Source organism: Shouchella miscanthi (assembly GCF_007725405.1).
GTDB lineage: Bacteria > Bacillota > Bacilli > Bacillales > Bacillaceae_D > Shouchella > Shouchella hunanensis.
On the sequence record NZ_CP042163.1, the window covers coordinates 2238476 to 2353818 of the forward strand.

General features: G+C 40.3%; 127 protein-coding genes, 2 riboswitches and 1 other annotated feature (2 of these 130 running past the window's edge). Of the genes, 17 read left to right on the plus strand and 110 right to left on the minus strand.

Annotation, left to right across the window (positions count from 1 at the left end; all coding sequences use genetic code 11):
* Positions 1–186: the 3' portion of a metallophosphoesterase family protein gene (locus FPV17_RS11200; protein WP_035397927.1), read on the plus strand. The gene continues 540 nt to the left of window position 1, outside the view; the window shows 186 of its 726 coding nt (coding positions 541–726); the start codon falls outside the window, past its left edge; the stop codon is at positions 184–186.
* A gap of 49 nt (positions 187–235) precedes the next feature.
* Here the strand turns inward: FPV17_RS11200 and FPV17_RS11205 are convergent, their stop codons facing one another.
* From FPV17_RS11205 to ilvA, 6 genes are read right to left on the minus strand one after another with little or no spacing between them, the layout of a single operon-like run.
* Positions 236–643 (minus strand): TlpA disulfide reductase family protein, encoded by a 408-nt coding sequence (locus FPV17_RS11205; RefSeq protein WP_186370608.1) that lies wholly within the window; start codon positions 641–643, stop codon positions 236–238.
* Positions 644–686: 43 nt separating this feature from the next.
* The gene (locus tag FPV17_RS11210; RefSeq protein WP_035397929.1) at positions 687–1118 is read right to left on the minus strand and encodes a BrxA/BrxB family bacilliredoxin; all 432 of its coding nucleotides are present in this window, start codon (positions 1116–1118) and stop codon (positions 687–689) included.
* A complete protein-coding gene (locus FPV17_RS11215) occupies positions 1102–1431 on the minus strand; it encodes a thioredoxin family protein (protein ID WP_035397931.1) in 330 nt (109 codons plus the stop codon). The genes FPV17_RS11210 and FPV17_RS11215 overlap by 17 nt, the downstream gene beginning before the upstream one ends.
* Entirely contained in the window at positions 1424–2365 is a 942-nt protein-coding gene (gene rnz / locus FPV17_RS11220; protein WP_144559046.1) for a ribonuclease Z, read from the minus strand. Before rnz ends, FPV17_RS11215 begins: the two co-directional genes overlap by 8 nt.
* A 3-nt stretch (positions 2366–2368) precedes the next feature.
* The gene (locus tag FPV17_RS11225; RefSeq protein ID WP_035397932.1) at positions 2369–2893 is read right to left on the minus strand and encodes a type 1 glutamine amidotransferase domain-containing protein; all 525 of its coding nucleotides are present in this window, start codon (positions 2891–2893) and stop codon (positions 2369–2371) included.
* Positions 2894–2914: 21 nt separating this feature from the next.
* Positions 2915–4159 carry a threonine ammonia-lyase IlvA gene (gene ilvA, locus FPV17_RS11230; RefSeq protein ID WP_144559047.1) on the minus strand — a complete coding sequence of 415 codons (1245 nt, stop codon included), beginning with the start codon at positions 4157–4159 and terminating at the stop codon, positions 2915–2917.
* A gap of 195 nt (positions 4160–4354) precedes the next feature.
* On the opposite strand from ilvA, the gene FPV17_RS11235 reads away from it, so the two are divergent.
* Positions 4355–4552, plus strand: coding sequence for a hypothetical protein (locus tag FPV17_RS11235; RefSeq protein ID WP_035397935.1), 198 nt, complete (start codon positions 4355–4357; stop codon positions 4550–4552).
* Between the two features lie 59 nt (positions 4553–4611).
* Here the strand turns inward: FPV17_RS11235 and FPV17_RS11240 are convergent, their stop codons facing one another.
* Together FPV17_RS11240 and racA are read right to left on the minus strand one after the other, a co-directional pair.
* On the minus strand, positions 4612–4995 hold the full coding sequence (locus tag FPV17_RS11240; protein WP_035397936.1) for a YppE family protein: 384 nt from the start codon (positions 4993–4995) through the stop codon (positions 4612–4614).
* A 42-nt stretch (positions 4996–5037) separates the two neighbouring features.
* On the minus strand, positions 5038–5562 hold the full coding sequence (gene racA / locus FPV17_RS11245) for a chromosome-anchoring protein RacA (RefSeq protein ID WP_035397938.1): 525 nt from the start codon (positions 5560–5562) through the stop codon (positions 5038–5040).
* A gap of 184 nt (positions 5563–5746) precedes the next feature.
* On the opposite strand from racA, the gene FPV17_RS11250 reads away from it, so the two are divergent.
* Complete coding sequence (locus FPV17_RS11250) at positions 5747–5857, plus strand: hypothetical protein (RefSeq protein ID WP_035397941.1); 111 nt, start codon at positions 5747–5749, stop codon at positions 5855–5857.
* 29 nt (positions 5858–5886) lie between these two features.
* Here the strand turns inward: FPV17_RS11250 and FPV17_RS11255 are convergent, their stop codons facing one another.
* Entirely contained in the window at positions 5887–6789 is a 903-nt protein-coding gene (locus FPV17_RS11255) for a DUF2515 family protein (RefSeq protein WP_144559049.1), read from the minus strand.
* A gap of 162 nt (positions 6790–6951) precedes the next feature.
* Between FPV17_RS11255 and recU the strand changes: the two genes are divergently transcribed.
* Positions 6952–7551, plus strand: coding sequence for a Holliday junction resolvase RecU (gene recU / locus FPV17_RS11260; protein ID WP_144559050.1), 600 nt, complete (start codon positions 6952–6954; stop codon positions 7549–7551).
* A gap of 20 nt (positions 7552–7571) precedes the next feature.
* The gene (locus tag FPV17_RS11265; RefSeq protein ID WP_144559051.1) at positions 7572–10265 is read left to right on the plus strand and encodes a penicillin-binding protein 1A; all 2694 of its coding nucleotides are present in this window, start codon (positions 7572–7574) and stop codon (positions 10263–10265) included.
* Positions 10266–10293: 28 nt separating this feature from the next.
* Here the strand turns inward: FPV17_RS11265 and FPV17_RS11270 are convergent, their stop codons facing one another.
* The 7 genes from FPV17_RS11270 to FPV17_RS11300 all read right to left on the minus strand — a co-directional run bounded on the left by FPV17_RS11270 (position 10294) and on the right by FPV17_RS11300 (position 17962).
* Positions 10294–13842: a dynamin family protein gene (locus FPV17_RS11270; RefSeq protein WP_144559052.1), complete on the minus strand. Its 3549-nt coding sequence runs from the start codon at positions 13840–13842 to the stop codon at positions 10294–10296.
* Entirely contained in the window at positions 13839–14354 is a 516-nt protein-coding gene (locus FPV17_RS11275; RefSeq protein WP_035397945.1) for a YpoC family protein, read from the minus strand. The genes FPV17_RS11270 and FPV17_RS11275 overlap by 4 nt, the downstream gene beginning before the upstream one ends.
* Positions 14347–15006: an endonuclease III gene (gene nth / locus FPV17_RS11280; RefSeq protein ID WP_035397947.1), complete on the minus strand. Its 660-nt coding sequence runs from the start codon at positions 15004–15006 to the stop codon at positions 14347–14349. The genes FPV17_RS11275 and nth overlap by 8 nt, the downstream gene beginning before the upstream one ends.
* A 10-nt stretch (positions 15007–15016) precedes the next feature.
* A complete protein-coding gene (locus tag FPV17_RS11285; RefSeq protein WP_144559053.1) occupies positions 15017–15733 on the minus strand; it encodes a DnaD domain-containing protein in 717 nt (238 codons plus the stop codon).
* A gap of 148 nt (positions 15734–15881) precedes the next feature.
* Complete coding sequence (gene asnS, locus FPV17_RS11290; RefSeq protein ID WP_144560480.1) at positions 15882–17174, minus strand: asparagine--tRNA ligase; 1293 nt, start codon at positions 17172–17174, stop codon at positions 15882–15884.
* Positions 17175–17278: 104 nt separating this feature from the next.
* Positions 17279–17773 (minus strand): cell wall elongation regulator TseB-like domain-containing protein, encoded by a 495-nt coding sequence (locus tag FPV17_RS11295; RefSeq protein WP_035397949.1) that lies wholly within the window; start codon positions 17771–17773, stop codon positions 17279–17281.
* Between the two features lie 9 nt (positions 17774–17782).
* Complete coding sequence (locus tag FPV17_RS11300) at positions 17783–17962, minus strand: YpmA family protein (RefSeq protein WP_035397952.1); 180 nt, start codon at positions 17960–17962, stop codon at positions 17783–17785.
* Between the two features lie 128 nt (positions 17963–18090).
* Between FPV17_RS11300 and FPV17_RS11305 the strand changes: the two genes are divergently transcribed.
* Complete coding sequence (locus FPV17_RS11305; protein ID WP_035397954.1) at positions 18091–18270, plus strand: hypothetical protein; 180 nt, start codon at positions 18091–18093, stop codon at positions 18268–18270.
* An 87-nt stretch (positions 18271–18357) separates the two neighbouring features.
* Here the strand turns inward: FPV17_RS11305 and FPV17_RS11310 are convergent, their stop codons facing one another.
* The 13 genes from FPV17_RS11310 to FPV17_RS11365 form a co-directional block, all read right to left on the minus strand.
* Positions 18358–19650: an amidohydrolase gene (locus FPV17_RS11310; protein WP_144559054.1), complete on the minus strand. Its 1293-nt coding sequence runs from the start codon at positions 19648–19650 to the stop codon at positions 18358–18360.
* Positions 19650–22436: an ATP-dependent DNA helicase DinG gene (gene dinG, locus FPV17_RS11315; RefSeq protein WP_144559055.1), complete on the minus strand. Its 2787-nt coding sequence runs from the start codon at positions 22434–22436 to the stop codon at positions 19650–19652. The genes FPV17_RS11310 and dinG overlap by 1 nt, the downstream gene beginning before the upstream one ends.
* Positions 22437–22451: 15 nt before the next feature.
* Positions 22452–23372, minus strand: coding sequence for a tetratricopeptide repeat protein (locus FPV17_RS11320; protein WP_186370609.1), 921 nt, complete (start codon positions 23370–23372; stop codon positions 22452–22454).
* A gap of 62 nt (positions 23373–23434) precedes the next feature.
* Positions 23435–23818, minus strand: a complete 384-nt coding sequence (gene panD, locus FPV17_RS11325) for an aspartate 1-decarboxylase (protein ID WP_035398357.1) — start codon at positions 23816–23818, stop codon at positions 23435–23437.
* Positions 23803–24672: a pantoate--beta-alanine ligase gene (gene panC / locus FPV17_RS11330; protein WP_052008296.1), complete on the minus strand. Its 870-nt coding sequence runs from the start codon at positions 24670–24672 to the stop codon at positions 23803–23805. The genes panD and panC overlap by 16 nt, the downstream gene beginning before the upstream one ends.
* Complete coding sequence (panB, locus tag FPV17_RS11335) at positions 24672–25508, minus strand: 3-methyl-2-oxobutanoate hydroxymethyltransferase (protein ID WP_035398359.1); 837 nt, start codon at positions 25506–25508, stop codon at positions 24672–24674. Before panB ends, panC begins: the two co-directional genes overlap by 1 nt.
* Before the next feature lie 201 nt (positions 25509–25709).
* Positions 25710–26681 carry a biotin--[acetyl-CoA-carboxylase] ligase gene (locus FPV17_RS11340; RefSeq protein WP_060705325.1) on the minus strand — a complete coding sequence of 324 codons (972 nt, stop codon included), beginning with the start codon at positions 26679–26681 and terminating at the stop codon, positions 25710–25712.
* Between the two features lies 1 nt (position 26682).
* Complete coding sequence (locus tag FPV17_RS11345) at positions 26683–27801, minus strand: CCA tRNA nucleotidyltransferase (protein WP_186370610.1); 1119 nt, start codon at positions 27799–27801, stop codon at positions 26683–26685.
* Positions 27794–28945, minus strand: coding sequence for an N-acetyl-alpha-D-glucosaminyl L-malate synthase BshA (gene bshA, locus FPV17_RS11350; protein WP_060705393.1), 1152 nt, complete (start codon positions 28943–28945; stop codon positions 27794–27796). Before bshA ends, FPV17_RS11345 begins: the two co-directional genes overlap by 8 nt.
* A gap of 7 nt (positions 28946–28952) precedes the next feature.
* On the minus strand, positions 28953–29651 hold the full coding sequence (gene bshB1, locus FPV17_RS11355) for a bacillithiol biosynthesis deacetylase BshB1 (RefSeq protein ID WP_035398362.1): 699 nt from the start codon (positions 29649–29651) through the stop codon (positions 28953–28955).
* A 74-nt stretch (positions 29652–29725) separates the two neighbouring features.
* On the minus strand, positions 29726–30139 hold the full coding sequence (locus tag FPV17_RS21965; RefSeq protein ID WP_035398364.1) for a methylglyoxal synthase: 414 nt from the start codon (positions 30137–30139) through the stop codon (positions 29726–29728).
* Between the two features lie 12 nt (positions 30140–30151).
* Positions 30152–30946, minus strand: a complete 795-nt coding sequence (dapB, locus tag FPV17_RS11360; protein ID WP_035398366.1) for a 4-hydroxy-tetrahydrodipicolinate reductase — start codon at positions 30944–30946, stop codon at positions 30152–30154.
* Complete coding sequence (locus tag FPV17_RS11365) at positions 30939–31289, minus strand: nucleotide pyrophosphohydrolase (RefSeq protein ID WP_144559058.1); 351 nt, start codon at positions 31287–31289, stop codon at positions 30939–30941. The genes dapB and FPV17_RS11365 overlap by 8 nt, the downstream gene beginning before the upstream one ends.
* A gap of 130 nt (positions 31290–31419) precedes the next feature.
* Here FPV17_RS11365 and FPV17_RS11370 point away from each other — a divergent pair, with 130 nt between their 5' ends.
* A complete protein-coding gene (locus FPV17_RS11370; protein WP_035398370.1) occupies positions 31420–32286 on the plus strand; it encodes a YitT family protein in 867 nt (288 codons plus the stop codon).
* 40 nt (positions 32287–32326) lie between these two features.
* Here FPV17_RS11370 and FPV17_RS11375 read toward each other — a convergent pair whose 3' ends face one another.
* The 57 genes from FPV17_RS11375 to FPV17_RS11650 form a co-directional block, all read right to left on the minus strand.
* Positions 32327–33022 carry a zinc metallopeptidase gene (locus FPV17_RS11375; RefSeq protein WP_035398373.1) on the minus strand — a complete coding sequence of 232 codons (696 nt, stop codon included), beginning with the start codon at positions 33020–33022 and terminating at the stop codon, positions 32327–32329.
* An 80-nt stretch (positions 33023–33102) separates the two neighbouring features.
* Positions 33103–33879, minus strand: a complete 777-nt coding sequence (locus tag FPV17_RS11380) for a sporulation protein YpjB (protein ID WP_144559059.1) — start codon at positions 33877–33879, stop codon at positions 33103–33105.
* Positions 33880–33940: 61 nt separating this feature from the next.
* The gene (locus tag FPV17_RS11385) at positions 33941–34540 is read right to left on the minus strand and encodes a DUF1405 domain-containing protein (RefSeq protein ID WP_035398377.1); all 600 of its coding nucleotides are present in this window, start codon (positions 34538–34540) and stop codon (positions 33941–33943) included.
* A 51-nt stretch (positions 34541–34591) separates the two neighbouring features.
* Positions 34592–35377 carry a menaquinol-cytochrome c reductase cytochrome b/c subunit gene (locus FPV17_RS11390; protein ID WP_144559060.1) on the minus strand — a complete coding sequence of 262 codons (786 nt, stop codon included), beginning with the start codon at positions 35375–35377 and terminating at the stop codon, positions 34592–34594.
* A 35-nt stretch (positions 35378–35412) separates the two neighbouring features.
* Positions 35413–36084 (minus strand): menaquinol-cytochrome c reductase cytochrome b subunit, encoded by a 672-nt coding sequence (qcrB, locus tag FPV17_RS11395; protein WP_035398380.1) that lies wholly within the window; start codon positions 36082–36084, stop codon positions 35413–35415.
* A gap of 13 nt (positions 36085–36097) precedes the next feature.
* Entirely contained in the window at positions 36098–36589 is a 492-nt protein-coding gene (locus FPV17_RS11400) for a Rieske (2Fe-2S) protein (protein WP_035398381.1), read from the minus strand.
* A 123-nt stretch (positions 36590–36712) separates the two neighbouring features.
* The gene (locus tag FPV17_RS11405) at positions 36713–37180 is read right to left on the minus strand and encodes a YpiF family protein (protein ID WP_144559061.1); all 468 of its coding nucleotides are present in this window, start codon (positions 37178–37180) and stop codon (positions 36713–36715) included.
* Between the two features lie 60 nt (positions 37181–37240).
* Positions 37241–37789, minus strand: coding sequence for a ReoY family proteolytic degradation factor (locus tag FPV17_RS11410; protein ID WP_144559062.1), 549 nt, complete (start codon positions 37787–37789; stop codon positions 37241–37243).
* Positions 37790–37903: 114 nt separating this feature from the next.
* Complete coding sequence (locus FPV17_RS11415) at positions 37904–39157, minus strand: tetratricopeptide repeat protein (RefSeq protein ID WP_144559063.1); 1254 nt, start codon at positions 39155–39157, stop codon at positions 37904–37906.
* A 278-nt stretch (positions 39158–39435) separates the two neighbouring features.
* Positions 39436–40527 carry a prephenate dehydrogenase gene (locus tag FPV17_RS11420; protein ID WP_144559064.1) on the minus strand — a complete coding sequence of 364 codons (1092 nt, stop codon included), beginning with the start codon at positions 40525–40527 and terminating at the stop codon, positions 39436–39438.
* A 26-nt stretch (positions 40528–40553) separates the two neighbouring features.
* Entirely contained in the window at positions 40554–41651 is a 1098-nt protein-coding gene (hisC, locus tag FPV17_RS11425; RefSeq protein ID WP_144559065.1) for a histidinol-phosphate transaminase, read from the minus strand.
* Between the two features lie 68 nt (positions 41652–41719).
* The gene (gene trpA, locus FPV17_RS11430; RefSeq protein ID WP_144559066.1) at positions 41720–42529 is read right to left on the minus strand and encodes a tryptophan synthase subunit alpha; all 810 of its coding nucleotides are present in this window, start codon (positions 42527–42529) and stop codon (positions 41720–41722) included.
* Positions 42522–43724 carry a tryptophan synthase subunit beta gene (gene trpB, locus FPV17_RS11435; protein ID WP_035398581.1) on the minus strand — a complete coding sequence of 401 codons (1203 nt, stop codon included), beginning with the start codon at positions 43722–43724 and terminating at the stop codon, positions 42522–42524. The genes trpA and trpB overlap by 8 nt, the downstream gene beginning before the upstream one ends.
* The gene (locus FPV17_RS11440; RefSeq protein ID WP_035398583.1) at positions 43721–44350 is read right to left on the minus strand and encodes a phosphoribosylanthranilate isomerase; all 630 of its coding nucleotides are present in this window, start codon (positions 44348–44350) and stop codon (positions 43721–43723) included. The genes trpB and FPV17_RS11440 overlap by 4 nt, the downstream gene beginning before the upstream one ends.
* Positions 44347–45114 carry an indole-3-glycerol phosphate synthase TrpC gene (trpC, locus tag FPV17_RS11445; RefSeq protein ID WP_144559067.1) on the minus strand — a complete coding sequence of 256 codons (768 nt, stop codon included), beginning with the start codon at positions 45112–45114 and terminating at the stop codon, positions 44347–44349. The genes FPV17_RS11440 and trpC overlap by 4 nt, the downstream gene beginning before the upstream one ends.
* Entirely contained in the window at positions 45107–46132 is a 1026-nt protein-coding gene (gene trpD, locus FPV17_RS11450; RefSeq protein ID WP_144559068.1) for an anthranilate phosphoribosyltransferase, read from the minus strand. Before trpD ends, trpC begins: the two co-directional genes overlap by 8 nt.
* The gene (locus FPV17_RS11455) at positions 46125–46307 is read right to left on the minus strand and encodes a hypothetical protein (protein ID WP_035398591.1); all 183 of its coding nucleotides are present in this window, start codon (positions 46305–46307) and stop codon (positions 46125–46127) included. Before FPV17_RS11455 ends, trpD begins: the two co-directional genes overlap by 8 nt.
* A 207-nt stretch (positions 46308–46514) precedes the next feature.
* Positions 46515–46883, minus strand: a complete 369-nt coding sequence (gene aroH / locus FPV17_RS11460; RefSeq protein WP_035398593.1) for a chorismate mutase — start codon at positions 46881–46883, stop codon at positions 46515–46517.
* Positions 46884–46885: 2 nt separating this feature from the next.
* Positions 46886–47965, minus strand: coding sequence for a 3-dehydroquinate synthase (gene aroB / locus FPV17_RS11465; RefSeq protein WP_144559069.1), 1080 nt, complete (start codon positions 47963–47965; stop codon positions 46886–46888).
* Positions 47965–49137, minus strand: a complete 1173-nt coding sequence (aroC, locus tag FPV17_RS11470) for a chorismate synthase (RefSeq protein WP_144559070.1) — start codon at positions 49135–49137, stop codon at positions 47965–47967. The genes aroB and aroC overlap by 1 nt, the downstream gene beginning before the upstream one ends.
* 81 nt (positions 49138–49218) lie before the next feature.
* Positions 49219–50007, minus strand: coding sequence for a CheR family methyltransferase (locus FPV17_RS11475; RefSeq protein ID WP_035398595.1), 789 nt, complete (start codon positions 50005–50007; stop codon positions 49219–49221).
* Between the two features lie 161 nt (positions 50008–50168).
* Positions 50169–50612, minus strand: a complete 444-nt coding sequence (gene ndk / locus FPV17_RS11480) for a nucleoside-diphosphate kinase (RefSeq protein WP_144560481.1) — start codon at positions 50610–50612, stop codon at positions 50169–50171.
* 199 nt (positions 50613–50811) lie between these two features.
* Positions 50812–51783 (minus strand): heptaprenyl diphosphate synthase component II, encoded by a 972-nt coding sequence (gene hepT, locus FPV17_RS11485; protein WP_144559071.1) that lies wholly within the window; start codon positions 51781–51783, stop codon positions 50812–50814.
* A gap of 172 nt (positions 51784–51955) precedes the next feature.
* Complete coding sequence (locus tag FPV17_RS11490) at positions 51956–52843, minus strand: UbiA-like polyprenyltransferase (RefSeq protein ID WP_144559072.1); 888 nt, start codon at positions 52841–52843, stop codon at positions 51956–51958.
* A gap of 15 nt (positions 52844–52858) precedes the next feature.
* The gene (locus FPV17_RS11495) at positions 52859–53575 is read right to left on the minus strand and encodes a demethylmenaquinone methyltransferase (protein WP_144559073.1); all 717 of its coding nucleotides are present in this window, start codon (positions 53573–53575) and stop codon (positions 52859–52861) included.
* A complete protein-coding gene (locus FPV17_RS11500; RefSeq protein ID WP_144559074.1) occupies positions 53572–54273 on the minus strand; it encodes a heptaprenyl diphosphate synthase component 1 in 702 nt (233 codons plus the stop codon). Before FPV17_RS11500 ends, FPV17_RS11495 begins: the two co-directional genes overlap by 4 nt.
* An 88-nt stretch (positions 54274–54361) precedes the next feature.
* Positions 54362–54583 carry a trp RNA-binding attenuation protein MtrB gene (gene mtrB / locus FPV17_RS11505; RefSeq protein ID WP_035398739.1) on the minus strand — a complete coding sequence of 74 codons (222 nt, stop codon included), beginning with the start codon at positions 54581–54583 and terminating at the stop codon, positions 54362–54364.
* A gap of 94 nt (positions 54584–54677) precedes the next feature.
* A complete protein-coding gene (gene folE / locus FPV17_RS11510) occupies positions 54678–55232 on the minus strand; it encodes a GTP cyclohydrolase I FolE (RefSeq protein ID WP_060705336.1) in 555 nt (184 codons plus the stop codon).
* A 109-nt stretch (positions 55233–55341) separates the two neighbouring features.
* Entirely contained in the window at positions 55342–56820 is a 1479-nt protein-coding gene (gene spoIVA / locus FPV17_RS11515; protein WP_060705337.1) for a stage IV sporulation protein A, read from the minus strand.
* A gap of 204 nt (positions 56821–57024) precedes the next feature.
* The gene (locus FPV17_RS11520) at positions 57025–57753 is read right to left on the minus strand and encodes a YphF family lipoprotein (RefSeq protein ID WP_144559075.1); all 729 of its coding nucleotides are present in this window, start codon (positions 57751–57753) and stop codon (positions 57025–57027) included.
* A gap of 12 nt (positions 57754–57765) precedes the next feature.
* The gene (locus tag FPV17_RS11525; RefSeq protein ID WP_035398738.1) at positions 57766–57975 is read right to left on the minus strand and encodes a DUF2768 domain-containing protein; all 210 of its coding nucleotides are present in this window, start codon (positions 57973–57975) and stop codon (positions 57766–57768) included.
* Between the two features lie 197 nt (positions 57976–58172).
* A complete protein-coding gene (locus FPV17_RS11530) occupies positions 58173–58439 on the minus strand; it encodes a stage VI sporulation protein F (RefSeq protein WP_035398737.1) in 267 nt (88 codons plus the stop codon).
* A 73-nt stretch (positions 58440–58512) separates the two neighbouring features.
* Entirely contained in the window at positions 58513–59541 is a 1029-nt protein-coding gene (locus FPV17_RS11535) for an NAD(P)H-dependent glycerol-3-phosphate dehydrogenase (protein ID WP_144559076.1), read from the minus strand.
* A 12-nt stretch (positions 59542–59553) separates the two neighbouring features.
* On the minus strand, positions 59554–60171 hold the full coding sequence (gene plsY, locus FPV17_RS11540) for a glycerol-3-phosphate 1-O-acyltransferase PlsY (protein ID WP_144559077.1): 618 nt from the start codon (positions 60169–60171) through the stop codon (positions 59554–59556).
* 24 nt (positions 60172–60195) lie between these two features.
* Positions 60196–61509: a ribosome biogenesis GTPase Der gene (gene der, locus FPV17_RS11545; RefSeq protein ID WP_144559078.1), complete on the minus strand. Its 1314-nt coding sequence runs from the start codon at positions 61507–61509 to the stop codon at positions 60196–60198.
* 64 nt (positions 61510–61573) lie between these two features.
* Positions 61574–62194: a YphA family membrane protein gene (locus FPV17_RS11550; RefSeq protein WP_144559079.1), complete on the minus strand. Its 621-nt coding sequence runs from the start codon at positions 62192–62194 to the stop codon at positions 61574–61576.
* Positions 62195–62278: 84 nt separating this feature from the next.
* Positions 62279–63409: a 30S ribosomal protein S1 gene (gene rpsA / locus FPV17_RS11555; protein WP_144559080.1), complete on the minus strand. Its 1131-nt coding sequence runs from the start codon at positions 63407–63409 to the stop codon at positions 62279–62281.
* 45 nt (positions 63410–63454) lie between these two features.
* Positions 63455–64036, minus strand: coding sequence for a lysophospholipid acyltransferase family protein (locus FPV17_RS11560; protein ID WP_035398732.1), 582 nt, complete (start codon positions 64034–64036; stop codon positions 63455–63457).
* Positions 64037–64708, minus strand: a complete 672-nt coding sequence (gene cmk, locus FPV17_RS11565) for a (d)CMP kinase (RefSeq protein ID WP_144559081.1) — start codon at positions 64706–64708, stop codon at positions 64037–64039.
* Between the two features lie 128 nt (positions 64709–64836).
* Entirely contained in the window at positions 64837–66183 is a 1347-nt protein-coding gene (ypeB, locus tag FPV17_RS11570) for a germination protein YpeB (RefSeq protein WP_144559082.1), read from the minus strand.
* Between the two features lie 20 nt (positions 66184–66203).
* Positions 66204–67052: a spore cortex-lytic enzyme gene (gene sleB, locus FPV17_RS11575; protein ID WP_035399005.1), complete on the minus strand. Its 849-nt coding sequence runs from the start codon at positions 67050–67052 to the stop codon at positions 66204–66206.
* Between the two features lie 300 nt (positions 67053–67352).
* Complete coding sequence (gene metH / locus FPV17_RS11580; RefSeq protein ID WP_144559083.1) at positions 67353–70796, minus strand: methionine synthase; 3444 nt, start codon at positions 70794–70796, stop codon at positions 67353–67355.
* Positions 70793–72649: a bifunctional homocysteine S-methyltransferase/methylenetetrahydrofolate reductase gene (locus FPV17_RS11585; RefSeq protein WP_367614607.1), complete on the minus strand. Its 1857-nt coding sequence runs from the start codon at positions 72647–72649 to the stop codon at positions 70793–70795. The genes metH and FPV17_RS11585 overlap by 4 nt, the downstream gene beginning before the upstream one ends.
* Positions 72650–72654: 5 nt before the next feature.
* Positions 72655–73764, minus strand: coding sequence for a methionine biosynthesis PLP-dependent protein (locus tag FPV17_RS11590; RefSeq protein ID WP_144559085.1), 1110 nt, complete (start codon positions 73762–73764; stop codon positions 72655–72657).
* A gap of 75 nt (positions 73765–73839) precedes the next feature.
* A riboswitch (SAM riboswitch) is annotated at positions 73840–73938 on the minus strand.
* Positions 73939–74068: 130 nt separating this feature from the next.
* Entirely contained in the window at positions 74069–74233 is a 165-nt protein-coding gene (locus tag FPV17_RS21970) for a hypothetical protein (RefSeq protein ID WP_164468425.1), read from the minus strand.
* Positions 74234–74247: 14 nt separating this feature from the next.
* The gene (prsW, locus tag FPV17_RS11595; protein ID WP_035398231.1) at positions 74248–74916 is read right to left on the minus strand and encodes a glutamic-type intramembrane protease PrsW; all 669 of its coding nucleotides are present in this window, start codon (positions 74914–74916) and stop codon (positions 74248–74250) included.
* Between the two features lie 85 nt (positions 74917–75001).
* A complete protein-coding gene (locus tag FPV17_RS11600; RefSeq protein WP_035398218.1) occupies positions 75002–75961 on the minus strand; it encodes an asparaginase in 960 nt (319 codons plus the stop codon).
* Positions 75958–76932: a YpdA family putative bacillithiol disulfide reductase gene (locus FPV17_RS11605; RefSeq protein WP_144559086.1), complete on the minus strand. Its 975-nt coding sequence runs from the start codon at positions 76930–76932 to the stop codon at positions 75958–75960. Before FPV17_RS11605 ends, FPV17_RS11600 begins: the two co-directional genes overlap by 4 nt.
* 95 nt (positions 76933–77027) lie before the next feature.
* Positions 77028–78290, minus strand: a complete 1263-nt coding sequence (locus FPV17_RS11610) for a Glu/Leu/Phe/Val family dehydrogenase (protein ID WP_060705394.1) — start codon at positions 78288–78290, stop codon at positions 77028–77030.
* A gap of 200 nt (positions 78291–78490) precedes the next feature.
* On the minus strand, positions 78491–79117 hold the full coding sequence (locus FPV17_RS11615) for a hypothetical protein (RefSeq protein WP_035398216.1): 627 nt from the start codon (positions 79115–79117) through the stop codon (positions 78491–78493).
* Positions 79114–80562 (minus strand): sensor histidine kinase, encoded by a 1449-nt coding sequence (locus tag FPV17_RS11620; RefSeq protein ID WP_144559087.1) that lies wholly within the window; start codon positions 80560–80562, stop codon positions 79114–79116. Before FPV17_RS11620 ends, FPV17_RS11615 begins: the two co-directional genes overlap by 4 nt.
* Entirely contained in the window at positions 80559–81248 is a 690-nt protein-coding gene (locus tag FPV17_RS11625; protein ID WP_035398209.1) for a response regulator transcription factor, read from the minus strand. Before FPV17_RS11625 ends, FPV17_RS11620 begins: the two co-directional genes overlap by 4 nt.
* Positions 81249–81402: 154 nt before the next feature.
* Entirely contained in the window at positions 81403–82005 is a 603-nt protein-coding gene (locus FPV17_RS11630) for a genetic competence negative regulator (protein ID WP_035398207.1), read from the minus strand.
* Between the two features lie 102 nt (positions 82006–82107).
* Complete coding sequence (locus FPV17_RS11635; RefSeq protein WP_144559088.1) at positions 82108–83004, minus strand: MerR family transcriptional regulator; 897 nt, start codon at positions 83002–83004, stop codon at positions 82108–82110.
* A gap of 268 nt (positions 83005–83272) precedes the next feature.
* Complete coding sequence (locus tag FPV17_RS11640; RefSeq protein WP_144559089.1) at positions 83273–84475, minus strand: M20 family metallopeptidase; 1203 nt, start codon at positions 84473–84475, stop codon at positions 83273–83275.
* Positions 84476–84746: 271 nt separating this feature from the next.
* Complete coding sequence (locus tag FPV17_RS11645; RefSeq protein ID WP_144559090.1) at positions 84747–85586, minus strand: helix-turn-helix domain-containing protein; 840 nt, start codon at positions 85584–85586, stop codon at positions 84747–84749.
* Between the two features lie 182 nt (positions 85587–85768).
* Entirely contained in the window at positions 85769–85972 is a 204-nt protein-coding gene (locus FPV17_RS11650) for a helix-turn-helix transcriptional regulator (RefSeq protein ID WP_035398199.1), read from the minus strand.
* Positions 85973–86128: 156 nt separating this feature from the next.
* Between FPV17_RS11650 and FPV17_RS11655 the strand changes: the two genes are divergently transcribed.
* Positions 86129–86425, plus strand: coding sequence for a helix-turn-helix domain-containing protein (locus FPV17_RS11655; RefSeq protein WP_035398197.1), 297 nt, complete (start codon positions 86129–86131; stop codon positions 86423–86425).
* Between the two features lie 14 nt (positions 86426–86439).
* Here the strand turns inward: FPV17_RS11655 and FPV17_RS11660 are convergent, their stop codons facing one another.
* From FPV17_RS11660 to FPV17_RS11675, 4 genes are read right to left on the minus strand one after another with little or no spacing between them, the layout of a single operon-like run.
* Complete coding sequence (locus tag FPV17_RS11660) at positions 86440–86853, minus strand: DUF2663 family protein (protein WP_186370611.1); 414 nt, start codon at positions 86851–86853, stop codon at positions 86440–86442.
* Between the two features lie 44 nt (positions 86854–86897).
* Positions 86898–87092, minus strand: coding sequence for a hypothetical protein (locus FPV17_RS11665; RefSeq protein ID WP_035398193.1), 195 nt, complete (start codon positions 87090–87092; stop codon positions 86898–86900).
* Positions 87089–88603, minus strand: coding sequence for a RecQ family ATP-dependent DNA helicase (locus tag FPV17_RS11670; protein ID WP_144559092.1), 1515 nt, complete (start codon positions 88601–88603; stop codon positions 87089–87091). Before FPV17_RS11670 ends, FPV17_RS11665 begins: the two co-directional genes overlap by 4 nt.
* Entirely contained in the window at positions 88590–89642 is a 1053-nt protein-coding gene (locus tag FPV17_RS11675) for a YpbB family protein (protein WP_186370612.1), read from the minus strand. Before FPV17_RS11675 ends, FPV17_RS11670 begins: the two co-directional genes overlap by 14 nt.
* A 114-nt stretch (positions 89643–89756) precedes the next feature.
* Here FPV17_RS11675 and FPV17_RS11680 point away from each other — a divergent pair, with 114 nt between their 5' ends.
* Positions 89757–90011, plus strand: a complete 255-nt coding sequence (locus tag FPV17_RS11680; protein ID WP_035398190.1) for a ferredoxin — start codon at positions 89757–89759, stop codon at positions 90009–90011.
* A 147-nt stretch (positions 90012–90158) separates the two neighbouring features.
* Positions 90159–90364 (plus strand) — a binding site (T-box leader).
* Positions 90365–90422: 58 nt separating this feature from the next.
* Complete coding sequence (gene serA / locus FPV17_RS11685) at positions 90423–92009, plus strand: phosphoglycerate dehydrogenase (RefSeq protein WP_144559094.1); 1587 nt, start codon at positions 90423–90425, stop codon at positions 92007–92009.
* Between the two features lie 45 nt (positions 92010–92054).
* Here the strand turns inward: serA and FPV17_RS21975 are convergent, their stop codons facing one another.
* From FPV17_RS21975 to FPV17_RS11745, 13 genes are all read right to left on the minus strand, one after another.
* Positions 92055–92228: a hypothetical protein gene (locus tag FPV17_RS21975; RefSeq protein WP_158332069.1), complete on the minus strand. Its 174-nt coding sequence runs from the start codon at positions 92226–92228 to the stop codon at positions 92055–92057.
* 53 nt (positions 92229–92281) lie between these two features.
* Positions 92282–92833 (minus strand): cob(I)yrinic acid a,c-diamide adenosyltransferase, encoded by a 552-nt coding sequence (locus FPV17_RS11690; RefSeq protein WP_035398187.1) that lies wholly within the window; start codon positions 92831–92833, stop codon positions 92282–92284.
* Between the two features lie 12 nt (positions 92834–92845).
* Entirely contained in the window at positions 92846–93637 is a 792-nt protein-coding gene (locus tag FPV17_RS11695; RefSeq protein WP_144559095.1) for an ABC transporter ATP-binding protein, read from the minus strand.
* Between the two features lies 1 nt (position 93638).
* On the minus strand, positions 93639–94685 hold the full coding sequence (locus FPV17_RS11700) for a FecCD family ABC transporter permease (protein ID WP_144559096.1): 1047 nt from the start codon (positions 94683–94685) through the stop codon (positions 93639–93641).
* A gap of 103 nt (positions 94686–94788) precedes the next feature.
* A riboswitch (cobalamin riboswitch) is annotated at positions 94789–94921 on the minus strand.
* 50 nt (positions 94922–94971) lie between these two features.
* Entirely contained in the window at positions 94972–96747 is a 1776-nt protein-coding gene (locus FPV17_RS11705; RefSeq protein WP_144559097.1) for an ATP-binding protein, read from the minus strand.
* A complete protein-coding gene (locus FPV17_RS11710) occupies positions 96747–97463 on the minus strand; it encodes a response regulator transcription factor (RefSeq protein WP_035398965.1) in 717 nt (238 codons plus the stop codon). The genes FPV17_RS11705 and FPV17_RS11710 overlap by 1 nt, the downstream gene beginning before the upstream one ends.
* 178 nt (positions 97464–97641) lie before the next feature.
* Entirely contained in the window at positions 97642–98832 is a 1191-nt protein-coding gene (gene ccsB, locus FPV17_RS11715; protein WP_144559098.1) for a c-type cytochrome biogenesis protein CcsB, read from the minus strand.
* On the minus strand, positions 98825–100483 hold the full coding sequence (gene resB, locus FPV17_RS11720) for a cytochrome c biogenesis protein ResB (RefSeq protein WP_144559099.1): 1659 nt from the start codon (positions 100481–100483) through the stop codon (positions 98825–98827). Before resB ends, ccsB begins: the two co-directional genes overlap by 8 nt.
* A gap of 15 nt (positions 100484–100498) precedes the next feature.
* Positions 100499–101026 carry a thiol-disulfide oxidoreductase ResA gene (gene resA / locus FPV17_RS11725; RefSeq protein WP_144559100.1) on the minus strand — a complete coding sequence of 176 codons (528 nt, stop codon included), beginning with the start codon at positions 101024–101026 and terminating at the stop codon, positions 100499–100501.
* A 79-nt stretch (positions 101027–101105) separates the two neighbouring features.
* Positions 101106–101834 carry a pseudouridine synthase gene (locus FPV17_RS11730; RefSeq protein WP_144559101.1) on the minus strand — a complete coding sequence of 243 codons (729 nt, stop codon included), beginning with the start codon at positions 101832–101834 and terminating at the stop codon, positions 101106–101108.
* Positions 101835–101975: 141 nt separating this feature from the next.
* Positions 101976–102509 carry a spore maturation protein gene (locus FPV17_RS11735; RefSeq protein WP_055737625.1) on the minus strand — a complete coding sequence of 178 codons (534 nt, stop codon included), beginning with the start codon at positions 102507–102509 and terminating at the stop codon, positions 101976–101978.
* Entirely contained in the window at positions 102510–103082 is a 573-nt protein-coding gene (locus tag FPV17_RS11740; RefSeq protein ID WP_371836671.1) for a nucleoside recognition domain-containing protein, read from the minus strand. It abuts the gene before it with no gap.
* A 20-nt stretch (positions 103083–103102) separates the two neighbouring features.
* Complete coding sequence (locus tag FPV17_RS11745) at positions 103103–104248, minus strand: D-alanyl-D-alanine carboxypeptidase family protein (RefSeq protein ID WP_055737623.1); 1146 nt, start codon at positions 104246–104248, stop codon at positions 103103–103105.
* Between the two features lie 708 nt (positions 104249–104956).
* Here FPV17_RS11745 and FPV17_RS11750 point away from each other — a divergent pair.
* The 3 genes from FPV17_RS11750 (at position 104957) to FPV17_RS11755 (ending at position 105968) form a co-directional block, all read left to right on the plus strand.
* Positions 104957–105241: a hypothetical protein gene (locus FPV17_RS11750; protein ID WP_055737622.1), complete on the plus strand. Its 285-nt coding sequence runs from the start codon at positions 104957–104959 to the stop codon at positions 105239–105241.
* Between the two features lie 265 nt (positions 105242–105506).
* Positions 105507–105677, plus strand: a complete 171-nt coding sequence (locus FPV17_RS21980) for a hypothetical protein (RefSeq protein WP_186370613.1) — start codon at positions 105507–105509, stop codon at positions 105675–105677.
* An 87-nt stretch (positions 105678–105764) separates the two neighbouring features.
* A complete protein-coding gene (locus FPV17_RS11755; protein ID WP_144559102.1) occupies positions 105765–105968 on the plus strand; it encodes a hypothetical protein in 204 nt (67 codons plus the stop codon).
* 582 nt (positions 105969–106550) lie between these two features.
* Here FPV17_RS11755 and FPV17_RS11760 read toward each other — a convergent pair.
* From FPV17_RS11760 to FPV17_RS11785, 6 genes are all read right to left on the minus strand, one after another.
* Complete coding sequence (locus FPV17_RS11760) at positions 106551–107138, minus strand: hypothetical protein (RefSeq protein WP_124742164.1); 588 nt, start codon at positions 107136–107138, stop codon at positions 106551–106553.
* Positions 107139–107340: 202 nt separating this feature from the next.
* Complete coding sequence (locus FPV17_RS11765; RefSeq protein ID WP_124742165.1) at positions 107341–107523, minus strand: hypothetical protein; 183 nt, start codon at positions 107521–107523, stop codon at positions 107341–107343.
* 278 nt (positions 107524–107801) lie between these two features.
* Positions 107802–108152 carry a stage V sporulation protein AE gene (gene spoVAE, locus FPV17_RS11770; protein WP_038480388.1) on the minus strand — a complete coding sequence of 117 codons (351 nt, stop codon included), beginning with the start codon at positions 108150–108152 and terminating at the stop codon, positions 107802–107804.
* Positions 108149–109168, minus strand: a complete 1020-nt coding sequence (gene spoVAD / locus FPV17_RS11775; protein ID WP_038480391.1) for a stage V sporulation protein AD — start codon at positions 109166–109168, stop codon at positions 108149–108151. Before spoVAD ends, spoVAE begins: the two co-directional genes overlap by 4 nt.
* Positions 109168–109638 (minus strand): stage V sporulation protein AC, encoded by a 471-nt coding sequence (spoVAC, locus tag FPV17_RS11780; RefSeq protein ID WP_038480393.1) that lies wholly within the window; start codon positions 109636–109638, stop codon positions 109168–109170. The genes spoVAD and spoVAC overlap by 1 nt, the downstream gene beginning before the upstream one ends.
* Before the next feature lie 12 nt (positions 109639–109650).
* On the minus strand, positions 109651–110079 hold the full coding sequence (locus tag FPV17_RS11785; RefSeq protein ID WP_144559103.1) for a YhcN/YlaJ family sporulation lipoprotein: 429 nt from the start codon (positions 110077–110079) through the stop codon (positions 109651–109653).
* Between the two features lie 158 nt (positions 110080–110237).
* Here FPV17_RS11785 and FPV17_RS11790 point away from each other — a divergent pair, with 158 nt between their 5' ends.
* From FPV17_RS11790 to cls, 4 genes are all read left to right on the plus strand, one after another.
* Positions 110238–110921 carry a DUF421 domain-containing protein gene (locus FPV17_RS11790; protein ID WP_144559104.1) on the plus strand — a complete coding sequence of 228 codons (684 nt, stop codon included), beginning with the start codon at positions 110238–110240 and terminating at the stop codon, positions 110919–110921.
* A 120-nt stretch (positions 110922–111041) separates the two neighbouring features.
* Entirely contained in the window at positions 111042–111371 is a 330-nt protein-coding gene (locus tag FPV17_RS11795; protein ID WP_246117032.1) for a phasin family protein, read from the plus strand.
* Between the two features lie 22 nt (positions 111372–111393).
* A complete protein-coding gene (locus tag FPV17_RS11800) occupies positions 111394–113055 on the plus strand; it encodes an ABC1 kinase family protein (RefSeq protein WP_144559105.1) in 1662 nt (553 codons plus the stop codon).
* Between the two features lie 29 nt (positions 113056–113084).
* Positions 113085–114545 (plus strand): cardiolipin synthase, encoded by a 1461-nt coding sequence (gene cls / locus FPV17_RS11805; protein ID WP_144559106.1) that lies wholly within the window; start codon positions 113085–113087, stop codon positions 114543–114545.
* 72 nt (positions 114546–114617) lie between these two features.
* Here cls and FPV17_RS11810 read toward each other — a convergent pair whose 3' ends face one another.
* Positions 114618–115343: the 3' portion of a superoxide dismutase gene (locus FPV17_RS11810; RefSeq protein WP_035396990.1), read on the minus strand. Its footprint extends 135 nt past the window's final position; 726 of the gene's 861 nt are visible here — the last part of the coding sequence; the start codon falls outside the window, past its right edge; its stop codon occupies positions 114618–114620.

Consider the following 115343-nt stretch of genomic DNA (forward strand, 5'->3'; position numbering starts at 1 on the left):
ATGCCTTTCGATGGTCATCCACTCTCTTCCTATGTCATTATTGATATCGAAGACGGGAATCATTCCATTCAATTAAAACGTGTTCCGTACAACCGAGAGCATGTTGTAGAAATTTATAAGCAAAGCGGCTATCCGAACATTGAAGAAATGGGTGCCGTTGTCTACTACGCAGTTCAGCCAAAATAAAACAAGAATAGACTTAGCTTTCCTTTTATGGACAAGCTAAGTCTATTTTTTAAACAATGGTTGTTAAACTAGCCATAATGGAGGCCATCGAAGTATTTTCTCCGAACGTATTCGTAACGCGTAGTTCTTTATTTAACAATACAGTTGTTGGTACCCCTTCACAGCCAAACTGATCGTAAACAGTTGTTCCTTCATCTTTTAGCACGAGGAACTGGTGATTGTGCTGTTTGAGCCACTCTTGCAAATCGACTTCACCTTCACGCCCTGTTACATTGATAGTAACAAAACAAAGTTGATTCTCGTCCATCGTTTGATAGAGCGGTCTTTTAGCAGCTAGATCTTTATAAGAATCTGGGCACCAAGACGTCCAAAAGGTGAGCATGACTGGACGCCCGTTTGCCTCTTTTTTCAATTCCCAACGATCTCCAGTACGTAATTCGTTTAATTCGAAATTCATAAAAACACCTCTAAGAAAAAAACGTTCTCTGTAAAAAGAACGTTTAACAATGTTCGTTGTATGCTGTCGCCAAGTTACGAATAATGGCTTCAGGTTCTGCTCCTTCGATCTCTTCTCTAGGAATAAAATGAACCACTTCATTTCCTTTTAGCAATGCCATTGAAGGAGATGATGGCGCATACTCTGGAAACTTCGAGCGCATCTGCGCTGTCGCGTCCCGGTCTTGACCTGCAAATACGGTAACAAGTTGGTCAGGTGTTCGATCATGTTTTAATGAATAAATTGCTGATGGACGTGCAAGTCCTGCCGCACAACCACAAACTGAGTTGATAAACACAAGGGTTGTTCCTTCTGCATCAGCCATAAACGCATCCACTTCATCAACTGTTTTTAATTCTTCAAAGCCAGCGTCCGTTAATTCTTTCCGCATCGGTAAAACGACTTGGCGCATATATTCTTCATATGCTGTTGACATTAGTAGTAACCTCCTTTAAATGGTGCTGCAAATCGATAACAGATTTAAATTGATACGATAAGCGCCTATTTCTTCCATCTTTATAATAAATCATCGCTGGTACACTTTCAATTCGATTGCTCATCGCAAATTCAGGCGCTAGCTGTAGATTAAGTTTTAAAATAGGTTGCGTAAACTCTTGAAGGCTCTCAACAACGTGAAGCATTTGTTCTGCCACTTGACACGTACCACAAAATGGTGAGGAAACATAAACCCAACCTGTCCAGTTCTGTTGTAGGCGCTTGTTAAGCTCCACAATGGAAGTTTCAATCATGAGTTGTTAATTCACCTTTCTTAGATAAGTTCAATACAAGCATATCTTCTGCCACAATAACTGAAGAGAATGCAGCCTTAGCCTCCTGAAGATAAAACAGTTCATTTTGGGCATAACGTGATGAGATGTGGGTTAAAACAAGGTGTTTTACACCGGCCGAAGTCGCTAACTTTGCCACATCTTCAATAGTTGAATGTCCAAAGTCACCTGCATGGGCTTGATGATCGGAAGCAAATGTTGCTTCATGAACAAGTACATCGGCTTCTTTTGCCTGTACACTCACTTCCTCCACAGGGGCCGTATCTCCACAAATAACGACCGTTCTACCTTTTATCGGTTCCTCAACGTATCGGGAGCCGTCAAGCCACTCTCCATTTTCAAGCTGTACATGCTCACCCTTTTTAATTGCCGCATACAAAGGTCCAGGGGAGATGCCTTTTTCGCGTAATGCTTCTACATTCAGCTTGCCAGGCTTTGCTTTTTCTTCTATACGGAAGCCAAAACTTTGAACCGGGTGTTGTAAGGAAAACACCGAAATGGCACAGTCTTCGTGTTCAAATTGACAAGAACCAGCTAATTCAACAATCGTAAACGGGTATTTTAAAACCGTATTCGTTGCCGCTAAAGAGTGCTCAATATACGCTTTAATCCCTTTCGGGCCATATATCGTTAATGGAGTCTTCCCACCTTGAAAAGAACGACTACTTAACAATCCAGGCAATCCATACACGTGATCACCGTGAAGATGGCTTATAAAAATTGTCGAAATTGCCGGTATTGACAATGCTGAGTGAAGAAATTGGTGCTGTGTTGCTTCTCCACAATCGAATAACCAAACGCCTCTTTTTTGTTCTAAAAACCGTAAAGCAAGTGCACTAACGTTTCGTTTTTTTGCCGGAACACCTGCCCCTGTTCCTAAAAAATGAAATTCCATCGTTTACTGTTCCGCCAACTTATCCGCAAATGCTTTAGCATAGGGTGGCAAATCCGGCGGTCGTCTGCTTGAGATAATATGGCCATCACCGATAACAGCCGTATCGTGCCACGTAGCTCCTGCATTCACCATATCGTCTTTAATGCCTGGAGTGCTTGTCACATTTCTCCCTTGTAAAATATTAGCAGAGATTAATACCCAGCCAGCATGGCAAATTTGTCCGATTGGCTTTTGATCTTGATCCATTTCCTTGACAATGGATAGCAACGTTTCATAGCGACGTAACTTGTCTGGTGCCCATCCACCTGGAATCAAGATACCGTCATATTGGGAAGCTTGCACTTCATCAAATGCGTACGCCGCAGTTGCCGGCACTCCATATTTACCGATATATGTCTTTCCTTTTTCTTGTCCAACAAGATCGACAATGGCGCCTTCTTCTTGTAAGCGGAGAATCGGATACCAAAGTTCTAAGTCTTCAAATTCTTCATCTACCGCGGCTATAATCTTCTTTCCTTTTAACCTCATATTGTCACCTCTTCTTACCATTTAAATTAATAATGAAAATAGACTTTCATTTTTATTTACTTCTTCGTAACCGAACCCTAGCTCGTCCATTCGCTGAATAAGCCCCTCATAATCTTTATTCGATTTTAATTCTATACCGATTAACACCGGTCCGCTTGACTTATTATTTTTCTTTGTATATTCAAAACGAGTAATATCGTCTTCAGGTCCAAGTACATAAAGAATGAATTCTTTTAATGCTCCGGCTCGTTGAGGAAACTCAATAATAAAGTAATGCTGTAGTCCTTCATATACGAGGGAACGTTCACGTATTTCTTCCATACGGCCAATATCGTTATTTCCCCCACTGACTACGCAAACGACAGATTTCCCTTTTATTTTATCAGCATAAAGATCAAGAGCTGCAATTGGCATCGCTCCAGCAGGCTCGGCAACAATCGCATTTTCATTGTACAGTTTTAGAATCGTCGTACAGATTTTTCCTTCGGGGACTAAAATAATATCATCTAAATACTGTTTACAGATGTTGTACGTTTTCTCACCGACACGCTTTACCGCAGCTCCATCTACAAACTTATTAATTTCAGGAAGCTCTACTACACCACCTTGCTTAATCGCTTCCTTCATAGATGCGGCGCCAGCTGGCTCACAGCCAATCATTTTTGTGGCTGGACTAATGCTTTTAATATATGTAGAAATGCCACTAATCAATCCGCCACCGCCAATAGATGAAAAGATATAATCAGGGGTTTCTTCCATATCATTTAATATCTCCAAACCAACCGTTCCTTGCCCAGCAATAATATGGTCTTGATCAAATGGATGAATAAACGCCAAATTATGCTCGTCACGGTAACGCATGGCCTCTGCATAGGAATCATCAAATGTATCGCCCGTTAATCGAACATCAACATAATCTCTGCCGAAAAATTCTACTTGCGCGACTTTTTGCTTCGGCGTTGTTGACGGCATAAAAATGACACCTTTAATTTTTAATGCTTGGCAAGAATACGCAACACCTTGGGCATGATTTCCTGCACTTGCACATACAACACCAGCGTCTAATTCTTCTTTTGAAAGCGAAGAAATTTGGTAATACGCCCCTCGAATTTTAAAGGAACGGACGACTTGAAGGTCTTCGCGTTTTAAATACACCGTACAGCCGTATCGCTCTGAAAGCACTTGATCCTTTTGCAATGGCGTATGAGTAATAATGTCTTTAAGCATTTGATTTGCTCGAATAATATCTTGTAGGGTTGTCGCCATTCTACTACGTCCTTTCAGCTTAAACATTTACACATAAAATACATCTTATAATGAAATAATCTTACCATAGTGTCGTTCAAATAGAAATGGAATAGTGCGCTTGCACAAGGAGCCGTCATCTTTTATAATAAGAAGTGTGAACGTTTGCACGTCCTATACATAGTTAAAAACCGTCAATAAAAAGGAGGTTATGTCGTGTTCAAAAAAAGCATTGTTGCTCTTATTATGATTGCTATTTTATCTGTTCTTGTCTATGAACCAACTGCTTTAGCTGCCGCTGCAGAGGCTAGTGAAGGCGATAGTCCGGATACGATGTTACGATGGACGCTAAATATACTGTCTATTGCTACTCTAGGATTTTTATCGTATTTAATTATTTTTGACCGTAATTAATCCAATTAAGCGATCTTAATTGGATTTTTTAGCGCAAAAAACCATCCGACTAACGATCGTTAGTCGGATGGTTTTGTTGTCTGCGCTAGCTTAATTTCTTCTAAAACCGTATCCAGCACAAACGTAACAGATTTAAACGTCTCTCGTTGTCTTCTCATGCCAGAGGATGGATAAAAAGACTTTATAGCGACAACATCTAAGTTTTCAACAGTTTGTTCAACTTGGCTCACATGGACAAGCTTTGTATAATGCTGCATAAGAAACGGCTTCACTAAGCTCGCCCATTCTTGTGCCAGCGGCTGCACTTGATCAGCAAAGGGCTTTACTTTCCCATAAAAATCAACTTCATAATTAGAATCCTTTTTTACAACGTTTATATAAAACGCTTCTGCCTCTTTCGTAAGCGCACGTAGCGCTTCTGTGGTCTGTTTTAACCTATCCATTCGTAACACCTCGACTGTTAGTGTAGCAAGGAATAACGAATTTTAAAAGCTAAAAAAAGACAAAATGGCTTTCCATGTCCGATGGGGATAGCGCCTTGGCTCTTTATACGACCTACCAGTATCATCGTTCTCTTGTTGATAGCGCTCTTCCATTTGTATTAAGCGATTTTCAAGCCGATCCAATACTTTCATCATATCGTCTAGTTCTGAGCGATGCTTTAAAAGCTGATAGCTAACAACATCATCTGCTTTCGTCTCTAATCGTTGCTCTAGAACGTGAACTTGTTGGTACATTTGCTCTAATTTTGCATCATATTGCTTTTTTGGAACCGATGGGATACGCTTTTCTTTCTCTTGCTTAGAATCAAGTGAAATGTCTTTTAACTTCTTCCCTGCTCGTAATTGTTCCTGTATGGCGCGAAATAATGGTAAATGTTCATCTGTATATAAGAAATGTCCCTGTTCATTCACATCGCACGAAATTTTAAAGAACTTTGTCCAGCGTTGAATGGTCGTTGGATTGACGCCTAGCTCCATTGATACTTCCTTTGTTTTATAGCTCGCCATGTTCGGTTCACTCCTCAACATATTATCGTTGCTATACACATTCTCTCTTCACTTTGTTATTCCTACAAGGCTGACAAAACTAGTTTTCATTCAACAAAGATTGTAGGAATCCGTTTTATCCGCATTTATTCGACGGATAATTTGCGATTTGTTGCCTCATACTGTTGCTAAGGGGGTGATTTTGTTGAAAGAGAAAAAACAACGACAAAAAGAATCAAAGAAAACAACGAAAAGAGAGCATACTACTTCGGAATTAGACAAAAAACTTGGTGGTCCAAATCGACCAGCGGAATAAATAAAAAAAGCTGTTTCACACAGCTTTTTTTATTTGTCTTTCTTTAGCCAGTTCAAACAAGCCAATTCCATTTGTGCAATGTATGGGTTAATTGTTTTGGGCTTACATACTTCTAAAGGCGTAAAAAGCCGCTCCACTTTCTCCGGTTGCCGCGATTCATACCAATCAGTTGGCTCAACGTTAGCATGTGAACAACGTGGATAAACAACACGAATGGGCAAACTTTTTTTCACAGCACCATAATCCCCTCTTGAGCCAGTCGGTTCTACTTCATCCATAAATTGATGAAATTGATACTGTAGCGTTGGATGATACAGTAGATGTGCTAATCGTTTCCCTAGTTCAATTCTTTTTATCGGATTTGCAAAGTCTTTAACGCATTCACCATACATTGTTTTCCTCGTACATGGCATTTGCGGAAAAAGAACATGGCTAAAATGAAGGTAAGACTCCATTTTATATAAAGCCGATTGAAAAAATGCTTCTACTTTTGACCGTTGAAACAAGTGCTCCTCTACCATCATTTGTTCATTAATAATGAGTGCATTCATAAGACGCCATTCATCTTTTTCTTCAATAAACCGATTCCATTCTCGTAGCATGAATAAAGAAACACCATATTCCTGTAGTGGTAACACATTCCACTTCCCAGTTCGTTTATATTTTTCGTACGTCAGTAGCTGAGGATAGGCGTCTCGAAAAATAAGCCAGTTTGCCCGTTCATAAATCCAAGCAATGTTCTGACGTGTTGAACGAGTCAATAAAGACTGAAATGGTTCAGTTGTTAAATCCGTTAAATTCCAGCCTGCATTACGAGACACCATCCCTGCTAAACGTGCCCAACGTATTTCTGGATGCTTACGTCCAAATTGCTCATACGCCTTTGTTCGTGCTATATTGTCAACATTAAAAGTAGCTACTCGTCGATCCATTTCATGTTTTCCCTCATTTTTTCATTAATTTTTCAACAGATCGCGTGTTCTCTTCCGTTACTTTTTTCCATTGTATGTTAAACTATAGATTGGCTTACTAATTACCTTTCCTCGATCTCTTTAAAACCATGCGAACAATTTTACCGGGAAGGTTGTGAGAACTTGTCAATTCAATATCCTAATGGGAAACGCTATCGAACAAGAACAAAACAAGAAATAAATAAGCCAAGTGCCTCTATTGCTTATGGTGGAAGAGGAATGTCTTTTGAAGCGGACATCGATGAATCGAATCAATTTTACTTAATGAAAGAAAAAGCAGTCATTCATAAAAAACCTACGCCAATTCAAATTGTTCAAGTGGATTACCCAAAGCGAAGTGCAGCGGTTATTAAAGAGGCCTATTTTAAACAAGCGTCTACCACCGATTATAATGGCGTATATAAAGGTCGTTACATTGATTTTGAAGCAAAGGAGACAAAAAATAAGACGTCATTCCCTTTGCAAAATATCCATTCACATCAAGTCGATCATATGCGAACGGTTGTTCAACAACATGGAATTTGCTTTTTATTGATCCGGTTTTTCTATACGAAAGAAGTCTACTTGCTCGATGCAACCATGCTGATTTCTTTTTATGATAACCAAAAAGAGCGAAAGTCTATAAAAAAAGCAGATATTGAAACATACGGTCATATTGTTCATACAGGATATCAGCCATTTGTTGATTATTTACGAACGGTCGATGAACTCTATATTAAGTAAGCATCAAAGGGGAGAAAAAGATGGCAGATGAATACAAATCACGCCAAGAGCGAAAAACTGCGCAAACAACAAGTAAAAAAAGTAAAAAGTCAGCTGGAAACGGTGGAAATGGAGGCAATAAGCCAAAAAGGTCATTGCTAAAGAAAATGGTGCTTGCCTGTCTTATTTTGTTCGGTGTCGGCTTAATTGGTGGCGGTGTTGCCGTCGGCGTTATTCTTGCAAACGCACCTGACATTGAAAGAGAAAAGTTACTGCTTCCTCAATCCTTACAAGTACATGATATGGATGATGAGCTTGTGTTCACGTTAACCGGCGGTGAGAATCGTATTAATGCAGACATTAACGACATGCCTGATCACCTTCAAAACGCATTTTTAGCGATTGAAGACCATCGCTTTCGTGACCACTTCGGTGTTGACGTCCGCCGTTTAGGTGGAGCCGTACTTGCCAATCTTCGAGAAGGGTTTGGTGCAGAAGGTGGTTCTACCATTACACAGCAGTTAGTGAAGAACTTATTCCTTTCACAAGATAAACAGTTAACAAGAAAAATTCAAGAAGCGTATTTAGCGATACAGCTTGAACGAATGTACTCAAAAGACGAGATCTTAGAGATGTACTTAAATCAAATTAACTTAGGCCCATCTGCAGGGTACGGAGTTCAGCTTGCTGCTGAAGCTTATTTCGGGAAAGATGACTTACAAGACTTAACGATTGCAGACGCTGCTGTACTCGCTGCTATTCCGCAACGACCACGTGACTTTGACCCTGTAAGAAATCCAGAAACAAATGAACAGCGTCGTAACGTCGTTATTGACCGAATGGAACGGGAAGGGTTTATTTCAGCTGAAGAAGCTGAAGAAGCACGCAACACAGATATAAATGATCAAATCAATTATACCGAAACAGAAAACTCAGGTTGGTATACATTTTATGATGAAGTGTTAAAAGAGCTTGACGACCTTGGGTTTACAACCGATGAGATTTACCATTCAGGTTTAAAAGTGTATACAACACTCGACACTGAAGCACAGGACTTGGTAGACGCTGTCTTAAAATCTGGTGAGTATGAAGGGTTACCGTTTCCAGACAACGAAGACTTTCGTGTTGGCGTCACTTTACTTGATACGAAATCAGGTGCTGTTCGGGCTATGGGAAATGGAACAGAAGAAAATGATGCCCGGGTAAACAACTACGCTTCTATTCAAACGAATCATGGCTCGGTTATGAAGCCACTACTTGGCTACGGACCGGTTATTGAAGAAGAACAATGGTCAACTGGTCATATTATTGCCGATGAGCCTTATAACTATGAAGTTGATGGCTCTCCTGTCAGAAATTATGATAATCAATTTAGAGGCAATATGCGCATGCGGCAAGCATTAGCCGATTCACGAAACATCCCTGCTGTAAAAGCACTAAATGAAGTTGGACCAGATGCAGCTTTTGAGTTTTTGGAACGAATGTTTACGCCTAACTCTAACGGTAATAATGAATCCGGTGTTCTTGGGACAGCAGAAGGATCGACAAAAGAAATTGCCGCAGCATATGCTGCCTTCGGAAACAACGGTGCTTATACTGATCCGTACACGATTCGTAAAATCGTCTATCCAGATGGACGCGAAATTGACGTTCAGCCTGAAACAGAACAAGTAATGGAAGACTACACTGGTTATATGGTTACGGATATGTTGAAATCAGTGATGACAGATGGAACCGGTACAAGTGCACAAGTGCCAAATGTGCCCATTGCTGGAAAAACTGGTACAGCAAACTTTACCAATGATGAATTTGCCAACCTTAATGTAGCACCAGGTGATGGAGCATTCCCCGCCTCTGCTTTTACTGGTTACAGTACTGAATATACATTGTCTACTTGGATTGGCTTTACCGATCGACGTGGAGATAATTATTTAACAAACGACCACAATCAAATTACGCGTACTATTTTCCGCCATATTATGACGGGAGTCCACCAAGGGGTTCAAGCATCTGACTTTACAATGCCAGATTCGGTGGAACGTATTAGCGTTGAACGTGGAACAGGACAGTTACCAAGTGCAGGTACACCAAGTAGCGAAATTGTCTCTGAGTTATTCGTGCGTGGAACAGGACCTTCTCAAGTATCGGAAGAGTTTGCCCAAGATATTCCTGACCCAAGCGGACTTGATTACAGTTACGATGAAGACGCTGGCACACTAACCTTCTCTTGGTCCTACCCTGCTGATTTATTAGATGATGTTGAGTTTGAAACCTCTATTAGTTCAGGTTCATTAGATGTTTCACCAGATTCGTTAACTGCTACTGTTAGCGGCGTAAGTCCAGGAAGCTATACCTTTAGCATCCGTGCCCGAGCAACTGACGGAACGAGTGGTGCCAGTTCCTCGGTTTCAATAACCGCTACAATTGAAGACGAAGAAGAGAATGAAGAGGAAGAAGAAATTGAAGAGGAAGAAGAAATCGAAGAGGAACCACCAGAAGAAGAAGAGCCATCTCAAGATGAAGATAGTAATGGCGATGACACGAACGGTGAAAACGACAATGGTTCAACAGATGATGACTCTTCTAATGATGACTCTTCTAATGAAGACTCTTCCCCAGATGATGGTTCAAGCGATGGTGACGATACAGGTTCTGGAGAGCCAGCTGATCCTGGGAACGAAACGGGTGATACGGATTCAAACACTGACCAACAAGATACAAATGAAGATGATTAAGAATAGCAAAAAGCATAGGGGTTCATCCCTATGCTTTTTCATTTACCCATCGTTGTAAGGTAGCGCGTTCTGCTTGAATGCTTTCTTGCATCGTATCTGTATGAAGCTGTCTGCGCTTCGTGATTTCTGCAGCGACCTTTCCTTCTAACAGTTGAGCTTGTTTCTCGAATAAGTGCTTCGCTACTCCATTTAGTGTTTGTTGAGTATGTTCCTCTTCTTCCCTTAAACCTGCACGCATTTGTTGAACGAGCTCTTCTACTAACGTTTCCTTCACTTGTTTCACACGACCGCCTTCAAAAAAATCTTTAAGCGATTGAAATGAACCAACATTTGACTGAATAGACAGTGTTGTTGTTAACGTCGCCTGTAGTGTCTCGAGTTGAATAGATTGTTTGGCATGTGGAAATTGAAAGCCGGGTACGGTTGCTTGAATGGATTGTTGCCATTCTTTTTTCCACTGCTCAAATGCCCGTTGGAGCATCAGACTAATGCGCGTCATCGTTGCTTTTAATTCTTGATTAACATAAAAAACACTATCTTCATTCCATGTTGCTAACTGGGTGGCTAATACTTCCTTCTGTTTTTTTCGAGATGGGCCAACAATCGTAGCCACATTAACAAATTCAATGAAACGATCACGACTTACATAAGGAATGCGCTCTCGTAAATAAGCAAACAATTCACTTGCCTCTTGCTCCACTTTCATATGAAATGATTTCCCATAATCTTGCTTAAATGAATCCAGCATCGTAGTTAGCTGCTGTTCAAATTGCTGTTGTTGCGCTTGCTTCTCTTCGTCCTTAAGCGCTGTAAACACTTCTGCTTCCTGCAAATACAGAAGATACTGTTTTACATTTGCCACAAATGACGTTCGGTTGGCTTCCTTTAACGACGTTAATAAGGGGCCATAAAGCTCTTGTTTAAAATCATTAAAGTCTGTTGATGCGGCTTCTTCTTCAAATACATTTTTACTTGAAAGAGAAAACAGTGCAGGTTGATCAATTCCTGCTTCTTCAAGTGAACGCATGACAAATGACTCCACACCGAGACGCTCTTGTTCATTTGCCGCTAAATCAATCGCATTTAAAACAAAATAGAGTTTTTTAGAGGCAAACTGCTTATTCATTTTCCCTAATTGCTCAATAAACTGTGCATCGGCTCGTGAAAAGGAATGGTTATAGTACGTTACATACAAAATCGCATCTGATGCTTTTACTTGTTCATAAGCGACATTTGTATGTCGACCATTAATGGAATTGACTCCAGGCGTATCCACTAACGTCAAGCCTCGTTTCGTCCACTCACACTCATAATAGATGGTCGCATTAGCAATCAAACAAGCAACATCTTCATTCACAATTTTTTCACTTAAATCAGCCAGAGATACCACTTCAGCTTGCTCGATAAAGGACTCGAAGCGTTTCATACTTTTCTGTAACGTTTCAATATAGGACAAGGCTTGTTTTTTAGCTGCCGTTGTTGCCTGATACGTTTTCGTCCGAAAGCGTTGAAACTGTTCTAGCGTAAGTGACACGTCTAATAGCTGTGAAATCGATGCTAATTCACCGCGTAATTGTTCATACGTTTTGTATTGAACAAAGACATTCCCATTTGCATAAGTCGATGTTGGCCGGGTTACGGTAGTCACCGTCGCCGTTGTTGGATGAGGAGAAGCTGGTAATACTTTTTCACCTAATAATGCGTTTGCCAAACTTGATTTCCCTGCACTAAAAGCACCAAATAATGACAATGTGAATTGCTCTGTCTGAATATGCTTTATTTCTTGCTCAAGCTGTTCATGCCAATCTTGGGTGTAGGCTGTTTTTTCAAATTGATTCATTACTGATTGCACTTGTGCAATCGCTTCATCTGTTACACGAATGCGTTCATTCGTCAGTCGACGCTCGGTTTTAGTCGTTGGTAGAAGTGTGGTTTCAGCATTTTGTTTCACTTGCTCTTTCCAAGACGAAGGGCTGTCTTCAAAATGAACCGTTTTTGTCATCATTTCCTTTAACGCATTAGAAAAAGCACCTTTATCATCTCTTCGGTTTGCTTCCTTCACTAACCCACGAATGATGGTTTCTTTGCGCTCTTTAGCAGAGAGATAGTTTGACACATACGGCTTCATTGCATCAAGTTGCTGCCGCCTCTTATGTGCTTCTTGCTTTTTTCTTTCATCATAAGCCTGCAATTGCTCTTCTGCGATGGTAAGCACGTCTAGGGCTTGCTTCTTCAACTGCCGCTTTATTTCTTCTGTTCGCTCTTTTGTATACTGGTAGACAAAAGAGTCAGCGAACGTCGTCTTCGGCACCGCTTCTTCTAAAAAAGAAGGCGTTGCTGTAAATGAAAGGGATTGAACAGCTTCTAAAAAGACAGGTTGGTTTGTCATTTCTCCTAAAGGAAGCGATTGCAGAGATTGTCTGATGTGAAACACAAGCTGCTTGTTTATTTGGTCGTTAAGTTCATGTAATACCTCTTTTTGACGGTGGATTTTTTCCTGTGCAACCTTTCGCTTAGATGCAAAAAGACCGATTTTGAAATTCGGTCGCATGGCTTCAAGCCAGTTACCTGTTTTTTCTGTTAAGATTGAATTGAATACGGTTGCTTGTCGAAACAAATCGTCCCATTCCTGTAAATAATGCTGATGTCGAGCTGCTGAACCTTGCTCAGCTTGAGACACTTTTTCAACATGTTGATCGTAATTCTCAATATCTGTTAACTGATAACCTTCTTCTTGGAGTGTTTCAGCAAAACGGGTGCGCTCTTCTATCCAATCATCCTCGACTCTTCGCTGAACCGATTTAAAAAAACTATATTCAATTTTTGTTTTTCCTGCTTCGACTAACTCATTTCCATAAAAAAACAGCGATAATAAAGCTGCTTTTAAACGCTCAAGTTCATCGTATGGGGACTGTTTAATTGTTGTAAAAAATAAGTCGTGATACGCAATTCCCCATTCCGCAAGTGTATCTAAAATACTTTGTTTGTAGCTTTGAAAAGACAACTCAGCATCATGATGTTTATCCACTTGGTTGACGACTATAAATAGGGGCTTTCCCTCATCAGAAAGTTGCTTTAAAAAGCCTAAATTGGTTTCGGACTTAACATGGTTGTAATCCATGACATAGAGTAAAATATCAGTCGTAAAGAGTGCTTCTAATGTTACTTGTTGGTGAGTCGGATCTGTTGAATCAACACCTGGTGTATCGACTAAGCTACCTGCATGTTGCAAAAACGGTATGGGCGCATAGATCATTAGTTTTTCAACATTTGCCCCGTCCATGGCGTAACGTTTGATAGCTGTCCAGTCAATTAGCCCTTGAAAAGACTTTTCTGTACCATCTGTATGCACAACAACTACTTTTAGATCACCATGGGCAATCGTAATTTGATTGGCACTCGTTGGAATTGGACTTGTAGGTAAAATTGGCACACCTGTCACATGATTAATTAAAGACGACTTTCCAGCAGAAAAATGGCCACTTAATGCAATGGACAACGTGTTTTTACTTTGAATTCGTTTCCACTGAAGCTGCTCATTATCTGTTAAATTCGCATGCTCTTTTACTTCATTCACAGCTGACTTCCTCTCTTTGACAATTTCTTCAAAAGATCGACACGCTCATTCAGCTTATTGAGGTCTTCCATAAAGGAGCAAAGCTGAACAAAACCCCGGTCTCCTTGTCCATGTAAAATAAATAGCACACGATCCACTGCATTTAGAGGTGCATGAGTAAACGTATGTACATCATGTGCTACTTGCGTTAATTTTACTCTTTGACCATTTAACCAGAAAAGACTTTGTAGCATTAACGCTTTCATAATAAGCTGTTCATGAGCAATCTCTTTACCCTTTCCTTCTTTTATTAGAGCCAGATACCGATCTTTCTGACAAGTAAAAGAATGCTGGAGTTCACGGATTGCTTCTGTTGTGTTGACTTCCCATGGTTTCGTAAATACTGTTATATCTTCAAAGAAAGGAAGGCTTAGCTGACGCGTTATAAAATCTTGCTGTGCGTCTACATAAACCTCTTCTCCTTCCCTATAAAAAGGGGCCACACAAAAAGAGGAAGGAACCTTTTTATACATGATCCTTCACTCCTTTTAACCGTTTTTTCCCTTCTCTACACATAAAGGCCAAAGGACATTGCTGGCATTGAGGATTTTGTGCTTTACAATGATAACGGCCAAAGAAAATCATTCGGTGATGGGCATCAGACCAATCGGCTTTCTCAATTTTCTTCTCAAGGGTTTCCTCTACTTGTTTAACAGAGTCTTTCCAACGACAAATGCCTAGACGCTTTGACACACGCTCTACATGCGTATCAACAGCAATGGCTGGGATGTTAAACGCAACACTTGTAACGACATTGGCGGTTTTTCTTCCAACACCTGCAAGTGCCTCTAAATCTTCCCGAGCAGACGGAACCTCTCCATTATGATCATCGAGTAACGATTGAGCCATTTTTTTTATGTTTTTTGCTTTATTTCGATATAAGCCAATTGACCTTATATCCAATTGTAGTTCCTCTATTGGAACTGCACAGTAATCTTCGGGTGATCTATATTTAGCAAACAAACTCGGTGTTACACGATTTACTAGCGCGTCTGTACATTGAGCAGATAGCATAACGGCTACGAGTAATTCAAACGGATTATCGTGAACCAGTTCACACTCTGCTTCAGGGAACATTTCTCCCATTTTATCAACGACAAATTGGGTATCTTTTTTCGATAACATCGTGCTCTCCTTACAAATTTTCTAACCAATTAAATCCTGGTATGTTTTCTGATTGTTTTGCAGTCTGGCGTTTTTCTTTGTTGACAGGTAAAGTGTTTTTCTTTCTAAACCGTTCGCTGTGGGCATGTGCCTGTTCAACGGTTCGAATGCCATTGCGCTGCCATTCAAACAAAATGCGATCAATGTAGCGGAAATTCAATTTACCTGAGATTACAGCTTCCTTTAATGCGGCTTGAATTAATTCAACTGTATAGGTATCTTGGTCAATCCACATGGAAATCGTTTCTACTTCAATCGGGGATAGTGGTCTGGCAAACTCTTGTTCGAATTGCTGAAAAAGTTGCCCTTCTATTTCTTCTGTTTTCGTTCCTTCATTTTCACTTTGTTTTGTCTCTAAGTAATCGATTAATTGAAGCCATAGCGGGTCAAGTGAACAATATTCATACACCATGTTCGTTTCGTCGTCGCGCTTGTTTTTAATTGACAATAACCGCTTACGGACGAGCTGACCAATTTTTTCAGCGCATTCTTCAATCGAAAGCGTCATTTGTTCACTTAACGTTTGCGGAGTTGGAAACGAATCACCGTTATCAATTAATCGTTGAATTTGTATAAGAAGAACAAGCTCCGTCTCGTTCATATTTAACTCTGTATAATGCTTTAACAGTAAATGGGGCACAGTGACTTGCTTTTGCTGAACCCATTTTAATAAGACTGTATCATCCACAACTACCACCTCTAACAACTCTTAGTATAACACGTTTACTTCTCTTGAAGCAGTAGAAAACAAGTAGTGATTTTAAGGAATTGCTCCTTTTTACAACTAAAAAACACCTTACGTGCATTTTACTATGCGGTAAGGTGTTTTTTTATTGTTACGGGTATAAACGATTTAACAAGCGTGGAAACGCAATCGTTTCTCGAACATGTTCAATGCCAGAAAGCCAAGCAACGGTACGCTCCAATCCTAATCCAAACCCTGAATGTGGAACTGAACCATATTTTCTTAAATCTAAATACCATTGATAAGCATCTAATGGTAAACCATGTGCTTCAATTTCTTGTTTTAACAAATCGTAGTTATGAATGCGTTCTGATCCACCAATAATTTCACCGTAGCCCTCTGGTGCAATTAAATCGGCACATAATACAACATCATCTCGATCTGGAGCTGGCTGCATGTAAAACGGCTTCAGAGATTTTGGGTAGCGTGTAATAAATACTGGTTTGTCGTAATGCTCTGCTAACGCTGTCTCATGAGGTGAACCAAAGTCATCGCCCCAGACAATATCGTCAAAGCCTTTCTTATGTAAGAGCTCTAACGCATCGTCGTATGTTACGCGAGGAAACGGACCTTTAATTGCAGCAAGCTTCTCTTTGTCTCTTTCCAAAAGATCAAGTTCTAAATCACAATTCATTCGAACCTGCTCAGCTAAATAGCACACATACTCTTCTTGTAAATCTAAGCTTTCTTCGTGCTCAACAAAAGCCATTTCGGGTTCGATCATCCAAAATTCAATGAGATGGCGTCTCGTTTTTGATTTTTCCGCTCGAAAGGTTGGTCCAAACGTGAATACACGATTTAACGCCATTGCACCAGCTTCAGCGTAAAGTTGTCCACTTTGCGATAAAAACGCATCTTCATCAAAATATTTCGTATGGAATAGCTCAGAAGTGCCCTCAGGTGAACTACCTGTTAAAATCGGTGAATCTAATTTTGTAAAACCTTTTGAAAAGAAAAAATCAAACGTTGATTTAATGATTTGGTTTCGAATTTTCATCACAGCATGCTGTTTTTTTGAACGAATCCATAAGTGACGATTGTCCATTAAAAACTCTGTTCCGTGGGCTTTAGGTGTAATTGGATACCCTTCTGCTTCATGAATAATGTCAATACCTGTTACTGTGAGCTCGTAGCCAAATGGGGAACGCTCATCTTCGCGAACAATGCCAGTAACATAAAGCGACGTTTCCTGAGTTAGTGCTTTTGCTTGCTGGAATAGTGCTTCTTCTACTTCTGCTTTTACCACTACACCTTGAATAAAACCTGTACCGTCTCGTAATTGCAGAAAAGCGATCTTTCCACTTGATCGTTTATTTGCAAGCCATGCTCCGATGGTTACTTCTTTGTCTACATATTGACCTACTTGGGCAATCGTTGTTTTCAAAACTGTCATTCCTCCTGAACGTCTTTCTTTTCAAACGTTTCTTTTTCCGACTAACATTATAACTGACCGTGGGATGAAAGTCGATAGAAGCCCACTCTTCGCTCTTAAGCAGCTGTGTGAATACTGTAACTCTTTAAATACGCACCTGTTTCAAACAATGTATAGTAAAAAACCCTTGAACCATTTGTTACGTATGTAAATTCATACACTGGTTGTCCATTTTCAACACCAAGTCGGATTGATTCAAAGGACGTTACGTTTAAGTCTTGTGATACAGTATCAACCATTTCACTTTTTTCTACACCATCTGTAGGAGAAAGTAAATAATATTCATCCGATTCTTCATAGTCCTGATGCAAAAATAACAATTGGTCTTCTCCGTCATCATTGGTGCCTTCCAAGACCCAGTAACTGTCACCACCATAATAATGGGAGACATCGCTTACGGTAGATAATAAATTATAGTTTAGAGCAACCGTGCGTGCGTCTTCCCCTTCTGTTGCTAACGGTGCACGGATTGTACTGTACAGCCAAATACTCAAGCCACTAAGAAGAAACAAACTAACGAGTAGCGAAATAATAATTCCTTTTTTCTTCATTTTTTTCCTCTACACTTCATAAATGGTAAAAACAATTTTTTCAGAGTCTTTGGCATCAAGAGCAAAACCAAATGTTAATCCTTTTTCTTTTAACGTTCGATTTAATTGATCAACGACTTTGTAGAAATCATCTGTACGATCAATTGTCACTGTTGATAATACTTTCATTTTCATATCGGTATTTTCCATTTTTCTTCACTCGCCTCTCCATTTAAAGTATACCAACCAAATTCTAGACTTCTCCACAATCTTTACTAAACATAGCTTGCCTTGTTCGTGGCAAAATACAAATACGCCAGAAGAAGGGGGGCGTTCATATGGAACAACATGGCTTAGCCGATTGGTTTCAGCATCAAAAGGACGAATGGTCCTTGCTTCGCAGAGGAAACCAAACGTTGGAGGACATATGCTGTTTTCCATTAAAGCAAACAGCGTTTCCTGCTGTGTTCTATCCACTATCTGCAAGTGCAGAGGATATGCAGGCTGAAATCGATTAAAAACCTTCTACCTACACCTCATTGACGCTGCAAAATCAGCGTTCTGCTTATCGACTAAGTCGATAAGCTTTTTGTCAACAGACAGTTTTATTTAGAGATGGAACGAGCTTCTGCCATAATTTTTTCTTTATCCATCGTAACGAATTCTTTGTCGCGATACAATGGTTTTCCTTGAACAAACACATCCGTAACGTCAGTTCCCTTAGCAGAGAAAACGAGATGAGATAGTACACGTTGTTCAGGCAAAAAGTGAGCTTGATGTGGAGAGAGCATAATAAAATCGGCTTCATTGCCAGGCCGTAGTGCACCTACTTGATTGACATACGTTGCCTTCGAGCCATTTATTGTCGCCATTTTTAAGCCTTCGTATGTTTTAACAAGATCAGCCTGTTCATTTACACCACGCTGCAACAGTAACGCAAATCGCATTTCTTCAAACAAATCTAAATGATTATTTGATGCAACTGAGTCAGTTCCAATCGATACTGGAATACCATGCTTTAGCATGGATGCTACTGGGGCTATTCCTGATCCAAGTTTCATATTACTCATGGGATTGTGAGAGATCATTGATCCTCTTTGTTGAATTAGCTCAAAATGTTGCTCATACATATGAACACAATGGGCGAATAGCCATTTCGTACCTGCTAGCAATTCACGTTCTTCCAATAACTCTAACGGATGCATGCCGTGTTGATCCATAAAATCATGGATTTCTTTTCTCGTTTCTGCCAGATGCATATGAACAGGTAAATCAGCATCACGAGCGGCTTCTACAATACGGTCAATATAGTCCGGTGGGCACGTGTAAGGGGCATGAGGGGCTAACATCGTTGTAATTCGTCCGTTTGCTTCACCGTGGAAGGCTGTCGCAAACGAAAGGGACTCTGCTAGCTTTTCATCTTGTTCTTCCTTAGAACAAAGCCCAATTACCGAACGCATTAACGTTGCGCGTAAACCGACTTCTTTAATTCTGTTAGCAAAAGCCGGTAAGCCAAGATGATACATATCTACAAAAGCCGTTGTTCCAGAAGCAATCATTTCAATCATACTGACATCTCGCGCAACATGTAAAGTCCTTTCATTGAATTGTTGCTCTGCTGGCCAAATGGATTGTTCAAGCCACTCTTGTAGTGGCTGATCATCACTAATGCCTCTTAAAAGCGTCATACCTGGATGACCATGCGTATTAACAAGACCTGGCATGAGCCATTTCCCATTGGCATTTCGTTGTACAGTCCCCTTTTTTTCTTCTTGCGTCGGTTCTCCTTCCGCAATGGTCACAATACTTGCTTCATTAAAACGTATATAGCCACGATCAATAACCGTTTCTTCTTCATCCATTGTGATAATGGTTGCATTATAAATCAGTGTATCCACTACTCTTCCTCCTGATTATGAATATGAGCTTCCAATAAGTGTTCGAATTTCCCTTCGTACACTGGTGTAGTCGGCAGTGAAGCTAAAAACGTCTTCCCATACCTCGTTGTGACAACACGGCGATCAAATATAAAGAAGTTGCCTTGATCCTTCGTTGTCCGGATTAAGCGCCCAAACCCTTGTCGAAACCGAATAACCGCTTGAGGTAAAGAAAGGTCCGTAAACGGATTTTCACCGTTTTCCTTCGCAGCGTTAATTTGAGCCCGTGTAAGAGGTTGATTAGGAGGAGCGAACGGCAATCGTACAATAATTAAATGTTCTAGTGCATCACCAGCCAAATCAATCCCTTCCCAAAAACTATTAGTTCCAAGTAATATACTCGCTCCATTTGCTTGTCTAAACAGTTTTAAAAGGCGAGATCGTGATCCACTCGTTACGCCTTGACCAATAAGAGTTAGTTGCCCGTATTCATCAAGATCTTTTACGTACTGATAAACTTGCTTGAGCATGTCATATGACGTAAATAGTACGAGTGCTTTTTTATTCGTTGATTCTGTTAAGCGCCATAATTTAATGGATACATCTTGGATGAACAACTGATCATTATGAGCGCGCACATCTGGAATGTCGGTTGGTATAAATACTTTTAACTGTTTTTCATAGGAAAAAGGAGAGGCGATTTTTTGTGTACGCACACCAAAATCTTCTAATCCTAGTCGTTTTTGCGCATAGTCAAATGATTGATTAACAGTCAATGTCGCTGAAGTCAACACGACGCTATGTTTAGTTGCAAAAAAATCATCTGCTAACCTGTCGTTTACTCGAATCGGTTTTGCATATAAATAAATCGCATTTTTAGCACCCTTTGGCTCGGCTTCTATCCAATAAACAAATGCGTCATCATACTCTAAAAGTAATTCGTAGAGCTGTGTCACTTCTTCTTCAAATAATGCGATCATCGATTTAACATTTGCGATAAAGGAGCGCTCTTCGTAAGCAGGCTCATTGTCTTTTTCATGATCAACTGCCTTGTAAAGCTGTTCAATAATAGAAGAGCTGTTCATTTGCACACGCATTGCACATTCTAAAATCCCTTGCCATAAAACGCCTTCTTCTTGAAAACTATGATACACATAGCTCATGCGGCCAACATCCGTTGCTTCCGTCTGCCGTTCACTCACAAACGCGTGAAGCATTCTAAATAATTCTTCCACATCTTCTTTTATTTCATTTAACACGCTGCTAATCTCTTCACTTGACTCATTTATAAACGACTTATCTTGATTAACAGATTGAACCAATCGCGACAAAGAAAAGCCAATGGATAAATAATTAACTGCCATTCCAAAATAATCGATGGCCGTTTCTTCTAAATGATGGGCTTCATCTATAACGGCGTGACTATATGTAGGAATAATGGCTCTTCGTTGATGTACATCCGTCATTAACAACGCATGATTAACAATGATAATATCCGCTTCCTTTGCTTGTTTACGTGATCGATGATAAAAACAGCGCGAAAACCAAGGATTAAATCGACCTAAATCCGACGAAGCATCACTTTGTATCGTTTGCCAAAATAGCTGCCCACCACTGGATAAATTTAATTCTTCCACGTCACCTGTTCGGGTCTCCAACAACCAAATTAAGATTTGAGCTTTTGTTAGCTGGACATCGTATGAACCTTCTTCGCTGTACAATGCTGCCTCTTCAAATTTTCTTAAATCTAAATAATGTTGCCTTCCTTTTAACACTGCAACACGAATCTGCATACCTGACGCTTGTTTCATTAGCGCTAAGTCTTTACGAAGTAATTGCTCTTGTAAAGGGATAGAATATGTTGACAGTACAACCTTTTGGTTTGTTTGTTTCGCGTAATAAACACTAGGAATTAAATAGCCAAGCGTCTTCCCAGTGCCTGTTCCCGCTTCTATAAGCGCATGGGCATGATCGGAAAAAGCTTCGTACACAGCTGTTGCCATTTCTTTTTGCCCTTCACGAATTTCATATTGCTCAAATTGAGACGCAAGTTTTCCTTTTTCAGAAAAAAAAGCCTGCTCAAAGCTTGAAAATGTTTCAGGTAGCTCTTCTTCAGTGAATTCTTCTTCTCCTTCAATTCGCTTTAACGCCAGCTGCCTGAACACATCAATCGACGCATCATCAAACTGTGTTTTTTGAAGAGCTTGATGAATACCTTCCTCAATTAAAAAATCCCAGTCACTTTTTAAGGAAGCCGTTATTTTCTTTAACGCCTGTAGCGTTGGTAACGGTAGTTGAAGTATTTTTTTATGTAAATAAATAAACAGCTCAGCTGTCATTTCAGCATCACTGTCTGCTTGATGTGGTCGAGAATGATCCATATCAAAGTAAACGGTTAGATCTGAAAGCTTATAGCTATCTAATGTTGGTAACAAGCCTCGACTTAATTCTACCGTATCAAATGTATAACAGTTCGGAAACTGATAGCCCGCAAGCGCTAGCTGTTTCTTTAGGAAACCTTTATCAAATGGAACGTTATGAGCTACAAAATGACTTCCATTTAAAAAGGTTAATACCTCTTCAGCAACCTCTTCAAATAGTGGTGCGCCACTAACATCATTTTCTGTTATACCGGTTAATTCTGTGATAAAAGGTGGAATCTCACATTGGGGATCGACAAATGTTGAAAATCGATCCGTTATTTTGTGACCTTCCACCTTAACCGCTCCAATTTGAATAATTCGCGCGCCTTGTTCTGGAGCGTTTCCTGTTGTCTCCAAATCAAGCACAACATAAGATTGTGACACACTGACACCCCGTTCTTACTTTACTGTTGCTTGTATCCACTCATAGGATTTTTTCGCTTCTGGATCAGTTTGACCAAGCTCCTCTAATAAGTGAATCGCTCTTTCGTCTCCTGCTAATGCTTTATTCCATGCAAATCCGTGTAACCAGCGCGGCTTTTTACCTGTTAGCAACATTAAATGCTCATAGGCATAACAGGCAAGCTCATGCTCACCAATCCACTCTACTAATTGAGCAACTGCTACTAAGTCAGCTTCATTCTCAACCGTTTCAATTACCTCTAGGAAAGCGGCTCTAGCTTCTTCGACTTCACCTGCTTGCAAAAGCGCTAATCCTAATGCATAAAGACCATCGCTATCGTCTTTAACGTACGCGTAGCGTCTAAAGCACGTTACAGCATACGTGTAATTTTCTAGAGAAAAGTAACATACACCTAAATTATACATGACTTCATGATTTTCTGCTAAAGGTTGTGCTTTTTCTAAATACTGGATCGCTAATTCCAGTTTATTTTGAAGCATAGCCACCAATCCTAAACCTTGGTAGACAAGATGAAGAATTAATGCCTGTCTACTAATGAACTGTACGTAGCGGAAATATTCTTCACTTGCTGTTACATCATTTGTATAGAGTAAAGCATATCCGAGGTATAAACAGCGAATGGCCTCTTGTTTCTCCCCACACTGTTCTTGTTTTAATTGAAAACAAGCTTGATCAAATTGACCTTGATCAAATAGAACCGTTCCTTTTGACTGGTATGCATATGGCTCATTTTCGTCTTTTAGCTTCTTTTTTAACTCTTGAAGCGCTTCATCTAACGATCCCCACGTCATGAGTAATTGCTGTGTTTTATTCTCTAATACCTCAACTTGATTATCAAGCGGTAATTCCCAAACAGATTGGTACAGGCTATACCACTCGTCTATCCATTCCTTCAAAAAATCCCCTCCCATTCATGCGTTACTAACAGTTTGCATGTTTCTAGGAGGGAATATTCGAATTAGTAAACGGTAGAAGCTGGTTCTGTTCCTAACATTTCTACAATCTGATTGCTTTCGTTAAGAATAGCCACGTTAGGCGTATGACGATGAGCCTCTTCGTTGCTAAGGAGAACATAGCTTAAAATGATAATCACATCACCAGGCTGCACTTTTCTAGCCGCAGCACCATTCAAACAAATGGCACCGCTGCCTCGTTCCCCTTTAATAATATACGTTTCAAACCGCTCACCGTTATTGTTGTTAACAATTTGAACCTTTTCGTTTTCTAACAAGTCAACTGCATCAAGTAAATCTTCATCAATGGTAATACTGCCAACATAATTTAAGTTTGACTCCGTTACTCGAGCGCGGTGTAATTTTGCTTTCATCATTGTTCGGAACATGGTGTTTCACCTCGGTTGTTAAAATCCATTACGATATGGTCAATTAAACGTGCTTTTTTAAACTGATAAGCGAACGCCACAATGATAAGGGCATTGGCTTCATTCACTTTTTTTAACGATGGGTATTCATAGGCTTCCACATAGTCAATCTCGCCGACTGGGATGGACGCAAGAGTAGCCTTAACGTCTGCTACGAGTATCGATGGATCTCTTTTTCCGGACGCTTGCGCTTTCTGAAGTGCTTTGTAAAGCAATGGCGCATAACGACGCTCTTCTGCCGTTAAGTAGACATTCCGTGAACTTCGTGCCAATCCATCTTCTTCTCGGACAGTCGGACAACCTGTTACGGTAATTGGCAAGAAAAATTCTTTTACAAGCTGCTTGATGATCGCAAGCTGCTGGGCATCTTTTTCACCAAAAAATGCTTCATTTGGTTGAACAACAGAAAACAATTTTAAGACAACCGTTGCCACCCCATCAAAATGTCCAGGGCGACTTCTTCCACACATAACGTCTGCTCCTTGCTTAACATGAACCACTTGTGGAAAGCCATCTGGGTACATCTCTCCAACGGTTGGACAAAATAGGACGTCACAACCACTTTCTCTTGCTACTTGTTCATCAAGCGCTTGCTGCCTTGGATACGTTTCATAATCTTCTCCCGGGCCAAATTGAAGCGGATTGACAAAAATGGATACGACCACAACATCATGATGGTCTCTAGCTACTGAGAAGAGCGACTGATGCCCTGCATGCAAGGCACCCATCGTTGGAACAAAGCCAATCGTTTGGTTATCAGAACGATACGGAGAGAGCACTTGCTGTAATTCCTTTATGGTAGTCACAACAAGCATTACTTCGTTCCTCCGTAAAGGGTTAACCAGCCATCTTCTTTCATTGTGTACTGATGCTCTGGTGCAGGGAAATCTCTTCCTTTTACTTCACGTACATACTGAATAAGCCCATCCTCAATGACCGGTGAAATCGATACATACTGTTTAACAAATTTCGGTACGCGAGGTGATTCATATCCAATGACATCATGGTATACAAGCACTTGACCATCTGTTTGATTTCCAGCGCCAATCCCAATGATAGGTGCTGCTACTTGTTTTGACAAAATGGTTCCGAGCTGGTGAGGAATACACTCAGCAACAATGGCAAAAGCACCTGCCTCAGCGATTGCTTTTGCGTCCTCTACTAACTGCTCAGCGGTTTCTTGATCTTTTCCTTGCACTTTGTAGCCACCTAGTACACCTACTGATTGTGGTGTAAGACCAATATGACCAACAACGGGTACACCAGCCTGCACAAGTAAGCGAACCGTCTCAACGATCTCTTTTCCACCTTCGAGTTTAACAGCATCTGCACCTGCTTCTTGCATTAATCGACGCACATTAGCAGCTGTTTCAGAAAACGTACTATGGTACGCAAAAAACGGTAAATCAGTCACTACAAATGTGTCTTTCGCGCCTCTTTTAACCGATTTTGTGTGCAACACCATGTCGTCCATTGTTACTGGAACAGTAGAGTCATAACCAAGCATTACCATGCCTAGGGAGTCTCCAACCAAAATCATATCGACTCCAGCCCGCTCAGCAAGCTTAGCAGAAGGCGCGTCATAGGCCGTCAGCATGGCAATGGGTTCGTTGTCTTTTTTCATCTGTAAAAATTGGGTTGTTGTTTTCATTTCTCATCCTCCGGTTTCATGTGTTCAAATGTTGAACTGCATGAAACGGCGTAACCCCCCTTGCGCTTGCAAGGGGGGTTAAAAAACCTCATTATTGTCTCCGTTCTCAAAAGGAATCGAAGCAACAGACGCTTTTTTGCCCATCCATTCTTGGGTGCCGTTCTCGCAGATACAGCCCTTGCTCCATCAGTATAACAAGGGTTAAGAGGTTGTGTCGAGTTCAATGTCTGCAGAATAGATCAAATGTTCTTGTCCATTATCTTCCCGTAATCGTAATTGCCCTTCGTCCGTAATGCCGTATGCAAATCCTGAAAAAGTTCCTTTCGGTGTGCGTGCAATCACTCGTTGCTGTAACGAAATGGCTCGAGCTTCCCATAACGTTTTTATTGCTTGAAAACCATCATTTACGTAGCTCTGATAAAGCCATTCAAATTCGTTCATCACTTCCGCAATCAATGTAGAACGGTTTATCTTTTGTCCGCTTTCAGCATAAATAGACGTTGCAACATCTTTCACTTGATTGTGAAACTCCATTTTTCCTTGATGACAGTTTATCCCAATCCCAACAATGACATAATGTAGTTGATCTGGATCTGCTGCCATTTCCGTTAGAATGCCAACAAGCTTTTTACCATTTACCATTAAATCGTTTGGCCATTTAATTTCACAGTCGATAGGGGCTACCTTTTCAATCGCTCGTGCAACAGCAACTGCAGCAACAAGAGTAAGCTGCGGGGCGCGAGTAAGTGGAATAGTCGGTCTTAAAATAAGAGACATTGATATGGTTTGCTCTTTTTCGACAACCCATTCTCTTCCTAATCGCCCTCTTCCTTCTGTCTGTTCATTTGCTACGATTAGCGTGCCTTCATGACTGCCATTTGTTGCGGCTTGGTGCGCCATAGGTTGAGTAGACGGCACTGAATCGTATGCAATAACGTCTCTTCCAAAGGTTTTTGTTTGAACTCTTGCCTCAATATCGTGTGCGTAGACCGTGTCTGGTGCTTGCAATAGGTTGTAGCCTTTGTTTGTTGTTGATTGAATCGTGTACCCTTGTTCTTTTAATGCTTTAATTTGCTTCCAGACTGCCGTGCGACTCACATTTAATTGTTCACTTATGACTTCGCCGGAAACATAATCACCTGCTAATAGCAGTCGCAAAAGTAATGACTTCATTTTACTCACTCTCTCGCATGTAGTAATGGATTAGAGCGTCTCGTTCATTTGGAACAACCCGTTCAACTACAGCCTTTTGAAGTTGTTCTAGAGCCGCCTTTACCCATGGACCTGGCTTTTTGTTTAGTTCCTCAATTAAGTCTCTTCCCGTTAGATCTAAATCTGATTTTGATTGGATAGGCAATTCTTGGTAGCGATTTTTCATTTTCTCTAGTGCTTCAAAATCCATTCCTCGACCTTCCCGAATCTTCTCGACTTCTATTGCCATACTTAGTCCAGCCTGATACAATTCCCAATCTGACCATTGCTGATTCAGACGGTAATGATACATATGATAGCGTTGCTTCACTTGTTTTTTCACCTGATTGGAAAACGGTAGAGCAGCCAGCATATCTGTTGTACCAGCAATTAGGCAATATTCCACTAACGCCCTTACATCCGAGTCCCACGAAACAGACTCATTCGATTTAAGTACATTATAGACGAAAGGATGAAGGGTTAAAAAAGGGAGTACTTCCTCTAAACGTATCGTTTCCAAAAAAGAAAATGCTTTTTGTTTGTAGCCGCCTTTTAGTAACCCAACCCATTCTACTGCCATTCGCTCCCGTGCAACAGCGGTAAGACCATTGGCATACTTTTGACATGCTTGCAACGTTTCCTTTTCTACATGAAAGCCCAATGTACTGACAAACCGTGCCGCTCGAAGGATGCGAAGCGGATCGGACTGTAGGATCTCTTCAGGTCGATAGGACCGAATACACTTATTAGTCAAGTCAGATGTTCCGTTTACCAAGTCCAATACGCCGTCTTTAAGGCTGTACGCTAAACTATTGATTGTGAAATCTCGTGCTTGAATATCATCGACAAAGGTATGTCCTTTAAAGGTCGACACTTCTATTTGTACGTTACTTTGATAAACAAGCACCGTTTGAAAACGTTCATTAATTCGAATCGTTTGATGAAAACACGCTTCAATTTGTTCAGGTGAAGCGCTTGTGGTGATATCAAAATCTTTTGGCTTAAGTCCTAGTAAGTAATCACGAACGGCTCCTCCAACTAGGTATGCCTCATATCCCTTTTCATGTAGTGTTTGCAGGCATTGTTCAACGTGCTTATTCATCCATTGTCCCATCTTCCTGCAACATTTTTTCGTACAATCGCTCATATTCACTAACAATCCGCTGCGAGTAGAATTCCTGCTTCACTCGCTTTAACGCACGTTCGCGAAAGCGTTGATGAGTGGCTTGGTCTTGAAGCAACTGAAGTACTCGCTCTGCAACAAATTCTACGTCACCTACAGGGACAAGGTAACCAGTCGCTCCATCTTCAATGACTTCTGGAATGCCACCAATTGCTGTACCTACAACAGGTACACCACATGCCATGGCTTCTAATGCCACAAGCCCGAAGCTTTCTTTTTCACTTAATAAAAGCATAACGTCACTCATTGATAAAAGCTCAGCGATATGTTTCTGATTACCTAAAACAAGTACATTTTCCTCAAGCCCATGTTCTTTTATGTATTGTCTGGCAATTGGTAATTCTGGGCCGTTTCCAATGAGCAGTAGTTTCGCTTTCGCTTTATTTAAAATAAGCGAAAAGCTTTTTAAGACGTCGAGAATGCGTTTAACAGGTCGGAAATTTGAGATGTGAATGAGAACACGTTCATCGCTTGAAATACCGTAATGAGCTGCGAGTCCTTCGACTGGTTTAGGGTAATACACATCTTCATCCACAAAATTGTATACCGTTTCAATTGATTTCGACGTTTCGACTAACTCTTTCGTTTGGCGAACTAAATCATGTGAGACTGCGGTTACACAATCCGATTGTTCAATCCCAAAGCGAATTAACGGTTGAAGAGACGGATCAAAACCTAGTACGGTAATATCCGTGCCATGTAAAGTTGTCATAATTTTAATAGATCGTCCGCTCATTTGTTTTGCCAAAATGGCACAAACAGCGTGGGGAACAGCATAGTGAACATGTAAAATATCAAGTTCATGAGTGCGAATGACTTCTGCTAATTTACTTGCCGCTGTTAAATCGTGAGGTGGATGTTTAAAAACAGCATATTGGTTCACTTCCACCTCATGAAAAAAAATGTTCGGATAAACTTTATCGTCAAGACGAAACGGAATTTCTGTTGTAATAAAGTGAACTTCGTGTCCCCTTGAGGCGAGCTGCTTCCCTAATTCTGTTGCAACTACTCCTGAACCACCAACTGTAGGATAACAGCTAATGCCAATTTTCTTTGGTTTCAATGTCCATTCACCTTTCAAATAAATTTGCCATCTTCAAAGGGCGGTGCGTTTTAAACCCCTCTGCATAGGTTAAACCAACTTCTTTTGCAAACAAGCGATCTCGAGCCATGACTGATTCAAGATAATCATCGGTTAACGGTGTTAAAACGCCATCTTTTGGATGAAATTGACTTTGATAGGCTTGTAAGGCAGCCATTTTTTCTTTATAGACTGTGCTAACATCCATTACAAAATCCGGTTGCGCAAAGCCATTTATAAAATAGCTAAAACAAGCCTCAATTTTGTGCGGTTCGCTACCTGGTAAGCGATTTTTAATACCAGCATCGAAAATGGCTTCCTTCATAATCGTTGCACAGTTACCATGGTCTGGATGACGATCTTCTAAAGGGACAAAAATAAAACGTGGTTTTTTTGCTCGAATGATTCTTATTAGTTCATTTTTGTCTTCATCAGTCATGCTTTTCAGACCGCGGTCCTTTACGTTCAATTGCACCCGATGTTGAACACCGAGTATGTTTGCTGCTGCCTCTGCTTCCTTTTGCCTTGTATAAACATCACCATTCGATGATAACTCCGCTCGTGTTAACGTTAAAAAATGACACTGATAGCCTTCCTTCACATATTTCGCAATTGTTCCACCCATGCCGATTTCGATGTCATCTGGATGAGCTCCAACTGCTAGTAAATCACAATGATAAGTCGACATGCCCATTCTCCCTTTCTATCGTCATGAAAAAAAGGGAAGACCGTATCTCTCCCTTTTTCTGGCAGGCGTAAAGACTACAATGTTGGTCGATTGGTTTTTTGAACAGATCGAAATTCAAAATCACCACGCTCGAGTCCTTTTATAAGCACTTCTGCTGTACCAATATTGGTTGCAAGTGGAACAGCTTTAACATCACATAGGCGAATGAGAGCTGTTACATCTGGCTCGTGGGGCTGTGCCGTTAACGGGTCGCGGAAAAATAAAATTAAATCAAATTCATCTTCTGCAACGAGCGCTCCAATTTGCTGGTCACCACCGAGGGGACCTGATTTAAAGCGAGTCACTTGTAGCTTCGTGGCTTCCATTATTCTTGAACCAGTTGTACCCGTTCCATAAAGCTCATGGTTCACAAGGATTGGTTCATACGCAACGCAAAAGTTTACCATGTCTTGCTTTTTCTTATCGTGAGCAATTAACGCAACTTTCAACTCTATCACCTCTTAGTCAATTAAATTTTCAAGTCCATAAACAAGCGTATCTAGTTTGAGCACATGCTCAATGGATAGCTTTACACCAGGCATAAAGCTTCGGCGGTTTAATGAGTCATGTTTAATAGATAATAGTTGTCCTTCACCGCCAAAGAGCACTTCTTGATGTGCGACTCTGCCTGGAAGCCTAACACTATGAATGCGCATCCCCTCAAAATTTGCTCCACGAGCACCAGCGAGGTCTTCTTTTTCATTTTTATGCCCTTGCTGCTTTTCTTCTCTTTCAGTGGCAATGAGTTGAGCGGTTTTAATCGCTGTTCCAGACGGAGCATCTAACTTTTGATCATGATGTTGTTCAATAATCTCCACATCGGTTAAATAGCGAGCAGCTAACTGCGAAAACTTCATCATTAAAATCGCACCGATGGCGAAATTGGGGGCGATAATCGCTCCAAGCTCTTTCTCTTCAGCAAGCTGTGTTAATTCCTGAATGTCTGTATCTGTAAATCCAGTTGTACCGACTACTGGTCGTACACCATGGGCAAGGGCGATCTGCATATGTTTTTTACCGAAAGCTGGTGTGGTTAGATCGACTAACACATCAACTTCATGATTGCTAAAACACTCTTCCATATCCGAATAAATCGGTACTTCCAAATTACCAAACCCTTCTAATTCGTTTAACGTTCTCCCATTATGCTTTGAATCAACGACTGCAACGAGGTTTAAGTCTTGATCTCTTTCACAAAGCTGAACAGCTTCATAGCCCATCTTTCCTCTAGGTCCAGCTACTACAATATTAATCATTCCGTCGATCTCCTTCTTCTATCTTTGTCCAACGATCAGCATCGCGGGTAGTAAATTTATTCATAACGCGTGTATGGGCTTCCTCTAAATCAATGTTCAACGAGTTGGCGAGACAAATAAGAACGAACAAAACGTCGCCTACCTCTTCTTCCATTGCTTTTTCTTTTTCCGTTTCTTTTTTCGGCTTCTCGCCGTATGTATGGTTTACTTCTCGCGCTAGTTCACCAAGTTCTTCTGTTAGTCTCGCCATCATGGCGAGTGGACTAAAATAACCTTCCTTAAATTGGCTAATATAGGCATCGACTTCTTGCTGCATGTGTGCCATTGTTTTTTGATTATCCATACGTCCACTTCCCTTCTACCTTATCCTAGCGAATTCGCGCTGAATCCGCAATTAAAATTCATTGCCTGCTATCTTTTTTTCGTTCGTTTAAGTACACTAGTAGAGCACCGATTGTAAAGGAGACTGTTTTATGAGTAAGCACATTAAGAACATTGTATTTATCTTGCTCGGCACAGCATTAATGGCTTTTGGACTCGTTTATTTTAATATGCAGTACAATTTAGCTGATGGAGGCGTTACAGGCATTACGCTCCTGCTTTACTTTTTGTTTCAGTTTAATCCCGCTATTTCAAACTTACTTATTAACATCCCTTTGTTTTTTATTGGCTGGAAAATGCTTGGGCGGACGACATTCTTTTACACTCTCATTGGCACATTTAGTTTATCGCTTTTCTTAGACTTATTTCAACGTATTCCTTTCTCCACAGCACTGGCAGATGATTTAATGCTTGCTGCTTTGTTTGCAGGTGCTATCGTTGGGGTCGGTCTCGGTATCGTTTTCCGTTTTGGTGGTACAACTGGCGGAGCTGATATTATTGCAAAACTATGCTTGCGCTATTTCGGTTGGAGCATTGGCAGAACTTTCTTAGTATTTGATTCCTGTGTCATTGTGATTTCTCTTCTTTATCTTGATCTTAGAGAAGCCATGTATACAATCGTTTATGTTTTTATCGCCGCCAAAGTCATCGATTTTATTCAACAAGGATCGTATTCCGCTAAGGCTGCTTTTATTATATCTGATGATTTAGAACAAATATCGGAAGCGATTTTGCGAGAGATGGGGCGAGGCGCTACCGCATTAAAGGGAAAAGGGTCTTTTACTGGTAACGATAAAGAAATCTTGTATTGTGTCGTTGCACGAAATGAAACCGTTCGCTTACGTTCTATCGTTCATCGAATTGATCCTCATGCGTTTATGGCAATCAATGATGTGACGGAAGCCGCTGGTGAAGGGTTTACCCTCGATGATAACAAGATGCCTTTACGCGTGGACTAAAAAAACGCTAGCGACAGTCGCTAGCGTTTTTTCTGGTTTGTTAGTCTCGTTGTGCCAAGTAAATTAAAATGAGACGAGCAAGCTCCATAACCGCTACAAGGGCTGCAGCAACATACGTCATCGCTGCGGCATTTAATACTTTCTTTGTCTCACGTTCTTCATCGTTACGAATAATGCCGCTCGATACCATTTGTGCCATTGCCTGGTTGGATGCATTAAACTCAACTGGTAACGTGACAATTTGAAACAGTACAGCAGCCGAGAACATGACAATTCCTGCTAGCAAAATAGTTGGGGATGCTGATCCAAAAAGGGTAATGAGCAAACCAATCATAATGAGCCACTGCCCTAAGCTCGTCCCAAGTTGAGCCGCTGGTACAAGTGCGCTACGAAATTTCAAAAAAGCATATTCTTCTGCATCTTGGATAGCGTGACCCACTTCGTGAGCGGCAATTGCCGCTGCTGCGACAGAAGGTTTATGATAATTATTTGTAGACAATCGAACGGTTTTCGCTTTCGGATCATAGTGATCAGAAAGTTCGCCTTTTGTTTCTTCAATGGCTACGTCATGCAATCCGTTATCGTTTAAGATTTTTCTTGCTACTTCTGCTCCTGTCATTCCAGACGAATTGCGAATTTGTGAATACTTATTGTAAGCACTTTTCACTTTTCCTTGTGCAATCATCGGAATAATGAGAAGAAGAGCGAGGTATATTAAATAACCACCTAAACTCACTATGAAGTCACCTCTTTAGCTTAATAAATATAGTTCTATCATAAGATGAACGTCAAAATAAGTCAAACTAGACGCTGACTCTATTCGTTCTGTTTTACTTTCTTACGTTGCCCCTTAAATTTCCGAAACCCAACATAGCTCAGTGTTAAAAATACAGGTGTGCCAATAATAAACATGACCACATATAAGCCAGGGTCAACGGTTTCAACAGAGGAGAAAGCAAATAGCGCTAAGTATTCATGGCGCATCACATCGAGATGATTGTCAATTTCAGCTTGAGACAGCTGTTGTTCTTGAAGCTTATGATGCATGGCATCAAGCTCACTTACTTGCTCATACCCTTTTGAAATTAAAACAGCAGGACGAACCGTATCATACAGTTGTAACGTGCGATTGACCTCATACATATATTGTTGCGATTGAAACGGGTCATTCACTGCACTAATTCGATCTAAACTATCCAACAATTGTCGATCCATTTGATTCCACAACGGTTGATTTACTTGCTGAACAGCATCTGTACTAAGCCTGAGCGCCATTGCCAAGCGCACTTGTTCCTCAACCGTGACATCCTCTGCAAACAGCGCATCATAAGCAGATTCAAACGTCGTTACTAGTGTGCGCATTGATGAAAGAGTCCATTCCTCTTCAGAGAAAGGATAGACATCCATCTCATCGGATAACACTAAAGCCGTTTGCTTTGCATCATCTATATCGCCTTGCTTTAGTTGTTGAAGTAATTGACCTGCTAAGCCATCAAATTCATTCCAAGTTGGGTTCTTGTCCTCAACTGCATCACTGAACACAGGCAACAACAAAACGCTCAAGATCACTGCTACTAAAATCGTTCGCCACATCGCTCGTTCCCTCCTCTGATTGTTAGTCTATGAGAGGAAGGACAAGAGTAGACCTGTTGTATTAAGGCAAGTTTAACCGAAGCGCACGTTTGCGAACATTTAATAAGTAGACAAGCATAACCGAAGCCAAACCTAATAAAAATGTAAATACACCAATCTGCTGTATATAAGGCATAATGACACTGCTAATCCAGGGGTGCATCCCGAAAACATAATCAATGACATCATTGAATACTGTCCAAGTAAGAGCAACCCCAAGGTGCCATGCTTTAATCCGCATAAAGGGTAAGAAAAGAAGTGCTTGAAGCGCCATACCAGCGTGAGAAAGATTGAGCATTAGAATTTGCCAATGCATCGGTGCGCCTTCCATTACTTGAAACGTATTCATCACAACCGCCCAAATCCCATATTTCAGCAAAGTGACAGCAGCTAATGCTTCTATCAGACCTACGTTCTTTTTCATTAGAAATGCGACTAGTACAACAACAAAAAACAGGCTAGCTGTTGGACTATCTGGTACAAATGGTATAAAGTGCCAAGGTGTTTGTGCCAGTTGATTCCCATACCAGTAAAAGCCGTAGATCGTCCCAAGAGCATTTACGACCAATAACAGCATTAGTGTTGACCTCTTAGTTAACCATCCAAATAAATACGCAAGCATCTTTACACCCCTATGTAAAAAGAGCCACCTCTAAGGTGGCTCTCTCTAATCTTATTCCTCAGAATCTTGTCCGTGGTTCGCAATGAATTCTGCTAAAATTTCGAGCTCTTCATCGGTTCCTTCAAACAAGTCACCTGGCATAGCGCCTTGACCATTTACAATAACGTCCATCACTTCTTCAGCAGATTTCTCTGTCTCTAAGAGGTTTGGTGCACCCGCACCACCAGTCATCTGATCACCATGACAACTGATACAAGATTCGTTATTTGTATAGATTTCATACCCTTCAGCCTCGGTATCAAAATCAACATCTTCCGCAATAACAAGCTGCCCTTGTTGTGCTGCTGTTTCCCAATCGTGCTGATCAACAGACTCCCACGTTAAAAAGATGACAGATGCTACACCAAGCAACATTAATGCTGTTGCAATTGGGCGTTTGTGCGGACGACGCTCTTTTGATGTGTCAAGCCATGGTGCAAGTAGTAAGGCACCAAATGCAATACCAGGAATGACAACCGTTCCTAATGTATTAAAATCTCCAGAAGCAAATTCATATTTAAGTAATTGATACAAAAATAAGAAATACCAGTCCGGTAACGGTATGTATGCTTCTAACGGGTCGGCAATTGCCTCAAGAGGAGCTGGATGGGCTAGGGTTAAACAAAGAAACCCCATTAGAAAAACAGCACCAACCATCCATTCTCGAAGTAAAAAGTTCGGCCAAAACGCTTCAGTCTTACCCGGATATTCCGAGTAATCCTTTGGCACATTCACTTTACGTCCGTCTACTTTCACACGAGAATCGCCGACAAATTTCATCCCTTTGCCTCGATGCATGAATTTCCCTCCTTTTTTATCAAATGTGGGTTCTCTTATAGAGGTCCAGAGATTCCCTGTCTACGAATCATAATAAAGTGTGCACCTAATAGTCCAAGTAGTGCCGCTGGCAAGAAAAATACATGAATGGCAAAGAAACGTGTTAACGTCGCAGCACCAACGATGTCACCACCAGCAAGTAACGCTTTTGTGAAGTCCCCGATAATCGGAACACTTTCAGCAATTTCAAGTGTTACAACGGTTGCAAAGTATGCTTTCATATCCCAAGGTAACAAGTAACCTGTTAAACCAAGCGCAAGCATAACGAAGAAAATCAATACACCAACCACCCAGTTTAACTCACGTGGTTTTTTATACGAACCAGTGAAGAATACACGTAAAGTATGTAGAAACATCATGACAATAACTAAACTCGCACCCCAGTGATGCATACCGCGAACAATTTGTCCCATCGCAACATCATTTTGTAAAAAATACACCGATGCATGGGCATTAACAATATCTGGTACGTAATACATTGTCAGAAACATTCCTGACAAAATTTGAATGACCGTTACGAAGAATGTTAATCCACCGAAACAGTATATGAACGCCGAAAAGTGATGAGCTGGGTTAACGTGCTCAGGCACCTCGTGATCCGCAATATCACGCCACATAGGAGTAATATCTAGACGCTCGTCCACATAATCATAAATTTTTTGTAGCATTTTTGCGTCCCTCCTAGTCTCTTCGGTTTACCTCTCCAAGGTATACGGTTCCATTTTCAACACTGACTTCAAACACATCTAACGGTCGACGTGGTGGTGTACCAGGTACGTTTGTACCATCCTCTGTAAATCGACCACCGTGGCACGGACACGCAAATTCGCTCTCATCTTCGTTATAAGCAATTGTACAACCTAAGTGTGTACAAACTGATGAAAGCGCGATAACGTCGTCGCCATCTAAATAGATGTATGCTTCTTGCTCAACGGTTGATTCATACCAAGAATCTTGTTGGCTAAAGCTCCATGTGAATCGCTGCGGCGTATCTGTTAAATCGTCTAGCTCGCATACCGCTTCCATAGAAGACTCAGCGCCTGCTTTTAATGCAGGATCAAGGGCAAAACGAACCATGGGCATTAACATACCTGCAGCCATAAATCCACCTACTCCTGTGAGCGTGTACGATAAAAATTGCCGTCTCGAAACTTTGTGCTCTCTTTCGCTCACTTCTAAACCTCCTAACAGTTCAAAATCGACCAAGTTTAGCTTGGTATCATACAGATTAATACTAGGACGTTACTATCATACTATAACCGCATACATTAAGCAATATGAGTTAGAATAGCGCTTTCAGCGTTTTTTTTGCCATAACCCCGTAATTAACGGTAAAATTTGTTGCATTTGATCATCCATGACTTTTTTTCTGTTTTTTTGTTCAATGTATTCAAGAGCAATTGATGGTACGTACACCAATTGTAACGGCTCTAATGCTTGTTCATCCTGCTTCCAATTCGCATCTGATGTTAGCAAAATCATGTAGTTGAATCCAGCGCCCTCTAATTCCGTCTGCCAAAGGTGTAGCCGCTCTTTTTTCCCTTCGGCTGATTCGGTATCATGATAGCTAAATGGTGGGAACAGCATAACCCGTCCTCGAAATTGACGTTCCATTTCCTCACTCAAAATTGTTGTAAATTCAGTCGCTTGAATGGTTGACTTAATATCTGCCGTTAACGATACTTTCACAAGGGGTACAATGGCTGTATCAACATAATCTCGGGATTGTAAATACGTATCGGTGTCTTCGGTTCTAAAGCGCATCTGACCACTTCCTTCCTCTTTTCTAGTATACCAAAAAAAACAGAGCCTTCGGGCTCTGTTTTAGGAGTTTTTTAATAAATGATTTAGTTTTTCGGTTAAGGCGAGAAACGCGTCTTTATCATGCGTATCTAACGCTTGATTAATTTCCTCATTTATTTTTTTTAACTGAAATTGGCGAATGCTTTCTGTTAAAACAACATCAGCCTCTGTTTCAAACCGTTGCTTTCGTTCTTTTGTTTCCGGTAAATACGGGTTGTCTTCAAGAACCGCTAGGTACTGCGCATGAAGTTCTTGGTCTTTAAAATGAAGTTCAATGTAAATCTCTTCCGTATGATTTAAGCGAATATCATGAAACGCTTTTTCACAGTCTGTTGTCACGTGATGCTGCTTTCGAAACGAAAATGGAACTGTGTCGATCCCTTGAGCAGAAATAACAAGTGCCTTTGGTGTTTCATCAGAACGATCTAAAAAATGAACTCGTTCCATTAAGCTATCATCGTTCATTAAATAATTTAGCAACCAAGCACACTCACGGCGTTTTAATTGATGTCGTTTGAGGAAACTACGCAAAAAAGACTTTTTATCCATTACAGGAATAATGCTACCCAATTGCTTTCTCCCCTTTCCTTTTATAAAAGCACCAAAAAAGATTCTCTTGTACTTTTCGCCTTAAGATACAGCATTCCCTTTTCTATCGACTTGAATTCTTTTCAACAAATCTTGTCATTCCTCGTGTTGAAGCTGGTCAATAAGCTCGATTAAGTCTGTTCTTGTCGGATCAACGTATAGCGCTTGTCTAAAGAACACAGCTGCTTTTTGACGTTTTCCTTCTTCTAAGAGAAAGTAGCCATATTCAATTAAAAAGTCAGCATCTTCCTTAAAAAATGGTTCCGCTTCTTCATATAATAGACGGGCTTCTTCATACGATTCCAATTGTGCTTTAGCAAAAGCGTGGTACCACGTTAGTACAGGATCATGTTCACCATGCTCTTGTACATATTCAATAAGCTCTTGTAGCTCTTCTGCTCTTTCTTCTTCCTTCAATAATGCAGCAAGTGCTTGTATGCTAGTCATATTTGAAGGGTTTAACGCCAAAGCTTGTCGAAAGTATTGCTCAGCACCGACGAGGTCATTCATTTTTGTCAACACTTGACCAGCCATCATTGGGAGTTGGTCATTAAATTCATCCATTCGAATACCATCTTTCAACGTCTCAAATGCCTCATCTAAACGATTTTCAGCCTCATATGCTTTTGCAAGTGGCACATAAACACTTGTAAAATCCGCATCTAAACTTTTTACCGCACCGAGCTGTTCAATAACAACTGGATAATCACCCTGTTGATAAGCAGTAAACCCAAAGCTGAATAACTGATCAGGCGTCATTTTATTTGTTTCCTGTTGATGATACAAATGCAAGGCCTCTTCAAATTGACCATTACCGCTATATGCTTCTGCCAATGATAATCCAACGTTCACTTCACCTAATTGAACATGAAGAGATTGTTTTAAATACGGAATCGCCTTATTGTATGCCCCTTGATTTAAATAGAATTCACCTAGCGCATAAATAAGGATCATTTCTTCAGGGTCTTTTTGCAAGGCGGCAAGTAACTTCTGTTCGGCAACTTCATCAAGAGCTTGCAATTGATACAAATCGGCAAGCAATAGTTGTGCTTGTACGAAGCTGTCATCTTTTACGCCAACTTCTAATAGTAATTCAATGGCTGCATCCTCTTGATCTTCGTCAATCATCATTTCCGCTGAAAGAATGGCTAAAGAGCCTTCATCTGGATAAAGTGACCGAAGTTCTTCCACAATGGTTCGTGCTTCACGAATGTGCCCAAGTTCGTAATAGAGCTCAGCCACTTCAAACCGAATTTGGTGGTTGTCTGATAGAGCATGTTCAGCTAAATACGCTAAAGCAGCTTCAATGTTTCCAGCCTCTATTTTAGAAAAAACATGTTCTTTCAACATAAATGTTCTTGCTCCTTTTCGTAACAAACGATATATGTTTATTTTATATGATCGCTCGTCGCAGGGGCAACCTTTCTGTTTCAGAAAAAAAACAAAAGATTTTTATGAATAGTATTGACTTTGTAAGCGTTTTCTTTTATTATCTAATTAGCGTATGGTTTCTCTCCACTCCTATCCATACATTTTAGCTTTTATAGCTAAACCCCCTTGAAAACGTAAGCGTTTTCAAGGGGGTTTTTTTATACAAGCGCCTGACCTACTTGACCAGACGCTTGTCACTATTGTTCGTAAATTTGATAATGCCGTTCCATTAGGACCGTCCGAGCGTGAGTTCGATCTTCTTCCGAGCGGAAGCTCAAACGTAAAACACCCATAATATCTTCTCTTGCCTCGAGAATTCGAATGTTGGTCAGATGAATTTTATTTTCTGCAAGGACATAGGTAACATCCGAAACAACTCCGAGATGATCCGGAACATCCACATATAAGTCGTAAAATGCCGGAATTGCCCCGCGAGACTTCTGCGGTAAACCTTCACGAACCTGACGGGCTCCTGCAAAGAAATGATAGATGCTCTCATGATCCTCGTTTTCAATTAATTCACGTATGCCATCCATATCTTGCTGCCACTCATTCATTAATCGAATCATTTCTTCTTTATTATGTACTAAAATATCACGCCACATAATAGGGCTTGCTGAGGCAATTCTTGTAATGTCTTTAAAGCCTCCAGCAGCAAGTGCAGTCACTTGATCATCTGTTGCTTGCATCTTTTCAAGTTGATGTACGAGTCCAGCTGCTACAATGTGAGGAAAGTGGCTGACAACACCAACAAGTCGATCGTGTCGCTTTGCATCTAGTTCAATAAATCGCGCCTTCGTCAATTTTAGAATATTTTTCAATGAAATCAATTCATCCCGAGACGTCTCTGCGGTTGGTGTTAAAAGATAGAACGCATTTTCAAATAAATGTTCTTGTGCTGCCGTAACACCAGACTTATGCGAGCCAGCCATCGGATGTCCACCAATAAAGCACACAGATGGTAACAGTCGCTCTGCTTGCTCGACGATTGTTCGTTTCGTCGAGCCTACATCTGTTAAGATGACGCCTTTTTTCAGTGCCATCGTACTTAGCTGTTCCATAATCTTTATTGTCACACCAACTGGCGTGGCAATAATAATGACGTCCGCACGTTCAGCACCATCCTGTAAACGTGTCACACGCTCATCAATAACCCCTAATTGATGTGCCATATTCGTTTCGTCCTCTGAAATATCATAGCCTAGCCGGTGAAAGGTTGAATCATTTTTCAAAGCAAGGGACAATGAGCCCCCAATTAGGCCCATACCAATGATAAAGATGTTCGTCATGCTGTGGTCCTCCCTGCACTACTTCATTAAGTTTTCCATGTGTTAAATATGGCCGGTGCCACTTTCAAAAAAGCATCATTTTCTTCCTTACTACCAATAGAAATCCGAATTCCAGTTGGATAACCTAATGCTTCACCGGATCGAAGAATAAACCCTTTTTCTAGAAACGCCTGAAAAAGTTGATTCCCTGGAATACTTGTTTCAACTAGAAGAAAATTGGTTTCGGACGGATAAACGAAGAAACCCTCCTCTTCAAAATAAGTTCTTAAACGCTGCCTCTCTTGCTCGTTCTTTTCTTTGCATAATTGAATAAATCCTTCGTCTTCCAATGCAGCCAGAGCTGCTTGATGTGCTATCGCATTATTATTAAACGGAGGTCTAACAGGGTCAATCGCTTGCGCCACGCTTTCACTCGCAATGCCATAGCCTACTCGTAAACCAGCCAATCCGTATGCTTTGGAAAACGTACGTAACACAACTAGCTGCGGATAAGCAGAAAGCAGCGATACGCTATCAGGATAATCAGCCATTGTCACATATTCGTAGTAAGCCTCGTCTGAAACGACTAAGCACTCTTTAGGAACACGATCTAAAAAGTGGACAAACGCTTCCCGACTTAACGCAACACCGTTAGGATTATTTGGATTGCACACCCAAACGATGCGCGTTTGCTCGTTAATCGCTGCAAGCATCGCTTCTAAGTCATGATTTCCACTGTTTGTAACTGGAATCTCAACAATTTCAGCAGCTTCAATAGTTGCATTTAATTTATATTGTGAAAAAGAAGGCGTAGCCATAACCGTATTGGTATCAGCCGATAAAAACCCTCGACATAGAAATTGTATGACTTCATCGGATCCATTGCCTAGAATAATTTGCTTTTCACTTACTTGATGTTTTGTTGCTAAAGCTTCCCGCAGCTCCGTTCCGTAGCCATCGGGATAAATAGCCGTTTCACTCGCAATCGTGGCGATTCTCTCAGCCACCTTTGGTGACGCACCATACGGATTTTCGTTTGATGCCATTTTTATAACATGATCTAATCCATACTCGCGCTTCACCTCAGCAATTGGTTTGCCTGGTGCATACGCAGGTAGACCACGAATTTGTTTTTTAACGAGCATGTCCACACCTACTTTCGATAGTCTTACTAGTTATCCTACGAAAAAAGAGCTTCTTCTTCAACATTCTTTTAATAAGAGGCCGTATTTATTCCTTGAAGCTCACCAATATACTGTTCAATCTCAGCAAGCGCTGCTTCTTTTTCTCTTTTGCTTAAAAGTCGTTCTCCACGCTTTTCAATCTCTTTCACAATCGCACTCCCAATCACAACTCCATCAGCATACTGTTGGATAGCATCTACTTGCTCACGTTTATGAATACCGAATCCAACAACACAAGGAACTTGAGCATGCTGCTTTACTATCTGAATAAAACGTTTTAAATCAGCAGGCAACTGATCACGAGCGCCAGTTACGCCTGTCGTTGATACACAATATAAAAAGCCGCTTGCAGATGAAGCAATCTTTTTTATTCGTTCTCTAGAAGTTGGAGCTACCATTGAAATAAAAGACAAGCCGTTTGCTTTACATAGTGATGCCAACGTCTGTGCTTCTTCAAAAGGTAAATCCGGAACGAGTACACCGTCTACTTCAAAGGTCGACGCCTGTTCTACAAATGTTTCAAATCCGTATTGATAAAGAGGATTCGCATACGTAAACAAAATAATGGGTACATGCACACCTTTTTTTCGGGCCAGTGGAATCATTTCTAAAATTTGCGGCAAGGTCGTTCCTGCCTGGATTGCTCGAATAGAAGCAGCTTGTATCGTGGGGCCATCCGCTAAAGGATCAGAGTAGGGCACACCTAATTCAATGACATCGGCCCCTTGCTTTTGTAATGAAAGCAATAGCGCAATCGTCACGTCAAGAGAAGGATCTCCTGCTGTAATAAATGGAATAAACAAATCATCCTTTTGTAACGCTTGGGTTAGTCTATTCATGAGCGGATTCTCCTTCGACGTTTTTATAAATGGTATGCATGTCTTTGTCACCACGACCGGACAAACAAATTAAAATCGTTTCTTTTTTACCTGCTTTACTTTGTTTAATCGCTTGAGCAACAGCATGTGCTGATTCCAAAGCACAAATAATGCCCTCGTGTTCAGCAAGCATACGCAAAGCAGAGAGGGCCTCTTCATCGGTTACCGCTTCATACGTAACGCGACCTGAATCTGCTAGATACGCATGCTCCGGACCAATTCCAGGATAATCAAGTCCAGCTGAAATAGAATAGGGCTCTATAATTTGACCTACCTCGTCTTGCAGTAAATACGTTAATGAACCGTGAATGATTCCTTTTGTTCCTTTTGTTAACGTTGCAGCGTGATGAGGAGAATGGACGCCGAGGCCAGCTGCCTCAACACCGACTAATGAAACATCGTCTTCGATAAACGGATAAAACATCCCAATCGCATTACTTCCTCCACCGACGCATGCAATAATGGTATCCGGAAATTCACCATAATCAGTAAGCATCTGCTCTTTTGCCTCGTCGCCAATGATCCGTTGAAATTGGCGAACCATTTTTGGGTAAGGGTGAGGACCAACGACAGAACCGATAATGTAAAACGTATCGTCAGCATTGGTTACCCAGTGCCGAATTGCTTCATTTGTAGCATCTTTTAATGTTTTACTTCCGCTTGTCGCTGGGATAACTTTCGCACCAAGAAGCTCCATTCGAAACACATTTAACTGCTGTCGCTCCATATCCGTTTCACCCATATAAATTAAACAGTCCATGCCAAATTTCGCAGCTACGGTTGCGGTCGCTACACCATGCTGGCCAGCACCTGTTTCAGCAACAATTTTCTTTTTACCCATTCGTTTGGCTAACAGTACTTGCCCGAGAGCATTATTTAGCTTGTGTGCGCCTGTGTGTACTAGATCTTCTCGCTTTAAATAAATGGAGACATTCCCTAGTGCTTTACTTAGCTGATCGGCAAATGTGATCGGAGTTTTTCGGCCTGCATAATTTGTTAACAATGTTGTTAATTCACTTGTAAACGCAGGGTCCGCTAATGCTTCATCCAAAGCCGCCTCTAATTCCTCAAGTGCACTCATAATTGTCTCTGGCACATATTGTCCACCATACTCGCCGAAACGACCTTGCTCAGTTGGATAAAGATTTGTTTTCATCTCTCGATCACCTCTTCAAGCTCTTCTATTGCCCGTATATTTTTTCGTCCGTTGCGCTCTATTCCGCTCGATAAATCTAAGCCAAACACGTTATATTGTTGTGCATCTTGAATATTTTCTTTGTTTATTCCACCAGCAATAAACAGAGGCGTTTCATATCGATTTGCAACTTGTATAAATGTAGGAATGCGTTCCCAATCAAATGTTTGCCCCGTTCCACCCCACGCTTGTGTGCTTTTTGTATCTAACAAAAGACCATCTACGTAAGGAGCATAACGATGAAGCTGCTCAACAGTACTATCATCAACATGGATCGCTTTCCAAAGTTCAATAGTTGGATAAGCATGTCGAACAGCTTTAACACTCTCCACAGACTCACTTCCATGAAGTTGAAGAACGTGGAAGATGTTCGCTTCTAAAAGGGGTTTTATTTGTTCTATTGTTGCATTTACAACAAGCGCAACATTTTTCTTTTCATGAGGAACAGACTGATTCCAATGCATCACATCATCAAGAAGTACTTGACGTTTACTTTTTGCAAAAACATAACCAATGTAATCACACAATGAGTGAGCGACAACTTCTAGATCTTCTTTCGATTGAATCCCACAATATTTTGTCTTCATTCCACTGTCCGCTCACTTGCAAACAAACTTTCAATGGCTTTAGAACGATCCGTCGCTTTCATTAATGTCTCACCCATTAACACACCATGAACACCTAGTCTCTTTAAATAAGTAAGGTCTTCTTTCGTACGAATGCCACTTTCTGATACAAGAACCGATTCTTGTGAAAGCGATGGTAAAATTAATTCCGTCTGTTTAATGTTCGTTTGAAACGTTTTTAAATTCCGGTTATTCACACCAACGATTTCTGGCTTTATATACTGAAGCAATGTTTGCGCTTCTTCTTCATCATGTACCTCTACTAGGCATTCAAGCCCTAATTCATATGCTTGTTCATAGAGCTCTCGTAGCTGGCTGTATTCAATAACACCTGCAATCAGCAAGATTGCATCCGCTCCGAGTCGATAGGACTCTTCAACTTGCTTCGCATCAATGATGAAATCTTTGCGCAAAACCGGAAGATTAACCGTGTCTTTTACTTGCTTGATATATTCTTTCTTCCCTTTAAAATAGGGATAATCGGTTAGCACACTAATAGCAGACGCACCAGCAGCTTGATACGATAGCGCAATACGTTTTACATCGAGGGTTTCAACCAAAAGACCTTTAGACGGAGACGCTTGTTTAATTTCTGCAATTAAACCGAGGTCATAAGTAGATTGAAGCAGGGCTTGTTTTAAACTCGTTCGCTTTACCGCTACAGGAGCTGGCATTTCTAACACACGCACTTCTTCTTTTTTAGTTGCAATAATCTGATCAAGCATGTTTTATCCCTCTCTTCTTTGATTGCAGCGAGGTCAAATAAAGTTGTGATTGCCCATTTTCAATTGCCCGCCTTGCCTCTTCAACACCAACTTGAATAGAAGATACGTAATCACCTGCATACAACGCAACACCTGCATTAAACGCTACAATATTAGTTGCTGCTTGCGGAGCTTCATTCCGGAGTACCTGATGAATTAAAGCAGCACTCTCAGCAGGGGTTTGTACACGGATGGATGCTAACGAACTACGGGTAAAACCAACATCTTCAGGCTTTATAGTATTGGCATGAATCTCACCTTGCTTCACATCAACAAGGTACGTTTCACCATGAATGGCACATTCATCAAGTCCATCTGCACCACTAACAACAACGGAGTGGGTTGTACCGAGTCGTTGTAATACGTGTCCAAATTGATCAGCGGTTGCCCGGCTATTTACTCCTACTAACTGGTGTTTTGCACCAGCTGGATTTGTTAACGGTCCTAAAAGATTAAAAATACTTCGAAAGCCTAGCTCTTTTCTCGTTTTCATTACGTGTTTCATAGAAGGATGATACAAAGGAGCAAACATAAAGCATAGTGACTGCTCTGTTAGCATATTTGCTGCTTCCGTCACCGATGTTTGAATATCAATATTAAGCGCTTCAAACACATCTGCACTTCCTGTTTTTGAAGACACAGAACGATTTCCATGCTTCGTCACAGGTATGTTCATTGATCCAAGAACAATTGCTGTTGCAGTGGAAATGTTAAAGGTACCAAGCCCGTCACCACCTGTTCCACATGTATCAATTGTCCGTTCTAGATGAATAGGAAATGGTTCAGCCATTCCCCGCATTGCCCGCGCAAAGCCAACAAGTTCATCTGTTGTTTCTCCTCTAAATCGGAGCAACGTCATAAAGCTAGCAATCTGGCTATCTGCTAATCGCCCATGCATGATTTCGCCCATAAGCAACTCTGCTTCTTGTTCACTTAATGTACCATTGTCTAAGCAGCGGTGTAACATCGCTTTAATCATGGCATACACCTGCATTTCGGATAAGGTGATCCCTACATACATAATAAAAACGAGACATAAAATTGGATAAAGGAATAACAGAAGGATGAAGCATTGTCGACTTTTGCTTACCGATTTGCTTCTTACGTGTTGTGCGTTTAATTACTTGAACATTAAGGGGATTTATTTTCTTCATTTACCACTCACTCCTTGTGATGTGAAAATGAAGAGCGGTTGGAGGATTGACGCATCTCCAAATACATTTATAGGAAGGGTTCTTTACTTCGTCTACATTCTCTCCGCTCTGCTCATTCTCAACTAATCTCTACTCTAAACTCTACTCATCTAATCTTGCTTGCACGTAGTCTAACGCAAAAAACCACTGACGTCAACCCATTATCACCTAGCCCTTTTGCAAGAGGTCTGGACGAAGCGTTATCGCCTCATTTAAGAAAGTATGACGAACATCTCGCTGATCCTGCTCCGTGTGAGCCGTCATCATAATCCGAATACAACGCGACAAACTTCCTTTCACAGGTATTTCCTGAGCGCACATAACTGGTACGAAATCAAAACCATTTAAATGACGTAAAGCTTTAGCTGGGAAGCAAGCATCAATGTCGTTTGTTACGGTAACAAGCACTTGCGCAATTTGTTCAGGCTTAATGTCATTATCCGCTACCATTTTTCGGAGCAAGCGCTCGGTCTCACGTTCAATTTCTGCTGCTTCATTTTTTTCAACTGTCGTCGCCCCACGAATGCCTCGCATCATAATTAATGGCCTCCTTTTTCTACTGTCAATTCCGCTACTAGCTCTTCTGCAGTAATTGGTTCAATTGTCGCTTTACCTAGTGCACTTAATAAAACGTAATGAAGCGTACCGTGACGCGCTTTTTTATCTTTCATCATTTGTGAAAGCAAATCGGTTATCTCTAGCGAAGACGGGATTTGAACGGTATAGCCAAGAGATTGAAACCACGCTATATACCGATCAGAAGCAAGATCAATGTTGTGCTTACGCTCACTAAGCTTTAATGCAAAAGCCATTCCGATCAGAACGGCTTCACCGTGGGTCACAGCACCATAGCCTAACTCTGCTTCAATTGCATGACCTAGCGTATGCCCAAAATTCAACATACCACGAATACCCAGCTCTTGTTCATCCTGCTGCACAATGCGCGCTTTTAACGCTACGGCTCTTTCAATCATACGTACGAGCGACTCGCCTTCGATGGACGTGAGCGAGTCAACTTCCTCTTCTAGCCATGTTAAGAAGTCCCTATCCGCAATAAAAGCCATCTTGACTATTTCAGCAAAGCCTGAACGCCATTCTTTTTCAGGAAGCGTTTGTAGAAGCTGAGGATCATAGAGGACAAGTTCCGGCTGGTGAAACAATCCCACCATATTTTTGCCTTTCTCTAAATTAATGGCTACTTTACCACCAACACTTGAATCATGTGCCAATAACGTCGTCGGTACTTGTACAAAAGAAATGCCACGCATATAGGTACCGGCTACAAACCCAGCTAAATCTCCTATGACACCACCACCAAATGCGATGATGACAGATGAGCGATCGAGCTGATATTCGAAGCAGTCATTTAACAAACGCTCGTATTGCGCAAATGATTTTGACTGTTCCCCACTAGGAACAACAGACACATGTACAGCTGTCTGCGTAAACGTTTGGAGAAACGATTCAAGATAATGTGTCGCAACCTGTTCATCGACAATAAGCATGTAACGAGAAGCTGGGGCCACTTTTTCAATAATCGATCCGGCTTGATTTAGCACACCTTGTTCAATTACCACATCATAGGTCTTTTTGTCTGTACATACATTGACTTTCATCATTAAAATAGCCTTGCTTTTTCATTGTGTCGCTCTATCGCTGCTTGAAGGTCCGAAAGTTGATCTGCCGGAAACGTATCTAGTAAGCTACTTGCAATTTCCCATGCCACGACATTTTCGCACACAACTGAAGCAGCTGGCACTGCGCAACTATCAGATCGCTCGACACCTGCATCAAACGCCTCTTTGGAATCAATATCGACACTTTTAAGTGGTTTATATAAGGTTGGGATTGGCTTCATGACACCTTTTACAACGACTGGCATACCGTTTGTCATTCCACCTTCAAAGCCACCTAGACGGTTTGTTTTTCGGCTATAGCCTGTTTGTTCATCCCAAATGATTTCATCATGAACTTGACTACCAGGTTTTCGCGCTGCTTCAAACCCTAAACCGATCTCAACACCTTTAAAGGCATTTATGCTCATGACAGCTCCAGCAATTTTCCCATCTAGTTTACGATCATAATGAACATGGCTCCCTAACCCAATTGGCAACCCTTCAACGACTACTTCAACGACGCCACCAATACTATCACCGTCTTGTTTTGCTTGATCAATTGCCGCCATCATTTTCGTGCCTGCTTCGTCATCAAGGCATCGGACTGGAGATGCTTCAGACCGTTCTTGAATTGTTTGAATGGAAAGCGACTCTTCCACATTTGCTTCGATACCACCGATTATTCTAACGTGACCAGCTACTTCAACTCCAAGCGCCCGTAAAATAACTTTCGCAAGCGCCCCACAAGCGACTCGAACCGTTGTCTCTCTCGCTGAAGAACGCTCTAATACGTCACGCATGTCACGATGACCGTATTTTATTGCTCCATTCAAATCTGCATGACCTGGCCGTGGTCGTGTTAAGCGACGTCTCATTTTTTCTTCTTCTTCTTTTGAAATGGGAGCTGACCCCATAATTTTTGTCCAGTTTTTCCAATCATTATTTTCAACAACGAACGTAATCGGAGCCCCTGTTGTATAGCCGTGTCGAACCCCGCTCATAATCTTCACTTGATCCTTTTCGATTTGCATCCGGCGTCCTCGACCATATCCACCTTGCCTGCGAGAAAGTTCCCGATTAATATCCTCTTCCACCAGGCGGATTTGAGCCGGAACACCTTCTATAATTGTAGTTAATTGCGGCCCGTGGGATTCACCAGCTGTAAGAAATCTCATTATGTCCACTCCTTCTACCAATTGCTTTATCACTTTTACGCGCTAAATTATATTCGATTATACCAACTATGACGCAATTTTTCAATTTGTTTTCTGATAAAAAAAAGGAGCTATTGCTTTTAATCCATATGTATGAGGGTGAAAAATTTGCTCTGTACTCCCTACAAACAGAAGTCCCCCCTCTTTTAAAGCATCACTTAGCTTCCGGAAAATGCGTTCTTTCGTTTCTTCAGTAAAGTAAATGCATACATTTCGACAAATAACCATATCCATCTGTTTTGGGAAAGCATCATGGATTAAATCCAACGTAGAAAATGACACCATATCTTTTATCTCATCTACGACGCAAAAATCAGACTCTTCCTTTTGAAAGAAGCGATTTAGCATCTCTTCTTCCATAACGGTTTTTGCTGCTTGCGTCGAATAACGACCTTTTTTCGCTTTTAGAATCATCTGTCCATCTAAGTCTGTTGCTTGTAGCTGATTAGACACTAGTGGTAACTCATGTCGCTTACAGAGCATCGCTACTGTATAGGCTTCCTCTCCTGAGGAACACGCGGCGCTCCAAATGGCCAATGGTTTTTTTGTCAGTGCGTGACGAGCAGCTAGCCAATCCGCTACACGTTCCCAGCGATCTGCATTTCGAAAGAAAGATGTTACATTAATAGTCATTTTTTCTTTACATTCAGATAAAAGATCTGGGTTTTCTTTTAGCGCTTCTCCATATGCCTTCATGCTGCTCATTCCATGCTTCACACTCAATGTGCGCAAACGGCGTTCCATTTGTGAGCGTTTATACGCTTGCAAGCGGATGCCTGTTAAGGTTGCGAAAAGATCAGAAAAGGCTTCATAATCATCTTGATACTGCATATTCAAACGCTCCATCTCTCTCATTTTACCTAATAGTGTACCACGAAAATGCTTTAATCGGGTACAAGCGTCCTTCAAAAGGATGCAGCATACCATAATAAAAAGGTACGAAAGGATGAAAAGACATCCTCCCGTACCTCTTTAACGCTTGTGAATGATGCTTACACCCAAACGTTTGTATTTTTTTCATATGTTGATAGCTCTTCTTCAGAAAAGAATATGCCAATTTCACGATCAGCACTTTCAGTTGAATCAGAACCATGGATCACATTCATACCAACTTGAATTGCATAATCTCCACGAATAGAGCCTGGTGTTGCCTCAGCTGGATTCGTCGCTCCGATTAAATGGCGAGAGATTTTCACAACTTGTTCGCCTTCCCAAACCATTGCAAACACTGGACCAGATGTAATAAAAGTAACGAGCTCATTAAAAAAGGGCTTTTCACGGTGTTCACCATAATGAGTCTCAGCTGTTTCTTTGCTTAATGTTACAAGTTTCCCTGCTACAAGTTTAAATCCTTTTTGCTCAAAACGAGAAACAATTTGTCCGATTAAATTACGTTGAACTCCATCAGGCTTAATCATCACATATGTACGTTCCAACATTCCAACCCCACTTTATTTAGTTTATTCGGTAACTCTTTTAGTATAGCAAATGAAGTAAGCGCTAACAATAAAAAATAGCGAAAATATTCGTTTTTCCTCGTACGTTGACACTTTTCTAGTAAAGGGAATATTCCTACTATTATCCATAAAAAAACCGGATAAGTGATGCTCACAACCGGTTTTTTTATTAAGCTACTTAATACTTCCGTCGACCTATATAAGCAGCAACCTGCTTTAAATGAGTCTTCGCCTCACAATTAGGAAATTCATTAAGCAACGCATATGCTTTGCTTAAGTAACGATCACTTAAGTCTTGGGCATATTCAATTCCGCCAGAATTGCGTACGTCATTCAAAAACGGTTCCATCGTTATCGTTTTAGCTGTTTCTTTCGTTAATTCTTTTCTAAGCTTTTCTTTAAACGATGGATTCGTATCCATAGCATATAATGCAGGAAGCGTTACATTCCCTTGACGTAAATCCCCGCCAGCTGGTTTTCCTAACTGTTCTTTCGTGCCTACAAAATCTAATATATCATCCATTATTTGATAAGACATTCCAAGGAAATAAGCAAAATAATACATTTGTTGTTGGAGCTCTTCTTCTACATCAGCTGCAATAGCACCTAACTGAGAGCTAACTGCAATTAAAAGAGCTGTTTTTCGTTTAATCCGTCTAAAGTATGTGCGAATGGTTTGATCCCAGTTATACTGATCTCGAATTTGTTCGACTTCGCCAAGACACATTTGATGCATTGCATCCGAAATGATCACATGCACACGCTTATCTTGAAACGCTTTCGTTGTTTCAATTGCGTGTCCAAAAATATAATCTCCCGTATACATGGCAACACGGTTATCCCATCTTGCCATAACCGTTTCATTTCCTCTTCTTAATGAAGCATTATCAATCACATCGTCATGAACTAAAGAACCCATATGAATTAACTCTAATGATGCAGCGATATGCTTTAACTTCTCTAAATCGTAGTTTCCAAACTTTCCAGCCAAAAGAACAAGAACGGGGCGAATTCTTTTACCACCCGCCTTTAAGAGATCAGTCGACGCTTCGTTTAAAACTGGGTGTTTAGCTGAAAGCGTACGTTCCAGTATGGATTCAATGTATTCAATATCGGTTTGAAACTCTTTATATATTTCTGCTAACTTCATGAACGCCACCCTTATGCAGCCTAAAAGTCTGCTCGTTTTATAAATGGTTTTTTCTTCTTTCTCACTAGTGAAGGTTATACGGGATGGTTGCAATCACCTCAAAATCGATGCTATTCACATGATAGAGGCAGGTTATTTCATTCTTTTCTAAACGTCTTCGTCAGCTAGTTTCCTAAAAAAAACGTAGCAACATCATATCGACAAAAGCGAAGGCAAACAGCATGACGGAAAGCGTGCCATTCATTGGAAAAAAGGCCAGTTGCACTTTAGATAAATCATCTTTCTTCACTATGGAGTGCTGATAAATCATAATAATGCCTGCGACAAGAACGCCGATTAAATAAAGCCAACTAAGTGGAGAATAGAAAAAGAGTAAAACAAAAAAAAGAAAACTTACAACGTGAAAGCCCCTCGCAATTAAAAGCGCTTTCGCGACCCCAAAGCGACTTGGAATTGAATACAATCCGTTTGAAGCGTCATAGTCGGCATCCTGAGTGGCATAAACGGTATCAAAACCAGCTAACCAAAAAAGGACGGCACCGAACAATAACATTGGCATCAATGATAGTTCACCTGTAACGGCTACCCAGCCACCAAGTGGTGCAATCCCAATTGTCACACCAAGTACGACATGGCATAACCATGTAAATCGTTTCGTGTAAGAGTAGAATACGAGAAAAAATACAGCAATTGGCAATAGATAAACAGATAACAGGTTAAGATTAAACGCAGCAAGGAAAAGAAGGGCAAACGATACGGCAATAAAGATCCATACATCTGCTTTTGAAAGTAATCCAGCTGGTATTTCACGATTCGCTGTTCTTGGATTATGTTTATCGATTGTAGCGTCAATCACACGATTTAACGACATCGCTGCACTTCGAGCCCCGATCATTGCAATCGTCACCCAAAACCATTGTACAAACGTTGGAAAGTGTCCGTTCATTACGAGACTACCTAATAACATGGCAAAAAAAGCAAATGGAAGGGCAAAAATCGTATGTTCGATTTTTATCATTCGCATAAATGTTTTTGTTTTTGATCCTACTGCTGTTCCCATTAACGAAAACTCCTTCTACGAGTCCTTTTGCGGCTTTTGTCCTAAGTGCATAGAGGCAACACCGCCAGTATAACTCTTTACTTCAACGTTTATCATGCCTGCTTCACGAAACATACTGGCTAACTTCTCTCGGTTAGGAAATTCTAACGTTGATTCATGTAACCACGCGTATTCATCGTATTTTTTAACTAACAGTTTGCCAGCAAGAGGCATGACATGTTTAAAGTAAAAGAAATAGAGTTGTTTAAAACCTGGAATCGTCGGCTGAGATGTTTCCAGACACACAATCCTTCCACCTGGCTTCGTTACACGAACCATTTCCTTCAGGACTCGCATATAATCTGGCACATTTCGAAGCCCAAACCCAATTGTGACATAGTCAAACGTATTTTCTTCGAACGGTAAATCCATAGCGTTCCCCTGAATCAGTTCAATGTTTTTTACGCCGTATTGCTTTACTTTTTCTTTTCCAACTTCTAGCATGTTTTCACTAAAGTCCAGACCAACTACCCGTCCATCGTCTCCAACAGCTTCACTTAAAGCAATGGACCAATCAGCTGTTCCACAGCAAACATCTAGAGCAGAATCGTTTTTTTGAACAGCCATTCGTTTCATCGTATCTTTACGCCATGCTTTATGCCGTTGCAAACTAATGACAGAGTTCATCATGTCATATCTCTTATGAATAGACTGAAAAACGCTATGTACGCGCTCTTCCTTAGACTGACTCATGTTGTAAGCCTCCCACAAAAAAACTGATCGAGAATATCATTACGTTGGCTATTAAGAAGTGGCTGTAATGATTGCTCAGCTCGAACAAGCATCGTGCGTAACACATTGGTTTCTTCTTCATCAACGGTCGTTCGTAACTGCCTCTTGACTCTTTTCGTTAAAAAGAACGTTTCAAGTCGCTTTGCGAACGTTTCGTCAGCCTCTTTTTGAATAATTCTTAGTAAAAGCAAAGCATCGACTGCTGCTTTTTGATCATAGAATGCCTTTGCTGTTAACGACTTGTCCATGTAATGAGCCATTTTCAATTCGTAAATCTCTTGAAGTGTGCTTCCAAATAACTCAACCATATCGACTGCATTCACGCCTGCTAACGATTGATAGTAACGAGCACTATAAAAATCCCCAGCCAGAACATTTAGCTGCCTTCTCTTTTTCAGACGATCGTCGTCCTCATTATGTAAAGAAACAAGATCATGAATCATGACACCAGCATGAACAAAGCCCCAAGCCAACGATATGGCCAGAGCTCGTTCTCCTGGCTCCACTTCACGAATGAGTTGGTAAGCAAGCCACAATTCATCTTGATCCGGTCGCGTGTCGTCAATATATTGTTGTAAATAATCATGTCGCACGAGTTGGTCAAAATGCTGTTTTAATTCAGTAGCAGTTGAAATATCGACCGCTCCTTTTTCTCTCATACAAACTTTCCTTTCTTTCGCCTGCTATACAGATGATCTTTATCAAGTATAGCACAGCAACCATTCATAAACACTACATCCCGCTAATTTACTCTTCATCTGTGTCCATTGTACCGTGACTTGTTTGAATAACAGCTTTTCCTCTTATTTTCACCGCAGAAGTGTGCTCTGTAAATTGTCCAATCATTACTTCACCTTTGTCAAGCTTTTCTGAGTGATGAAAGCGGGTGTCAGAACCACGTGTTAACCCAATTACTTGTACACCATTTTCCCTTGCTTTAATAACAAAAAAATCAGCACTTTGACTCATCTTTTTCCCTCCATTTATTAAATAACTAACGTCGTACAAGAATAAATAAGGCCGAATTATCGTTTATAAGCTTTATTTTTACGTTAGCATACACTCAAATAAGTGATAATACTTCTTGTCTTGCTATTGCGTCGTCTTTAAAAACACCTCGCACAGCCGTTGTAACCGTCTTAGAACCAGGCTTTTTAATGCCTCTCATTGACATACACATATGTTCAGCTGACACTATTACCATTACACCTTTTGCTCCTAATGTTTCTTCAAGTGCGTCCGCAAGTGTTTTCGTCATTCTCTCTTGAACTTGCGGCTGTCTTGCAATACCATCTACGGTTCGCGCAAGTTTGCTAAGTCCTGTTACTTTTCCTTCATTTGGAAGATAGGCAATATGAGCTTTTCCGTAAAAAGGAACTAAATGATGCTCACACATGGAATAAAACGTTATATCCTTAACAAGCACAAGCTCTTCGTGATCTTCTGTAAAAACAGTTTGCAAGTGAGTTTTTGGATCCTCGCGTAATCCACTAAACATTTCTTCATACATTTTCGCAACGCGTCTTGGTGTATCAATAAGCCCTTCTCTCTCTGGGTCTTCACCTACTGCCTCTAAAATCATTCTTACTGCGGTTTCTATTTTATGTTGATCAACCATTCTTGTCCCTCCATCATCTTGCTATCCACTTATAATCTCTTATAAAGATTAGCAAAACTATCGAGGAAAAGCAAAAAGAACTCACTCCAAAGGGAGAGAGTTCTTTTATTCACAAAATAATCGCAATTAATCCACCAGAACCTTCGTTAATAATCCGCTCTAGCGTTTCTTGTAACTTATAGCGCGCATTTTCTGGCATTAGAGATAGCTTTGCCGAAATTCCCTCGCGAACAATGGAATTAAGTGATCGCCCGAAAATGTCAGAATTCCAAATGGAAAGTGGATTCTCTTCAAAGTCTTGCATGAGATAGCGAACGAGTTCTTCACTTTGCTTTTCTGTGCCGATAATTGGAGCAAACTCTGATTCCACATCTACTTTCACCATATGAATGGACGGTGCTACAGCTTTTAAACGAACACCGAAGCGAGACCCTTGACGAATAATTTCAGGTTCATCTAAACTCATGTCAGCTAGTGACGGTGCCGCAATGCCATAACCTGTTTGTTTAACCATACGCAGTGCATCAGCCACTTGATCATACTCGGTTTTTGCATGAGCAAAGTCTTGCATAAGCGATAAAAGATGATCCTTACCACGAATTTCTACACCAACAACTTCTTTTAATACTTGATCGTACAGCTCATCCGGGGCATACAAATCAATTTCAGCAATACCTTGCCCCATCTCTATACCAGCTAGTTTGGCTTGATCGATAAATTCGAGTTCTGTAAATTGGCTAACAACCCGATCAACGTCTCGTAAACGTTTGATATCTTTAACCGTTTCACGAACCGACTCTTCATAACTTTCTCGAAGCCAATGGTCGTTTTTAAGTACCATTACCCAGCTAGGTAAATTCACATTCACTTCATGTACTGGGAACTCAAATAAAACTTCTCTTAAGACGCTATTAATATCGTGCTCGTTCATGCCTTCAATACTCATAGCCAGTACCGGAATATCGTATTCTTCTGAAAGCGAAGACCGTAGCTGCTCTGTCTCTGGGTGATGTGGTCTTACACTGTTAACAATCATTATAAACGGTTTGCCAACTTCTTTTAGTTCTTCAACAACTCTTGATTCTGATTCAACATAATCGCTCCTTGGAATGTCACCAATTGTCCCATCAGTTGTTACAACAACACCAAGAGTAGAGTGTTCTTGAATCACTTTTCTCGTTCCAATTTCTGCTGCTTCTTGAAATGGAATCGGTTCTTCATACCAAGGTGTATGAATCATGCGAGGTCCATTTTCATCTTCGTAACCTTTCGCTCCAGGAACGGCGTAACCAACACAGTCCACGAGGCGAATATTTACATCAAGCCCTTCATCGACATGGATGGAAACAGCTTGGTTTGGTACAAATTTTGGCTCCGTTGTCATGATTTGCTTACCTGCTGCGGACTGTGGAAGCTCATCTTGAGCCCTGCTCTTATCTGCTTCATTTTCAATGTTTGGAAGCACCACAAGTTCCATAAATTTTTTAATAAAGGTCGATTTTCCCGTGCGAACCGCTCCAACGACTCCGAGATAAATGTCGCCACCAGTTCGCTCCGCGATATCTTTGAAGATATCTACTTTTTCCAACAAGATCATTCCCCTCCCGGTCAAGTAAAATATGATGCAGCCGAGTCTTATACCTCTAACCACTACCAATTCTATGACATTGTCCTATTAATATGACTGACTACGGTGAATATTTTTCTGCATCCACTCTTGAAAGGGGAGACGATAAAGATAATGCCCCTTCCAATTCTATCTTACGAGCGGAAGGGGCAAACTAGACCTATTTTATTCATTTTCATAGAATTTTGTATCGTATTGTATGCCATTATCTTCTGAATACGTATAGGGAACGGAAAACACAGGAACAAATGGTGCTTCTTCATACAAATAGCTTCGCAAATCTGTTTCCGTAGCAAAGGACCCATCCATCTCTGATTGTAACTCAATTAAATCTACTCGATAGTCGATCATAATGTCGCCACTATTCGTGTAGAGTAATGGCAAACGAGTTTGATTATACGGACTATCAATATAAGGCTCTTCTTTATAACCAAGCGCTTCAAAATCCAATGTAAACAAGTCATAATCAAGAGATTCTTTAATTGGCGCATAGGTATGTTCACGTCGATACTCATTAATACGCTGAGTAAGTGTATTGATTTCATTCATGATGCGAACATCAATGACTTTTACTTCAGGCTCTTCTTCTACGTTCACCAATACATATTGATAGACCCCTCCGTTTTCAAACGATGACCCTGGTGCATCTTGCATATAGGTTGGGATGAGCTGCCTAAAATCAATGACATAGCGCTGATATAAATTCGTGCTTTCATCGAAGGTTTTGATTGGCAATACCCCCGTCGCCTCTTGAAACTGATCAACTGCTGCTTGCACACTCGCCATTTGATCGGCGTAAGGCACTTGATTTTCAACTCGCTGTTCATTAGGCAACATACAACCACTTAATAAAAACATAATCGCAACAGTACTATAAATGGTAAAGCGTTTCATTTTATAACCCCTTTATCTCATGAAGTTTGACGTGGGTCCACCGATGACAATATAGGCAACAATTAAACCAGCCACAACCATACAGATAAATGAAAACGCTAAAACAATTCTCGATAAAATTCCACTTAATTTTGTTCTAGCCAAAAAGGCTGTGCCAGCTGATACAAACATTAAAATAATTCCACCAAATGATATGTACATATTTAGCATTGCTAAGGACATTCTATACACCTCTCTTATCCTTCCATCCCTTCAAGTATAGCATATCAAATTCCGTCACAACAGTTAAAAAGCTAGACAGGAGTGGGGCTCTCCTCTCTAGCTTGACTAAATCCTTTTTTCTTGCCCTTATAATAGTAGGTGTTCTATTGCAGTATATGCAGGCTTCGAATTTTTGTTTGGATGTTTGACTATTTTCTCTACTTTTTGTTGTTAAACATTTTTGTCAAAGACGACAAATCCGTTGGCATGTTATTGTTTAAAATCGCAGAAACAATCTGATCTTCTTTTTCTTTTGAGACAGGTTTGTTTGCCATTGCAGCAACACGACTAATTAAATCACGCAATGTTGCCTCATCTTTTAAGTTTGATTGACTAACAGAATTTGCTAGTTTTAAAAGCTCATCCGGGCGAACCTTTGTGTTTTTCTGAACTTGATCAAAAAATGAATCATTTTTCTTAAACATCCAATCCCTCCTCATGCTTACGTTCCTTTCATCGTATGCATGGGGTAGAAAAAATGTGCGAACGTGGAAACCGTTAATCGAGGCGGAACAATTCCTCTACTTCATTTCGCTTCACACGCCCCATTAAATCTTCAGCCGCTTTAATCGGATCTACACCATTAAACAGCACAGCGTAAAGTGCCTCTGTTAAAGGCATATTAATGTTTTCTTTTTTGGCGAGCTCATAAGCCGCTTGCGTCGTCCGTATACCTTCGACGACCATTCCCATTTCCTCAAGAACCTCTTCCATTGATTTTCCTTTTCCTAACATATGTCCGGCACGCCAGTTTCGAGAATGCACGCTCGTACACGTAACAATTAAATCGCCTAATCCTGTTAAACCTGAAAATGTAAGAGGCTGCGCGCCCATATGAACACCAAGACGAGAAATTTCGGTTAATCCTCTAGTCATAATTGCCGCTTTTGTATTATCTCCGTAACCAAGGCCGTTTGTCACGCCACAGACTAAGGCGATAATGTTTTTTAAAGCGCCACCAATTTCGACGCCAATTAAATCTGGATTTGTATACACCCTAAACTGCTGGTTCATAAATAGCTCTTGTGCGTACGCTGCAGCGGATTCCTGACGTGATGCAACCGTTACAGTAGTAGGTTGACGAAGAGCTACTTCTTCTGCATGGCTTGGACCTGATAAAACCGTTATAGACGCCACATAAGGTGATCCTGCTGCTGCATCTTCAATAACTTCTGACACTCGTTTATATGTATTTGGTTCAATTCCTTTGCTTGCATGAATAATAGGAACTGGTTGATCAAGAACGCCTACAAGCGCTTGAACCGTTTGACGCATCGCTTTAGACGGAACGACGAGAATGATGGCGTCTACCCCCTTCACCGCATCTTCCATCGCTAGATAAGCCGTTAACGTCTCAGGTAACTGTACATGTCCTAAATATTTTTCATTCGTATGGAAGCGATTTATTTCGTCTACTTGGCTTTGTCTTCTTGCAACTAATCGAACATCGTGGCCATTATCGGCAAGAACAACAGCTAGGGCAGTGCCCCAGCTCCCTGCACCAATTACTGCTAGTTTTTGCTTCACTTATATCTACTCCTATGCATGCTTTCTGCCAATTTTATTTTCTGTCCCTGATAAAAGTCGGCTAACATTCGTGCGATGACGCCACAGCGACATAACCGCCAATATAACGGTAAACAACATGTATTCAAATGGATAGGAAAAGCTTGGGATAAGCATTAATAATACGAGTGCTACAGGAGTTAGTACAGCAAATAATAAGGAACCTAGCGACACATATCTAGTAATGAAAATACTCGCAATCGCCACAACCCCTGCAAGCAAAGCCGGAAGGAATACAAGGCTAACGAGTACACCGATGGATGTTGCGACTCCCTTGCCTCCTCTAAAACCGAAATAAATAGGCCAGTTGTGTCCAAGAATCGCAGCCAATCCTGTTAGCACATGTACAAACGCAGCATCTGTGACAAGCATAGCCAGTACAACTGGCAATATCCCCTTCAACACATCGAGCAAAAGAACTGAAATGGCAGGTCCTACCCCTAAAACCCGCAATGTGTTCGTTGCTCCTGCATTTCCACTTCCTTCTTTGCGAATATCAATTTTTTTGATTTTCTTCGCAATGAGGTAACTAAAGCTTACTGAACCGAGTAAATAACTTAACAACACAAAAAAAATGGTTGTGATAATCATGTGTTTCCCCCTTTACACACACCATTAATCATTTTTCTTACGAGAAATAATATGAATCGGAGTTCCTTCGAAATTAAACGTAGCGCGCAAGCGATTTTCTAGAAAGCGACGATACGAAAAATGCATAAGTTCCGGTTCATTCACAAAAAAGACAAATGTCGGTGGTTGAACAGCTACTTGCGTCACGTAATTAATCTTTAATCGTTTTCCTTTATCTGTTGGCGTTGGGTTCATCGCTACTGCATCCATAATCATGTCATTCAATACATGCGTTGAGACGCGTAAGTGGTGATTTTCTGACACTTTCTTCACTTCTGGTAATAATAAATGAAGGCGTTGCTTTGTTTTTGCAGACAGAAAGACAATTGGTGCATAGGAAAGAAACTGAAATTCCTGACGAATGTCTTCAACGAAATGTTGCATCGTTTTGTGGTCTTTCTCTAAAGCATCCCATTTATTCACAACGATAACGATCGCACGACCGGCTTCATGTGCGTAACCTGCAATTTTTTTATCTTGTTCAATGATGCCCTCTTCTCCGTTAATAACAACTAAAATCACATCAGAACGATCAATTGCCTTTAACGAGCGTAGGACACTATACTTTTCTGTTGCCTCATACACTTTTCCTCTTTTTCTCATTCCGGCAGTATCAATCACTACATACTCCTGGTCGTCTTTTGTAAACGATGTATCAATAGCGTCCCGTGTTGTCCCAGGAATCTGACTAACAATGACTCGTTCTTCACCGAGTAGAGCATTCACAAGGGAGGACTTCCCTACGTTCGGACGACCTATTAACGCCATCTTAATCGCTTCTTCTCCGTACGCGACTTCTAAGTCTGTTGGGAAATGATCTACAACCGCATCGAGTAAATCACCTAAGCCTAATCCGTGTGCGCCGGAAATTGGAAACGGTTCCCCGATACCTAAACCATAAAACTCATAAAGCTGATCGCGCATTTCAGGGTTATCTACTTTATTTACCCCTAAAACAACTGGTTTTTTTGAGCGAAATAACATATTCACCACTTCTTGATCAGCCGCTGTAATTCCTTCTTTTGCGCTCACTAAGAAAATAATGACATGCGCTTCATCAATAGCAATCTCCGCCTGTTGGCGCATTTGCGCAAGCAACGGCTCGTCTCCAAGTTCAATTCCACCTGTATCAATTATATTAAACTCATGATTTAACCATTCCGCTTTATTATAAAGTCGATCTCTCGTTACGCCTGGCATATCCTCCACAATCGCAACGCGTTCCCCGACAATTCGGTTAAAGATCGTAGACTTTCCTACGTTTGGTCTTCCAACGATTGCAACGACTGGTTTTGTCACAATCTCACACCCTTCCTACTTCGTGCTTCTATAAATTTTGTCTAACTCAATTAGTTTACTAAACTCATGCATGCTTGTCTATCCTATTTCCAATGGATGATGGCGGAATATGACGTATAACTGTCCGTTTTTCAAGCTGCTGAATGACCACTGTAATCCACGTAATGCTTATACTGACAATAAAAGAAAGGGCAACGAGGTCCCAAAAAAAGAGTGAACCGATTGAAACTGGCATGCCTTGAGACTGTTGGATTTGTACAAAAACCTCTCCATGCATCATACCGATTACGAGGATAATGGATCTTTTGTATCCTCGCAAAAGAAGAAGCGCCATACAGACTGATGGAACAAGTTGAACCACATAAGAACCAAATAATAGAACAACTGGATCCATCCGAATAAATACTTGTAAACCAAAGTAAACCGCCGCAATAACAATAGAGACAACTACTGGATAGATCAGCTGTTTCACTGATCGTTGACCGATAGCCGCATAGCAACAAACGAGTAAAAACAGAAAGCCAACGCTAAAAGAATAGTGCGCATACGTCAACGTTAATGGTGCTAATAGCAAAAGTGCCAAAACAATCACGCAACTAATGGCGCGAAAGATGGTTTTCGGCATAAAAAACGTGATTAGTCCAAACACGATCCATCCGAGCCAATAAAAATAAAATCCGTCCATTATGAATCACCTCTATGATGATTATGGACGGATTTTTACTAGATTAGACATGCACATCTATGCTTCGTTCAGCACAACTTGCATTTACGGACGATATTTTTTTAATTGATCGCCAATCATATCAGCTAAAGAGAACCCAGACGACTCTTCTTGATGCTGCTTTTCATAGGCTCTCGTTTCGTTTCGAACTTCTTCTTCCTGCGCTTCTCGAATGCTTAGTGAAATCCGCTTGTCCGCTTCATTGATTTCAAGAATTTTCACATCAACCGTCTGTCCGACTTCAAGTACCTCAGACGGGTTCCCAATGTGACGGGTTGAAATTTGTGAAATATGAACAAGCCCTTCCACTCCAGGCAGTACCTCGACAAAGGCTCCAAAATTAGCAAGACGCTTCACTGTTCCGGACACGATGTCATTCACATTTAATGTTGTGCTTACATTCGCCCATGGTCCAGGAAGTGTGTCTTTAATAGATAGCGAGATTCGTTCGTTATCGAGATCAACAGAAAGCACTTTAACCGTTACGGTTTCCCCTTCACTTAAAACGTCTTGAGGACTCTCGACTCGTTCGTGGGCAAGTTGTGAAATATGAACTAACCCATCAACACCACCAATGTCGACAAATGCACCAAATGTCGCTAAACGTTGGACCGTTCCCTTCACAGTGGAACCTACTTCAATGGATTGTAGCGTATCTTTCTTCTTCCGCTCTACTTCACCTTCTTGCACTGCACGTTGCGAAAGGATGAGTTTATTGTGCTCTTTATCTAACTCAATAATTTTCAATTGAAGCTTTTGACCAATATATGTGGAAAAATCCTCTACATAATGACGTTCAACGTGAGAAGCGGGAACAAAGCCACGGACTCCAACGTCGACAACGAGTCCACCCTTTACAACCTCCGCAACAGCAGCTTCAATTTGTTCATCTTTTTGTTGAAGATCTTCTAATTGCTGCCAAGCTTTTTCAGCTTGCACAGCTTTTTTAGACAAAACCAATTCATCATCTTCTACTTTTGTTACTTGAAGTTCTAACTCATCGTTTACAGCAACAACATCGCCTGCTTTTCCAATATGCAGCGCCGCCAATTCACTAATTGGTACAATCCCGTCCACTTTAAAACCAACGTCCACAAAAACTTGTTTATCTTCAACTTTTGTTACTGTTCCTTTTACAAGGTCTCCTACTGAAAACACATTCATTTCTTCAGCCATTGTCAATTCCTCCTCATAATTTTTATTGTACCAGCGCTCGATCGATTACTGGTGTTTGTCTTTTAAACGCTGGATTTCTGTCATAATGGTGTCTGTTATTTCTTGTGCAGATACGCGCTGTTGGCGATACGCTTCCATATCAATTGGTTCACCGTATGCTAAAATGACACGTTTCCGAAATTGGTAAGGACCAATGATGACGCAAGGAATAACATACGCATCGCTTTTTCCTGCAAAAAAACCAGCACCTGCTAATCCATTCCCGATTTCACCTGTTTTTGAACGTGTCCCTTCTGGAAATAATCCAACCATGTCGCCTTCTTTTAAAATCCGCAAAGCCGTTCGCAACGATTCCCGATCACTTCCACCACGTTTAACAGGAAACGCTCCTAAGCCTTTTAGTAATTTCCCAATTCCTTTTTTATCAAACAGTTCTTTCTTCGCCATATAGCGCACTTGTCGATGGATAAACGCACCTAATAGAGGCGGATCAAAATTACTAATGTGATTCGAACATAGAAGGACACCACCTTCTGACGGAATATGTTCTTTCCCTCTAATTTCCACTTTAAATAGTAAGCGCAAAACGAAACGACAAACTGCTTGTCCAAAACGATACAGTTTCATTTAAACAGAATGCTCCTTTACAAGATCAAGAATGGCGTCCGTTACTTGATTAATATCCATACGTGTTGTATCAAGGACTTCTGCATCATCTGCTTGTTTGAGCGGTGCAAATGCGCGGTTCGAGTCTAACGCATCTCTTTTTTCAATATCGCGCTTAATGGCTTCTAAATCAGATGTAAGGCCTTTGTTTAATTGTTCGGTATGACGGCGTTTCGCACGTTCCTCAACGGATGCCGTAAGAAAAATCTTTACGTCAGCGTCAGGAAGAACGTGGGTACCGATATCCCGTCCGTCAAGCACAGCGTTTTTTTCACTAGCTAGTTTTTGTTGCTTTTCCATCATATATAAACGTATTTGCTTATAACTAGAAACAAGCGATACGGTTTGATTTACTTGGTTTGATCGTATGTCTTCCGTAATATCTTCTCCATCCCAATATACGGTGGTGCCAGTAGATGACGGAGCAAGCTCTAGGTTACCGTTTCTCAATAATTGAATTAAGGCTTCTTCATCGTTTACATCGATTTGTCGTGCTAATGCTGCTTGTGTTAATGCTCTATACATAGCACCTGTATCAATATAAAGAAATCCTAATTTCTCAGCTACCTGCTTTGCTACCGTACTTTTTCCTGCACCTGCAGGACCATCAATCGCCACATTAAAACTCGTCATGAATCGTTCACACACTTTCTTTTAAAACTTGTTTTTTATCTGCCCCTATTATCTCATACTTTTAAAAGATGGCAAGCATCCTGTAAAGAAAAGAACCCCCGTATCATACCGAGAGTTCGATCCTCTTATTAGTTGCTGTAATCAGGTTCTGTATCTTTCATTCGCTCTACTTTTTCTTCATCACCTGTTTGCGCATTAATAAAAATGCGGTACGTATCGTTGTTTTTTGTTCCATAAAATTCATAGACAAGTACGTCTTCATTTAAGTCTGTTTCGATTACTGCTAGATGATCTTCCATTATCTCAATTCGCGGATTAATCATCCCTTGAGCATCAGCCTTTGTAATAGCTGGTGTTGGTAAATTTCTTGAATCTTGATGGTGAATAATATGACCTCGGCCGACATAGGACACGATGTCACCATCATCTAAAGCGACTTCAAGGGTAATGGAATCTGGGTAAATACGCACGCCATTATCTTCATAAGCAAATTCAAGTACCGCACGATTGTTGTACTGAGTACTTTCTACAAGCACCATGTTTTCTTTATTTGCTCGTTCTAAAAATGCCTCTGCTTTTTGGACAGCTTCATTTAAACCAATGGTTTGCTTATCAATCTTGCGGCTCTGCATAAACCAAATGGGCTCGCCACCCTCAACGCTCATGTCCATATTGTAATTCGCTTTATTTTCTGGATCATCAATCACAAGAGAATAAGCAGGGTAATCAAGAGCGTCACTTGCATCATCGACTCTGACCGTTGCTTTCTTCCCTAACTGGAGTAGCTCAAGAGCAGATTGCTTTGCTTCTTCTTTTGTTACCTCTTCACGTCCTTCTAGTGCATCCTTTAATTCGCCATTTAAATTACGAATCGCCGAGTCCGTTGCGCCCCACTCTACTTCACTAAAACCTTGTACTGATTTATTCATTCGTTCAAAATGATCCGCAAATGAATGTTGAGCTGAGTCTCCATCTTCCCTTTCTCTTTCAGCCAACCAGTGCATATCTGTATTCATCATCATCGCTTGCGTTTCCCGCATAGATTGACGAATGGAAGCAGATTGTTCATAAAGTTGCTCTAGTGTTTTATACTCATCATCGGTCAGAGGCTCTTGATTCAAATCTCTTACAGATGTTCGATAAGAAAAATCGGCAATTTTGTATAAATATTTTTCAGTATCTTCCATGTTCAACCCTTGTACAGGAAGCTCTGCTAAACTTTTTTCAGCTAGGCTTGTTACCCGCCATACATCCGCTAAAGCTGGAGACAACTGTCTTTGGCTATTCATCGCCATAGTCTTTCCTAATTCGTCTTCAATTTGGTCAATGTGAAAGCTTAAATCATGATACGCACGTTGATACATATTCTCTGCTGCTTGCGCTAAATGCTCTTTGTCGTTTTTTTGTTGGTAGCCCCATACACCTGTTCCGACTACCGCAACGGCAAGAGCTCCAATCATTAGATTTCGAATCACTTAATCCACCTCCTAAAAAATTAGTAACAAAAGATATGTTTGCCAATGCGTTTGATTTGTGGTCTCGTCCAAATCCACCCCGATGTAGCTGTGTCGGGATTAAAATAGTACAGAGCATTATTAGACGGATCTTGACCATTTAAAGCATCAAGAACAGCGTTTCGCGAGGACTCATCTGCACCTAAATTAATTTGACCATCTGCAACGGCGGTAAACGCACGCTCTTCATAAATGACTCCAGCAACCGTATCCGGGAAAGTTGGTGAATTTAAACGGTTGACAATTACTGCAGCAACAGCAACTTGCCCCTCGTACGGTTCTCCGCGAGCTTCACCATAAACAGCTTGAGCCATTAATTGAATGTCATTACTTGAATAGCCAGATGGAACATTCTGTGCTTTTTCAATAATCGGTTCACCATCATCACTACCTGCTTGCTCATTCGAGCCATTACCTGAAGCTCCATTGTTTGATTGATTTCCTTTTTGTTTGTCTAACGAGGTGCCACCATAGTGTGTAACCGAACGCCCTTCATTCAGTGCATTTGTCACAAACTGTTTATCAAAATTTGTTGTCTCTACTAGCTTCGCTTTCATATTTTCGCCTACTAAACCATCAATGTCGATTCCATACTCGTATTGATAATTGCGAACAGCCCAGTATGTACCCCATCCGAACACACCATCAATGTTCCCATTGTAATACCCTACATATTGAAGTCTGGATTGTAATTCAACGACATCATCTCCCGTTGCGCCTTTTTGGATTACCTGTTCTGAGAACGCATCTGCATCTGACCCCGATGTTAGGAACGAAAGTAGTCCAACAACAATGATAAGACTGGATTTTAAAACTGTATTCTTACGCATATGCTAGGTTCATCCTCCTTTGTTATGTGCATTGATTTCTTCTAGCTACCGCTAGTCTTTGTTATTCTTTTTATTTTATACAGCAGAAATTTCTATCTATGGAGGACTAAATACAATGAACAGGTAGAGAGAATTATTCCTATATAAATGTCTTTAGGTCGATCAAAAATGTGTACAATAGTGGCGTGATGGAATGAAGTGGCGTCTCCCTTTCCTTTCACACAACAAAAAGTAGTACACACTAGTTGGCTAGTATGTACTACTTCCTCAAAATCGATCTACCATTATATCCTTTTACGATTACAACACGTTAAAATAACGCCCTTCTGGGTGAGAGAAAACGAGTGCCGTCACGCTAGCTTCCGGCTCCATCATGAATTCTTCGGTTAGTTCAATACCTATTTTCTCTGGTTTTAATAGATCAAATAGCTTTTGTTGATCTTCTAAATTTGGACACGCTGGGTAGCCAAAGGAAACACGGATTCCTTGATATTTAGCAGAAAAGCGGTCTGACATCGACATTTCTGGTGCATCAGGGAATCCCCAGCGATCCCGCATCTGCTCGTGAATTCGTTCGGCTAATCCTTCTGCAGTCTCTAATGCAGCAGCCTGCACAAGATGACTCTTCAAAAATTCTCCTCTTGCCTTTGCTGCTTCTCCTAACGCTCTCACACCTTTACCAGCGGTTACTGCTAGAAAACCGACATAATCCATTTCTCCACCAACTGGTCGAACAAAATCAGCTAAACATAAGTACGGCTTCACCTGCTGTCTCGGAAACGTAAACCGCTCTAGCTCTGTTTTTAAATTTGTCGGGTCATAAATAATCAAATCATTTCCATCAGATTGAGCAGGAAAGAATTGATACATAGCGTTTGCCTGCAACGTTTTTAATTGATTCGCATCTGAAAATAAAGTGTCCACTTTTTCTTTTAGTTCAACTGTTTTTTCATGTCCTTCTGCCAGCAATCGATCCACTTTTCCTTGAACGCCTAAATGTCTCCCAAGGAGCATTTGCATATTAACATACGGAAATATATGCTCAATGTTATATTGTTTTATAATATGGGGCTCTAAATCTGCTGGTTTCATTATTGGGTGCAAATGTTTAACTGTTGACCGATTCGACTCCGTTGATTGAACAACTTCTTTTTTTATCCGCTTTGCTAAATGATCCTTTTTTAACTGTCGTTGTTCATTTAATTCTAAAGCCAATCGTTCACGCTTTTCATCTGTCGTAATCCGATTAGCCAGTTCTAACCCATTCATTGCATCTTTAGCATAAATCACAAGCCCTTCATATTCTGGGGCAATGCGCGTGTCCACAAACTTTCTCGTTAAAGCAGCACCGCCTACTAGTACAGGAATGGAAATATCTTGTGACTTTAAATCTTGGGCAGTTAACACCATTTGCTGAGCGGATTTAACTAGTAGCCCTGATAAACCAATGGCAGTCGGCTTCTCTTTTTTTATCGCATCAATTAATTCATTTGACGTTACTTTAATGCCTAAATTAACAATTTCAAAGCCATTGTTGCTTAAAATAATATCGACTAGATTTTTGCCGATATCATGTACGTCTCCTTTCACTGTTGCTAATAAGATTTTACCTTTCCGAGATTCATTTTCGCTCTTTTCCATATGTGGTTCAAGAAATGAAACTGCAGCTTTCATCACTTCCGCGCTTTGCAATACTTCAGCAACAATAAGTTCATTATTATTAAACAATCTGCCCACTTCGTCCATCCCATTCATTAAAGGACCATTTATAATGTCTAAAGGCTCTGAATAGCTTTGCAGAGCGAGTGTCAAATCTTGCTCTAAACGTTGTTTCGTTCCCTCTACTACATATATGGCTAACCGTTCTTCTAAATTTAGCCCTTCGTACTCAGTTGTTTTTTTTGCACTTTTACCGCGGTAATGAGCTGTAAATTCCGCAAGCGTTGCGTCATCAGTTGCAAAAAGCAGCTGTTCTGCTAATGTTTTTTCATGCTCAGAAATACTAGCAAATCGTTCTAATTTTTCCGTATTGACAATGGCATAGTCAAGCCCTGCTTGAGTACAGTGATAGAGATACACTGAATTTAACACTTCGCGTCCTACAGGAGGCAAGCCGAACGATACATTACTAACTCCTAAGATGGTTAAGCAATGAGGTAAATGCTCTTTAATGAGTTTTATTCCTTCGACTGTTGCTTTTGCTGATCCAATATACTGTTCATCACCTGTTCCGACTGGGAAAACAAGAGGGTCAAAAATAATGTCATGAGCTGGGATACCATGTTTTTCTGTTAAAAGCTTAAATGAGCGTATGGCAATTTCTAGTTTTCGCTCAGCTGAAACCGCCATACCCGTCTCATCAATGGTGCCGACAACAAGTGCTGCGCCATATTGTTTGACGAGTGGTAAAATGGCTTCAAACCGCTCTTCGCCATCTTCTAAATTGATGGAATTAATAATGGCCTTACCTTGTGAGTAAGTAAGTGCTTCTCGAATAACGGCTTCATCGGTAGAATCAATCATTAATGGCACTTTCACCTTATTTGTAACGAATGATAGAAAAGCAGCCATATCTGTCGCTTCATCACGATCTGGGTCAGCTAAACAAATATCAATAACATGGGCACCTTTTTTTACTTGCGCTCGAGCAATTTCCGATGCTTCTTCGTATTTTCCTTCCTCAATAAGCCGCTTAAATTTACGTGATCCAATGACATTGGTTCGTTCGCCGACGAATAGCGGACGCATAGAATCTTCATAAAAAAGCGCCTCTAAGCCTGAGACTGCATGCTGTTCCCGTGTCGTATCTTCTCTTGATTCATAGTGATTGACCATGTCTTTAAGTGCTCGAACATGTGCAGGTGTAGTCCCACAGCAACCACCGACGACATTTAACCAGCCTTTTTGTACAAAGCCTTCTAATTTCTTTGCTAACGACTGAGGGGTTTCATGATAATGTCCTTCTTCATCAGGTAAACCAGCATTCGGATAACAGCTTACATAACTCTCTGCCATTTCAGATAACGAACGGATATGGTCACGCATGAATTCTGGGCCTGTTGCACAGTTCAAGCCTACAACCAATGGCTTTAAGTGCTCTATTGAAAGGTAAAACGCCTCAACCGTTTGTCCTGCTAACGTTGTCCCCATCGGTTCAATCGTACCAGAAATCATTAGTGGCAGCTTTGTTTCTGTTTGAACAAATGCGTTTTCAATACCAATTGATGCTGCCTTTACATTGCGCATATCTTGGCTTGTTTCTAACAGCAAAAGATCGGCTCCACCATCAATTAAGCCTCTTGCTTGCTCTTCATAAGTAGCAATAAGTTCTTGGAAGGTTGTTCCACCTGTAACAGAAAGAGACTTTGTTGTCGGCCCCATTGCCCCAGCCACAAAACGAGGCTCATCAACTGTAGACCATTTACCCGCCTCTGCTTTAGCCAGTTCTGCTGCTTTACGACTAATCTCATAAGCGAGATGCCCAAGTTCATAATCATCTAGAACGATACTTGATGATCCAAATGTGTTGGTACTAATGATGTCTGCTCCAGCTTCTAAATAAGCCCGGTGAATCCTTGTAATCACATCTGGTGAAGTGAGATTTAAATACTCATTGCAGCCATCGTAATCTGCACCACCAAAATCATCTTCATGTAAATCCGCATCTTGAATCATTGTTCCCATTGCACCGTCAAGCACAACAATTCTCTTCTTTAGTTGTTCGATCAATCCAGTCTGTCTCATTGTAACTTCCTTTCTTTAGACAACGGAGCTGTTGTGTGTGCGCGTAAGTAACGAGTTAATTCCACTGTTAATTGGTAGCGTAAAAACGGTGTAATTAAATACAGTCCATTAAAATAAGTGGCTGCTGCATCTGCTAATGATTTTGCCATAGCAAGCCCTTCTTGTTCTGCTTTTACTTTATCTTCACCTGCTCGTGCCATACGTGCTCTTGTATCAGCTGATAATGATATACCAGGTACTTCATTATGCAAAAACTCTGCGTTTCGACTACTTGTTAACGGCATAATGCCGACAAATATTGGTACAGATAAGTGTTTGGTTGCCTCGTAAATTTCTTCAAACTGTCCTTCATCAAAAATCGGCTGAGTGAGAAAATAATTTGCACCCGCTTCGATCTTTTTCTCCAAGCGACGGACAGCCTTATCGAGATGCTTCACATTTGGATTAAATGCTGCTGCTGTAGTGAAATTTGTAGCTTTCCCTAACGACTTACCAGAAAACGAAATGCCTTCATTCATTTGTTTAATAAGTGGTAAAAGTTTCGTTGATGATACATCATAAACCGAAGTGGCCCCCGGAAAATCACCAATTTTACTCGGGTCACCTGTAATCACTAAAAGATCATTCAATTCAGCTAAATCAAGCCCCATTAAATGCGATTGTAAACCAATTAAATTGCGGTCACGACAAGTTAAATGAACAAGACTTCGAATGCCTTCTTCTTTCAATAACATAGCTAACGTTTGATTATCAATGCGCGGACTTGCTAGTGAATTGTCTGCAAGGGTTAATGCATCTGCTCCTGCATCTCGAATTGCTTTTGCCCCTTCAATAAATGGATCTATATGCAATTTCTTAGGAGGATCTAATTCAACGATGATCGTCTGCTTTTCTTCTACCAAATCTTTAATAGATGGACGCTGTTCATGGAAACGTTCAATCGTTTCTGTTTTTAATGGCTGTAACCGAATGTTTCGTTTTACTGGTGTCCGACCACTTGCCGCTTCTTTAATTGCTTTTATATGGGCGGGTGTTGTTCCGCAACAACCTCCAATGAGATGGACGCCTTCGTTAATAAACCGTTCCGACATTGATGTAAAATAGTCTGTATTCGACGCATACACAAACCGACCATCTCGGTAACCTGGCAAACTTGCATTTGGGTAGCAAGCTAGTGGGATGTCATAGGGAAGCTCAAGCTCTTCGATCGATCGTAACATGTGGTAGGGACCCATTCGACAATTTAACCCTGTAACATCAGCTCCAGCCTCATACAGTTCCGTTAGCGCATCGCTTAATCGAATGCCTCCTTTTAAGACACCAATATCACCAAGGGACACGTTTGCAATGATAGGTAGATTTGTTCGCTTTCTTGCTTCAATAACAAGTTGTTTAATTTCCATGAAATCATAGAATGTTTCGAACAAGAGGCCGTCTACCCCTTCTTGTACTAATAAGTCAACTTGCTCCACTAACGCTTGCATACTCTCTTTATGATCAAGCTGTTCCGATTGAAATCCTTGAATACCACCAACGGTTCCCACTACGAATACATGCTTCTTCCCACTATTTTGAACCGCTTTACGAGCAAGGCGCACAGATGCCTGATTAATGACTCCCACGCTTTCTTGAAGACCATAACGTTTAAGCTTTTGCACATTAGCAGCATAGGAATTGGTTTGAATGATAGTTGCACCCGCTTCTATATACGCTTGATGAATCGTATAAATCTCTTCTGGTTTAGAAACGTTCAGCTCCTCAAAACATAAATCATAGCCAGCCTCATACAAGACAGTCCCCATCGCTCCATCCGCTACTGTTACGGATGACGTTAATTGTTTTTTTAAATCCAATCGACTCATCCCTTCCTATTTTTCGCTGACTTAAAAGCTTGTTGTAAATCACTTATTAAATCTTCACAATGTTCTATGCCGACAGAGAAACGTAGTAATGTATTGTCAACACCTTTAGCAATTCGAACCTCTTCTGGAATATCCGCATGGGTTTGCGTTGCCGGATAGGTCATTAAACTTTCAACGCCACCAAGACTTTCCGCAAATGAAATAAGCTTTAATGATTGTAAAATGGGATTAATTAGAGCTTCATCTGTCACCCTAAATGAGACCATTCCGCCTTTTCCAGGGTAGAGAACCTCTTTAACAATGGATTCTTCATTTAGCAACTCTACTAATCGTTTCGCATTTTCTTCATGCTGTTTCATTCGTAACGCTAAAGTCTTCATGCCTCGCATTAAGAGCCAGGAGTCAAATGCACCAAGGATAAATCCAGCACCATTGTGAAAATAAGCGAGCTGCTCGCTTATTTCTGTGCCTTTGGCAACTACAAGTCCTGCCACTACATCATTGTGACCTCCTAGATATTTGGTCGCTGAATGAACGACGATGTCTGCTCCTTCTTCTAACGGCTTCAACAAGAGAGGCGTCAAAAATGTATTATCAACAATTAAAAGCAGGTTATGAGTTCTACAAAATGCTGATAAATCTGCGATTGAAGCCTCTTTCATAAGTGGGTTTGTCGGTGTTTCTACAAAAAGTGCTTTCGTATTAGCTGTCCGTAACGCTTTAACCGTCTCTAAATTAGACATGTCAACATAATCAAACGTTAGCCCCCATTTTTTCCAACCACCTTCAAAAAGTCGATATGTACCACCGTATAAATCATCTGAACATAGAATATGGTCCCCTTGTTCAAAGAGTGAGAAAACAAGCTGAATGGCAGACATTCCTGAACTTGTTGCAAATCCTCTCTCTCCATGCTCAAGACAGGCAATCGCTTGCTCTAAAACTTCCCGAGTCGGGTTCCCTGTCCTCGCATAATCATAGCCAGTTGATTCTTGTATGCCTGTATGTCGATAAGCAGTTGAGAAATAAACCGGTGTATTAACTGCCCCTGTTTCATCTTTTCGGCGGTTACCAATTTGCGCTAGTATTGATTGATCATGTGTCATGTAGTCATCCCCTTTTCTCTCATAAAACAATAAAAACCTTTCTTCAAGATATAAGAAGAAAGGTTCCTGACATTTCTCTTATCTTGCAGAATACTGCTGGATTTAGCACCTTGCCTATAAGGCTGGTTGCTGAGACTTCACAGGGCCATATCCCTCCGTCTCTCTTGATAAGATCTATTGAGTTTTTTTGTATTGTCACAACTTTAACGCAAAATATACGATTCTGCAAGTCATTCATTTTATTTTTCGTCATTCTATTGAATATAAAAAACGTACGCCTGCAAAGGACGTACGTTTTTTACCGTTATTCAGGAGACGCTTCAATAATTAATTGATCTTCGTTCCCACAGACACATTGCTTAAATCCTGTTTCATAGTCTCCGTTTTCATTGCGTTTTCCACGTAAAATATATTTTTCTCCACATAAAGGGCAACGAATGACAATTCGATAGCGATTCGCTGTTGTCACGCTATACTCCTCCTTTAGTCCATCTGACTCTTCTCATTTTCATTGAGCTTGTTCGCTTTTTTGATTTTCCATATTGCCAATAACCAAAGACCAACCATAAAAGGAATCATTAAAAGTAAAAAATAATGTCCAAAATCCATTAAAATATAGTCATAGCTTCCGTGTAAGATCATCGGAAAAACAGCTGCTAATACTAGAAATAGACGCCTTTTAGATCGATGGTATTTTGCCCTTCCAATATAGTAGCCCATCACAATGCCATACACTGCATGAGCAGTCGTTGGTAATAAGGTACGGGGAAGAACATGATCAAATCCGTAAGCAATCATATATAAGCTGTTTTCAACTGTTGCAAATCCAAGTGACAGCGCTACACCAAAAACAATTCCATCAAGAGGTTGTCTTAATTGACCGTGTTGATAAGCAAAAATGAACAACATCAGCCATTTTAACCCTTCTTCAATCAATCCGTAAAGCAAAAAAGCTTTTATTAACGGTTCCGTTATCATTTCTTCTTCCGTTAACGCAAATTGAATGACCGATATCGGAAGAACGAGGAGAGCGCCAATAATAAAAATTCGCAGAACTAAAAACATAGCCCCTCGGCTAAAAGAATCACGCAAGTAAACATAGGAGAACAACGCCATGGCTGGTGCCAGAGCCGCAATAACAAAAGAAATCAAGGTTTGTCGACCCACTCTCTAAAAAGGAAGTCCACTAATTACTCACAGTATACGCTTCACACTGATGAGACTCAAGTAACATCCCTTATGAAAAACCAAGCATAACATCTTTCTTTGCGGCTGTTAACACGAGGGTTTTGACCCGTGCTTTTTTACTATCGTAATCTGAGCCTAAAACAACACCTAGTTGCTCAAGATGATGTGCACTTCCTTTATAGTCATACGTTGGATATACTTTTCCTTCTTCCGATGACGTTGTTAATATAATCGGTTTTCCCATACGAAGCGCCTCTTCAATCGGTGCCACTAATTGTGGGGGCACTTGTCCACGTCCTACCGCTTCCAATACAAGCCCATCAACCGTTTCAATGAGAGCTCGTAACGTTTTCTCAGACATACCTAAATAAATTTTCGCAATACCGATCTCTTTGAAACGAGGTTCCGTTAATTCATACATTTCCCGACGAATTGGTTTTTGATACGTAAAAATAACATCATTGTCAATAATCCCTAAATATCCAAAGCCAAATGCGTTAAAACCTTGAATATTTGATGCATGCTCCTTTTTCACATAACGAGCAGAAAAAATGCGCTCATTAAAGACAACAACACAACCTGTCCCTTTCAAATCTGGTTCACATGCCGCATAGATCGCATGTCGTAGATTCATAAAAGCATCACTACCTGTATCTTCTGGTCCTCGCTGCGAACCTGTTACAACAACTGGTCTTTCATCTGTATTCGTTAAATCTAAATAATAAGCTGTTTCCTCTAATGTATCTGTACCATGTGTTACAACGACCCCATCAACATCTTTCGATTGAAACGCTTGTTTGATTTCTGTTGCAAGTATATGCCAATCCTCTGGAACAAGGTGCACACTTGGTTTTTGCAAAACAGAGCGAACCGTTACATGGATATCCGTTGGCAAGCCACATAGCTCCGCAAGCTCTTCCCCTGTTAATTCACCTGCCACTAGCTTACCATTTTCACCAGTTGTGCTTGCAATTGTTCCACCTGTAGTTAAAAGTACGACGTGCCTCACTGCATTTCCTCCATTTTCTGTTTTTGGATAATAGCGGCAGCAATCTGCTTCCCATGCTCTCTTCCATTTTCAATAAAGATTTCATTAGCGTTATTCCCTGCTGCTATAACACCCGCTATAAATAAATGGGCAACGTTTGTTTCCATTGTTTCGCTTTGAAAGCTCGGGCGACCTGTTGCTTCATCTACTTCCACACCCATACTTCGAATGAATGAATGATCTGGATGGTAGCCTGTCATGGCAAAAACAAAGTCTGCCTTGGCGTGGTTTTCTTGTCCATCCTGTTTATAGTGAACGGCCTTTTCCGTAATCTTTGTAATATGCGCACCAAACTCTAGTTGAATACGCCCATTATTAACGAGAGAAATCACTTCAGGCAGAATCCACGGCTTCACGCTTTTCGAATAATCATCACCACGGTAAAGCAATGTAACACGAGCACCTGCTTTTTCAAGCTCTAACGCTGCATCCACAGCCGAGTTCTTCCCACCGATAACAACAACGTCATGATCAAAAAAAGGATGAGCTTCCTTAAAATAATGCATCACATGCTCACTTGCTTCCCCTGGAACGTTCATATAATTAGGTGAATCATAGTAACCAGTAGCCACAACCACATTCCGAGCTTTATACAGTTGTTTCGTTGTTTTTACAGTAAACACGTTGTTCTGTTTTGATACATCTAGCACTTCCTCATATGCATGGACGTTTACTTTTTTACGCTTAGCAACCATTCGGTAATACACAAGCGCTTGGTTCCGTCTCGGTTTCCGTTCTTCTGTAATAAAAGGCACCTCTCCAATTTCCAATCGTTCACTCGTACTGAAAAAGGTTTGGTGCGTTGGATACCGATAAATGGCATTCACAATATTCTCTTTTTCAATGATTAAAGAGGACAAGCCTTTTTTATCACACTCAATTGCCGCTGATAAACCACATGGCCCTGCTCCAAAGATTATTACATCGTACATACACTAATCAACCTCTTTTCAACGCTCATTCATAACCAAAACCCCTGTGCGCAAAAAAACGATCACAAGGGTCCTCACATGAAAAGTATATCAAATTAAACCCAACCACGAAAACGAGATGCTTCTGCCATTCGGCGGACACCTACCATATATGCAGCTAAACGCATATCCACTTTGCGCCTTTTCGCTAATTGATAAATATGGTCAAAGGCTTCAACTAGTACGGTTTGAAGTTTTCCTTCGACTTCTTCTGCCGACCAATAAAAACCTTGATTGTTCTGCACCCACTCAAAGTAAGAAACCGTTACCCCTCCTGCACTAGCTAGAACATCAGGAACAAGAAGAATGCCACGTTCCGATAAAATTTTCGTTGCTTCTAAGGTTGTTGGACCATTCGCAGCTTCCACAACAATTGATGCTTTAATGTTTCCAGCGTTGCGAGCTGTGATTTGGTTTTCAATTGCAGCAGGCACTAAAATATCGCATTCCATTTCGAGCAATTCTTCATTCGTAATGGTGTCTTTAAACAGCTTGGTCACTGTTCCAAAACTATCTCGTCGATCAAGTAAATAGTCAATATCAAGTCCTTCTGAATCATACAGAGCTCCATATGCATCCGCAATACCCACAACTAATGCGCCTGCATCAGACATGAATTTCGCTAAAAAGCTCCCCGCATTTCCAAAACCTTGAATGATGACTTTTGCTCCGTCCATATCAATACCTTGTTTTTTTGCTGCTTCATTTACACAAATGGTTACGCCTTTAGCAGTAGCAGATTCTCTTCCGTGCGAACCACCAAGTACAAGTGGTTTCCCAGTAATAAATCCTGGTGAATCAAACTCGCGAATGCGACTATATTCATCAAGCATCCAAGCCATAATTTGAGAATTCGTAAACACATCTGGGGCGGGAATATCCTTCGTCGGGCCAACAATTTGACTAATCGCACGTACATAACCTCTGCTTAGTCGCTCTACTTCCCGAAAAGACATCGTTCTAGGGTCACAAACAATGCCTCCCTTTCCTCCCCCATACGGCAGATTAACAATACCTGCTTTTAGACTCATCCAAATCGATAGTGCTTTCACTTCTTTTTCCGTTACATCAGGGTGGAAGCGAACGCCTCCCTTTGTTGGACCCACAGAGTCATTATGCTGGGCACGATAACCTGTAAAGATTTTGGTCGATCCGTCATCCATTCTTACTGGAATACGAACCGTCATCATACGCATCGGCTCTTTTAATAATTCATACATTTCTTCCGGATAGCCTAATTTACTTAACGCAGTATGTATAATGGATTGAGTTGACGCAAGAACATCATTCGTACCTGTTCGATTCGCGCTTTCGTCCATTGATTCTGTCACCTCACGGAATTTTCCTTTTTTCATTCAACACTTCTAATGATAATGAAACAAGGCAGGGAATGCCACCCTTATTTTGTCCAATTTATCATTGGTGTAAATCTTTCTATCTGTATTCCACATTTCAACCTTCTTAATCATCGTCAGTAGCGTTCCTATTTACTTACCATTTTCCTAAAAAAAGCTGTCGATCATTCATCATCATGAACAAAGTGATACGCCTGTTCATCAAGAATAAATACACCTTCTGGAATATCCGGATTAATCTTAAAATAACTTGCTTCAAGCCCAATTTGTTCTCCATTAATATGTTCCGTTTGCTTTAATACAACAAGAGATTGTTTATCAACCCAAAGTTCGTATTCTAAGACGTCATCCTGATAAAACTCGACGTGAAAGACGTTTCGTTTTAACAGCTTATTTTTTTTACTTTCACTAAAGCGAATGTCATGTGTCGAGGAAAGGTAATCAATCTCATTAACTAAATAGTTTCGACCAGTTGAGATAAGTCCTTCTCGTTCATATTCGTACACTTCATTTGTTTGGTGATCAACCTCAAACAATTTTTGACCATCATAAAGCTCTGAATAGAGTAAGGAATCGTTAATATACGAATCCACTCGCTGCCTCGCCTCACTTTCAGCGAAAACATGCATCTTCCATCCTTCCTCATCTTCTAAGACTAGTTCAAATGGTAGAAATTCACTTTCCTGATTGAACGCTTCCTCTAATAAGGCGTTTGCATCCATTGATGTATAAAAACACCCTCCCATTAATAAAAGCATTGCTACGCCCCACGCAATATACCGTCTTTTCACTCTATCCCCCCTGTTACGTTACGATGTGCTAATGGAAGCATAAAATAAAATGTGCTTCCTTTCTCTAACGATGATTGAAGCCCCATTTTTCCACCATGTTTTTGAATAAGCTCTCGACAAATGGCGAGCCCTAAGCCAACACCACTTTCATTTGACTGATTTCGCGCTTTTTCTACCTGATAAAAAGAATCAAATACATGAGCCTGCTCTTCAGGTGAAATGCCTTTACCTGTGTCTTTGACAACAAAATAAACATGCGCTTCTTCGTGCTCTATGGAGTGAGTAGCGAGCTTTTTTGCCTGTGTTGTAGCAAGTAACGAAATACTGCCGCCTTCTGGTGTATAGTGAACTGCATTAGCAACAAGATTATCTACGACTTGTATTAACCGATCAACATCAACATAAAGTTCTGCATCGGCACAATCGATGGCAATTGTAAAATGATGGGTTTTCCACTGATCTTTATAGCCGTCAAAAAGCGTATCGGCAAGCTCCTCTGCATCAACTTGCTGCAAATCCAACAAAAAACTTGTTGCGCGGATTTGGGAGTACATTAATAAGTCAGCGATTAATCGCTGCATATAGCGAGTTTTCGCTAAAATAACAGACGCATACTCATCTTTCTTATCGTCACTTTCTATTAGCCCTTCAGCATAAGCACGGATAGAAGTTAGTGGCGTACGTAAATCATGAGAAATGGAAGCGATAAGTTTTTGCCGATTTCCTTCAACCCGCTGTTTCTCTCGTTCGGTTTCGACTAATTGAGCAGTCATAATGGCAAAGTCATCAAGCAATACTCCAACTTCCGTTCGCCTATGTGTGGATCCATGAAGCTTAACCTCTCTTTTGCCATCACCAATATGCTGCATCTGCTCTTTCATCCACGTAAAAGGCACAAGCATATTTCGCTTAAACCAGTGTTGAACGATGTAAAATGTAATGGCGCTACTACACCCAAAAAATAAGAACGTTAACAGGTAGATTAACGAAGCATCTTGTTGAATATCACCTTGATGAAAGCGAATTTCATAATACCCTGTCAATGTATCTTCAAAGAAAAGCGGTTCCTTGTAGATAAAGGTACCATCACGTGTTTGAAGTTCATAGAGGTTGCTCATCATATCAGCTGGGCTTAAATAAGACGCAAACAGTCCAGGCTCCGATTGGGAAACAAGCTTCCGCTGCGCAGAATAAAGAGCAATATCCGCAACTTCACCATGATAGTGCTGTGTTTGCATCAAAACTGCTTCAGGATCTGTCTTAATTGCTTCCGCCTGTCTAGCAAGACCGCTGCCGATTGCTTTTGCTTTTGAAATCGCTTCAACATAAAGCTCACTTTGCCCCTGAACCGCTCGATTAACTTGTATGCTAAATAAACTAGTTGTTATAAAGGGAACAATTGCCGTAAGAATTAATAGTAAATTTAATTGACCGCGGAGCTTCATGCGCCGGGTGTGGCGATAAACTTGTAACCAATGCCCCAAACCGTTTCAATAAAACGCGGTGCTTTTTTTCGATCATTTAGCTTATCTCGTAAATTTTTAATATGTACCGTTACAGTGCGGCTATCAAATCCATCACTGTTCCAAATTTGATTATACAATTCCTCTTTCGTAAATACTGTCCCTCTATTTTCCGCTAGAAATAAAAATAACTGATATTCTTTCGCCGTTAACACCAGTGGTTGATCTTGAATGGTCAGCTGTCTTCCTCTTCGATCCACTTTCACCTCATGAAACTGAAGCTCATTCTCTTCTTGAAACGATTGAACTGGGACGTGTCGACGTAATTGAACTTTTACACGAGCTACTAGCTCAGATGGACTAAATGGTTTTGTTACATAATCGTCAGCGCCAATTTCTAAACTTTGTATTTTGTCTACATCTGTTTGCTTTGCACTGACAACAATAATCGGTATATTTGAAAATGTTCGTGCTTCTTTGCATAAAGAAAATCCATCTTTTTTTGGTAGCATTAAATCAATGATCGCTACTTTATATGCATGCTCTTTTAGCTTTTGTAACCCCGTCTCTCCATCTTCACACCATGTTACGTACAAATTTTCTTTCTTTAAATAATCTGTAATAATTGTGGCAATTGCTTTATCGTCTTCCACTAAAAGCACATCCATAGTCCCACCCCATGTGCAATTTTTAATTCTATTTTACCAAATTTCAGCAATGAAATATAGATCTTTTCCAGTATTTCACCTATTCATCAAGGAATCCCAGCCATAGAAAAAGCTCGTAGACTATATCGTCGACAAGCTTTACAATGTTTTTATTTTAGTTCGCTGGGTAAAAAGTTTGGAATAAATACGCAATCGTATTCGCTTCAATTAGTTTCTTACCGTACTCAGCAATACGATGAAATGAAATCGTAGCAGGACTTCCAAACTCAGACAATATGGCCACTAAAGCATCTTCATTTATTTGTTCTAGGTCGTCGTCGGATAGCTTTAGAAAAAAACGATTTTCATAAGAATAAAGTTCTCCTCCACCCATGTCGATTGCTTTTAAACGCGGTATTAGGCCAACAACATCTTCGAATGATTTAAACTCATAAAATACATCATCAATTTCGTCTAATGTTAACTGCATTTCGATAAAGCCATCTTCATAATCATCTGTATCATAATCATCCGACTGTGTCCCTTTTGTGACAATAAAGACCATGCCTTGTGCTGGCATAGCGAATACTTCAACTGCAATCGGACCATCTACTTTAAAACCTAATTCATCATCTGCTTCAAGCATCATATCACGAAATAAGTCATGTACTTTCGGTACATCTTGCCATAAATCTTCTTTCGTAATTCCTCGTTCTTCCATATCATCAAAGGTTAAGAAAACCTTAAACTTATCAATCGCCAAACGCTCTAATCGCATCCCTATACCTCCTTATGACCAGGCTATCCCATCTCAAACATTTATACGATACTTTATGTTTGCATGCATTAGATGGTTCAACGTTTTTATCTAAAATCAAATCTAATTCATATGCTCTAGCCATAATTCCCAATCTGCTCTTGATTTTCCAACAAAGAGATCAGCATGATGCTTCTTTTGATCATCCGTTAAACCGTTAAATGCGTCCCCAATAATACCACTTTTTTTAATAAATGACTTTTCAGCTACATAGCGCACATGATTAGCAGCTTGCTCAAAATGCACCCTATCCATAGAAGAAATAATCATCAGTTCAGGCTGAATTTGTTCCATTACTAATTCAACATCTTCTAGTGGAATCCCTGCATCTAAACAAATCACATCCATGCCTTTCCGCTTTAAATAAAATGAAAAAACGCGTAGTAAAATGGAATAGGAATCGCCTTGATATGAAAACAATAACGCCTTAGGCATTAAGTTGTTTTTTGGAATACTTAGCATGACATTTTTCACTTTTGCGCCGAGTATTTGAAACATATATTGCTTATGAATGTTAGTCATAGACGGCTGCTTGTCCATTTCTTCTAACTGTTTTTCCACTTGCATAAACAAATCAATGGTTACTCGGTCTATAGAATACATGCTATAGGCTTGATTTAAAACCGCCTGCGCACGCTCTTCATCAAAGCAAAGAAGCGCATCGGCAATTTCTCTCGCTATTTGAGCAATGTAATGGTGACCTTCTGATACATTTTCTTCATAAGTTCCTTTACGCTCTAACGATTCCACCGCTTGTTTAATCGTAAAACCTTCGTTCACTCTTTCAATAAGCGTCTGAAGCTTTAATACTTGTTCTTCGCTATACAAACGATGACCACTTTCATTACGAAAAGGGGCTACAACATGATAGCGACGTTCCCAAGCTCTTAATGTACCAGGTCTAATCCCGAGCTTCTTTGACACAGCCTTTATATTATAATTCCCTTCTTTAAAGGTCATATCCAATTCGCTCCTTACCAATTCAACCAGCTGCCTGTTTCGTTATTCGACTGTTTGCTAATGTTCAATTCTTATATCCTTTTTTTCATTAGGTTAATCATTTTATGAAAATCTTTTCGTTATTAAAAGGTATAGCAGTATCATACCACACTCTATTCAAACCACGCACATATGCGATTTAGTCGTCATGTGAAGATACAAATGCGGCGACTCCCTAATAAATATGCACAAAAAAAGCAGATCCTCTAAGATCTGCTTTTTGATCTGTTTAATTTACCGCTTGTGTAGTTGCGTTTAATTCAGCCAATGCATAGAGCGCAACTGCGCCTAAATGTTTAGCGGCAATAAGCATCGATTCCTCGTCAATGGTAAACTTCGGATGATGATGGGGATACGTAATGCCTTCTTGTTCATTCCCTGCTCCAGTAAAGAAAAATGCACCAGGAACTTTTTGCAAATAGTAGGAAAAATCTTCACCGCCCATTACAGGAGGAATCTCGTAGACATTAGCAGAATTAAAAAACGGCTCGGATGACTGCTTTAACCACTCTGTTGCCTCTGGATGGTTAATGACTGCAGGATATCCTTTAGCGTAATGAAACTCATAGGTGGCGCCATAGGCATCGCAAACCCCTTTTGTAACATCTTCCATTCGCTTAATCACTTGCTCTTGAACCGGTTGACTAAAGGTCCGCACCGTCCCTGTTAAATTGGCTACATCACTCACAACATTAAATGCGCCACCAGCATGAAAAGAAGCGATTGTAACAACTGCAGGTTCAAGGGGGTCAACATTCCGACTAACAACTTGCTGTAGTGCTAAAGAAACTGCTGAACCTACAATAACAGCATCTACTGTTTGATGGGGCATGGCTCCATGACCGCCAAATCCTGTAATATTAATTTCGAATTTGTCTGCAGCTGCCATTAAACGATCATAGGAATACCCAATTTCTCCTTTTGGAATGGGCGTCCATAAGTGGGTACCAAATATACGGTCTACACCATCTAAACAGCCGTCGTTTATCATTGCAATTGCCCCACCAGGAGCAAGCTCTTCAGCAAACTGGTGAATAAACACAATCGTCCCTGCCAAATCCGCTTTTCGTTCAGCAAGCACTTTTGCTAAAACAAGTAATGTAGCCGTATGTCCATCGTGACCACAGGCATGCATTTTTCCAGGATGTTTCGAAGCGAAGGGAAGGCCAGTTTCTTCTTGAATTGGGAGTGCATCAAAATCCGCACGAAGGGCTACAGTTTTACCGGGCTTCCCTCCCACTAACGTTCCTACAACTCCTCTACCACCTACTTCGGTTCGCACATTAACGCCAATATTTCGTAAATATTCTGCTATTTTCGCTGGCGTATGGACCTCTTCATAGGATAGTTCCGGTTCAGCATGAAACCCTCGTCTTAATTCAATCATTTCTGGGTATAGCTCGTCTAATCGTGATAGTATGTCATTCAGCATTCGTCTTTTCCCCCTTATGAACTAAAAAGGTATCCCTTATAGGAATACCGCCCATTACCATCTATACAGAATCAATCAGAATTCTGGGACATTTTAAGTAACAGAATAGCCATAACTACCGCAAGTACGACAGCCGTTAAACCAATTCCTAAAATTGCAATTAATTGACCCGCGCTCATGCTCATCTTTCCTTTCACTCCTTGAAAGCATTTTCTTCTCCTACACAGTATAGCATAAGACAAGGAACTTTCAAAGGTGGGCATCCTCTTCACTACGTCCTACATAAAGCCAATAGCTCATCGATTTGATCCATTTTCACCCTATTTTGTTCAATATAAAGTAGCTTTTTCGCTTTCTTTAAATAGATACGTGCGTCATCATATTGGAATCGTTTTACTAAGCATTGTCCATAAATATAGAAAAATTGAGCTAGTCCGATAAGAACTTGGTAATCCAAACACATCTGCTCCCCAGCTACACAATAGTATTCTGCCTCAGCATACTCACCTTTTTTAAACATGTATTGGGCGTTGCCGAGGTATGCGCGTATATATAAAGGAACGTATTGAACATGAGGTGATTGTTCATCTAACCGATGAAGCAATGTTTGAAAACACTGATGCGCATTCTCTTCCATACCAGCCTGGGCATAGATCGAACCTAGATCAGCGAGCATAAAGAATTGGTTACTCGTTGTATCTGCTTTATTGTAGCCCTTTTCCAGCTTTGAAATGGCCTCTTCCGTGGCACGGTCCACATAATGTGCACATAGTGCTTCATGCCACAGGCAAAAAGAATCATCTTGAGCTAAATTAGCAGCTATTAATTGTTCCTGTACTTTTTGAAATTCTCCTTTTATCGCATCAAGTCTTATTTGATCTTTTGTCGTTTGAGGACAATGAGCAGGTTCAAGTTGGTGATCGAAGAAATAATTCATGTCAACGTTTAAGCGTTGGGCGATGTGGAAGAGCGTTATGCTAGAAGGGTTTAGTATACCTTTCTCAATGTTACTAATTTGTGCTTGTGTGCAAATGCCTTTTGAAAGTTCCGCTTGCGTCAAGGCATTCTTTTTTCGCAGATGATGAACTTTTCGAGCAATTTCCCCTTTCATTTTAAAAACCTCCTGACATTAGGAAAAGAGCAGGCCTTCTGCTTTTTTTGGAAAAATATTCTTTAAGTATGATTATAAAGCCTCTAATCTAGAATTCCTACCTTTTTTTGAAAAAATAATTAATAAATCATTTTCTGAAAACAATATTTAAATAAAAAAACCTTAAAAAAGGTTTTAAGCTGTTAACTGTTTATCTCATCTAGGAATAAATCATCAGGTGTCATGGTAAATACGTTGGCAATTTTCACTGCTAATTCATAAGAAAGCCCTCTTTTGCCGTTTTCGATTTGCCAATAAAATGGTGTACTGACATGAATCTGTTTTGCTACTTGTTCCAGAGTCATATGATGTTCTAACCGCACTTTTCTTAATTTAGTCCGTTGCATATGATCACCCCACTAGTAATTAACCACAAGTTAACTAGATTATACTATTAACTGGTAATGCTGTAAATCATAAGTTTCTATTTAGTTAACAATTGTTTTCGTTAGCGATTTGTTAACTTATAATGAGAGTGACGAAATAAAGGGAGGGTGTATGTGATGGCGATTGATTCTAAGCGATTAAAGCAATTGCGTAAAGAACAAAAATTGACACAAGAACAGCTTGGGCGGCTTATCAACGTCACAAAAGTATCTATCTCAGGCTATGAAAATGGCAATCGAACGCCAGACACAGATACCATTAACCGAATTGCTGATGTTTTTGGTGTGACGACCGACTACCTTTTTGGTCGAACGGATCGAAAAAAACCAGCCTTTCTTTACGAGCCTGATTTAACGGAGAATGAAGAACAGTTACTTCGAGAACATCTGCATGCCTTACGTAAAAATAAATAGCGAGTGGCGATCTTTTAAGAGCGGAAGTAGAGGTTAATGGAAAACCGTTGCTCCATCTCGTTTAAATAAGCTTCTTTTTCCTCATGGGATAAATGATCGGGCAAGATTTCAGTCAAACGATCGATACATTCTTGCCTTAATGTCTCAAAATCAGTTTCTTTTTTGTCTGTTTTCTTCTTGCAGTTTATCATTTGCCCGATTAGAACGACCAAACATAAAAGTAAAATCAAAGGAATTGGCGCGAGAAGTAGGGTTGAAAAAGAGGATGACCCTTTCTGCGTAAGCGGACTTATGCTAATACCAAAAAGGAAGCTTGTACATAAAGTCCACCCTGCATAGCGCTTGCTTTTCTTTTCAAAACGTTCGAGCGTCTGCTTACGCTTAACGAGTTCATTCGTTATGTGCCCTACTGTATCTACATGTTGCACCCCTACCACCTCTTTTTGTAAAGAGTATGTCTTACTAGTGCAAATTAGACTAAAAAGAGAAACGCCATCACTAAAATGGACCCTACCAAACTAAAAAATAAGGCAAACAAGATTCGCGGCAAAAAGAGCGGCTTTTTTTTCGTTGTTTTGCTCCGCTTACGTTTATGGACATTCACACGAGATGGTAGCCGTTGCTCTTCGCTTCGATCTTCAAATTCTTCCACCTTCAACTCATTCATCTCTTTGCCCCCCTTTCTAAATACGGTTGATTAAAGATGTTGGCAAGCTCTTCATCCCATTGAAAGATATCCTTAGTTGATTCGTGTTTTTGTTTTTGAAATGAATCGAGAGTTGCTCCGCAGATGTCACAACAAATGGCCTGCAGCCTCACATGCTCATCAAAGGGATGAAGCAATAAATGGCGTCTGCACTGGTTGTGATTTTCACTATACTCAGTCATAGTGTCAAGTCGATGTTGCCTTCGTTGTTCTTGTTTTTCAAAATACGTTTTTAATTTTGAAATGGTTTCATGTTGATTCTTCCATGTTCCTTTATCATCTACGATTACGTCCCATTTTTCAAGTAAAAATAAAATCGTTTGACCTTGCTCACCGTATGATTGCTCAAGCCTCATTCGCTGTTCACTTTTACTGTTAAAAGGCATCGCAAGCAGCTGGGGCAATGTCTCTAACGACATTGTCTCTTCGACTCGATTTTGAATGAGTCGAGATGCATAAAATGGATCTTCAGGAGAAAGAAGAACGAGAGCGAAACTTGGTGAACCGTCTCGACCAGCTCGGCCAATTTCTTGTAAATAAGATGCAACATCTAGGGGTTGCTGTAAATGAATAATAAAGCGAATATCTTGTTTATTCACACCCATTCCAAAGGCATTTGTTGCACAAATTAAATCTAACTGATTTGAAAGAAATTGCTCCTGAACGAGCATTCGATCCATGCTATCCATTCCACCGTGGTAGTAGCCTACCGAAAGCTCTGGACAATCTCGTTGAAGTTGTTCACAGTACCACTCCGCTTGTGCCCTTGTTTGCGCGTATACTAAACCAGGGAGCTCGTACTCTCGAACAATCTCTTTAAGACGAATGACTTTTTGTTCATTCGTTTCATACCTTTCAACGAAAAGAGCGATATTTTCCCGATTCACTCGATCAAGGATTTCAACTGGCTGACGTAATTGAAGCTGTATTTTTATATCTTTTCGAACGTTTTCATCAGCGGTAGCTGTAATGGCTAAAGTAGGTGGATGATCGAGAGCCGCCTTCACTTCTCTTAATCGCAAATAATCAGCGCGAAAATCATGCCCCCAGTAGGAAATACAGTGCGCCTCATCGATAATAAAATACGATATAAGCTGACTTCTTAAAGCGCTGAGTACATCTTGTGCTTGAAGCATTTCTGGTGATAAATAAACAATTTTATAGTCATTTAGCTGCTGAAGAAGCTTTTGCCGCTCTTGTTTTGAAGAAAAACTATTAAGTGCTACAACTTGTTTTCGACCTGCTTTTTTTAATTGTGCTACTTGATCCTCCATAAGAGAAAGTAGTGGTGAAACAACAACCGTTAATCCTCTCGCTAAAAAAGCAGGGAGTTGGTAGCATAAAGACTTTCCTCTTCCAGTAGGTAACATGGCAAACACATCATTACCCGCCATTAGCGCTTCAATTATGTCTTTTTGCCCTTCCTTAAATGTCTGAAAACCAAACAATCGTTGTAATTCACGCTCTAACATAACGATCCCTTTCTCTCTTTGCTAAAACGAGTCGAATTTGAAAATAACTCACGTGCTCCCCAATTTCGTTTCGAATGTCTCTAAGTTTCCGATCGTCCTGCTGTTGCAAAACGGTTTCAATTTGCTTTTGTATTGAGGGCGTGACAAATGGCTCAATTGAAAATCGGTTATCACTCATTGCGATCTCAACAACATGATCTTCCACTGTCGCTGTTTTTAACTGTCGTATAGCAGCAATGCGCTCTAGTTTTACGTTTTGGTTTAATAGCTGCGCCGTTTTATTTGCTGAAGCCGTTAATCGATTCACTTCATTATGTGCGAAACATTGTGAGAGAGCTAGGTAAGTATCTTGCTGATTGTATGCACAGGAACAAAACGTATGAATGACTGCCTGAGTACGAAGCTGAACCTCTAACGCGTCCATTTTATAAACCTGGGAAAGCTGTGCTTTTGTTTGGCCAACTCGCCTTGGTCTAGAAAGCTGTCGAACAAATAGTTCGGCGTTTATTGTAGACTGCTCTCGCAGTATAGTCTCGCATTCCCAATAGAGCTGATTGTTTAAAGGCGTTACATCATGTTCGTACTGATTTAAAATGCCACGTACCCATTGCTGGTTCCAAACGTTATGGGTTGTTGGCGCAAATGACACCTTTTCGTATAAGTGACTAAGGGATTGAATGAGCAACGAGAAACGCTCCCAAAAACGACGTTCCACTTTACCAAACATCCACCCGTTCAATTGGTATAAATAAGAATGAGTAGCAAGACATGCATTTTTTCGAGCCTCTGCCTTTTTCGTTGGCACACAAATATCCTGCTCAAACGTAATGAACTGATCTTTTTCCAATGTTTCAAGAGTATGTTGAAACGCTTCTTTTGTTAAATGTGGCAACGTACCAAAAAGAAAGAGTTGATTAAAGAACGTACCATCTTGCACCGTTTGAATCGTTCGCTTGCCTTGTAACAAATGATACGCAGCCATGGCCGAACGTTTTCCTCGAAATAACGCAAGTGCCGTTACGATTAGGTCTTCTCTCATAGTAACCTCCATCCGTCCATCTCTTTATTTTAGCAAAGCTTTTTGTTTTTTTCATTGTTAAAACCTGAATATCTGCTACAATGGAGTGCATTAGAGTCAAAAAGGAGTAAAAGGATGACGAATAAATGCTTTACCATTGTAGATATGGATACTTGTATTGCATGTGGTGCATGCGGTGCTGTCGCTCCTGATATCTATGATTACAATGATGAGGGACTTGCTTATGTTTACATAGACGACAATACTGGATCAGCGTTAATACCAGATGTTCTTGTAGACGATGTCATTGATGCGAAAAATGGATGCCCGACGGATTCAATTAAAATTGCATCGAAACCATTTGATGGCGACCCGATGAAATACGAATGAAATAAACATTTAAACGTTAGATCTTTCGTTATATAAGCAAAAAAACCTATGAAGGACTAGTTTTTCAGATAATTCATTTCAAATAACGAATAATTAGTGGTTGACGTTCCAATCTTCTATGTGGTACAGTACTAAAAACTGAATCGTTTAAATACAATGATGAAGAGATGACAAGAAAACGGTTGATGCAGAGAGCTGATGGTTGGTGAAAATCAGTGAGGCCTTCTTGAATAGCACTTCTGAGTAGGCTTATCGAACAAGAGTAGATAAGTTCCGGGATCTCCGTTATGAATTGAGTTATGTAAAAGGTATTTACATAAATGAGGGTGGTACCGCGCTAAATCGCCCCTCACAGCTTTCAATGGAAAGCTGTGTTTTTTTTTTATTTTTTTTTAAAAGGAGAGAAACAGAATGGACAAAGAGAGACAGTATCGCGTACTAGTAGCAGATAGTATGAGTGAAGCAGGGTTAGCACCACTATTACAAGCACCGGATGTTATTGTTGATCAAAGAAGTATTCAAGAAACCGACGATCTAGCACAGTATGACGCCCTTCTGATCCGAAGCGGAACAACCGTAACAGAAGAAGTACTATTAAAAATGCCAAATGTAAAAATTATTGCCCGAGCCGGTGTAGGTGTTGATAACGTCGACGTGCAAGCTGCTACTAAGCACGGTGTTGTCGTCATCAATGCACCTGATGGCAACACGATTTCTACTGCAGAGCATACCTTTGCCATGATGTGCTCATTATTGCGCAACATTCCTCAAGCAAACGCATCATTAAAAGATGGTAAATGGGAACGCAAATTGTATCAAGGAGCAGAATTAAATAAAAAGAAACTTGGTATTATTGGTTTCGGTAGAATTGGTACACAACTTGCTCGTCGCGCAAAAGCATTTGATATGCAAGTAGTTGTATACGATCCATTTTTAACAGTGGAACGAGCGGAAAAATTAGGGATACAAAAAGCAGATTTACACGATGTCTTGCGCCAATCGGATATTATAACTGTCCATACACCACTAACAAAAGAAACAAAAGGTTTATTAAATATGGAAACCATCCCATTAACGAAAAAAGGTGTATATTTAATCAACTGTGCTAGAGGTGGCATTATTGATGAAAAAGCTTTGTATCATTTTTTAGAAAATGGCCATGTTGCCGGAGCAGCTTTAGATGTGTTTACCGAAGAACCGGTAACAGATCAAGCACTCATTGAACACGCTAACGTTGTTGCAACACCACATATTGCCGCTTCAACAAAGGAAGCACAGCTAAATGTTGCCTCACAAGTGGCTGAAGAGGTTCTCGCATTTCTTCAAGGGGAGCCAGCGAGGAATTCAATTAATTTGCCGACTTTGTCAAAAGAGCTGTATGAGAAAATCAAACCTCAATACGAGTTAGCAAAGACGATGGGTTCATTATTATCACAACTAATGCGTATCCCGGTCCAAGAGATCAATGTGTATTATAGTGGATCAACCACTCAAGGAGATACGAGCATATTAACAAGAAGCTTAATGGCTGGGTTTTTACAACCACGGGTGGATGCCGCTGTCAACGATGTCAATGCATCATTAATTGCTAGAGAACGTGGCATTAATTATGGTGAAAAACAACTAACCGATCATTTCGGTTATGAAAATCTTATTCATGCTGTTGCAGTCGGTGAAGAACGTTCGTTTGAGATAAAAGCAACGTATATTAAGGATTACGGTCCACGTATTGTTTCCCTTAACGAATTTTCTGTTGACATCGTTGCACAAGGGCATATTCTCTATATTCAGCATTTTGATCGCCCAGGTGTTATTGGCAAAATGGGGCAGTTGCTAGCGCAGCACGATGTCAACATCGCAACGATGCAAGTGGGTCGTAAGTCGGTTGGTGGTGAGGCAATTATGCTCGTAAATGTAGATAAACACGTTGAAGATGGAATCGTAGAGGAACTTGTAAAATTTGATGAAATCAAGCTCGTGCATGTGATTGACTTATAAAGATGAATAAACGGTTCATGCTTATCATGCGTGAACCGTTCTTCTTTACACGTAAACATCGTCCATTAGACATGTACTCTTCACGACATTTTGTCTGTCACCTATTACCATTCGCTCTTCTTCTATCATCCATTTCACACTGAAGAAAAGTAAACCGATAACGAACGTCAGCACAAACACAATGCTAAGTCGCTTGACAAAATCAACCATTGATGCCATAAAAGCCTCCCACTTTTTTTCTCCATGGGAACTATATGAGTACCATTTGCTTTTTATGAATGGAAATGCTTCTCTCCTACATAAGCTACGTCAACTACTCCTGTTTGTTTATTTGCTAATCGTGCTAAAGTAAAGAAGTAGTCTGATAGGCGGTTCATATACACTTGCAGTTCTGCAGGAATAGCAGTCTCTATATCATTCACACGTCGCTCTGCTTTTCTTGCTTCCGTTCGACACAGATGTAGCGCACAGGCAGTAGCACACCCACCTGGTAAAATAAAATACGCAAGTGGTTCCAATGACTCTGTGTGCATATCAATGCGCTGTTCCAACTCTTCGGTGTGAGCAGCTGTAATTTTATAAGGAATTGTCTCCTTTACGTTTGCTAAATCAGCCCCGTAATCAAATAATTGATTGGATACAACCATTAGTTCACTTGAGATGTTCGTTAAATCCTCCTGCTGTGCACGATAGATAGCTTGGCCAATGGTACTATTTAATTCATCGACTGCACCAATCGCTTCAATCCGAGTATCTGTTTTATTCAATCGCGCTCCTAAAATGCTTGTTTTTCCTTTATCTCCACCCCGAGTATAAATCTTCATTCTTTCATCCTCCTAACGAAAATCAACATAATATGGTAGAACGCTAAATTGTTTACGGCCTGAATACGGTTCGGTTGTTTCTGAAAACGCCGACCCATAAAGTGCCCTTAACTTATCGCTTGTAAGTTGCTGCTGTGTTTCGCCATAACCTTGAACATTTCCTTCTTTTAGAAGGAGCACGTTGTCACAATATAAACTTGCTAAATTCACATCATGTAAAATGCATACAACGGTTAAGTCATTTTTTTTAACCTGTTGATGTAAGTAGTCCATAAGTGCTACTTGGTGCGCAAGATCTAAATGATTGGTCGGCTCGTCTAGTAATAAAAGTTCAGGTGCTTGCGCTAACGCTTGCGCCAGCCACACCCGCTGTCGTTCTCCACCGCTAAGTGTCAGCATAGAACGATGCGCTAACGTGCTCACTTTCGTTTCCCGCATCGCATCATCGATCATCATTCGATCTGTTTTAGAAAGCTGTGGGAGCAAACCATTTAAATACGGATAACGCCCCAATTCAACTACGCTTTGAACCGTTGTATGAAAAGATGAAGAGGGTTCCTGAGTTAAAACAGCTACTTTGCGTGCCCGTTGTTTTGCCTTCATTTTTTCCAGCGGTTCATCATTAAAAAGAATATGCCCAGATTGGAACGATTTCACTCCTGTTATAGCCTGAAGCAAAGTTGTTTTTCCGCTACCATTTTCTCCTAGAATGCCAACCATTTCTCCTTTTTTTACAGTAAACGAAATATTGTCTAGTATCGTACGATCTCCGATGCGAACGCACACTCCTCGAACATCTAACATGTTAAGTCCCCTGCTTTCGTTTATTTTGCCGATAAAGCATCCAAGCAAAAATGGGAGAACCAACAAGTGCCGTAATCACACCAATTGGCAATTCTGCTGGCGCTACTATTGTTCGAGCGGTTAAATCAGCAAGAATTAAAAAGCCACCACCTGTTATTCCAGCTAAAGGCAGTAAGTGCTGATGATTTGAGCCCCACAACAGCCGAACCATATGTGGTATGACGAGCCCAACAAAACCAATTGTGCCAGATACTGCTACCGCACTCCCGGTTAAAAGCGTTGCTGCTAAAAGGATAACGAATTTCTTTTTCCTCACAGCAACACCTAAATAGTGGGCACTCGCTTCCCCATACATAAGCGCATTTAGTTCATTCCGACAGAACCAAACGAGAACAAATCCACTCACTAAAAAAGGTGAAATTAAATACACGTAAGACCAGCCACGCATACCTACACTGCCCATGAGCCAATGAATAATGTGGCGAAGCTCTTCTTGGGAAAGTGCCACCATTAATGATAAGCAAGCACCTAAAAAAGAACTTGCAATAATACCTGTTAAAATGATGGTCTCTGTCGCAAGCGAGCGCTGCACAAGACGAGTAAAAGACAAGACGAGGCAAAGCGTCACAAAGCCAGAAAGGATCGCAACAACTGGTAAGGTCCAAATGCCAATAAAGCTAAGTTGAAAAAAAATAACCGTTACAGCTCCTAGTGCTGAACCTGATGAAACACCAATCGTAAAGGGATCTGCTAACGGATTTCGTAAAAGCCCTTGAAAAGCAGCTCCCGCAATGCCTAAAGACGCACCAACAAGAAACGCTAGCAATACACGTGGTAATCGAATTTGCAGAATAATTTGTGTATGGGCATCCTCTAACGCAGCACCAAGTGGCACACGCGCTCCTTCTTGTACAATCGTCAAAAAAACGGTTCGCACAGGAATATGTACACTCCCTAAGCTTATAGCGAGTAGAAAAATAACGACAACCAAACAAATAGAGAAAAGATAAGGCCCTATCATCCTTATCCACGTTGTGTGTGCTTTCATCTTTCACTCCTTGCTTTCCTCAAGACAAAAAAGCAACACATATGAACGTATGTGCTGCTTCACATTGCTACTTTTAACAATGGTTCTTTAGTCCGCGAAAGAATTTACGTTCTACATTACGGCAGGTCTTCTGACTTATACGAGTGCGTATTTACAGTGGCGGGTCCGTGCTAGATTTTCACTAGCTTCCCCTGTTAGACAGCGCTTAGGCTGTATCCGTAACGACGTTATTGGTTTCTTTTAGACTACCATGGTTTTGTTTCTTATGAAACAAAAAAGATCGCCTTTATTCGCCATCTCTATTCATTTTTCGAGGAATCGTGAACCGAAAGACCGTCCCTTCCCCTACTTTACTTTGAACAGAAATCGAGCCTCCGTGGGCTTCAACAATGTTTTTAGCAATAGCTAACCCTAGTCCAGTGCCACCACGCTGTCGGGTCCGTGCCTTATCGGCTTTATAAAACCGTTCAAATACATAGGGTAAATCCTCTTCTGGAATCCCAGAACCTGAATCATGTACAGAGAAAACGTTGGCTTTTTCATCTCGTTCATAGCTAAGGTGCACGTAGCCACCTTTTTCAGTGTGACGAATGGCATTATGAATGAGATTCGTTAGTACTTGCTCTATACGATCCGGGTCAAATAAAGCGGTCGTGTCTTTTTGCTCATTCAATAGCTGTATATCAATTTCTTCTGATTTTACGTAACTAGAAAACTTACGCACGATTCGCTCTAAGTAATCCTGTAGAGCCACTTCCTCCACATTTAACTCAATGTACCCTGCTTCCATCCGGGCTAAATCTAATAATTCATTGACTAGCCGTCCCATTCGTAACGACTCATCATAAATAATTTGTGCCACTTCTTTTTGTTCCTTTTCCGTCGACGTTACACCATCGACGATTGCTTCACTATACCCTTGTAGCATGGATATCGGTGTTCGTAACTCGTGCGAAACGTTCGCGATAAAATCTTTACGTAGCTTATCGTGTCGCCGCTCTTCTGTTACATCTCGCACAACCGCTACGGCACCTCGAATATAGTGGCCTTCATATAGTGGCGCCATTAAAATAGCCATGCTCCGTCCTTGAACCGTTTTTTCAAGCAATTCTTCATGCTCTTGTTCAACAACGCGCTCGAAAAGAGGACGTAATTGTGTCGGCACTTTCACTTTTGCCCCTAGGTCCGTCTCGCCTTCTTCATACAGCATCATTTGAATGACATGATCAGCTTGAGGATTTGTAATTCGAATTAATCCGTGCTTATCAAACGTAATGACGCCATCAGCCATACTTAATAAAATTCTTGATAGCTGTTCCTTTTCCTGATTTAGTTCAGAAATGTTGCGATTAAGCTCTCTACGCATCCGATTAAAGGCAATGGCAAGCTGACCAATTTCATCTTGAGTTAAGATTGGCACTTTTGTATGGAACTTCCCTTGAGCTACTTCTAATGCAGCTTGTCTCATAATTCGAATCGGTGCTGTAATGCGTGATGATAAGAAAAAGGCAAAGATCGTCGTTAAAATTAGCGCAATACCGGCGGATAAATAAATGAGTGTACGTGTTTCAGATGCCGCTTCTTCAATCGCAGATAAAGGCTGATAAAGAAAAATCATCGCGTCTAATTCATCTGTTTGTACCGGTGCGCCTAAAATAATCATTTCTGTTTTGTCATGATCGTCTCCAGCAAGTGAATAACTTTCAGTTTCAATTAAACGTTCATCAAAAGAAGACCAACCCTCAATTAATTCAGATGCAATCATCTCACCTTCGCGACCCGCTGCCGTACTCCATACACCTGTTTGACTATCTACGAGCAATAGATTCACTGAAAACTCTTGACTGATCGTTTCTAGATACTCGAACGATCCATCAAGACCGTCATGACTTTCCAACGTAGAAATAGCCATATTTGCATAGCTATTTAGCCTCGTTTCAGCCTCTTCAATAGTATTACTTTCAGTAAAGCGAAGCATCATGACCATTAAAACAGTTAAGACGACAGTGACGAGCAAAAGAATGGTTAACCAAAGCTTCCCTACTACACTTTGCCAGAGCATTAGCCGCTAACTGCCTCGAATTTGTAACCGACACCCCAAACCGTTGATATAATAGCCGAAACTTCTGGTGAAACTCGATTCAACTTTTCGCGTAGTCGTTTAATGTGCGTATCGACCGTTCGCAAATCGCCAAAAAATTCATAGTTCCAGACATCCTTCAGTAACTGTTCCCGTGAGAATACTTTGTCTGGAGATTGCGCCAAATAATAGAGCAACTCATACTCTTTTGGTGTTAAATTAATTTCTTGTTGATTAACACTCACACGATGGGCATCGTTATCAATCGTTAACGGTCCAAAAACAAGTAAGTCCTTTGTTTGCGTATCTGCTTGCACAAACTGAGTAGCAGATGCTCGTCTTAGCATCGCTTTTACTCGCAGCACAACTTCCCGCGGACTAAATGGTTTAACAATATAATCATCCGCGCCTACTTCAAATCCTTGTACACGATTTGCTTCTTCTCCCTTTGCTGTTAGCATCATAACAGGAGTAGCTTTTGTTAGTCGGAGTTGTTGGCACATTTCAATTCCATCCATACCAGGCATCATCACATCAAGCAAAATTAAATCATAATCGACTTCAAGTGCTTTAGTGAGTGCTTCTTCACCATTTGTCGCTTCATCTATTTGATAGTCTTCTCTTTCAAGATACATTTTTAACAATCGTCGAATACGATCTTCATCATCCACAACTAAAATACTCGGTTGATAATCCATTATAGACCTCCTATATACCTATCTTTATTCATTATGAACATGCTGGAGCCGTTTTAGTATACCTGTCCCCTTTAGTCTACCATGGTTGAAAAACAAATCGCCAATCTTGAAGCGCTGTTTTCCACAAAAAAAGAATTGTTACAAATCATTTGTAACAATTCCGTCATCATTCGTTTTCTTAAGAAGCGTAGGAATGTAACCCAGCAATAACTAAGTTTACAAAAACGAGATTGAACATAATAATAGCGAAACCAATAACGCAAAGCCAAGCCGATTTTTCTCCGTGCCAGCCTTTGTTTAAGCGTAAATGAAGATAGGCTGCATAGAATAAAAACGTAATTAATGCCCATACTTCTTTTGGATCCCAACCCCAAAAACGTGACCAAGCGATTTGTGCCCAGATCATAGCAAAAATTAACCCTCCAAGAGCGAAGACTGGAAATCCAATAGCAATGGCACGATAGCTAAATTCATCTAATGTTAAAGGGTTTGTTACTTTCAATAACGGTTGGATCGCTAAACTAATACGTTTACGAATAAGGAGACGAATCACCCAGTAAAGTACGGCACCAATGGCAAACGCCCAAATTAGCGTGTTTAAATCACTTGCTTCGATATTTCCTGGTACAGCAAAGAATGGATCCATTCCATTTTCTGTCTGGCTTTCCCATTGATTTGGTCCCACAATCGGTGGTACTTCGTATACCATCGTTGCTTCTTGTTCATTTTCATCTACATAGCTAAACGTTACTTCATAATCCGCCGCAGCAAAACCGTGCGCCACAAGGGAATGAGCAATTACACATAGTAGCCCGTACATCATGAGCTCAATAATACGAGGCTTCCAACTTTTTTGTTTTAAGTCAAGTGTCCGAATTAAATAGGCTAATCCTGCGGCAAACCCGATTGCAAGCAACCCTTGTCCAATTGCAGTTGTAATAATATGTAACTTTAACATGAGTGGCATTTGCAATGATGGTACAAGCGGCGCAACAGCTGTTGAAAAGGTTGACGCATAAACAATGAGCAGCATCACAGTTGGCATTGTAAACAACCCAACTACATCGGCACGAGCTGGATAGATAAAATAAATAATACAAAACGCTAGGGAAATGGCAATAGCTAGCGCTGTCATATATTCGAACATATTACTTACTGGTGCATGACCAGAAACCGACCATCTAGCAAAAAAGTAGCCGAGAGAAAGCGCTAAACCAAGTAAGGAAAACGCCAGACCCCATTTGCTTGCTTTTGTTTGCTTATGCTCTTGTTTTTTACGTTGTTTCGCTAGTGATAGAGCAAAGAAAATCGTTGCCGTTAAAAAAGCAAAAAAAGCAAATAGCAATAAATTAAAACTTAGATTAAGCATGTTTATCTCCTTTTTGCCCCGAAACGTCCGCTGAACCTTTTGATTCCTTTTGTTCTTCTTGATCAATCGGGGTGAACAAGTTCGTATCTTCAAGACTTTCACTTAGTTCTTTTTGAAAAGAAAGCCAGTTTCGATTCGTATGACCTGCAATCCACACTTTTCCATCTGTTTGCTGAATCCAAACACGGCGATGTGCCCAATAGGAGCCTTGAACAAGACCAATAATAAAAATACTACCACCTGCAATTAAAAGAGGTAACGTTTGATCTTTTCGTACCGTTAAAATACTAACATTTGCTAATTCCACATCAACAAACGTCATTTTGTACTCGTTTTCCTGGAGCGGTTCTAAGTTTTGCTGAATGCCAACAACACTTGTCTCTCCTTCAGGCGTGTCAGGCGTTGTCATTTCAAAAATGAAATACGGATTGTCAGGAATATTATTTCGCGTTGATGGCTCATTATTTGAGTTCATATAAAAATTAGGGAAATAGTTTACGAGTCGTACCTCGTAACCGTCGCCTAAATCATAAGTACCTTCTGGATTAATGAGGTTAATGGTTAACTCGCCAAACGTTTCGTTTGTTTCTTTATGCTCCAATGTAAACGTCATTTCGTGCAGCTCATTTTCACGATAATCCGTTTGATAAAGTGAAAAGGAATCAAATTTTAATGGGTCATTTACAAGGATGTTTTTTTCGTCTACTTTTTCAATGGAATCGTCCCCAAGAATACCAGAACGCTTGTATAGCACTGCGTCTGTCATAAATGATTCTGTCACAAGCGCATTACCGTCAGCGAACGCATCTTGGAATCGATCATCTTCAGGATCATAATAGTCAATTGAAAAGCCGCGGTTTTCCACGAGATACTCAGACGCCTCAGGAACAGGGGCACGCTCTCCTTCACGAATCCACATCGTTGTATCCACATACATGCCAGGTAAATAGCGCATTAAGCAACCTGCTAAAAACAAAATTAAGCCAACGTGATTGACGTAAGGACCCCAGCGAGCAAACCGATTCTTTTCTGCTAATAGATTTCCGTTTTCTTCTCGAATGGTATAACGCTTTTTCTTTAACTGTGAAGTCACTTTTTTTAAATCCACTGAGGTTGACTCTGCCGCTTTAGTAGCGGCAAATAACCGCTGCCGTGTCATAAAATGAGGGTGACGCGTTACTCGCTGAGCTTTTAACGCTTTGTACAACGGGATACCGCGGTCAAAACTAGCCACTACAATTGAAACAGCTAAAGCAACAATTAAAGCTATGTACCACCAAGAACTATAAAGTTCGTTTAAACCTAAATTATAATAGAGTAGGCCAATTGATCCATATTCTCGTTCATAAAAGGTTGCAGCATCTTCTATACCAGGACGAAGATTTTCCTGTGGAAACAACGTCCCTACTGCTGAGGCTACAAGAAGAATGATAATAATCCATATCCCAACTTTTACCGATGAAAAAAATGCCCAAACTTGATCCAGTATGGTTCGCCTTTGTTTTTTCGAACGGATTGCTGCTCCTTCATAGCGCATGTTAACGCCTTCCGATTTTGCCTCTTCTGTTAGCGGTTTTCCGCAAGCCGCGCACATGTCTGTTCCTTCTTTATGAACATGACCGCATTCACACGTTCTAAGTTTGTCTTTCATTCCTTCACCCCCGTCTTACCCCTCGGGTACTACCTTTTCAAAAAACTCCCTCACCATTGCTTCTGTCATTTCACCTTGATAATAGTGCTGCACTTCACCATGTTCATCTATGACAAGTGTTGCTGGCAAAGGTCGGATACCATAAGCTCTAGTGACCTCTTGCCTTCTGTCAATAGCAATTGGAAACGAAAGCTGGTGACGAGACACAAATGTATCGACTGTTAACTCAGACTCGTCCACATTTATGGCAATCATTTCAACATCGTCTTTATAGTCTTCATATACATTTTCAATGTGAGGCATTTCTCGTTCACATGGTTCACAATAAGTGGCCCAAAAATTAACAAAGACCCCTTTTCCTTCTTGCTGCGCCATTTCAAAACGGTTATCGTTTAAGTCGCGCAATGCAAAGTTTTCAGCTTGATCTCCGGCGCGAACGACCCCATCGTTCGATTGAGAATTGGCATAAAATGTATAGCCAACTGCACCCGCAATGACTAGCAAAATCATTAGTCGAGTTATTGAACGCTTTCTTTTACTCAACGGATGCGCCCCCTTTCCATTTGTGAACGTTTTCGTACAGTTCCATTATAACGTGGGACTGAAATGAATTGACATTTTTTTATGACGGTTTCGTGACAGCCATTTCTTTTAAATGTTTTATTTCCATTGGTTTAATGACTCGGTATTCACCTGAATTCATGTTACCTAATGTTAAAAAACCAAACCGTTCTCGTTTTAACTTGTCAACTTGATAGCCAAGGGCTTCTATCATTCTACGTATTTGTCGATTCTTTCCTTCATGAATAATGATACGGATAATCGCGGTGTTTTTTTTGCGATCACTTGATAGCATTTTGACTTTTGCAGGAGCTGTTACCCCGTCTTCTAACTTTATGCCAGTTTCAAGCTGTTTTAACTCTTTTCGATCAGGTATGCCCTTAACTTTCACAACATATTCTTTTTCAATTTTAAATTTTGGGTGCATTAATAAATTGGCAAATTCGCCGTCATTTGTTAATAACAATAACCCTGATGTGTCATAATCCAAACGACCAACAGGGTAGATACGCTGGGATACATCAATTAAATCCGTTACCTTTTTTCGTCCTTTCTCATCGTTTGATGTGGAGATAACACCAGTGGGTTTATAAAGTAAATAATAAACAGGCTCTTCTTTGTCCAAGGGAACACCGTCTACTTCAACTCGATCTTTATTTGGATTTACTTTCACACCTAATTCTGTCACCTTTTTGCCGTTCACTTGTACACGACCAGCCGTAATATACTCTTCTGCTTTTCGTCTTGATGCCACGCCTGCTTGAGCGATAACTTTCTGTAATCGTTCCATCTTTCTCACCTCTTGCATCATCATAACGACTTTTCTTTACTGTTACAAGTAGCTCGTAAAAGAATACGCCTTCAAAAAACAAAAAACGCGTTAGATAGAAGCCTCCTTGCAAGCTTCCTTCAAACGCGTTTCATCTAAATATTACGATCCAAAAATAAGGCTGACAATAAAAATAGCGGCAATAATGCCTACTAAATCTGCAAGTAAACCTACTTTTAACGCATCACCCATCTTTTTAATCCCTACTGCTCCAAAATAGACCGTGAGAATATAAAAAGTCGTATCTGTACTTCCTTGTAAGGTCGCTGCTAGTCGCCCAATGTAAGAGTCAGGTCCATGTACAGCGGTTAAGTCCGTCATTAACCCAAGTGCACCTGTACCAGAAATGGGTCTTAACAACGCTAAAGGAACAATATCAGCAGGAACGCCAAACCAAGACAGGAATGGCGCCATCCCTGAAACGAGGGCTTCCATTGCGCCTGAAGCACGAAATACGTAAATAGCAACGAGCATACCCACTAGGTAAGGAATAATGGAAACAGACATTCCAAAGCCTTCTTTTGCACCTGAAACAAACGTCTCGTATGTAGGAACTCTTCGAAGTGTAGCAATAAGAATAACCGCACCGATAAGTACAGGGATCATCCAAACCGATAGCGCCGTTAACCATTCCATTTAAGAGGACCGCCCCTTTCGGCTACGTAAGTAATAGAAGAAACGATCGATACAAATTGCACCAATCATAGCGCACCCTGAAGCAAAGATGGTTGTACTAACGATATCCGTAGGCGCTTCAGATTCATACGACATCCGAATGGAGATGACGGTCGTAGGAACAAGAGTTAAACATGCCGTATTAAGAGCCAAGAGCGTAATCATTGAACGACTCGCTTCGTCCTTCCCTCCGTTCAATCGTTTCAATTCTTCCATCGCTTTTATCCCCATCGGTGTAGCTGCATTCCCTAATCCAAATACATTAGCAGTTAAGTTGGACAAAATGTAGCCCATTGCTGGATGATCCTTTGGTACTTCTGGAAAGACTCTTCGGGCAAGCGGATGGACGAGTTTGGCTAATTGCTTTAAAATACCTGCTGTTTCGGCTACTTTCATTAATCCTAGCCAGAAAGTTAGGACGCTTATTAATCCGATACAAATCGCAACCGCTTCTTTTGCACCTGTAAAAACCCCTTCGGTTACTTCGCTCATCGTTCCATTTATCGCTGCATACACTAAGCCAATGAGTAACATTCCTGCCCAAATATAGTTAATCACGTAGAACCAGCTCCAATAACAACCGTAAACAGTTGTCGAATGGTTTGCCAAAACGAACGCTTTTCTTCTTTCTCCCCTTCTTCATAATAAAGAGGGGTACTTTCTAGTTCTTCTCCATTCGCCACAAACTTCATTTTCCCTACAGGATGTTGAAGTTCTTCATTTGTAAACCCTTCTTTAGGAGGAGCTTTTAGTTCAAGTTTAGGCTTTATCGTCGTTTTTTCATTTTCACTTAACGGGTAAACCAGTGGATGTTTTACAGTGAGATGATCTTCATAAAATGCATCTGCCCTTACATTAAGCGGCCCAGCTTCGATTAAAGTGTGTAGCTTAAATTGCGTAAAACCCCAGTTAAATAAGTTCATGTGATCGTCCCAATCGTTTGGATCGTTGAGAGTAACCGTAATTAAGTTCAGTCCGTCTTTACTGGCTGTAGAAACAAGAGTACGTTTTGCAAGCTTCGTATAACCTGTTTTTCCTCCTGTAGAATAATCATATTTCTCTGTTAACAATCGATTCTTATTATGAAATACACGTACATGTTCACCTTGAGAGCGGTATTTTTTTGTAGATGAAATCGTTTGAAACGTTTCATTTGTCATTGCATACTGGGTTAATATGGCCATATCATATGCGCTAGACAAATGGTCGTCGTGCGTATCTAATCCATGGGGATTACGAAATAACGTATTAGACATGCCAATTTCTTTTGCTTTTTCATTCATTAAATAAACAAATCCATCTACACTGCCACCAACGTGCTCAGCAATCGCAATTGCTGCATCATTTCCACTTCTCATCATTAACCCGTAAACTAAATCCTCTAGCTTCATTTTTTCTCCTGAAACTAAATAGAGAGAAGATCCTTCTGTCCCTTCTGCATGCTTTGAAACAAGAACAGTCTCATCTAATTTGCCTGATTCAATCGCCAAAATCGCCGTCATGATTTTTGTGATACTAGCTATTTTTAATGACTGGTGTTCATTTTTACCATAAAGGACACGTCCTGACTCTTGCTCCATTAAGATTGCAGCCTGTCCAGATATAGGAAATGACACTTGCTCTTTTCCATACATACTGTCTATCGGTAAGTAAAGTAAAAAGCACCAAATAAGTAAACATACCGTTCCTTTTTTTATCATGAGTCCGCTCAACTCCCGCACAGTTTATATAGAAATTTATGCGGCCAAGCCTTATTTATGACTAGCATCTTTCTACTTATGTTCACCACAATAAGTGTTGTAAGAACAAGCCACAATCTTACATATTTCAAACCGGACTTGCGTCCTCTAAGTCCTATATTATAGTCAAACGAAAAAAAGGCATGACCCTGCTACGAATCTGTTCAAAACTGGATTCAAATTTCAAGAAATAGCTTACTTTTCTGCGAGTACTGTATACATACTTTGAGGTCGTTGTCCGGTCAAAAATCATCCTAAACCACTAGGTCACTTTTAAATCGTTTATCAAATAAAGGAAGAAGTAACAAAAATGTACATTCAACCTGATTTAGCAAAGTTCTTTATGAAGATTTTTGTTCGTTGTATGAGTTTTGTAGTCGTTTTCGGTCTAGGTTTCGCTTTTTGTTTGTTAATCATCATCTAATCAGATAGACCGTGTAATTTTTTACACGGTTTATTCAATCAACCTTCGATGCGAAGGAGCAAAACCAGACGATGTTCGTTAAGCATCTCTTTATATTATTAAGCGCTTTAATAAGTTTAAACATTCTGAATGTCGAAATATATCTATTCCTATTTTTTACTCCCTTTGCTATTGTTAATAAGCCGAAATTTGGCAATAAAACTTAATATAGGGAGTTATTATCTTCAATAAAAAAGACGAAATTATTGCTTTCGGTTTTATCGCTTTCTCTCGTTTTTAGTTCCATTTCACCTCACCTTGCATCTGCACAAGAAAAAGCGGCTGTAAACAATGATTCAGAGGAACAACCTTTTGAATTGGAAGAAGAAGGCTTAGAAGAAGTGGAACTACAAGAACCGAAAGAAGATGGGGTTTATGACCCAGTTGTTTTTGAATCTGAAGGTACAACATACGAAATGATTACACAAGAAACAGATACACACGTTATTAATCGCATTCCCACAGATCAAGGTTATCAAGAATTTGTTTGAGAAAAAAATTCAACGCATATATCTGTAACAAGTGATCATTTAACCAAACAAGAAATTACTGAATTAGAGGGCAGTAAATGAACTCGGAAAACAAATTCATGATAATTTTGTAACCAGTGATGTATATGTCCCACCAGCCATATATAGTAAAAGTGGGGCGGCTCCTGAAGTAGGAATTCAAGCGCAGACGGGTAGATGGGTTTGGAGCGGTTGGCAAAATATAACCGTAGCTGTTAACGGAAAAGTTACATTACAAGCAGTAGCTGTGGCAATAACTTCATTTATTCCAAAAGCAGGTCCATTAGCCGCAGGATTTGCTACTGTTTGTATTCAATATAATATAAAGGTAGGGTATTTTAAACGCTCAATCGGTACACGTGCCGACACAGACGCAAGATACCGATGGCAGCAAGCAAATGAAAATCAATTTTTATAAAGACTCTGCCCGTAAAAATCTTCTATCAGCAAGACAAACAAAAGCAGAGAGACTGTACAATCACTGGTAGAAAGCTGAGGGAATCAATTGACAAAACAACAACATAGAAAAATGCACCTTATCGGTTACTTAATCTTTCTGGTCTTATTAGCTATCTGTTATTTCGCTGTAGAACCTGAAAACTTCTTCGTATTATCGTTAATTTTGATTGGCGGTCTTGCGATTGTTGTCATTTCGTGTATCGAGCAACGGCATGTTCACCACAACACACTCTCTTTTTTAGATTTCTAAATTTTTTTAAACAATATAGTTTTTAAAACTAAATTAAATAGATTATTGATTTTGTCTGCTATATAATGAAGGAAACTGTACTATAAAAAGTCATGTCAAGGAGGGCAATAGTATTGGAAGAAACTTTTTCAGTTTTGACTATTTTTCTTATGTTTATAAGTCCATTCATCTATATGTATTTAGGAAAAAAAATATTAGCTCTAATAAATGGTGCCGTACTTATTGGTTTTCTATTCTCATGGTACAGTGTGATGGGCAATATAGGAAGAAGTGCAACACTTAACTGGGAAACAATAGTATGGATGGCATTAATCTATATCCTAAGTATTTTTCTTATCATATCTATTTCCTTACTAGTAAACAGATGGTTCTCTCTTTCAAAAAGCTTTTCAGTCCCATCTATCACTGCAATATTATTAATTCTTGTCGTAATCTTTTCTTTTAACTTAGACATCTACGAGTTGATTTTCGCGACAGTCATTTATTTAGTACCGACATATGTTATCTTTAGTCTACTAGTGGGACTCTTTAAATACGAATATTCAAGCAGAGAAGACCTTTAATTAGGTCTTCTCTTTGTTTTTAATTCTTAACACCACTAACGGCATGTGTTAAATATGCCGTATCAACAATCTGCCATGGTGGAAGACTTACTTTAGTTAAAGGATGTCCTCCTAAATTTCTATTAGCTCCATAATAATAAGCTTGCCATACAGTTTTTGTACAGTATTGTTTTGTTCTCGCTCCATGTAGTCCTGTGGCTAAAGTATAAGTTGCCGAACTTACATAGTTATTGTACATAGTACGTGCTTGTTTACCTGCATCTTTGCCAACAGTAGTTGATCTAGGGGTATATACGCTAAATGTAAATTCTTTCGCAAAGTTTGCTACCGACTGTCTCTTCATTCCACCAGTCATCATATGAACGACTGATCCATTATCATCTACAATTCCTATGTGTCCAACAAGGTTAGTATTTTTTCCTTTTGAAGAATAAAGTACGTCTCCTGCTTTAACAGTTACATTCGTTCCAGGATATTTAAGTCCTGATGGTACTGCTTGTACACCAATTTCCTCGTCAACCCCCTCGTTTGCAAACGCAACCTGAGAGCCACCAATAAAAAAAATCAACGACAACATTAAGATAAGTGATGATAATAACTTTTTCAATAATTTTCCTCCTATGTCAGAATAAATTGATTATAACTATTTTCTGATAAAATAACACAAAAATATTTCGACATTTCAATAAACTTTATAAATACCGCCATTGCAGACTTTAATATACACTTACACAAATATAAAAATACACAAACTACCTCTATTTTTATTGGTACATGTACATAAAAACACGCACTTATCAAAGTGCTTGTTACATTTTTTTAAACCCATATTTTTCATAATACTCTAAAACAGCTTCTTCTGTAATTTCTAAAAAGTTTTTCCTGTTGTCTAATTTAAACTTTATTTCACTTAGTTTTTTGTATGTCTTGTAGGTAATCCTTGCGGATTTGGTTTCTTCTGTTTTTTCAAGAATACATTCACTTCTTGCCATTGTAAACACACCCTTAACTTTTATAATTTTTCATTTCATAGCTTAACTTAATAACTCGTACTTAAAAAATTCAGATTTATTAATGGTTTTGTAGCGGTTTTAAATAGTTAAAAGGATTACAATATATTTAGGCGCTTAGTAGAATAAACTTACTGAATGAAAAAGCGACTTGCGGTTTAGAACGTACTGGTTAAGCTTTATCGAGCTTTTCTTCGACAAAAACATTAAAAAGCTAGTCCAAACAGTTAACCCATTTGAACTAGCCTATGTCTATTTTTTCATCCTTTTGGTTTAAAAATTAGAGCAGCAATAAAACCGAAAATGATTGCCGCCGAAATACCGGCACTCGTTATTTCAAAAATACCTGTGATAATACCAATTAAACCAACTTGATTCGCCTCTTCCATTGCACCTTGAACAAGGGAATTACCAAAACTTGTGATCGGCACAGTTGCTCCTGCTCCTGCAAAATCAACTAACGGTTCATATAGACCAAAACCTGCTAGAACAGCTCCACTAACAACTAAAGTGGACATAGTATGAGCTGGCGTTAATTTGACGACATCCATTAACAACTGACCAATGACACAAATAACTCCTCCAACAAGAAACGCCCACAAAAAAATCATAATGCGCCTCCTTTTGGTGATTCAATAACAACAGCATGAGCAATACATGGAATGGTTTCTTTTTGCTGGAACGATAGTGGTGATAAAAGTGCGCCGGTAGCAACGACGAGCAAGCGGCGGATCTCTCCTGACTTCACTTTATTTAGTAAATGTCCATACGTCACAACTGCAGAACAACCTGGCCCACTTGCCCCGGCTAATACAGGCTGATCCTCTTTGTAGAGCATTAACCCACAATCTTGAAAGCGATCGTGCCCTAATTCATAGCCTTTTTGTTTGAGCAAGTCCCGGCAAATCGGCAGTCCGATTTGACCTAAATCACCTGTGACAATAAGATCATAATCATCTGGACCCCGGTGGAACTCTTTGAAATGAGTCTCAATCGTGTCGGCTGCTGCAGGCGCCATTGCTCCACCCATATTAAATGGATCAGAGATACCCATATCAATCACTTTTCCCATCGTCGCCCCAGTCACTCGTGGACCATCACCTGTTTTAGCCACAAGCGCTGCACCTGCAGCCGTTGCTGTCCATTGAGCTGTTGGTGGTTTTTGACCCCCGTATTCAGTTGGGTAACGAAATTGTTTTTCCGTTGCTGCATTATGGCTCGATGCGACACTTACGACATGATGAGCACCACTTCCATTAATTAGAAATGAGCCTAGCGCAAGCCCTTCCATCGAGGTGGAACAAGCTCCAAACATACCTAAATAAGGAATGGCTAATGATCGACCTGCAAAGCTAGACGGGGTTAATTGATTCACTAAATCCCCGGCTAATAGAAAATTTACATCTTCTTTTTTAACAGATGCTTTCTTTAATGCTGTTGTAACAGCGCCTTCTACAAGAATCGTCTGCGCTTTTTCAAATGATTTTTCGCCAATCCACAGTTCATCATGTACCAAATCAAATGCCTCTGGAATAGCGCCGTTCCCCTCGAATGGACCACCAACCGTTCCAGTAGAAATAATGACAGGCTGGTTATCAAATCGCCAACTTTGTTTTCCAACTAACATTAGATCACCCCCGCATTAATAAGAAGGGTTTTTATTAATGAAATAACGAATGCAGCTACCGTTCCAAAAACAATAACGGAACCAGCTAACTTAAACATGTTGCCACCAACGCCGAGAACATAACCTTCTGTTCGATGCTCAATGGCTGCGGACGCAACCGAATTGGCAAACCCTGTAACAGGCACAGCGGTTCCAGCACCTGCAACTTGGGCAATACGATCGTAAAATCCAAGACCGGTAATCAAAGTCGCAATAAAAATTAATGTGGCAACAGTCGGATTACTAGCGCTTTTTTCTGTAAAATCAAAGAATGTGTAATAAAATACTTGTAAACACTGCCCAATGACACAAACGGCACCGCCAACGAAAAATGCGATGATACAGTTCTTTAATACGGGCCTTTTTTTCTCGTATTTTTTTGCTACCTTTTGATACTGTTCTTGCTCTGGTGATTGCTTTTTCTTAGCCACTCATTTCCCTCCTTACTCTTTTAAATGTTCTTCGATCCGTTTTAACTGTTTTTTTACTTCTGATTTCGCTAAATGATCGGTTTTAATCGCTTCCTCTGCTTTAGCTAATTCCTTATAAATTTTTTTATCTGTTGAAATATGGATAGTCGCATTCGGATAGAGTGCTTTAACAGAATCAAATGCTTTTTTACGTACTTTTTTCAAATGGAAACGATCCTTCTGTTTTATGTGAAGTGCCATAATCATATCTTCTTCGTGTTGAATGCCTCGCACACTTACAACTTCGTCCATTTTCAGCAATTCTTTCTTTACACGATCAGATTCTGCTTGTTCTTTACCAGCAGAAGACTGCAGCATAAATGCTTTACCTTGCTCATCTTCATAAGCTGTACAAGCTGTAAGTAGCGTAACAAGTATAATGGCTAGTGTTTTTTTAAACATGTCATCACCTCCAAGTATTCAAGCTTTTCGCTTATTAGGGTGTATCAGTTACATTTATTTACACATGAAATTATTGACAATTGTTTCATGGAATAGCAGCCAGACTAGGTAAGACACTAACAGTAGAAAGGATGTTACTAACATAGGGTGAGAGCATCATGCAAAGCTATATATCATTAACAACCGAACTGATTGTAGGTTTTTTCGCACTATTAGTGTTATCTAAAGTTCTCGGTAAAAATCAAATTACTCAGCTAACACCGTTTGATTTCATTTCCGCACTGGTCATTGGCGAGCTATTAGGAAACGCCATTTATGATGACGACATCCACCTTGTCTATGTGCTTTACGCGATTTTTATTTGGGGGTCCCTCATCTATTCCATTGAAATGATTACGCAAAAGTTTCGATTTACAAGAGGTCTGCTTGAGGGGTCTCCTTCTATTATTATCGCTAAGGGTCGGATTCAATTTGATGAGCTGCGCAAAAATAAACTAGACTTAAATCAGCTTCAGCACTTATTAAGGGAAAAAGGCGTTTTTTCGATCCGAGAAGTCCAATATGGTATCTTGGAAACAAATGGAACGGTCAATATTCAGCTCAAACATGCTTTTCGTTCACCATCAAATCAAGATATGGCGGTTGAAGGTGTTGACCAAAGCTTACCTGTTCCTCTCATTATGGACGGAGAAATTATTTATGAAGGACTAAAAAAAATCAAAAAAACAGAAGGCTGGTTACATGAACAAATTCACAAAAGAGGCTTTCCTTCTCATAAAATGATTTTTTATGCCGAGTGGCTTGACGATCAGCCACTTTTCATGCAGAACTATACGCCATAATTGATTGAAACTTTTGATTGAAAACGTCGTATAAAGGGTAGTAACGAGAATATAATTGTGTTCATCTCCTTTCTTTGTATACAATAGAAATAAGATGACAGAAATAAGGAGGAAACGACGATGGCAATGAGAGATGTATTAAATAATGTGTATTCTTTAGGAGTTGGAGCGGCTTCTGCTAGTAAAGAGCAAATCGAAAGAACGGTTAACGAACTTGTTCAACGAGGAGAGGTAAAACGTTCAGAATCCAATCAGCTTGTTGACGATTTAATGGAAAAAGGAAAAAAAGCACAAAAAGAAGTGGAATCAATGATTACCGAACGGGTAAAACAGTATCTTGTTTCCATGGATATTCCTACTCAAGCAGAAGTGGATGCGTTGAAAGCGAGAGTCGCTATTCTTGAGAAAACATTGGCGCAACAAGATCAAGCACAGTCAAATGATGATTAAATAGCAAGAGAGGACCGTACCAATGCTTAAAAAAAGAATGCGGTATCTATCAAGGTATCAAGATATTATTACAGCTCTTTATCACTATGGCTTTGGTCAAATTGTCCGAGACATGGGGTTGCTTGAAAGACGCAAACCTAAACGTTCTAAGAAAAAGAAAGACACTGACCTCTCTGTAGCAAAGCGAATTCGTTTATTGTTAGAGGAGCTTGGGCCTACCTTTATTAAGCTTGGTCAACTCGCGAGTACACGTGCTGATCTTTTCCCTCAGCACGTGTTAAATGAATTAGAAGCGTTGCAAGATAACGTGCCAAGCTTTCCTTATGAAGAAGCAAAAGAGATTCTTGAGCAAGAGTTGGACACCCCTATTGAACAATTGTTTCGCTCCTTTAATAAAGAACCTTTAGCAGCAGCATCCATTGGTCAAGTACATGAAGCGGAACTACCAACAGGGGAAAGTGTCGTTGTCAAAATTCGACGTCCGCATATACAACGAATTATTGAAACAGACTTGGCTATCTTAGAGGATTTGCTCCTACTAGCAGAGGAACGGGTTACGTGGGTGAAAAAATTTCGACTCATTGACTTATTTCACGAATTTGCGAGTGCTTTAAAAGAGGAGATTAATTATAAAAACGAAGCACAAAATGCCGAGCGTTTAAAACGACAATCCAAAAATCAACCAAACATGTATTTTCCTGTTATTTATTCTGCTTATTCATCTATGAAAGTGCTCACCATGTCAAAGGTTGAAGGAACGAAAATAACTGAAGCTACATATGAAAAAGGCTATGACCAGGAACTCGTTGCAGAGCGATTTGCAACCGGTATGTTTGAGCAGATTTTTGCTCATGGATTTTTTCACGGCGATCCTCATCCAGGTAACATCTTTGTCACCAAGAACAATGATATTATCTTAATCGATTTTGGAATGGTTGGTCGCTTATCCGATGAAATGCGTCATAGTCTCGCTTTACTCGTTCAAGGGTTAAAGAGCAGACATACAGATCGAGTCATGAAAGCTTTATTTGCGATGGATATTGTTCATGAAGGAGTCGATCAAGCACGGCTCCATGACGACTTAGACTATCTTCGCTTAAAGTACTACGATGTTCCGATGGCAGAAATATCTATCGGTGAAGCGGTTCAAGACTTATTTACCGTCGCTAACCAGCATGATTGTTTAATTCCTCCAGACTTGACGATGCTAGGAAAAGCGCTTTTAGCTGTTGAATCGATTGTTTCACATATTGCTCCATCCATTGCGATTATCGATATTGTTGAACCATTCGGGAGAATGTTAATTAAGGAGCGTTACGATCCAAGACGATTTGCACGTAAAATGCAAAAGGAGTCACAGGACAGCCTTGAAACCATTCGTCTTCTGCCAAAAGACCTAAGCCAGACATTAAAAGAAATTCGAGATGGGAAATTAAAAGTCTCCATTTCAATTGGAGAGATAAAAGATTTAATAAAAAAAGTTGACCGTATTAGCAATAAACTTGCTTTTTCGGTTGTCCTATTGTCTTTTAGTATTATTATGACGGGTGTTATTATTGGAGGATCGCTAACAGCTGAACCAACCATTCTGCTACAAATTCCCGCAATAGAAGTTGGTTTAACGATTACGTCCCTTATGTTCCTTTGGATTATTTGGGCCATCTTTCGATCAGGCCGTTTTTAGATACACAGAGAAAGTAGAAGGTTGATACTATGGTTATTGAATTTGCGATGCCAACATATTTATTTGCAGCACTTCTTGTGGTCAATATTTTATTTGCGGTCATTCTGATCTTTATTGAACGAAAAGACGCGCAAGCAACATGGGCTTGGTTACTTATTTTATTCTTTATCCCTCTTGCTGGCTTTATCATTTACATTCTACTCGGTCAAACGTTGACGAGAAGAAAAATTTTCCAATGGGAAGGGATTAAAAAAGTTGGTCTCGATCATCTAATCGAGCAACAAAAAAAAGACGTGCTTGATGCAAATTTTCGTTTTAGAAGTAATACAGTCGATGAAAATCGTGACCTCATCTATATGCATTTAATGAACAATGATGCTATTTTAACAAAAGAAAATCATATCGACATCTTTACAGATGGAGAAAAGAAATTCAATCAGCTGCTTACCGATATTCGTAACGCTAAAACGTTTATTCACATTCAATACTATATTTTTCGTTACGATGGCATCGGTAAGGAGATTATTGATGCGCTTACAGAAAAAGCGAAAGAAGGCGTAAGAGTAAGGCTTTTGTATGACGATCTAGGATCTCGATCCATGCGAAAAAAATACTTAAAAGCGTTTCGCGAAGCTGGTGGAGAAGTTGGGGTCTTCTTCCCTTCAAAATTTACAATAGTAAACTTGCGCTTAAATTTTCGGAACCACCGCAAGCTTGTTAATATTGATGGTGTTTGTGGGTATGTAGGTGGGTTTAATGTCGGTGACGAATATTTAGGGAAGAAGAAAAAATTTGGTTACTGGCGCGACACCCACTTAAGAATTGAAGGGCCTGCTCTTGCAGCGATTCAAACAAGATTTATATTAGATTGGAATCAAGCAGCAAAGGAATATCATATTTCCTACCACAGTCGCTATTTTCCTGATATCCCTCCCAACGGTAAATCGGCGATGCAAATTGTATCAAGTGGACCTGATTCTGAGTTTGAACAAATTAAAAATGGGTATTTAAAAATGATTATGGATGCTAAGAAATCGATCATCATTCAAACACCCTACTTTATTCCTGATAAGACGCTACTTGATGCCCTTCAAGTGGCAGCCCAAACTGGAATCGAAGTCAAGATTATGATCCCGAACAAGCCGGATCACATGTTTGTTTATTGGGCCACGACGTCACACATTGGTGAAATGTTAAAAGTAGGTGCAAAAATTTATATTTATGAAAATGGTTTTATTCATAACAAGGTGCTTGTTGTAGACGAACGGGTCAGCTCTGTTGGAACAGCGAATATTGATCAACGCAGTTTCAAACTAAATTTTGAAGTGAATGCCTTTATATACGATTCTTCTATTGCTAGACAGCTCATTCACGATTTCGCTGAAGACGTAAAAGTGTCCACACTCGTTACAACGGAACTGTATGAAGCTAGAGGTAAGCGTGTTCGTTTTAAGGAGTCCATTTCTCGTTTGCTCTCGCCCATTTTATAGTTGTAAAACCCCCTACTAATACAGTTAAAAGCCCTCCAACGTTGTCTTAGAGACGTTGGAGGGCTTCTTCTATTAAGCTTTTTTCCATTTTAGTTCAGTTGCTTTCCTATATCTCTCCTCAACGGCTTTCCAATTGACGACCTTCCACCAATCGCTTATATACGCTTCTCGTTTATTTTGATGCTTTAAATAGTAAGCATGTTCCCAAACATCAAGCACAAGAAGCGGAATTTGATCTTGCTGAGATAATTGCTGGTGCTTTTCAGCCTGTAGAATCTCTAGCTGTTGGCCACGAGGTGCCCATACTAGCATTGCCCAGCCGCTCCCCTCGACTTTAGCCGCAGCTGCCGTAAAGTGTTTTTGCATCTTCTCAAATGATCCAAATGAAGCCTTTATTGCCTCTAACAGTGCGCCAGCTGGCTTTCCACCGCCATTTGGCATCATCACTTCCCAAAACAATGTATGCAAGTAATGGCCCGCACCATTGAAAGCAAGCTCTCTCTCCCAATGTTTAATTAACTCGTATTGATCGTTATCCCTTGCTTTGACTAGTTCCAATTCAGCTTTATTTAAGCCATCTACATAGCTTTTGTGATGAATTTGATGATGCAGACGCATTGTTTCCTCATCGATATAGGGCTCTAATCCATTATAAGGATATGGCAATGGTGGTAATACATGATTTCCTGAACGAAGACGAGGCGTAACAGAACGTTGGTCATTCATCTTTTGCCAGACTTCATATACAACAGCAGCTACTTGATCGACATACGGGTCATTTCCTGCTATGGCTTCATG

What these genes read in the sequence shown, in the direction of transcription:
- FPV17_RS11205 (WP_186370608.1), bottom strand. Translation starts at nt 643, where the DNA reads ATGAATTTCGAATTAAACGAATTACGTACTGGAGATCGTTGGGAATTG.
- FPV17_RS11210 (WP_035397929.1), bottom strand. Translation starts at nt 1,118, where the DNA reads ATGTCAACAGCATATGAAGAATATATGCGCCAAGTCGTTTTACCGATG.
- FPV17_RS11215 (WP_035397931.1), bottom strand. Translation starts at nt 1,431, where the DNA reads ATGATTGAAACTTCCATTGTGGAGCTTAACAAGCGCCTACAACAGAAC.
- rnz (WP_144559046.1), bottom strand. Translation starts at nt 2,365, where the DNA reads ATGGAATTTCATTTTTTAGGAACAGGGGCAGGTGTTCCGGCAAAAAAA.
- FPV17_RS11225 (WP_035397932.1), bottom strand. Translation starts at nt 2,893, where the DNA reads ATGAGGTTAAAAGGAAAGAAGATTATAGCCGCGGTAGATGAAGAATTT.
- ilvA (WP_144559047.1), bottom strand. Translation starts at nt 4,159, where the DNA reads ATGGCGACAACCCTACAAGATATTATTCGAGCAAATCAAATGCTTAAA.
- FPV17_RS11240 (WP_035397936.1), bottom strand. Translation starts at nt 4,995, where the DNA reads ATGGATAGGTTAAAACAGACCACAGAAGCGCTACGTGCGCTTACGAAA.
- racA (WP_035397938.1), bottom strand. Translation starts at nt 5,562, where the DNA reads ATGGCGAGCTATAAAACAAAGGAAGTATCAATGGAGCTAGGCGTCAAT.
- FPV17_RS11255 (WP_144559049.1), bottom strand. Translation starts at nt 6,789, where the DNA reads ATGGATCGACGAGTAGCTACTTTTAATGTTGACAATATAGCACGAACA.
- FPV17_RS11265 (WP_144559051.1), top strand. Translation starts at nt 7,572, where the DNA reads ATGGCAGATGAATACAAATCACGCCAAGAGCGAAAAACTGCGCAAACA.
- FPV17_RS11275 (WP_035397945.1), bottom strand. Translation starts at nt 14,354, where the DNA reads ATGTATAAAAAGGTTCCTTCCTCTTTTTGTGTGGCCCCTTTTTATAGG.
- nth (WP_035397947.1), bottom strand. Translation starts at nt 15,006, where the DNA reads ATGTTATCGAAAAAAGATACCCAATTTGTCGTTGATAAAATGGGAGAA.
- FPV17_RS11295 (WP_035397949.1), bottom strand. Translation starts at nt 17,773, where the DNA reads ATGAAGAAAAAAGGAATTATTATTTCGCTACTCGTTAGTTTGTTTCTT.
- FPV17_RS11300 (WP_035397952.1), bottom strand. Translation starts at nt 17,962, where the DNA reads ATGGAAAATACCGATATGAAAATGAAAGTATTATCAACAGTGACAATT.
- FPV17_RS11305 (WP_035397954.1), top strand. Translation starts at nt 18,091, where the DNA reads ATGGAACAACATGGCTTAGCCGATTGGTTTCAGCATCAAAAGGACGAA.
- panD (WP_035398357.1), bottom strand. Translation starts at nt 23,818, where the DNA reads ATGTTCCGAACAATGATGAAAGCAAAATTACACCGCGCTCGAGTAACG.
- panC (WP_052008296.1), bottom strand. Translation starts at nt 24,672, where the DNA reads ATGCTTGTTGTGACTACCATAAAGGAATTACAGCAAGTGCTCTCTCCG.
- panB (WP_035398359.1), bottom strand. Translation starts at nt 25,508, where the DNA reads ATGAAAACAACAACCCAATTTTTACAGATGAAAAAAGACAACGAACCC.
- FPV17_RS11340 (WP_060705325.1), bottom strand. Translation starts at nt 26,681, where the DNA reads ATGAAGTCATTACTTTTGCGACTGCTATTAGCAGGTGATTATGTTTCC.
- FPV17_RS11345 (WP_186370610.1), bottom strand. Translation starts at nt 27,801, where the DNA reads ATGAATAAGCACGTTGAACAATGCCTGCAAACACTACATGAAAAGGGA.
- bshB1 (WP_035398362.1), bottom strand. Translation starts at nt 29,651, where the DNA reads ATGTCGACTTATCATTGTGATTTACTAGCAGTTGGAGCTCATCCAGAT.
- dapB (WP_035398366.1), bottom strand. Translation starts at nt 30,946, where the DNA reads ATGATTAATATTGTAGTAGCTGGACCTAGAGGAAAGATGGGCTATGAA.
- FPV17_RS11365 (WP_144559058.1), bottom strand. Translation starts at nt 31,289, where the DNA reads ATGGATAATCAAAAAACAATGGCACACATGCAGCAAGAAGTCGATGCC.
- FPV17_RS11370 (WP_035398370.1), top strand. Translation starts at nt 31,420, where the DNA reads ATGAGTAAGCACATTAAGAACATTGTATTTATCTTGCTCGGCACAGCA.
- FPV17_RS11380 (WP_144559059.1), bottom strand. Translation starts at nt 33,879, where the DNA reads ATGTGGCGAACGATTTTAGTAGCAGTGATCTTGAGCGTTTTGTTGTTG.
- FPV17_RS11385 (WP_035398377.1), bottom strand. Translation starts at nt 34,540, where the DNA reads ATGCTTGCGTATTTATTTGGATGGTTAACTAAGAGGTCAACACTAATG.
- FPV17_RS11390 (WP_144559060.1), bottom strand. Translation starts at nt 35,377, where the DNA reads ATGCATCGAGGCAAAGGGATGAAATTTGTCGGCGATTCTCGTGTGAAA.
- qcrB (WP_035398380.1), bottom strand. Translation starts at nt 36,084, where the DNA reads ATGCTACAAAAAATTTATGATTATGTGGACGAGCGTCTAGATATTACT.
- FPV17_RS11405 (WP_144559061.1), bottom strand. Translation starts at nt 37,180, where the DNA reads ATGCGCTTTAGAACCGAAGACACCGATACGTATTTACAATCCCGAGAT.
- FPV17_RS11415 (WP_144559063.1), bottom strand. Translation starts at nt 39,157, where the DNA reads ATGTTGAAAGAACATGTTTTTTCTAAAATAGAGGCTGGAAACATTGAA.
- FPV17_RS11420 (WP_144559064.1), bottom strand. Translation starts at nt 40,527, where the DNA reads ATGACGAACATCTTTATCATTGGTATGGGCCTAATTGGGGGCTCATTG.
- hisC (WP_144559065.1), bottom strand. Translation starts at nt 41,651, where the DNA reads ATGCTCGTTAAAAAACAAATTCGTGGTCTACCTGCGTATGCACCAGGC.
- trpA (WP_144559066.1), bottom strand. Translation starts at nt 42,529, where the DNA reads ATGAATAGACTAACCCAAGCGTTACAAAAGGATGATTTGTTTATTCCA.
- trpB (WP_035398581.1), bottom strand. Translation starts at nt 43,724, where the DNA reads ATGAAAACAAATCTTTATCCAACTGAGCAAGGTCGTTTCGGCGAGTAT.
- FPV17_RS11440 (WP_035398583.1), bottom strand. Translation starts at nt 44,350, where the DNA reads ATGAAGACAAAATATTGTGGGATTCAATCGAAAGAAGATCTAGAAGTT.
- trpC (WP_144559067.1), bottom strand. Translation starts at nt 45,114, where the DNA reads ATGCTTGATCAGATTATTGCAACTAAAAAAGAAGAAGTGCGTGTGTTA.
- trpD (WP_144559068.1), bottom strand. Translation starts at nt 46,132, where the DNA reads ATGATTAAAGCGATGTTACACCGCTGCTTAGACAATGGTACATTAAGT.
- FPV17_RS11455 (WP_035398591.1), bottom strand. Translation starts at nt 46,307, where the DNA reads ATGAAGAAAATAAATCCCCTTAATGTTCAAGTAATTAAACGCACAACA.
- aroH (WP_035398593.1), bottom strand. Translation starts at nt 46,883, where the DNA reads ATGATGCGAGGCATTCGTGGGGCGACGACAGTTGAAAAAAATGAAGCA.
- aroB (WP_144559069.1), bottom strand. Translation starts at nt 47,965, where the DNA reads ATGATGAAAGTCAATGTATGTACAGACAAAAAGACCTATGATGTGGTA.
- aroC (WP_144559070.1), bottom strand. Translation starts at nt 49,137, where the DNA reads ATGAGATTTCTTACAGCTGGTGAATCCCACGGGCCGCAATTAACTACA.
- FPV17_RS11475 (WP_035398595.1), bottom strand. Translation starts at nt 50,007, where the DNA reads ATGCAGTATCAAGATGATTATGAAGCCTTTTCTGATCTTTTCGCAACC.
- hepT (WP_144559071.1), bottom strand. Translation starts at nt 51,783, where the DNA reads ATGAAGTTAGCAGAAATATATAAAGAGTTTCAAACCGATATTGAATAC.
- FPV17_RS11490 (WP_144559072.1), bottom strand. Translation starts at nt 52,843, where the DNA reads ATGGGAACAGCAGTAGGATCAAAAACAAAAACATTTATGCGAATGATA.
- FPV17_RS11495 (WP_144559073.1), bottom strand. Translation starts at nt 53,575, where the DNA reads ATGAGTCAGTCTAAGGAAGAGCGCGTACATAGCGTTTTTCAGTCTATT.
- FPV17_RS11500 (WP_144559074.1), bottom strand. Translation starts at nt 54,273, where the DNA reads ATGAGAGAAAAAGGAGCGGTCGATATTTCAACTGCTACTGAATTAAAA.
- mtrB (WP_035398739.1), bottom strand. Translation starts at nt 54,583, where the DNA reads ATGAGTCAAAGTGCTGATTTTTTTGTTATTAAAGCAAGGGAAAATGGT.
- folE (WP_060705336.1), bottom strand. Translation starts at nt 55,232, where the DNA reads ATGGTTGATCAACATAAAATAGAAACCGCAGTAAGAATGATTTTAGAG.
- FPV17_RS11520 (WP_144559075.1), bottom strand. Translation starts at nt 57,753, where the DNA reads ATGAAACGCTTTACCATTTATAGTACTGTTGCGATTATGTTTTTATTA.
- FPV17_RS11525 (WP_035398738.1), bottom strand. Translation starts at nt 57,975, where the DNA reads ATGTCCTTAGCAATGCTAAATATGTACATATCATTTGGTGGAATTATT.
- FPV17_RS11530 (WP_035398737.1), bottom strand. Translation starts at nt 58,439, where the DNA reads ATGTTTAAGAAAAATGATTCATTTTTTGATCAAGTTCAGAAAAACACA.
- plsY (WP_144559077.1), bottom strand. Translation starts at nt 60,171, where the DNA reads ATGATTATCACAACCATTTTTTTTGTGTTGTTAAGTTATTTACTCGGT.
- FPV17_RS11550 (WP_144559079.1), bottom strand. Translation starts at nt 62,194, where the DNA reads ATGGACGGATTTTATTTTTATTGGCTCGGATGGATCGTGTTTGGACTA.
- rpsA (WP_144559080.1), bottom strand. Translation starts at nt 63,409, where the DNA reads ATGGCTGAAGAAATGAATGTGTTTTCAGTAGGAGACCTTGTAAAAGGA.
- FPV17_RS11560 (WP_035398732.1), bottom strand. Translation starts at nt 64,036, where the DNA reads ATGAAACTGTATCGTTTTGGACAAGCAGTTTGTCGTTTCGTTTTGCGC.
- cmk (WP_144559081.1), bottom strand. Translation starts at nt 64,708, where the DNA reads ATGACGAGTTTTAATGTGGCGATTGATGGTCCTGCAGGTGCAGGAAAA.
- sleB (WP_035399005.1), bottom strand. Translation starts at nt 67,052, where the DNA reads ATGCGTAAGAATACAGTTTTAAAATCCAGTCTTATCATTGTTGTTGGA.
- metH (WP_144559083.1), bottom strand. Translation starts at nt 70,796, where the DNA reads ATGAGACAGACTGGATTGATCGAACAACTAAAGAAGAGAATTGTTGTG.
- FPV17_RS11590 (WP_144559085.1), bottom strand. Translation starts at nt 73,764, where the DNA reads ATGACACATGATCAATCAATACTAGCGCAAATTGGTAACCGCCGAAAA.
- FPV17_RS11605 (WP_144559086.1), bottom strand. Translation starts at nt 76,932, where the DNA reads ATGTACGATGTAATAATCTTTGGAGCAGGGCCATGTGGTTTATCAGCG.
- FPV17_RS11610 (WP_060705394.1), bottom strand. Translation starts at nt 78,290, where the DNA reads ATGGACGAAAGCGCGAATCGAACAGGTACGAATGATGTTCTTGCGTCA.
- FPV17_RS11620 (WP_144559087.1), bottom strand. Translation starts at nt 80,562, where the DNA reads ATGAAGCTCCGCGGTCAATTAAATTTACTATTAATTCTTACGGCAATT.
- FPV17_RS11625 (WP_035398209.1), bottom strand. Translation starts at nt 81,248, where the DNA reads ATGGATGTGCTTTTAGTGGAAGACGATAAAGCAATTGCCACAATTATT.
- FPV17_RS11630 (WP_035398207.1), bottom strand. Translation starts at nt 82,005, where the DNA reads ATGCGATTAGAGCGTTTGGCGATTGATAAGTTTAAGGTTTTCTTAACC.
- FPV17_RS11635 (WP_144559088.1), bottom strand. Translation starts at nt 83,004, where the DNA reads ATGACCTTTAAAGAAGGGAATTATAATATAAAGGCTGTGTCAAAGAAG.
- FPV17_RS11640 (WP_144559089.1), bottom strand. Translation starts at nt 84,475, where the DNA reads ATGCTGAATGACATACTATCACGATTAGACGAGCTATACCCAGAAATG.
- FPV17_RS11645 (WP_144559090.1), bottom strand. Translation starts at nt 85,586, where the DNA reads ATGAAAGGGGAAATTGCTCGAAAAGTTCATCATCTGCGAAAAAAGAAT.
- FPV17_RS11650 (WP_035398199.1), bottom strand. Translation starts at nt 85,972, where the DNA reads ATGCAACGGACTAAATTAAGAAAAGTGCGGTTAGAACATCATATGACT.
- FPV17_RS11655 (WP_035398197.1), top strand. Translation starts at nt 86,129, where the DNA reads ATGGCGATTGATTCTAAGCGATTAAAGCAATTGCGTAAAGAACAAAAA.
- FPV17_RS11665 (WP_035398193.1), bottom strand. Translation starts at nt 87,092, where the DNA reads ATGAATGAGTTGAAGGTGGAAGAATTTGAAGATCGAAGCGAAGAGCAA.
- FPV17_RS11670 (WP_144559092.1), bottom strand. Translation starts at nt 88,603, where the DNA reads ATGTTAGAGCGTGAATTACAACGATTGTTTGGTTTTCAGACATTTAAG.
- FPV17_RS11675 (WP_186370612.1), bottom strand. Translation starts at nt 89,642, where the DNA reads ATGAGAGAAGACCTAATCGTAACGGCACTTGCGTTATTTCGAGGAAAA.
- FPV17_RS11680 (WP_035398190.1), top strand. Translation starts at nt 89,757, where the DNA reads ATGACGAATAAATGCTTTACCATTGTAGATATGGATACTTGTATTGCA.
- serA (WP_144559094.1), top strand. Translation starts at nt 90,423, where the DNA reads ATGGACAAAGAGAGACAGTATCGCGTACTAGTAGCAGATAGTATGAGT.
- FPV17_RS21975 (WP_158332069.1), bottom strand. Translation starts at nt 92,228, where the DNA reads ATGGCATCAATGGTTGATTTTGTCAAGCGACTTAGCATTGTGTTTGTG.
- FPV17_RS11690 (WP_035398187.1), bottom strand. Translation starts at nt 92,833, where the DNA reads ATGAAGATTTATACTCGGGGTGGAGATAAAGGAAAAACAAGCATTTTA.
- FPV17_RS11695 (WP_144559095.1), bottom strand. Translation starts at nt 93,637, where the DNA reads ATGTTAGATGTTCGAGGAGTGTGCGTTCGCATCGGAGATCGTACGATA.
- FPV17_RS11700 (WP_144559096.1), bottom strand. Translation starts at nt 94,685, where the DNA reads ATGAAAGCACACACAACGTGGATAAGGATGATAGGGCCTTATCTTTTC.
- FPV17_RS11705 (WP_144559097.1), bottom strand. Translation starts at nt 96,747, where the DNA reads ATGCTCTGGCAAAGTGTAGTAGGGAAGCTTTGGTTAACCATTCTTTTG.
- FPV17_RS11710 (WP_035398965.1), bottom strand. Translation starts at nt 97,463, where the DNA reads ATGGATTATCAACCGAGTATTTTAGTTGTGGATGATGAAGATCGTATT.
- ccsB (WP_144559098.1), bottom strand. Translation starts at nt 98,832, where the DNA reads ATGCTTAATCTAAGTTTTAATTTATTGCTATTTGCTTTTTTTGCTTTT.
- resB (WP_144559099.1), bottom strand. Translation starts at nt 100,483, where the DNA reads ATGAAAGACAAACTTAGAACGTGTGAATGCGGTCATGTTCATAAAGAA.
- FPV17_RS11730 (WP_144559101.1), bottom strand. Translation starts at nt 101,834, where the DNA reads ATGGAACGATTACAGAAAGTTATCGCTCAAGCAGGCGTGGCATCAAGA.
- FPV17_RS11735 (WP_055737625.1), bottom strand. Translation starts at nt 102,509, where the DNA reads ATGGAATGGTTAACGGCGCTATCGGTTTGGATGATCCCTGTACTTATC.
- FPV17_RS11740 (WP_371836671.1), bottom strand. Translation starts at nt 103,082, where the DNA reads ATGTTACTCATTGGCTTAGTGTATGCAGCGATAAATGGAACGATGAGC.
- FPV17_RS11745 (WP_055737623.1), bottom strand. Translation starts at nt 104,248, where the DNA reads ATGATAAAAAAAGGAACGGTATGTTTACTTATTTGGTGCTTTTTACTT.
- FPV17_RS11765 (WP_124742165.1), bottom strand. Translation starts at nt 107,523, where the DNA reads ATGGCAAGAAGTGAATGTATTCTTGAAAAAACAGAAGAAACCAAATCC.
- spoVAE (WP_038480388.1), bottom strand. Translation starts at nt 108,152, where the DNA reads ATGATTTTTTTGTGGGCGTTTCTTGTTGGAGGAGTTATTTGTGTCATT.
- spoVAD (WP_038480391.1), bottom strand. Translation starts at nt 109,168, where the DNA reads ATGTTAGTTGGAAAACAAAGTTGGCGATTTGATAACCAGCCTGTCATT.
- FPV17_RS11785 (WP_144559103.1), bottom strand. Translation starts at nt 110,079, where the DNA reads ATGTTTAAAAAAACACTAGCCATTATACTTGTTACGCTACTTACAGCT.
- FPV17_RS11790 (WP_144559104.1), top strand. Translation starts at nt 110,238, where the DNA reads ATGCAAAGCTATATATCATTAACAACCGAACTGATTGTAGGTTTTTTC.
- FPV17_RS11795 (WP_246117032.1), top strand. Translation starts at nt 111,042, where the DNA reads ATGGCAATGAGAGATGTATTAAATAATGTGTATTCTTTAGGAGTTGGA.
- FPV17_RS11800 (WP_144559105.1), top strand. Translation starts at nt 111,394, where the DNA reads ATGCTTAAAAAAAGAATGCGGTATCTATCAAGGTATCAAGATATTATT.
- cls (WP_144559106.1), top strand. Translation starts at nt 113,085, where the DNA reads ATGGTTATTGAATTTGCGATGCCAACATATTTATTTGCAGCACTTCTT.